This is a genomic window from Paraburkholderia sp. RL17-347-BIC-D (genome assembly GCF_046027915.1).
In the GTDB taxonomy this organism is placed as follows: domain Bacteria; phylum Pseudomonadota; class Gammaproteobacteria; order Burkholderiales; family Burkholderiaceae; genus Paraburkholderia.
This window is the reverse complement of the sequence record NZ_JARESS010000013.1, coordinates 1-112,144: the sequence shown is the minus strand read 5'-3', so window position 1 is coordinate 112,144 and position 112,144 is coordinate 1. Positions and strand designations below refer to the sequence as shown.

The 112,144-nt window shown below is 63.4% G+C and carries 111 protein-coding genes and 3 pseudogenes (1 of these 114 cut by a window edge); 64 read left to right on the top strand and 50 right to left on the bottom strand.

From position 1 onward, the window contains the following. Both P0D96_RS19615 and P0D96_RS19610 read left to right on the top strand, forming a co-directional pair. Window positions 1-118, top strand: partial view of a transporter substrate-binding domain-containing protein gene (locus P0D96_RS19615; RefSeq protein ID WP_132377513.1) — the end only. 1,058 nt of this gene lie to the left of the window's left edge; 118 of the gene's 1,176 nt are visible here — the last part of the coding sequence; its start codon lies beyond the left edge, outside the window; it ends in the stop codon at window positions 116-118. Next, window positions 115-735 carry an ANTAR domain-containing response regulator gene (locus tag P0D96_RS19610; protein ID WP_132377512.1) on the top strand — a complete coding sequence of 207 codons (621 nt, stop codon included), beginning with the start codon at window positions 115-117 and terminating at the stop codon, window positions 733-735. Before P0D96_RS19615 ends, P0D96_RS19610 begins: the two co-directional genes overlap by 4 nt. A 118-nt stretch (window positions 736-853) precedes the next feature. Here P0D96_RS19610 and P0D96_RS19605 read toward each other — a convergent pair whose 3' ends face one another. After that, entirely contained in the window at window positions 854-1,780 is a 927-nt protein-coding gene (locus P0D96_RS19605) for a hypothetical protein (protein WP_408314901.1), read from the bottom strand. A gap of 583 nt (window positions 1,781-2,363) precedes the next feature. Between P0D96_RS19605 and P0D96_RS19600 the strand changes: the two genes are divergently transcribed. The 3 genes from P0D96_RS19600 to P0D96_RS19590 all read left to right on the top strand — a co-directional run bounded on the left by P0D96_RS19600 (window position 2,364) and on the right by P0D96_RS19590 (window position 6,224). Continuing rightward, complete coding sequence (locus P0D96_RS19600) at window positions 2,364-2,735, top strand: YciI family protein (RefSeq protein ID WP_132377510.1); 372 nt, start codon at window positions 2,364-2,366, stop codon at window positions 2,733-2,735. Further along, on the top strand, window positions 2,732-4,000 hold the full coding sequence (locus tag P0D96_RS19595; protein ID WP_408178150.1) for an RNA polymerase sigma factor: 1,269 nt from the start codon (window positions 2,732-2,734) through the stop codon (window positions 3,998-4,000). Before P0D96_RS19600 ends, P0D96_RS19595 begins: the two co-directional genes overlap by 4 nt. A 292-nt stretch (window positions 4,001-4,292) precedes the next feature. Continuing rightward, window positions 4,293-6,224 (top strand): SMP-30/gluconolactonase/LRE family protein, encoded by a 1,932-nt coding sequence (locus P0D96_RS19590; protein ID WP_408285230.1) that lies wholly within the window; start codon window positions 4,293-4,295, stop codon window positions 6,222-6,224. Between the two features lie 202 nt (window positions 6,225-6,426). Here P0D96_RS19590 and P0D96_RS19585 read toward each other — a convergent pair whose 3' ends face one another. From P0D96_RS19585 to P0D96_RS19560, 6 genes are all read right to left on the bottom strand, one after another. Next, on the bottom strand, window positions 6,427-7,410 hold the full coding sequence (locus tag P0D96_RS19585) for a fatty acid desaturase (RefSeq protein WP_408285228.1): 984 nt from the start codon (window positions 7,408-7,410) through the stop codon (window positions 6,427-6,429). Between the two features lie 151 nt (window positions 7,411-7,561). Continuing rightward, window positions 7,562-8,350: a CDP-diacylglycerol diphosphatase gene (locus P0D96_RS19580; RefSeq protein WP_408314899.1), complete on the bottom strand. Its 789-nt coding sequence runs from the start codon at window positions 8,348-8,350 to the stop codon at window positions 7,562-7,564. 50 nt (window positions 8,351-8,400) lie between these two features. Next, the gene (gene iaaH, locus P0D96_RS19575; RefSeq protein ID WP_408178146.1) at window positions 8,401-9,855 is read right to left on the bottom strand and encodes an indoleacetamide hydrolase; all 1,455 of its coding nucleotides are present in this window, start codon (window positions 9,853-9,855) and stop codon (window positions 8,401-8,403) included. Further along, window positions 9,836-10,777 carry a ferritin-like domain-containing protein gene (locus tag P0D96_RS19570; protein ID WP_408314897.1) on the bottom strand — a complete coding sequence of 314 codons (942 nt, stop codon included), beginning with the start codon at window positions 10,775-10,777 and terminating at the stop codon, window positions 9,836-9,838. Before P0D96_RS19570 ends, iaaH begins: the two co-directional genes overlap by 20 nt. 132 nt (window positions 10,778-10,909) lie before the next feature. Next, entirely contained in the window at window positions 10,910-11,125 is a 216-nt protein-coding gene (locus P0D96_RS19565) for a DUF6566 family protein (RefSeq protein ID WP_106277508.1), read from the bottom strand. A gap of 351 nt (window positions 11,126-11,476) precedes the next feature. Next, window positions 11,477-12,139 (bottom strand): NADPH-dependent FMN reductase, encoded by a 663-nt coding sequence (locus P0D96_RS19560; protein WP_408285219.1) that lies wholly within the window; start codon window positions 12,137-12,139, stop codon window positions 11,477-11,479. Between the two features lie 460 nt (window positions 12,140-12,599). On the opposite strand from P0D96_RS19560, the gene P0D96_RS19555 reads away from it, so the two are divergent. Next, window positions 12,600-13,277, top strand: coding sequence for a J domain-containing protein (locus P0D96_RS19555; protein WP_408178143.1), 678 nt, complete (start codon window positions 12,600-12,602; stop codon window positions 13,275-13,277). A gap of 4 nt (window positions 13,278-13,281) precedes the next feature. Here P0D96_RS19555 and P0D96_RS19550 read toward each other — a convergent pair whose 3' ends face one another. Beyond that, entirely contained in the window at window positions 13,282-13,947 is a 666-nt protein-coding gene (locus P0D96_RS19550) for a gamma-glutamylcyclotransferase (RefSeq protein ID WP_408314895.1), read from the bottom strand. A gap of 364 nt (window positions 13,948-14,311) precedes the next feature. On the opposite strand from P0D96_RS19550, the gene P0D96_RS19545 reads away from it, so the two are divergent. From P0D96_RS19545 to P0D96_RS19535, 3 genes are all read left to right on the top strand, one after another. Next, window positions 14,312-15,880, top strand: a complete 1,569-nt coding sequence (locus tag P0D96_RS19545) for an MFS transporter (protein WP_408314893.1) — start codon at window positions 14,312-14,314, stop codon at window positions 15,878-15,880. A gap of 209 nt (window positions 15,881-16,089) precedes the next feature. Next, window positions 16,090-16,290: a hypothetical protein gene (locus P0D96_RS19540; RefSeq protein WP_132377499.1), complete on the top strand. Its 201-nt coding sequence runs from the start codon at window positions 16,090-16,092 to the stop codon at window positions 16,288-16,290. A gap of 225 nt (window positions 16,291-16,515) precedes the next feature. Then, entirely contained in the window at window positions 16,516-17,040 is a 525-nt protein-coding gene (locus tag P0D96_RS19535) for an arsenate-mycothiol transferase ArsC (RefSeq protein WP_408314891.1), read from the top strand. Between the two features lie 60 nt (window positions 17,041-17,100). Here P0D96_RS19535 and P0D96_RS19530 read toward each other — a convergent pair whose 3' ends face one another. The 3 genes from P0D96_RS19530 to P0D96_RS19520 all read right to left on the bottom strand — a co-directional run bounded on the left by P0D96_RS19530 (window position 17,101) and on the right by P0D96_RS19520 (window position 18,352). Then, window positions 17,101-17,382 (bottom strand): hypothetical protein, encoded by a 282-nt coding sequence (locus P0D96_RS19530; protein WP_408314889.1) that lies wholly within the window; start codon window positions 17,380-17,382, stop codon window positions 17,101-17,103. 308 nt (window positions 17,383-17,690) lie between these two features. After that, a complete protein-coding gene (locus P0D96_RS19525; RefSeq protein ID WP_132377496.1) occupies window positions 17,691-18,017 on the bottom strand; it encodes an H-NS histone family protein in 327 nt (108 codons plus the stop codon). 137 nt (window positions 18,018-18,154) lie between these two features. Then, window positions 18,155-18,352 carry a hypothetical protein gene (locus P0D96_RS19520; protein ID WP_408314888.1) on the bottom strand — a complete coding sequence of 66 codons (198 nt, stop codon included), beginning with the start codon at window positions 18,350-18,352 and terminating at the stop codon, window positions 18,155-18,157. A gap of 438 nt (window positions 18,353-18,790) precedes the next feature. Between P0D96_RS19520 and P0D96_RS19515 the strand changes: the two genes are divergently transcribed. After that, a complete protein-coding gene (locus P0D96_RS19515) occupies window positions 18,791-19,108 on the top strand; it encodes a hypothetical protein (protein ID WP_408314886.1) in 318 nt (105 codons plus the stop codon). Window positions 19,109-19,166: 58 nt separating this feature from the next. On the opposite strand, the gene P0D96_RS19510 is transcribed toward P0D96_RS19515, so the two are convergent. Further along, entirely contained in the window at window positions 19,167-19,439 is a 273-nt protein-coding gene (locus P0D96_RS19510) for a hypothetical protein (protein WP_408178137.1), read from the bottom strand. Window positions 19,440-19,827: 388 nt separating this feature from the next. On the opposite strand from P0D96_RS19510, the gene P0D96_RS19505 reads away from it, so the two are divergent. From P0D96_RS19505 to lhpH, 5 genes are all read left to right on the top strand, one after another. After that, entirely contained in the window at window positions 19,828-21,075 is a 1,248-nt protein-coding gene (locus P0D96_RS19505; protein WP_408314884.1) for an MFS transporter, read from the top strand. A gap of 90 nt (window positions 21,076-21,165) precedes the next feature. After that, complete coding sequence (locus P0D96_RS19500) at window positions 21,166-21,513, top strand: lysozyme inhibitor LprI family protein (RefSeq protein WP_408178135.1); 348 nt, start codon at window positions 21,166-21,168, stop codon at window positions 21,511-21,513. A gap of 189 nt (window positions 21,514-21,702) precedes the next feature. Continuing rightward, window positions 21,703-22,413 carry a lysophospholipid acyltransferase family protein gene (locus tag P0D96_RS19495; protein WP_132377491.1) on the top strand — a complete coding sequence of 237 codons (711 nt, stop codon included), beginning with the start codon at window positions 21,703-21,705 and terminating at the stop codon, window positions 22,411-22,413. A gap of 124 nt (window positions 22,414-22,537) precedes the next feature. Beyond that, window positions 22,538-23,659: a branched-chain amino acid ABC transporter substrate-binding protein gene (locus P0D96_RS19490; protein WP_408178134.1), complete on the top strand. Its 1,122-nt coding sequence runs from the start codon at window positions 22,538-22,540 to the stop codon at window positions 23,657-23,659. Window positions 23,660-23,692: 33 nt separating this feature from the next. Then, a complete protein-coding gene (gene lhpH, locus P0D96_RS19485; RefSeq protein ID WP_408314882.1) occupies window positions 23,693-24,700 on the top strand; it encodes a trans-3-hydroxy-L-proline dehydratase in 1,008 nt (335 codons plus the stop codon). Window positions 24,701-24,719: 19 nt separating this feature from the next. Here the strand turns inward: lhpH and P0D96_RS19480 are convergent, their stop codons facing one another. The 3 genes from P0D96_RS19480 to P0D96_RS19470 form a co-directional block, all read right to left on the bottom strand. Further along, the gene (locus tag P0D96_RS19480; RefSeq protein ID WP_408314880.1) at window positions 24,720-25,418 is read right to left on the bottom strand and encodes an SDR family NAD(P)-dependent oxidoreductase; all 699 of its coding nucleotides are present in this window, start codon (window positions 25,416-25,418) and stop codon (window positions 24,720-24,722) included. A gap of 116 nt (window positions 25,419-25,534) precedes the next feature. Further along, a complete protein-coding gene (locus tag P0D96_RS19475) occupies window positions 25,535-25,744 on the bottom strand; it encodes a hypothetical protein (protein ID WP_408285191.1) in 210 nt (69 codons plus the stop codon). Window positions 25,745-26,025: 281 nt separating this feature from the next. Further along, window positions 26,026-26,256 (bottom strand): hypothetical protein, encoded by a 231-nt coding sequence (locus P0D96_RS19470; protein ID WP_408178131.1) that lies wholly within the window; start codon window positions 26,254-26,256, stop codon window positions 26,026-26,028. Window positions 26,257-26,540: 284 nt separating this feature from the next. Here P0D96_RS19470 and P0D96_RS19465 point away from each other — a divergent pair, with 284 nt between their 5' ends. From P0D96_RS19465 to lra1, 4 genes are all read left to right on the top strand, one after another. After that, window positions 26,541-27,293 (top strand): SDR family NAD(P)-dependent oxidoreductase, encoded by a 753-nt coding sequence (locus tag P0D96_RS19465; protein WP_132377485.1) that lies wholly within the window; start codon window positions 26,541-26,543, stop codon window positions 27,291-27,293. Window positions 27,294-27,387: 94 nt separating this feature from the next. Beyond that, window positions 27,388-28,716, top strand: coding sequence for an MFS transporter (locus P0D96_RS19460; protein ID WP_408285188.1), 1,329 nt, complete (start codon window positions 27,388-27,390; stop codon window positions 28,714-28,716). 36 nt (window positions 28,717-28,752) lie between these two features. After that, a complete protein-coding gene (gene rhmD / locus P0D96_RS19455) occupies window positions 28,753-29,931 on the top strand; it encodes an L-rhamnonate dehydratase (RefSeq protein ID WP_012427543.1) in 1,179 nt (392 codons plus the stop codon). A gap of 84 nt (window positions 29,932-30,015) precedes the next feature. Then, on the top strand, window positions 30,016-30,798 hold the full coding sequence (lra1, locus tag P0D96_RS19450) for an L-rhamnose 1-dehydrogenase Lra1 (protein WP_132377483.1): 783 nt from the start codon (window positions 30,016-30,018) through the stop codon (window positions 30,796-30,798). Window positions 30,799-30,814: 16 nt separating this feature from the next. Here the strand turns inward: lra1 and P0D96_RS19445 are convergent, their stop codons facing one another. Then, complete coding sequence (locus P0D96_RS19445; protein ID WP_408314877.1) at window positions 30,815-31,816, bottom strand: LysR family transcriptional regulator; 1,002 nt, start codon at window positions 31,814-31,816, stop codon at window positions 30,815-30,817. A gap of 139 nt (window positions 31,817-31,955) precedes the next feature. Here P0D96_RS19445 and rhaM point away from each other — a divergent pair, with 139 nt between their 5' ends. The 6 genes from rhaM (at window position 31,956) to rhaS (ending at window position 37,971) form a co-directional block, all read left to right on the top strand. Beyond that, on the top strand, window positions 31,956-32,279 hold the full coding sequence (gene rhaM, locus P0D96_RS19440) for an L-rhamnose mutarotase (protein ID WP_132377481.1): 324 nt from the start codon (window positions 31,956-31,958) through the stop codon (window positions 32,277-32,279). A gap of 56 nt (window positions 32,280-32,335) precedes the next feature. Then, window positions 32,336-33,229, top strand: a complete 894-nt coding sequence (locus P0D96_RS19435) for an amidohydrolase family protein (RefSeq protein WP_408314875.1) — start codon at window positions 32,336-32,338, stop codon at window positions 33,227-33,229. A 39-nt stretch (window positions 33,230-33,268) separates the two neighbouring features. Beyond that, window positions 33,269-34,807, top strand: a complete 1,539-nt coding sequence (locus P0D96_RS19430) for a sugar ABC transporter ATP-binding protein (protein WP_408314874.1) — start codon at window positions 33,269-33,271, stop codon at window positions 34,805-34,807. Continuing rightward, on the top strand, window positions 34,804-35,862 hold the full coding sequence (locus tag P0D96_RS19425) for an ABC transporter permease (RefSeq protein WP_408314872.1): 1,059 nt from the start codon (window positions 34,804-34,806) through the stop codon (window positions 35,860-35,862). Before P0D96_RS19430 ends, P0D96_RS19425 begins: the two co-directional genes overlap by 4 nt. Then, window positions 35,855-36,871: an ABC transporter permease gene (locus tag P0D96_RS19420; protein ID WP_408314870.1), complete on the top strand. Its 1,017-nt coding sequence runs from the start codon at window positions 35,855-35,857 to the stop codon at window positions 36,869-36,871. The genes P0D96_RS19425 and P0D96_RS19420 overlap by 8 nt, the downstream gene beginning before the upstream one ends. A gap of 92 nt (window positions 36,872-36,963) precedes the next feature. Next, window positions 36,964-37,971, top strand: coding sequence for a rhamnose ABC transporter substrate-binding protein (gene rhaS / locus P0D96_RS19415; RefSeq protein ID WP_132377476.1), 1,008 nt, complete (start codon window positions 36,964-36,966; stop codon window positions 37,969-37,971). 334 nt (window positions 37,972-38,305) lie between these two features. Here rhaS and P0D96_RS19410 read toward each other — a convergent pair whose 3' ends face one another. From P0D96_RS19410 to P0D96_RS19385, 6 genes are all read right to left on the bottom strand, one after another. Further along, entirely contained in the window at window positions 38,306-38,632 is a 327-nt protein-coding gene (locus tag P0D96_RS19410; protein WP_408178124.1) for an STY0301 family protein, read from the bottom strand. Then, the gene (locus P0D96_RS19405) at window positions 38,619-38,999 is read right to left on the bottom strand and encodes a BPSL0067 family protein (protein WP_408178123.1); all 381 of its coding nucleotides are present in this window, start codon (window positions 38,997-38,999) and stop codon (window positions 38,619-38,621) included. Before P0D96_RS19405 ends, P0D96_RS19410 begins: the two co-directional genes overlap by 14 nt. Before the next feature lie 197 nt (window positions 39,000-39,196). Continuing rightward, entirely contained in the window at window positions 39,197-40,273 is a 1,077-nt protein-coding gene (locus P0D96_RS19400; RefSeq protein WP_132377473.1) for a porin, read from the bottom strand. 52 nt (window positions 40,274-40,325) lie between these two features. Beyond that, window positions 40,326-41,393: an ABC transporter ATP-binding protein gene (locus P0D96_RS19395; protein WP_408314868.1), complete on the bottom strand. Its 1,068-nt coding sequence runs from the start codon at window positions 41,391-41,393 to the stop codon at window positions 40,326-40,328. Next, window positions 41,386-43,155, bottom strand: a complete 1,770-nt coding sequence (locus P0D96_RS19390; protein ID WP_408314866.1) for an ABC transporter permease — start codon at window positions 43,153-43,155, stop codon at window positions 41,386-41,388. The genes P0D96_RS19395 and P0D96_RS19390 overlap by 8 nt, the downstream gene beginning before the upstream one ends. 101 nt (window positions 43,156-43,256) lie before the next feature. After that, window positions 43,257-44,345: an ABC transporter substrate-binding protein gene (locus tag P0D96_RS19385; protein WP_408178120.1), complete on the bottom strand. Its 1,089-nt coding sequence runs from the start codon at window positions 44,343-44,345 to the stop codon at window positions 43,257-43,259. 140 nt (window positions 44,346-44,485) lie between these two features. Between P0D96_RS19385 and P0D96_RS19380 the strand changes: the two genes are divergently transcribed. Further along, window positions 44,486-45,157, top strand: a complete 672-nt coding sequence (locus P0D96_RS19380) for a response regulator (protein WP_408314982.1) — start codon at window positions 44,486-44,488, stop codon at window positions 45,155-45,157. Then, window positions 45,154-46,572 (top strand): sensor histidine kinase, encoded by a 1,419-nt coding sequence (locus tag P0D96_RS19375; RefSeq protein WP_408314865.1) that lies wholly within the window; start codon window positions 45,154-45,156, stop codon window positions 46,570-46,572. Before P0D96_RS19380 ends, P0D96_RS19375 begins: the two co-directional genes overlap by 4 nt. Before the next feature lie 30 nt (window positions 46,573-46,602). Here P0D96_RS19375 and P0D96_RS19370 read toward each other — a convergent pair whose 3' ends face one another. The 4 genes from P0D96_RS19370 to P0D96_RS19355 form a co-directional block, all read right to left on the bottom strand. Next, window positions 46,603-47,754 carry a CmpA/NrtA family ABC transporter substrate-binding protein gene (locus P0D96_RS19370; protein ID WP_408178118.1) on the bottom strand — a complete coding sequence of 384 codons (1,152 nt, stop codon included), beginning with the start codon at window positions 47,752-47,754 and terminating at the stop codon, window positions 46,603-46,605. Window positions 47,755-47,764: 10 nt separating this feature from the next. Further along, window positions 47,765-48,340, bottom strand: coding sequence for an ANTAR domain-containing response regulator (locus P0D96_RS19365; protein WP_132377466.1), 576 nt, complete (start codon window positions 48,338-48,340; stop codon window positions 47,765-47,767). Between the two features lie 178 nt (window positions 48,341-48,518). Next, window positions 48,519-49,763, bottom strand: coding sequence for a cyanate transporter (locus P0D96_RS19360; RefSeq protein WP_408314863.1), 1,245 nt, complete (start codon window positions 49,761-49,763; stop codon window positions 48,519-48,521). A 387-nt stretch (window positions 49,764-50,150) separates the two neighbouring features. Continuing rightward, window positions 50,151-50,774: a TetR/AcrR family transcriptional regulator gene (locus P0D96_RS19355; RefSeq protein WP_408314861.1), complete on the bottom strand. Its 624-nt coding sequence runs from the start codon at window positions 50,772-50,774 to the stop codon at window positions 50,151-50,153. Window positions 50,775-50,861: 87 nt separating this feature from the next. Between P0D96_RS19355 and P0D96_RS19350 the strand changes: the two genes are divergently transcribed. The 3 genes from P0D96_RS19350 to P0D96_RS19340 all read left to right on the top strand — a co-directional run bounded on the left by P0D96_RS19350 (window position 50,862) and on the right by P0D96_RS19340 (window position 54,613). After that, window positions 50,862-51,407 (top strand): DinB family protein, encoded by a 546-nt coding sequence (locus P0D96_RS19350; protein WP_408314859.1) that lies wholly within the window; start codon window positions 50,862-50,864, stop codon window positions 51,405-51,407. A 343-nt stretch (window positions 51,408-51,750) separates the two neighbouring features. Continuing rightward, complete coding sequence (locus P0D96_RS19345; RefSeq protein WP_408314858.1) at window positions 51,751-53,886, top strand: TonB-dependent siderophore receptor; 2,136 nt, start codon at window positions 51,751-51,753, stop codon at window positions 53,884-53,886. Between the two features lie 28 nt (window positions 53,887-53,914). Further along, complete coding sequence (locus tag P0D96_RS19340) at window positions 53,915-54,613, top strand: PepSY-associated TM helix domain-containing protein (RefSeq protein ID WP_408178113.1); 699 nt, start codon at window positions 53,915-53,917, stop codon at window positions 54,611-54,613. A 99-nt stretch (window positions 54,614-54,712) separates the two neighbouring features. Here the strand turns inward: P0D96_RS19340 and P0D96_RS19335 are convergent, their stop codons facing one another. Beyond that, window positions 54,713-54,913: a hypothetical protein gene (locus P0D96_RS19335; protein WP_408285155.1), complete on the bottom strand. Its 201-nt coding sequence runs from the start codon at window positions 54,911-54,913 to the stop codon at window positions 54,713-54,715. Window positions 54,914-55,424: 511 nt separating this feature from the next. Between P0D96_RS19335 and P0D96_RS19330 the strand changes: the two genes are divergently transcribed. The 4 genes from P0D96_RS19330 to P0D96_RS19315 all read left to right on the top strand — a co-directional run bounded on the left by P0D96_RS19330 (window position 55,425) and on the right by P0D96_RS19315 (window position 59,959). Continuing rightward, window positions 55,425-56,942 (top strand): CoA-acylating methylmalonate-semialdehyde dehydrogenase, encoded by a 1,518-nt coding sequence (locus tag P0D96_RS19330; RefSeq protein WP_408178111.1) that lies wholly within the window; start codon window positions 55,425-55,427, stop codon window positions 56,940-56,942. Window positions 56,943-57,174: 232 nt separating this feature from the next. Continuing rightward, window positions 57,175-57,537: a translation initiation factor Sui1 gene (locus P0D96_RS19325; RefSeq protein ID WP_132377463.1), complete on the top strand. Its 363-nt coding sequence runs from the start codon at window positions 57,175-57,177 to the stop codon at window positions 57,535-57,537. A gap of 329 nt (window positions 57,538-57,866) precedes the next feature. Next, complete coding sequence (locus tag P0D96_RS19320) at window positions 57,867-58,886, top strand: alcohol dehydrogenase (RefSeq protein WP_132377462.1); 1,020 nt, start codon at window positions 57,867-57,869, stop codon at window positions 58,884-58,886. A gap of 329 nt (window positions 58,887-59,215) precedes the next feature. Continuing rightward, complete coding sequence (locus tag P0D96_RS19315) at window positions 59,216-59,959, top strand: GntR family transcriptional regulator (protein WP_408314856.1); 744 nt, start codon at window positions 59,216-59,218, stop codon at window positions 59,957-59,959. A 235-nt stretch (window positions 59,960-60,194) separates the two neighbouring features. Here the strand turns inward: P0D96_RS19315 and infA are convergent, their stop codons facing one another. The 3 genes from infA to P0D96_RS19300 all read right to left on the bottom strand — a co-directional run bounded on the left by infA (window position 60,195) and on the right by P0D96_RS19300 (window position 61,685). Beyond that, complete coding sequence (gene infA, locus P0D96_RS19310; RefSeq protein ID WP_012427521.1) at window positions 60,195-60,467, bottom strand: translation initiation factor IF-1; 273 nt, start codon at window positions 60,465-60,467, stop codon at window positions 60,195-60,197. A gap of 131 nt (window positions 60,468-60,598) precedes the next feature. Further along, window positions 60,599-60,880 carry a hypothetical protein gene (locus P0D96_RS19305; protein WP_035557986.1) on the bottom strand — a complete coding sequence of 94 codons (282 nt, stop codon included), beginning with the start codon at window positions 60,878-60,880 and terminating at the stop codon, window positions 60,599-60,601. A gap of 586 nt (window positions 60,881-61,466) precedes the next feature. Next, window positions 61,467-61,685: a hypothetical protein gene (locus P0D96_RS19300; protein ID WP_132377461.1), complete on the bottom strand. Its 219-nt coding sequence runs from the start codon at window positions 61,683-61,685 to the stop codon at window positions 61,467-61,469. 191 nt (window positions 61,686-61,876) lie between these two features. Between P0D96_RS19300 and P0D96_RS19295 the strand changes: the two genes are divergently transcribed. The 3 genes from P0D96_RS19295 to P0D96_RS19285 are packed head-to-tail and all read left to right on the top strand — an operon-like array spanning window position 61,877 to window position 62,988. Beyond that, window positions 61,877-62,521: a helix-turn-helix transcriptional regulator gene (locus tag P0D96_RS19295; RefSeq protein ID WP_095421107.1), complete on the top strand. Its 645-nt coding sequence runs from the start codon at window positions 61,877-61,879 to the stop codon at window positions 62,519-62,521. A 52-nt stretch (window positions 62,522-62,573) separates the two neighbouring features. Then, window positions 62,574-62,768: a DUF1653 domain-containing protein gene (locus tag P0D96_RS19290; protein WP_132377460.1), complete on the top strand. Its 195-nt coding sequence runs from the start codon at window positions 62,574-62,576 to the stop codon at window positions 62,766-62,768. Window positions 62,769-62,793: 25 nt separating this feature from the next. Next, window positions 62,794-62,988 (top strand): YqaE/Pmp3 family membrane protein, encoded by a 195-nt coding sequence (locus P0D96_RS19285; RefSeq protein WP_028194701.1) that lies wholly within the window; start codon window positions 62,794-62,796, stop codon window positions 62,986-62,988. A gap of 22 nt (window positions 62,989-63,010) precedes the next feature. Here the strand turns inward: P0D96_RS19285 and P0D96_RS19280 are convergent, their stop codons facing one another. Together P0D96_RS19280 and P0D96_RS19275 are read right to left on the bottom strand one after the other, a co-directional pair. Then, window positions 63,011-63,322 (bottom strand): 2Fe-2S iron-sulfur cluster-binding protein, encoded by a 312-nt coding sequence (locus P0D96_RS19280; RefSeq protein ID WP_132377459.1) that lies wholly within the window; start codon window positions 63,320-63,322, stop codon window positions 63,011-63,013. 46 nt (window positions 63,323-63,368) lie between these two features. Continuing rightward, window positions 63,369-65,360, bottom strand: a complete 1,992-nt coding sequence (locus tag P0D96_RS19275; RefSeq protein ID WP_408314854.1) for a sigma-54-dependent Fis family transcriptional regulator — start codon at window positions 65,358-65,360, stop codon at window positions 63,369-63,371. A gap of 403 nt (window positions 65,361-65,763) precedes the next feature. Here P0D96_RS19275 and P0D96_RS19270 point away from each other — a divergent pair, with 403 nt between their 5' ends. After that, on the top strand, window positions 65,764-66,054 hold the full coding sequence (locus tag P0D96_RS19270) for a DUF1488 family protein (RefSeq protein WP_132377457.1): 291 nt from the start codon (window positions 65,764-65,766) through the stop codon (window positions 66,052-66,054). Between the two features lie 152 nt (window positions 66,055-66,206). On the opposite strand, the gene P0D96_RS19265 is transcribed toward P0D96_RS19270, so the two are convergent. From P0D96_RS19265 to P0D96_RS19235, 7 genes are all read right to left on the bottom strand, one after another. Then, window positions 66,207-66,737, bottom strand: coding sequence for a cytochrome b (locus P0D96_RS19265; RefSeq protein ID WP_408178108.1), 531 nt, complete (start codon window positions 66,735-66,737; stop codon window positions 66,207-66,209). Between the two features lie 136 nt (window positions 66,738-66,873). Further along, window positions 66,874-68,175, bottom strand: coding sequence for an NCS2 family permease (locus tag P0D96_RS19260; protein WP_408178107.1), 1,302 nt, complete (start codon window positions 68,173-68,175; stop codon window positions 66,874-66,876). A 152-nt stretch (window positions 68,176-68,327) separates the two neighbouring features. Then, entirely contained in the window at window positions 68,328-68,825 is a 498-nt protein-coding gene (locus P0D96_RS19255; RefSeq protein ID WP_408314852.1) for a YaiI/YqxD family protein, read from the bottom strand. 369 nt (window positions 68,826-69,194) lie between these two features. Further along, complete coding sequence (locus P0D96_RS19250) at window positions 69,195-69,455, bottom strand: DUF4148 domain-containing protein (protein WP_132377453.1); 261 nt, start codon at window positions 69,453-69,455, stop codon at window positions 69,195-69,197. Between the two features lie 129 nt (window positions 69,456-69,584). Further along, window positions 69,585-70,358: a slipin family protein gene (locus tag P0D96_RS19245; RefSeq protein ID WP_132377452.1), complete on the bottom strand. Its 774-nt coding sequence runs from the start codon at window positions 70,356-70,358 to the stop codon at window positions 69,585-69,587. After that, window positions 70,355-71,923, bottom strand: coding sequence for an NfeD family protein (locus tag P0D96_RS19240; RefSeq protein WP_408314850.1), 1,569 nt, complete (start codon window positions 71,921-71,923; stop codon window positions 70,355-70,357). The genes P0D96_RS19245 and P0D96_RS19240 overlap by 4 nt, the downstream gene beginning before the upstream one ends. A gap of 84 nt (window positions 71,924-72,007) precedes the next feature. Further along, complete coding sequence (locus P0D96_RS19235; protein WP_408314848.1) at window positions 72,008-73,045, bottom strand: AraC family transcriptional regulator; 1,038 nt, start codon at window positions 73,043-73,045, stop codon at window positions 72,008-72,010. Between the two features lie 270 nt (window positions 73,046-73,315). Between P0D96_RS19235 and P0D96_RS19230 the strand changes: the two genes are divergently transcribed. From P0D96_RS19230 to P0D96_RS19205, 6 genes are all read left to right on the top strand, one after another. After that, window positions 73,316-74,449, top strand: coding sequence for an acyl-CoA dehydrogenase (locus tag P0D96_RS19230; protein WP_132379340.1), 1,134 nt, complete (start codon window positions 73,316-73,318; stop codon window positions 74,447-74,449). Between the two features lie 109 nt (window positions 74,450-74,558). Further along, a complete protein-coding gene (locus P0D96_RS19225) occupies window positions 74,559-76,250 on the top strand; it encodes an AMP-binding protein (RefSeq protein WP_408178104.1) in 1,692 nt (563 codons plus the stop codon). Between the two features lie 59 nt (window positions 76,251-76,309). Further along, window positions 76,310-77,821, top strand: coding sequence for a CoA-acylating methylmalonate-semialdehyde dehydrogenase (locus P0D96_RS19220; RefSeq protein WP_408178103.1), 1,512 nt, complete (start codon window positions 76,310-76,312; stop codon window positions 77,819-77,821). Window positions 77,822-77,855: 34 nt separating this feature from the next. Beyond that, window positions 77,856-78,761, top strand: coding sequence for a 3-hydroxyisobutyrate dehydrogenase (mmsB, locus tag P0D96_RS19215; RefSeq protein ID WP_408314845.1), 906 nt, complete (start codon window positions 77,856-77,858; stop codon window positions 78,759-78,761). After that, on the top strand, window positions 78,758-79,573 hold the full coding sequence (locus tag P0D96_RS19210) for an enoyl-CoA hydratase (protein ID WP_408178101.1): 816 nt from the start codon (window positions 78,758-78,760) through the stop codon (window positions 79,571-79,573). Before mmsB ends, P0D96_RS19210 begins: the two co-directional genes overlap by 4 nt. Then, on the top strand, window positions 79,573-80,721 hold the full coding sequence (locus tag P0D96_RS19205; protein ID WP_408178100.1) for an enoyl-CoA hydratase/isomerase family protein: 1,149 nt from the start codon (window positions 79,573-79,575) through the stop codon (window positions 80,719-80,721). Before P0D96_RS19210 ends, P0D96_RS19205 begins: the two co-directional genes overlap by 1 nt. A gap of 168 nt (window positions 80,722-80,889) precedes the next feature. On the opposite strand, the gene P0D96_RS19200 is transcribed toward P0D96_RS19205, so the two are convergent. From P0D96_RS19200 to P0D96_RS19190, 3 genes are all read right to left on the bottom strand, one after another. Beyond that, window positions 80,890-82,146, bottom strand: coding sequence for an MFS transporter (locus P0D96_RS19200; RefSeq protein WP_408314842.1), 1,257 nt, complete (start codon window positions 82,144-82,146; stop codon window positions 80,890-80,892). A gap of 108 nt (window positions 82,147-82,254) precedes the next feature. Then, window positions 82,255-83,094 carry a siderophore-interacting protein gene (locus P0D96_RS19195; protein WP_408314840.1) on the bottom strand — a complete coding sequence of 280 codons (840 nt, stop codon included), beginning with the start codon at window positions 83,092-83,094 and terminating at the stop codon, window positions 82,255-82,257. 151 nt (window positions 83,095-83,245) lie between these two features. After that, complete coding sequence (locus tag P0D96_RS19190) at window positions 83,246-84,157, bottom strand: PadR family transcriptional regulator (RefSeq protein WP_408314838.1); 912 nt, start codon at window positions 84,155-84,157, stop codon at window positions 83,246-83,248. A gap of 116 nt (window positions 84,158-84,273) precedes the next feature. On the opposite strand from P0D96_RS19190, the gene P0D96_RS19185 reads away from it, so the two are divergent. Together P0D96_RS19185 and P0D96_RS19180 are read left to right on the top strand one after the other, a co-directional pair. Continuing rightward, window positions 84,274-84,507: an HU family DNA-binding protein gene (locus P0D96_RS19185; RefSeq protein WP_408285110.1), complete on the top strand. Its 234-nt coding sequence runs from the start codon at window positions 84,274-84,276 to the stop codon at window positions 84,505-84,507. Between the two features lie 249 nt (window positions 84,508-84,756). Next, window positions 84,757-84,938, top strand: a pseudogene (locus P0D96_RS19180) (dienelactone hydrolase family protein); the annotation flags it as partial. Between the two features lie 39 nt (window positions 84,939-84,977). Here P0D96_RS19180 and P0D96_RS19175 read toward each other — a convergent pair. The 3 genes from P0D96_RS19175 to P0D96_RS19165 form a co-directional block, all read right to left on the bottom strand. Beyond that, window positions 84,978-85,751 (bottom strand): maleate cis-trans isomerase family protein, encoded by a 774-nt coding sequence (locus P0D96_RS19175; RefSeq protein ID WP_408314836.1) that lies wholly within the window; start codon window positions 85,749-85,751, stop codon window positions 84,978-84,980. Window positions 85,752-85,819: 68 nt separating this feature from the next. Continuing rightward, window positions 85,820-87,169, bottom strand: coding sequence for an MFS transporter (locus P0D96_RS19170; RefSeq protein WP_408285106.1), 1,350 nt, complete (start codon window positions 87,167-87,169; stop codon window positions 85,820-85,822). Between the two features lie 235 nt (window positions 87,170-87,404). Next, window positions 87,405-87,995: a TetR/AcrR family transcriptional regulator gene (locus P0D96_RS19165; RefSeq protein WP_408178093.1), complete on the bottom strand. Its 591-nt coding sequence runs from the start codon at window positions 87,993-87,995 to the stop codon at window positions 87,405-87,407. Window positions 87,996-88,183: 188 nt separating this feature from the next. On the opposite strand from P0D96_RS19165, the gene P0D96_RS19160 reads away from it, so the two are divergent. The 18 genes and pseudogenes from P0D96_RS19160 (at window position 88,184) to P0D96_RS19075 (ending at window position 101,712) form a co-directional block, all read left to right on the top strand. Further along, window positions 88,184-89,473 (top strand): aromatic ring-hydroxylating oxygenase subunit alpha, encoded by a 1,290-nt coding sequence (locus P0D96_RS19160; protein WP_408314835.1) that lies wholly within the window; start codon window positions 88,184-88,186, stop codon window positions 89,471-89,473. A gap of 5 nt (window positions 89,474-89,478) precedes the next feature. After that, window positions 89,479-89,883, top strand: a complete 405-nt coding sequence (locus tag P0D96_RS19155; RefSeq protein ID WP_408314833.1) for a hypothetical protein — start codon at window positions 89,479-89,481, stop codon at window positions 89,881-89,883. Window positions 89,884-89,916: 33 nt separating this feature from the next. Continuing rightward, window positions 89,917-90,333, top strand: coding sequence for a cupin domain-containing protein (locus P0D96_RS19150; RefSeq protein WP_408314832.1), 417 nt, complete (start codon window positions 89,917-89,919; stop codon window positions 90,331-90,333). After that, on the top strand, window positions 90,330-90,704 hold the full coding sequence (locus P0D96_RS19145) for a cupin domain-containing protein (protein ID WP_408314830.1): 375 nt from the start codon (window positions 90,330-90,332) through the stop codon (window positions 90,702-90,704). The genes P0D96_RS19150 and P0D96_RS19145 overlap by 4 nt, the downstream gene beginning before the upstream one ends. Further along, window positions 90,701-91,960 (top strand): NAD(P)/FAD-dependent oxidoreductase, encoded by a 1,260-nt coding sequence (locus P0D96_RS19140; RefSeq protein WP_408314828.1) that lies wholly within the window; start codon window positions 90,701-90,703, stop codon window positions 91,958-91,960. Before P0D96_RS19145 ends, P0D96_RS19140 begins: the two co-directional genes overlap by 4 nt. Beyond that, window positions 91,960-92,544, top strand: coding sequence for a nuclear transport factor 2 family protein (locus tag P0D96_RS19135; RefSeq protein ID WP_408314826.1), 585 nt, complete (start codon window positions 91,960-91,962; stop codon window positions 92,542-92,544). The genes P0D96_RS19140 and P0D96_RS19135 overlap by 1 nt, the downstream gene beginning before the upstream one ends. A gap of 14 nt (window positions 92,545-92,558) precedes the next feature. Beyond that, a complete protein-coding gene (locus tag P0D96_RS19130) occupies window positions 92,559-93,500 on the top strand; it encodes a dihydroorotate dehydrogenase electron transfer subunit (RefSeq protein WP_408314825.1) in 942 nt (313 codons plus the stop codon). Then, on the top strand, window positions 93,494-94,432 hold the full coding sequence (locus tag P0D96_RS19125; RefSeq protein ID WP_408314823.1) for a dihydroorotate dehydrogenase: 939 nt from the start codon (window positions 93,494-93,496) through the stop codon (window positions 94,430-94,432). Before P0D96_RS19130 ends, P0D96_RS19125 begins: the two co-directional genes overlap by 7 nt. Beyond that, window positions 94,429-94,800: a non-heme iron oxygenase ferredoxin subunit gene (locus P0D96_RS19120; protein WP_408314821.1), complete on the top strand. Its 372-nt coding sequence runs from the start codon at window positions 94,429-94,431 to the stop codon at window positions 94,798-94,800. Before P0D96_RS19125 ends, P0D96_RS19120 begins: the two co-directional genes overlap by 4 nt. Beyond that, window positions 94,797-95,927 carry an asparaginase gene (locus tag P0D96_RS19115; RefSeq protein WP_408314819.1) on the top strand — a complete coding sequence of 377 codons (1,131 nt, stop codon included), beginning with the start codon at window positions 94,797-94,799 and terminating at the stop codon, window positions 95,925-95,927. The genes P0D96_RS19120 and P0D96_RS19115 overlap by 4 nt, the downstream gene beginning before the upstream one ends. Window positions 95,928-95,982: 55 nt before the next feature. Then, complete coding sequence (locus P0D96_RS19110) at window positions 95,983-96,690, top strand: hypothetical protein (RefSeq protein WP_408314817.1); 708 nt, start codon at window positions 95,983-95,985, stop codon at window positions 96,688-96,690. Window positions 96,691-96,755: 65 nt separating this feature from the next. Further along, a complete protein-coding gene (locus P0D96_RS19105; protein WP_408314815.1) occupies window positions 96,756-97,841 on the top strand; it encodes a porin in 1,086 nt (361 codons plus the stop codon). Window positions 97,842-98,204: 363 nt separating this feature from the next. Further along, entirely contained in the window at window positions 98,205-98,396 is a 192-nt protein-coding gene (locus P0D96_RS19100) for a helix-turn-helix domain-containing protein (RefSeq protein ID WP_408178080.1), read from the top strand. An 18-nt stretch (window positions 98,397-98,414) separates the two neighbouring features. Further along, window positions 98,415-98,783, top strand: a complete 369-nt coding sequence (locus P0D96_RS19095; protein WP_408178079.1) for a LysR substrate-binding domain-containing protein — start codon at window positions 98,415-98,417, stop codon at window positions 98,781-98,783. Next, window positions 98,780-99,163 (top strand): LysR substrate-binding domain-containing protein, encoded by a 384-nt coding sequence (locus P0D96_RS19090; RefSeq protein WP_408178078.1) that lies wholly within the window; start codon window positions 98,780-98,782, stop codon window positions 99,161-99,163. Before P0D96_RS19095 ends, P0D96_RS19090 begins: the two co-directional genes overlap by 4 nt. 647 nt (window positions 99,164-99,810) lie before the next feature. Then, window positions 99,811-100,318: pseudogene (locus P0D96_RS19085) on the top strand (integrase); the annotation flags it as partial. Then, window positions 100,319-101,020, top strand: a pseudogene (locus tag P0D96_RS19080) (ATP-binding protein); the annotation flags it as partial. Window positions 101,021-101,091: 71 nt separating this feature from the next. Next, a complete protein-coding gene (locus tag P0D96_RS19075) occupies window positions 101,092-101,712 on the top strand; it encodes a hypothetical protein (RefSeq protein ID WP_408314813.1) in 621 nt (206 codons plus the stop codon). 260 nt (window positions 101,713-101,972) lie between these two features. Here P0D96_RS19075 and P0D96_RS19070 read toward each other — a convergent pair whose 3' ends face one another. The 5 genes from P0D96_RS19070 to P0D96_RS19050 are packed head-to-tail and all read right to left on the bottom strand — an operon-like array spanning window position 101,973 to window position 112,107. Then, a complete protein-coding gene (locus tag P0D96_RS19070) occupies window positions 101,973-104,201 on the bottom strand; it encodes an HlyD family efflux transporter periplasmic adaptor subunit (protein WP_408314811.1) in 2,229 nt (742 codons plus the stop codon). Beyond that, window positions 104,198-105,553: an efflux RND transporter periplasmic adaptor subunit gene (locus tag P0D96_RS19065; RefSeq protein ID WP_408314809.1), complete on the bottom strand. Its 1,356-nt coding sequence runs from the start codon at window positions 105,551-105,553 to the stop codon at window positions 104,198-104,200. Before P0D96_RS19065 ends, P0D96_RS19070 begins: the two co-directional genes overlap by 4 nt. Next, window positions 105,550-106,449 carry an efflux RND transporter periplasmic adaptor subunit gene (locus P0D96_RS19060; RefSeq protein ID WP_408178075.1) on the bottom strand — a complete coding sequence of 300 codons (900 nt, stop codon included), beginning with the start codon at window positions 106,447-106,449 and terminating at the stop codon, window positions 105,550-105,552. Before P0D96_RS19060 ends, P0D96_RS19065 begins: the two co-directional genes overlap by 4 nt. A 14-nt stretch (window positions 106,450-106,463) precedes the next feature. Beyond that, window positions 106,464-108,209 (bottom strand): TolC family protein, encoded by a 1,746-nt coding sequence (locus tag P0D96_RS19055; RefSeq protein ID WP_408314807.1) that lies wholly within the window; start codon window positions 108,207-108,209, stop codon window positions 106,464-106,466. 28 nt (window positions 108,210-108,237) lie between these two features. Continuing rightward, complete coding sequence (locus P0D96_RS19050; protein WP_408314805.1) at window positions 108,238-112,107, bottom strand: putative Ig domain-containing protein; 3,870 nt, start codon at window positions 112,105-112,107, stop codon at window positions 108,238-108,240. Between the last annotated feature and the right edge of the window lie 37 nt (window positions 112,108-112,144).

The window sequence follows — 112,144 nt, the reverse complement described above, 5'->3', positions numbered from 1 at the left end:
GTGCCGGCCGGACGGCTCGTTCGACATAGTCTGGGAGGGGCGAGGTCCGATCAAACCTGATCCGTATCTGACGTCGTACGGATTCGCGGAATTCTGGCTCGATGGAGAATCGGTATGAGCACGGGGGCCCGTCGCCTTTTCGACGATCTACGCACGCTGCGCGTCCTCGTGATTCATCCGCCGGGCGACGACCGCATTGTTCTGGAAGAGCAGTTGCGCCGCATCGGCTGTCCGGTGCGCGTGCTCTGGCCGTTTCCGTCGCAGCTGCCGGCCGATGTCGACGCGATTTTCTTTCTCGTCGGCCCCGAAACCCGCAGCGCGGGCAACTGGTGCGCAGCCGATACCGAAGCAACGTTGATCGCGCTATCCGACTACGAGAATCCAACGGCGCTAAAAATGCTGGTGGATACGCAGGCGCATGGCGTCATCACGAAGCCCTACCGTTCCACCGGCATCCTGAGCACCCTGGTGCTCGCGCGCGCGTCCTCAGGCTATCAGCAGCGGTTGCACAGCAAGGTCGCGAAGCTCGAGGAAGCGATCAAGGCGCGACGCCACGTCGAGAAGGCCATCCGCATCCTCATGGAGGCGCACCAGCTCAGCGAAAATGAAGCCTACGAGCACATTCGCTCGAGAGCGACAAGTCTCCGGGTCACGGTGAGCGAGATCGCTACGCTGGTGATCGATGCACATGAGGCAATGGAAAAACTCGGTCTTGCCAAGGGATCAAAACTTTGAGTCGTGACGGCGCCAGTGGAACGCCGGCGAGGATTGATATCGGACGACGCGCTTCCGAATTCATTGCGCGGCCTCGCAGAACCTGCCGGTCCCAACGACGCCTGCGCTGCTGCGCAATCTACTGGGCGGTCTGCTGACGTTGATACTCGTTGTGCTTCATTTGCATGTAGTCGGCGCGGCTGACCTCGTGCAATTGCCGCGGATACTGCTCGGTCGCATCGAACCAGTCGGTGAGGCGTTTTTCGAGGCGGGCGTTGGGCGGGCTGGAAAGCGCACCCAGGTACGCATCGACGGCTAGGTAATAGCGCATGGTATTGCGTTCCACCAGGCCGCGCACGCCGCCGATGTACTGCGTCTCGCCCGTCGACTGATCGGGCGTGGAGGAAAAGCCAACCTTGTCGCTGCCGATGGTCGCCAGATAGGTTTTCATCGCAAGCCGTCCTGTCGTGCCATAGCCGTAGGCGTAGGTCAGATGGATAAAGGTGCGGTTATCGCCCACGGGTATCGCCTCCATCACGATACGGTAGTCTTTCGTACTCAGCGGACCCGTGGCGGCCGAGAGTTCCACGCGAAGATAATCCGGGTTGGTCGCGGCCGGCCGATAGTTGAATTGCACACGGTAGGACGAGGAAAGCGATTCCTCAGTTTTCTTGCCGATGTTCACTGCGAGGAACGTACCGCTGGCGCTCGTCGATGCATGGCAGTACTTGGTGTTCAGGTGCAGGATCAGCACGTCGCACCAGTTGGCCGGGCCCTGAGTCGGGTCGTTGAGCGTGCCGTTGACCGTCGCGAACGGATAGTTGAGCACACCGTAAATATCGCCCTTGAGCGCCGAGGGCAACTCCTGCGATTCGAGGTAGAGCGGTCGCTGGAACTGGTTGTGTGCGAGCTGCTGCGTCAGACTCTGGAATTTGTCGCGCAGGCTCGCTGCGTTGCCGGCCGCTTGCGCGAAGGCGCTCTGGCACAGGCAGCAGAGCACCGCCAGCATCGCGGCCATCAGCCACTGACTGCGGTTGCTTGCTGCAGATCTGGCAAGCCTGCTCATGGACGCGCTCCTACTTTTGGCTCAGATTGCGGGGCGCCGTGCGTGGATCGGATCGTGGAGCCCTCGTTGTCCCGCATTCTTGCAGGAGGTGGAGGGGTTTGTACATCCGTAATCGCCGCTGTCGTGCAATCGGCCATTGCCGACAGTCAGGCATCGTCGCGGGTGAAACGGACCGCGGGCCGGGTGTCACCTGATCGACAGCTTCAAGGTGTAGTTATTGACTCTTCGAGTTACTCGGCAGGTTATCGATAGAGCGATTGCGGGAGAAGTCGAGCGACCTTGGTGGGTCTCAAGCGTGGGACAGTTGAAAGTCAGATATCCTCACCGAGATTGTTGCGATCCCTGCGGGAACCGGGCTTTAATGCAGTCTGCAATGGTGCGGTGAATTGATAGCCGCGCGGAGCGGATGGCGGCGTCGCCCGAAGTGACCGCGCGCAGGGTCCTGGACGGAGGCGACCGATTGACACGGGTGCGCCATTCGCGATTTTTTTAACGCCGCCTGTCCGTCAGCATGCGGTCCGAGCGTCATTGTAATGGCGGCCCGATGCCATTCAGCCGCCTTAACCCCATGACGGAGGCTCATATGCAATACCTATTGATGATCTATTCGGAAGAAAACGGCTGGAACCAGATGACCGACAGCGAGCGGCAGCAAGGGGTTGCCGCCTATCAGGCGTACACCGAATCGTTGAAAAAAGCGGACGCGCTGGTGGGCGCCAACCGGCTCCAGCAGACGAGCACGGCCACCACGGTGCGGCTCGTCGACGGTAAGCCGCAGGTGCTGGACGGACCTTATTCCGATTCGAAGGAACAACTCGCCGGCTACTACCTGATCGACGTGCCCAACCTGGACGCGGCGATCGCGTGGGCGTCGCGTTGTCCCGGCGCGGCGCACGGCCTCATGGAAGTGCGCCCGGTCTGGACTGCGCCTTATGATGCGCCATCCGCTGCATGAGTCCGGGCGGCGCCGACCGTGACGCTGACGGCGCCGCGCATGCGATTGCCGAGGCGGTCGCGCGCCGCAGTTACGGCAAGCTCGTCGCGCTGCTGGCGATGCGCACGCGCGACGTCGCCGCGGCCGAGGACGCGCTGGCCGACGCGTTTGCGGCCGCGCTCGCGGACTGGCCGCAGCGCGGCTGCCCCGCGAATCCCGAAGCGTGGCTGATGACGGTTGCGCGCCGCCGGGCGGTCGATGGCGCGCGTCATCGCCGTGTCGGCGACGAAGTGGTGAACCAGCTGGCGATCCTCGCCGACGAGATCGACGAGCGTGAAGCAGGCATGTTGCCCGACCGGCGGCTTGCGCTGCTGTTCGCGTGCACGCACCCTGCGCTCGAGGCCGCGATTCGCACGCCGCTGATGCTGCAGGTGGTGCTGGGGCTCGAAGCGAAGACGATTGCGTCCGCGTTCCTGATGTCGCCGGCCGCGATGAGCAAGCGCCTCGTGCGGGCAAAGAACAAGATTCGCGAAGCGGGCATTCCGTTCAGCGTACCCGAGCGCGAGGAGTTGCCCGGCCGGCTCGCCGCGGTGCTGGAAGCAGTCTATGCGGCGTATGCGGAAGGGTGGACCGATCCGGTCGGCGGCGATACCGCGCGACGCGATCTTGCCGGCGAGGCGCTGTTTCTTGCACAACTGCTCGTCGAATTGCTGCCCGAGGAACCAGAGACGCTTGGTCTGCTCGCGCTGATGCTGTATGCGCAGGCGCGGCGCGATGCGCGACGCGATGCGGCCGGCGACTACGTGCCGCTGTCGGCTCAGGATCCGGCGACATGGAACGCGCCGATGATCGACGCAGCCAATGCACTGCTGCGGCGCGCGAACACGCTCAACGCAATCGGACGCTTTCAGCTCGAGGCCGCGTTGCAGTCTGCGCACGTCCACCGTTGCCGGACGCATCGGCCGAACTGGGACGAGGTCGTGCAACTCTACGATGCGCTACTTACGATTGCAGCATCACCGGTGGTCGCGGTGAACCGCGCGCTCGCGCTGGCCGAACGTGACGGCCCGCAGGCGGCGCTCGACGCGCTCGAACCGTATGCGCACGATCCGCGGCTGGCCGACTATCAGCCGTACTGGGCCGCGCGCGCCGATCTGCTCGCGCGTGCCGGCGCGACGGCCGAAGCGCTCGGCGCTTACGATCTCGCGATCGGACTCGAACGCGATCCGGCCGTGCGCCGGTTCTTGCAGCGCAAGCGCATCGAACTGTCATCGACGAGGAGTTAAATTGGCGCTTGCGTTTGTCACGCGAGGTTGCAAGCCGCGCGCGCTAACGCCACTCAGACCCGCGCTATGCGAGTCGCGTATGCCGCTTGCATGAGCCTGTTAGCTGCCAACAGGAGATGGTCGACCTTCGCTCAAGAGGTCACTGACCGACAAGAACACATGAACCCTACGAAGCTCTGGAGTCCATCCTCAATATGATCTAAAAATGAGGAGGCGCGAATTGCACGCTATGCGTCTCGAGTTAATGAGGTCATTCACGTGAATGATCGCTACATCCAGGAGAGCAGCAGTCATGGTGCAAATAAAACGAATTCATGCTGCGCTCTTCGCCGCAGCGATCGCCACGATTGCGCCGGCCTGTCAGGCGCAAAATACCACCGACTGGCTGGCGAACACCTATGGGACTCTCGCCGCCCACGTGGGTAACACCGCGCGTTCCATGTGGGTCGCGCCCGAGGGCGTCATCTATACGGCATCCATGTGGGACGAGTTCGAGGGTGGCGTCGCGATCTACCAGAACGGCAAGAGCCTCGGCTCGATCGGCGCGCACGGCGAGTTTCAGGGCGGCGCGATCACGGGCAACGCGACGTCGATCTTCGCGGCACTGCAGCCCGGCGGGTCGTACGGAAGCGGCGCGGTGGGACGATACAACCGCACCACCAAGGCTCGCGATCTTTTGATTCAGGTCAGTGCGTCGACCAACCAGCCTCGGGTCGACGTCATCACCGGACTCGCCACGGCGGGCTCGCTCCTCTATGCGAGCGACTTCTATGGCAATCGCGTCCGCATCTACACCACCGACGGTGTCTGGAAGCGGGACATCAACGTGTCGGGGCCGGGCGCGCTCGCCCTGGATGCCGCGGGCAACGTCTGGGTCGCACAGAAGAGCGAGGGCTCGACTGTCGAGTTCAGTCCGACTGGCGCGCTGCTGAACACCATCCGTATGCCCAGTGGATCGCAGCCGTCGTCGCTCTATTTCGATGCATCGTCGGGGCAGCTCATGATAGGGGACGAGGGCCCCGACATGAACATCAAGCGCTACAAACTCTCGGGCACGCCGACGCTGGCCGGTACATTCGGCATTCAGGGCGGCTATCTCGACACCACGACGGGAATCAAAGGCCAGGTCGGCGCGAAGCGCTTCACCCGCGTCACTGGCATCGGCAAGGACACCGCCGGCAACCTCTATGTGCTCAACAACCCGTGGGGCGGAAGCTGGGACCTCGGCCGCAATGGCGGCACCGACATTCATGCGTATAACAGTGCCGGCAACCTGCGGTGGACGCTTCAGTCCCTCAACCTCGAGGGCATCGCCGCCCCGGACCCGGCCACGGATGGCGCCTTGTTCTATGGCGGCACCAACATCTACAGCGGCAGCGCTGGAGGCACCTTCGTCGCGAACACCGTCGATCCGTTCACCTACCCTTCGGACCCGCGCATCAACATGAACGATCACTCACGGGACGAGCACTTCGGTCAACTTGCCACCGTCGGTGCCAACCGGATCCTCGTGGCGTCCGGCCAGAATCCCGATATCTTCTACTTCTTCCACTTCAATGCTGCGAATGGCTACATCGCCATACCGGACGCCACGCTTCCTGGTCCGGCGTTCAAAACGACCGCGGCGGTCAGGGACGGATTCAGCATCGACAGCAAGGGGGGCGTGTGGGCGGGTCTGGATAAGACGGGCTTCATCTACCACTACCCGCTGACCGGCTTCGACGCCAGCGGCAAGCCAACATGGGGACCCGGCATCCCTATCCGCATTCCCGCGAGCATCCAGCCGCTGACGCGCATCGTCTACCTCGCGGACAGCGACACCATGATTCTCGGGCAGGGTGTCGTCGGGAGTACGGACTGGACCTCGATAGGCACGCGGATCGAGGTGTATCACGGCTGGAGCGCGGGCAACACCACGTCACCCAATCCGGTGATCAACCTCACCCATGCCGGCGCCAAGTCGATTGACGCGGCCGGCCGCTACCTTTTCGTCGGCTACTGGTTCGGCAGCGGTCAAGCTTTGCCGAACATCGACGCCTTCAATCTCGCTACAGGCAACCTCGACACCACGCTGGTCAACACCAATAGCCGTGCCGTGGACGCCAGCAGCGCGATCGATGCGATGTACGGCATCAGGGCATACCTTCGATCTACCGGCGAGTACGTGGTCACGAAGAACAACGTCAAGGGCTCCAGTATTACTGTTTATCGCTGGACGCCCTGATCGTGCGTTTCCGTAGACTCTTCACCTCAGGTGCTGGAACCGGCGCGAACAATCAATGTATCGGCGCGTCACCTGCGAATGTCCTCTCAGCAGATTGCGTGCGGACATTCGCCGTCTCCTATCGACTGGCAGCTTCGCATGCATGCGGCTGGTAGTAGACCACCGGGTTCGCGATTGCTCGGCGATTCGGACCGCCTGTGCGCTACGCCCTGCCGAAAGCAGGCGGATTCCTCTCGATGAAATCGGGCAGATTGCCATGCACCGGATGCGCAACCGGTGCGTATGCGTAGAGCCTCAACCACTCGCTATAACCCTGTACGAGAAAGCCTCCTGAACGTTCTATGTACAGCTGGCGGGAGGTCTCGTAGACGACTCGAAGCGCAAACCACGGCACATGCGGCAAGTCGTGATGAACCAGATGGTAGTTGTTGTTCAGAAACAGCAGACGCCAGAACCACGCCGCTTCGTTGATGACCGTGCGATGCTCGTGTGCCTGCGCCGCACGATGTTCCTGAAACGAGCGGATCGAGCCCAACGACAGCGCGCCATAACCCGCGCCGACGACAAAGACCCACGCCGGAATCCCACACGCACGTTGCAGCCAGGCCGTGAGCCCGGCGAGTGCGGCGAAGTGCGCGAGCCACACCGGGACATCGCGCCAATCGCCGCTTCTGATTCGACGCAGCGCTTGCACGCCCGTTGCGGCAATGGCGAACGCCGGCCCGATCAGCAGGCGCCCGATAAACGTATTGCGGAAGGTCAGCAGTGCGCGAATCGCCCAACCCGCGCGTCGCCACACGAGCGCGCTGACGAAGTAGCTCTCGGGGTCGCGCTCGGGATGCGTCAGATGCGGATCGTCGTGATGCTGAAGATGTGAGTCGCGATAGATGCCGTAGGGAAACCACACGGCGAGCGGCGCGAACCCTAGCAGAGCGTTGACGAACGGCGAACGCGTCGGATGGCCGTGCAGCAGTTCATGTTGCAAGGACATGTACCACGTGCCGAGCACGGCCAGCAAGAGAGCGGTGAGCGGCAAGCCGAGCTCGCGCGCATGCGTCGCCACGCCGAACCATCCTCCATAGATCGTCACGATCAGCGCCCAGGTCGGCCATTGCGTGCGCCAGGTCCAGCTTGTCGCCAGGCGGGCGAGTGCGTTGCGTTGCGTGTCGTCGAGATAAATCGCCATGGGCGGGATCGGTCGGAATGCAGGTTCAGACCGATCCTACGGACCCGCGCGCGTTGCCAGAACCAATTTGTTCAGCAATGCATCTGCTCAAACGTGCATAGGCGCGCGGGCCTAAGCACCGGCGCGCTCTGCGAGCTTGCGGGGCAGGCGCTTACGGCGCGTCCGCCACGCGGCAGGCGTGATCCTGGAGGCCTTCCGCCGAGCCGCTGCCGTTGTCCACGTCGAGCCCGCTATTCACGACCAGCCAGCCGTCCTTCTGAGCGGACGGCCCCGCGCCCGTCACGAGAATGGTTTGCCCGGCCATCGCCGCAGCGCCCTGGTTGTCCCGCGCGACGATGCGAAACGGGTTGTCGGCCCCCTCGAGCGAAGTCACGCGCATGATGCGGTAGCGATTGCCGTCGAGCGTCTCCCAGCGCCATTCATCGGGCGAGTCTTTGGCGTGGCGCGCGAGCGCTTCGCTGATATCGCCGCGTATGCAATCGATATGGATATGCAACTGGTTCTGCGTGCGGCGATATTGCGAGTTGATTTCGAGGCTGAGCTGATTGTCAGGCAGCGAGCGCTTGACCGACTTCTCGACATAGGTGCGCGCGTCCCAAGCGTCGACCCAGTAATCCTGCGCATGCGGCGCGAGCACGAGCGGGCTTTCGATCCCAGTGATGCGGTCGGTCGGAATCAGCAGATGCTGCGAGCGTCCGACGATATCCTTCAGGATCGCGTAACGTTTGTTCAGGTCGACAAACGTGCATTGACCCGGCGTGCCGGTGGCCTGCTGAGACGGCACGCAACGCAAATCGACGATCTTCCACAGCGCATTCGAATCGACCGCGGCGAGGCGCGCGCATGCGCTAGCGGCCAAGGCGATGGCTAACGCCGCGGCGATTCGCGCGCCGTGGCGCAAAAGGGCCCGCTGCGGGAGAGCGGGCGTTGGTATTTTCATCGGTGTTTTAGTCTAGTTTTTTTAGAGGCGTTGTGAGGGTCGTTGCGGTATCAAAGCACCGGCGCCGGCAGCGCGCCGAGAAGCTGTTCGAACGCCACGCCAATCGCAAGAAGACGCCGGTCTTCACCGAGCGGGCCGTCCAGTTCGAGTCCGACCGGCAAGCCGCTCGCGGTCATGCCCGCCGGCAGCGAAAGCCCCGGTATGCCCGAGGTGCTGGCCGGATCGGTGTTGCGTAGGAACGCGTCCATGGTGTCGATCGCTGCCGAACCGTCGATCGAGACTACCGACGAGCCGTTGATGTCGTCGATCGGCACGGCGGCGAGACGCGTGGTCGGAAACAGCAGCGCGTCGAGCCGCTCGTCGGCGAACGTCGCGGCCATGTACTGCTGCAAGCGCGGACGCCAATGATTCAGCGCGGCCTCGTAGCGGTCGCCCAGCACATCGTCGAGCACGCCGTCGTAGATCGCGCGCACGTCCGGGCTGGCAATGCGGGCCGCCATTTCGACGACGGTTTTGACGGGCGCGTCGTTGGCGACGAGCCAGCCCAGCACGTCCTCGAGCGGCTCATGGATCGCGATCGGACCGCCCACCATGCCGTTTAGCTCGTCCAGTTCGCTCATCGCCACCGGCACGAGCACCACGCCCGCCGCTTCGAGTTGCTTCAACGCGGCCCGCGCGACGTCTTCCACCTGGCGTTCGAGCCCTTCCCAGAGCGGCGCGGGCAGACCGATGCGCAACCCGTTCAACGCGACGGCCGGCAATGCGCCGGCGCCGGTGATCACGCCGTCGAGCAGCGCGATATCGGCGACGGTGCGCGCCATTGGCCCGACCGTGTCGCGCGTATGGCTGATCGGCACCACGGCGTTCGGATCGTGATAGCGCCGTTCGGGGCCGCCGTTGCCGACCGACGGACGAAACCCCGCCGTGCCCGTCAACGCGGCCGGGATGCGGGTCGAGCCGCCGGTGTCGGTGCCCAGGCCCGCGGGCACGATGCGCGCGGCAATCGCCGCGGCAGTGCCGCCCGACGAGCCGCCCGGAATCAGCGTGGGATCGTAGGGATTGCGCACCGGCCCGGCATGCGTGGCGAGGTTCGTACTCGTGATGCCGAATGCCAGTTCGTGCATATTCGCCTTGCCGAGCACGATCGCGCCGGCGTCGATAAGGCGCTGCACCGAAGGCGCGTTGGTCTTCGGCATAAAGCCCTCGAGCGCCGGTGTGCCCGCCGAGGTCTGCATGCCCGCCGTGTTGATGTTGTCCTTCACGACGATAGGCAAACCGGCGAGCGGCAAGCGAGCCTTGTCGGCCGCGGGCAAGGCGTCGATGCGCCGCGCGGCGGCGAGCGCGCCGTCGAGCTCGAGCGTGGTGAGCGCATTGAGGCTCGAGAGCGCCGCTGCGCGCGCGAGCAAGGTGGCCACGTAGTCGGCGGCGTTCAGGCGGCCGGACTGTATCGCGGCGACGGCTTCTGTAGCGGTCAACGCGAGTTGTTCATCGACGGTCCATGTCATGGCCGGCGTCTCCTTGTCCTGATGGGATTTCCCGGCGCGAGGGTTTCATGAAGCGCAGTGCGAAGCGCGCCAGCTTGGGCCGCAGCAGTCTCGCATCGTAACCGCTCATGCGCCGGACGTTTTCCGCGAGGCAGAGCGCGAACAGGTCGCGCGCGTTCATGGCTTCACCGATTACGCTGCTGCTCGCGGGCAGAAAATTCGAATCGTGCGCCATGCCTTTAGCGTCGATGCCTCTCGCGATGGCGAGACGCTGCCACACCAGCACCACCCAGATCGCGGCCACGCGCAGCGAATGCCACGGTCTGCGCCAGAGTGGCATGGTGCGCCGATACCACGCGACCCAGTTGATAAAAAACAGAATGTGGCGCGCTTCTTCGTGAATCACGGGCTCGAGAGTCTCGACCAGCGCCTCGGGAAAAAAGCCCGACTGCCGCGCCGAGCGGAATAGCCCGAACGCAAAGAAACTGTCGACGCACTCGCTATAGCCCGTGCGCATCCATTCCCATTCGGCGTCGCGCGGCGGCGGATAGTCCGGCTCGGGCGCGATCTCGATGCGGTACGCGGCGACCAGCTTGGAGAGCACGTGCTTGTGACGCGCTTCTTCGTCGCCGTCCATGGTGATGGCTTCGCGCAGCAGGGGATCGCGCAGTTGCGCGGCATAGGTATGAACGGCGATCGACGCGCGGCCTTCGGTCTGCACCGCGATGTCCCAGATCGGCAACGAGCACAACCGCTCGAGCGCATCGGGCGGCAGCGCCGGCCATTCGATCACGGCGGGTTTATAAGGGTTGTGGGTTTCAAGCAGCATCCGGCAAAACATCTGCTTGTGCGCCTCGGAACCGATCTTCACGCGGGCGGGGCCGCGGAATGTCCAGTGGCGTAGGGTGCGGTCTTCGGCAACATCTGTCAGTGTATCGGACATGGCAGGCGTACAGAGGGCGAACTCGATGTGTCGCCTATTCTGGCACAACCGTTCAAATTCCGATGCCGAGCGGCGCAAGCTGGCCCGCGCCGCTCCCAGCGCAAAATGATGCAACTGACGCGATCGGCGATCCTACTGGTGGTTATCGATCCACATGCGTCCCCAGCGGAATGCGTAGGCCAGCGCGTGCTCTTCGTCGAAGAAGTAATCGAGCGCGTCGAATGAATAATGCTGCTCGTGATTCGCGGAAGTTTTTTCGATGGTCAGGTTGGCGGCGAACAGGCCGTTGGGGAGTTGTTGTGCGGCCGGTGCAACTTCGTAACCCTTGTAGCGAATATGTGCGTTCATGATTTTTGGCAATCGTTGTGCCCCGCTTGCGTTGCGAAAAGGCCGGCACGTCGGACGCAACCCGTAGCGCCACGCGGCCGGTAAATCAGCGGGCAGGATCAAGCCTAGGCCGCGCTGCGCAGCGGGTGAACCAATCTTTCGTCGTAAGCAAATCAGGAGGGAGGTGTACAGGAGCCCCGATCGGATCATATTCGCTGTGTTCAGACACACTATCCGGTGTTGCGGATCACGGGTCTGTTATGTGCCGCACGGTTCGCGCGAACGACCGCGCCGTGGGCCGCGCAAGCGGGTCCACGGCGTCGTGAGTCTTGTGGCAAAAGGGATGTAAACCGGGGGACTTAAACCGGGGATTTAAACCGCGTGCAGGAGGCGAGCGGGTTGTGCTTCCTTGAGCGCGGTGCCGGCAAGCGGCGCGGCGTCCGGCGTGCGGTGTGTGTTGAATGCCAGCGCGAATTGCGCGGCCTGCTGGCCGACGGTGGCGAGTTGATCGATCACCTTCGCGTCGGAACAGGTATCGACGGTGTCGAAGCGCGTTTCCAGCGTGTTGATGCCAGCGCCGAACGGCGTTGGCCAGCCGCGCAACGCGTGGACGATCGAGCGCAACGACGTCAGCACCGATCCCGCGGCCTGCCAGCCATACGCGGTGACGATACAGCCAACCGCCCGGCCATCCAGATAGGGGCGCTCGTCGGCGCGCAATTCCTCGAGCGTGTCGAGCGCGTTCTTGACGAGACCGGACACGCCGCCGTGATAGCCGGGCGTGGCGATGATCAACGCGTCCGCGTGGCGCACCGCCTCGATCAGTTCAAGCTGTTCGTCCGTGCGGTGAGCCTGTTCCGGGGCGTAGTGGGGCAGGCTATGCAGGAAGGTGCCGCCGAACAGGCGGGTGTTCGCGCCGGCTGCTTGCGCGCCGCGCAACGCGAAGCCGAGCGCGCGTTCGGTCGACGAGGCGGCGCGTGTCGTGCCGCCAATGCCGATGACGAGCGGCCGGCGATGATGATCGAAACTGGTCAACGAAATGCTCCTTCGGTAGCGGCTCACGGCGCGCCGGCGCGGGGCTGCGCGCAGCGGGCCGGGGCGAACCGGACTTTGAAGTGTCATCTTAATCAGCGCCGGGCGCCGCACGAAGCGACTTTTTGTTCTAACGATATAACCGCGCGGCGTGTTGCCGGCGCGGCGGCGCGCCCGCAGCCGGCGTCGTGGAGCCCATGCCGCGTCCGCTGCAATGCACTTGAAGCCGCGCCGGATAAGCATATGGCGAAGCATTGTTTGGGGGCGCGATGACCTGCGGCTATCATCGAATCGTCTCCTCCATGACACCTCCTTGACATGGGACTCGGCCTCGCCACGCCAGTGGCGGGGCCTTTTTTTATCCGCCGGCTGAAGGGCGCACACGCGGGCCACTTCACGATAAAGCCGTTTTTTGCATGTTACGATCGACCGCGAAGCCAATCACGGCGAGGTCGAGCAAGCAATGGCAACTCTTTATGACACCCTCGGCGTGCCCACGCACGCCACTGACGAAGAAATCAAGCGGGCGTACCGCAAGGCCGCGATGAAGTGGCATCCCGACCGCAATAGCGGCGCCGAAGAAGTGGCACGCGCCACCTTTCAGGAAATCAAGGACGCGTACGCGATCCTCTCCGACGCCGCGCAGCGCAAGGTGTACGACGCGGTGTACGCCGAGCAGATGCGCAGTTGGGAAGCGCAGCACGCACGCCAGCAGAAGGCGCAAGCCGAGCGCGAAGCGGCGGCGCGCGCTGCCGACGAAGCCGCGTATGCGGAGATGGTCTCGCTCGCCATGCGTTTCGCCGACGACGGCCACAACCGCGATGTGCTGTTCGGCGTGCTGCTCGGGCGCCAATGCGAGGCACGGCGAGCCGCGCAGATCGCGGACAGCGTGTCGGCGTTGCAGGCCTCGCGCCGCGAAGCGGCGAAGGCGGAGGCCGAGGCCGAGGCCGCAGAGGCGTCTGAGGTCTCCGATGTTTCAGCCCAGTCCGAGGCAACTTCAGTGAAACAGGACGCCGCCAGGCATGGCGCGCCGGCCGGCCGCGCCAATTCGGGCAAGCGCGAAGAACCCGCTGCCGAGACCCATCCGGCCGGCGTACTCGAAGGTTTGTGGTTTCAGTTCCTCAACGGCTTGCGGTTTTGACGCATCACGCCGGCTGCCGGGCGATTCGCGTCAGTTCTGAGGCGAGTTCGCCGATATAAGGATCGTTCAGGCCGCAGTCTGCGAGCGCGCTCTGCAGCTTGAACACGTACTCCGCGTTGGTGCCGAACAGACCGGTCGCCACCGCCATCAACGGTGCGATCAGCGGTGCTCGCGCGTCGCCTTCGTATTGCGAATTCCCGTGATCCGCCACAAAGGCGATCGCCGATAGTTCGGTGCCGTCCTCGAGCGTGAGCGGCGCCCACGTCGGACGATAGGCGCCGGTCACCATCTCGCGAATCCAGAGAATGCGCAGCTCTTCTTCGAGCGTCTCGCCGCACAGGCGCAACGCGACGCCTTGCGTGCTGCCGCCCTGTTCGAGCGAAAGCATGCGGCCCGGCTGCTGCGGCGTGCCGCGTCCGGCGATCATGCGGATGCAGAAGCTGCGATGCCAGCCGTGCAGGGTCGCGATGCGGCGGCTGTCGAAGTCCGAGATCGGATTCCACATCAGCGAGCCGTAGGCGAAGACCCAGACATCGCCGGTGTCCGGACGCTGCTGCATGGTGTGCGCGAGCGACGCGTCGATTTGCGCCTGCGTCCACAGCATTTCCTTGGGCAGCGATTCAAAACTTTCGAGGTAGGCGCCCGAGCTAATGGCGTTTCTGTTCAGCATCCCGTGATTTCCGTCGTGGTGTGGCGTGGCGCTCGGCCGGTCGGCATGACGTCCGCGCAAAAACTCTCAAGCTCAGTATGAAGGCGGGACTGGCCGCGATAAATCCGTCTGGGGTAAATAGTGCGTCGCGCTCAGCAGCACAATCGGCGGGCACGCAACGCCGAATGCCCTGGCGGCGGGCCGGGCCAGGCGGCGGCGATTGCCGCATTTCAGGCGGCTCAGTGACGACAAGCACGCTCTTTATCCGTCGCCAATCCGCCAACAAAATAGCGACCTTGAGCGCTTGACGAAGCGCGCTCGGCCCGCGCCTGGCCGGTGCCCGATCGTCCGCGCCACTTCCGGATTCTTATCGAAGGGCCAGTTGATGAACACTGCAACCTCATACAAAACGGACAGCGGCAAACCGCTGATTCTCGCCGCCGTCTGTCTCGCCGCGCTGGTGCTGCCGCTAGCTTTTTCCGGCGGCGCGGTCGCGACGCCCGCAATCGGGCGCGACCTGGGCGGCAGCGCGAGCGCGTTGACCTGGGTCACGAATGCCTTCATGCTCAGTTTCGGCAGCCTGCTGATGGCCGCCGGTGCGCTCGCCGACCAGTTCGGCCGCAAGCGGCTTTTCGTGAGCGGCCTGGGCGGCTTCATCGTGACCTCGCTGGCGATGAGTTTCGCGCCGTCCGTCGTCTGGCTCGACGTCTTGCGCGCGATGCAGGGCGTCTGCGCGGCGGCGTCGCTGGCGAGTGGATCGGCGGCGCTCGCGCAGGAATTCGACGGCCACGCCCGCACCCGGGCGTTCAGCATGCTGGGCACGAGCTTCGGCATCGGACTCGCGTTCGGTCCGCTGATGGCCGGCGCGTTGATCACGCACTTCGGCTGGCGCGCGATCTTCCTGGCGATTGCCGCGATCGGCGCGCTGGCCTTCATCTTCGGCGTGCCGCGTATGCGCGAGACGCGCGATCCGGTCGCAAGCGGCCTCGACTGGCCGGGTACGATCACCTTCACCGCCACGCTGGCGCTCTTCACTTTCGCCGTGATCCAGGCGCCGCAAAGCAGCTGGTCGAGCCCGCTGGTGGCCGGCACGCTGGCGGCGTCGGCGCTGTTGCTGGCGGCGTTCGTGCTAGTGGAAATGCGCGTCGCGCGGCCGATGCTCGAACTGAGCCTGTTCCGCTATCCGCGCTTCGTGGGGGTGCAGATTCTGCCGGTCGGCACCTGCTATTGCTACATCGTGCTCATCGTGATGCTGCCGCTGCGCTTTATCGGCGCCGAAGGTCTCAGCGAGATGGACGCCGGTCTTCTGATGATCGCGCTATCGGCGCCGATGCTCGTCGTGCCGATGCTCGCCGCTTCACTCACGCGCTGGATCTCGGCGGGCGTGTTGTCGGGTATCGGTTTTCTGGTCGCCGCAGCGGGGCTTTGCTGGTTGAGCCGCGTCGACATGAGCGCCTCGCGGGCGTCGATCATCCTGCCGATGCTTGTAACCGGCATCGGCGCGGGCATGCCGTGGGGTTTGATGGACGGCCTCTCGGTAAGCGTCGTGCCGAAGGAACGGGCGGGCATGGCGTCGGGCATTTTCAGCACGACGCGCGTGGCGGGCGAGGGCATCGCGCTGGCCATCGTCACGGCTTTGCTCGCCGGACTGGCGCAGGCGAGCCTCGCGCGACTCGTGCCGCACGCCGACCCCGCGATGGCCGCCCATCTCGCCGAAGCCGCGCAGCGGTTGACGACGGGCGGCCTGGCGCAAGCGGCCGCGAGCCTGCCCCAAATCGGCAGGCGCGAACTGGCGCTGACCTACACTCACGCGTTCACTCGCCTGTTGCACGTGTTGATCGCGATCACGCTGCTGTCCGCATTTGCGTCGTTCGCGTTTTTGAGTCGCACAGGATCGCGCGACGATCGAAGCGGCGAGCCGCAATGCGAGACCACCGAATCCGCAGCCGTGTGAGGAATGACGCTCTGGCCGGTAGGCGATAGAGGTAGACCGAATTGATATAGACAGCGGCCTTTAGCGTTCGAATTTGCACTTCTAGAATCAATGACACGTCCGCGACAGTGGTCGCTCGAACGCCGCCGTGAAGAGCGACGCCTGCTCATTGCCACGCGGTCCTGCTTCGTTTGACTTTCACGCAGTCAATCCTGAGAGGCACGACGGCTATGTTCACTTTCATCGTTGTAGTTGCGGTGGCGGCATTTGTTCCCTACGTCGCGGCACCGAGCATCGCCAATGGCGTCAAGGCAATCAGCAACCCGCCCGCGGCCATGATGTTCGACACGTCGCCCGCCGCGGCGTCCGACGGAAACGACGCGGCCAACCGGATCGTCTCCGACCGACGCGAGAGCGACGCTGCTGTCTGAAGCGCTCGATCCCGGCTGGCGCCCCACTGAAGGCTTAATGAAAGCTCGACGCTTGCGCTGGTACACTCCCGCGCAAGCGCGACGCGCGGTGCCCGTGAGCGACCAACCCTGGTACAAATTCTCGTGGCGCAACAAATTTGAACATCGTAGTGTCACGAGGGCGCAAGACTGAGCCGGCAGAATTGCACACAGAATCAAACAAAAAAACACGGGTACGGGGTAAGCGTGACCAGAAAATATAAGGTGCTGTTTCTCTGTCGAGAGAATTCAGCACGCAGCATCATTGCCGAAGCTTTGTTGCGGGAACTGGCGGGACACCGGTTCGACGCGTTCAGCGCGGGGCCGGAACCGGCCGCGCGGGTTCATCCATTCGCGGTCGCGCAATTGCGGCCCGGCATCTCGGACCTCGGCATTCTCAGCCCGAAAAGCTGGCTGGAATTCACCGGCGAGTGGGCACCGCGCATGGATCTAGTCGTCGCGCTCGACGAATCCGTCGACGCACATCACACGCCCGCGTTTCCTGGCGAGCCTGCGGCGTGCACCTGGACCTTCGCCGATCCGCTTGCCGACGACATCGCCGAGTCCGAGCGCGCGCGTCTATTCGAGAAGGTGTTCTGGCAAATCGTGCGGCAGATGAGCGCGTTTATCGAACTGCCGCAATATGCGACGCCGGCCAGCGTTGCGGCCACTGCGGCCGCGATCCCCGCTTTGAGCGCCTCGACGCAGCGCGTCACGACGTGTGACGCCTGAACACTTTGCGCAGGCGCCGCCTCGGTCTTAGTCAGGCCTGAGGCGAAACGCCAGCAAGAGTCACTGCGCGGGTTTCCCTGCATTCATTGAATCGCCGGGCGACACCGGCTGCGGTTTGCCATTGGCCGAATCCATGTTTTTCATGATGGTTCCCGGCATCGGGTCCAGTGGATTCGAGACGGGATCGCCCCAATTGGTCATGCCCGCGGTCGCCGCGCTGTGCGCGTTGCCTCCGCCGCTGCCGCCCTGGCCGTTGCCGCCGCCTTGTGCGAGCGCCGCACCGTTTGCCACGGAAAGCGCGGCGACGCACCCCAGCATGATTTTCAGCATTGAGTTGCGCATGACCTTTCTCCTTGCGAGCTCATCGGCATCAGGACCGCTGTGAGCCGAACGTATACGGCTCGTGATTGCCGTGAGCGGTCCTCGAGATGCAACGCGCCATTGCGCTGCTCTGTCGGGATATACGGCGGGCACAGGCGTCTGGATGCAAATGAGCAATGCGGGGCAACGCAGGTCAAGCGCACGCGACAACGCATCACATGCGTGCGTGGCACGGGTACAGGCGTGCTTGCGAATCTGCCGAAACAGCGATTTCCACGGAGGAAGTGCGGGGTGATTTCTCTACGCTAGCGGCTGGAAAATGCGGTGGTCTATCGGTTGTTCGAACGCGCAAGCGGGCTTCCGGCGAACGGGTCGTTCTGCCAGTCCACGCGCTTTTTCGGCTGCGGGGCAGGCGCCGGCGCGGCCGACAATTCAAAGTGGTCGATGGATTGACCTGCGCTGATTGCCTGTTTCAGCCACTGGGGCATTTCGCCCTGGCCGTCCCAGCTATCTCCAGTTGCGCTACGGTAGCGTTCAGCCTTTTGCGCGGCCGGCTCGGATGCCAGCACTGCAGCAAGGTCTTCTGGTTTGATGCCAAACTCTTCCATGCGATGGCGGAGATACGCAATCATGCTATCTCGCTTCCTTTCGTCCATAAGATATTCGTCCTTCTAAAACGTCCGGCGTTCTGTCAATTACAGATTGCAAGGGAAATCCGCGAAAGCATCGGCCCATATAAATGGGGACGGCCCGCGGTGTGGTTATCGATTGAAGGAAATTCCAAAGGCAGCATTTAAAAACGTCGCACCATATATCGCGGCGCAGCAATTAGCCGACCCGGCCGCCTATCAAATTCAGGGATGTCGATCAGTGAATATTCAAGCGCTTTGCCGCGCGGCAAGGAAGGCTGCGTACGACTCACGCTGAGCCTCATGCCCACAAGGGAAAAAACGGTATTGACGATGCACTGATTGCGGCAGGCCGGTTTCATCTCCACGCTCCGTCTCTCGCCGGTACTTCGCGTGGGGCCGATTATTGACGTTATGTCAGCATCATAACGCACTGTGCGGCCAACGCACGTACCGGTCTGGATGATTTTGTGCAAATCCCTTCTATCGAACTACTCCGGCTGCGGCAGACCGGACCGGGTGTTCCGCGATTGAATTCCTGATTGGCCGAGCTATAAAGAAAACAGCGGAGCCAAAATCCGTGCTTCCAGCCTGCGGCGACTGATTCCGGCCAGCCGCGAGAACGCGTCCGACATCGGTTGCAGGTCTGGCAACTCATTACTCGTTTAGTTCGATGACTCGCCGCAGCAGTTGGCATCGGCATCGACTCGTCCGTCAGCCCATTGGGCAGCCTGGCTTTTTTTCGCGGATCAATTCTTTGGAGGACGAGAACTGCTGCGCCGGATTCAAGGAGTCTGGACATGAAACTACGATTATGGATGGCGCTGGCCAGCGCCGTGCTTCTGCTGGTGCCGAAAACTGCGGCCGCGCTGGGCATCGAAGGCCAGCAGAGCACCGGCATGTCGGGCCGCGCGCTGATGCAGCAGAACGCGAACGAATCGGCGCAAGCGACGACCGACATGTCGTTCAGCGAATCGGGACAGGGCATGCCCGGCGCCCAGCCGGTGCGCAACGTGTCCTACGGAGGCGTGGCCACGGGGCAATCGGAAGCGGGAGGCCGGCAAGGCCAGCCCTGCACGTCTTCTGGGCCGCAATGCAGAATCTATTTTGGTCAATGACGGTCTATCTTTGGGAATGCGGTGCGCGATGGCGGGCACCGCTTCCCGTCAGCTGCCGTTATGCGAATGCCATTGTGTGTAGCGGATGATCGGCGCGCTCGCCGAAACGACCCATCATCGTGTTGAAGCCCTGTCCTTCCACGGCGGCGCGCTCGCTGAATCCGCGCAATTCGTCGAGCAGTGCGCGCCACGACGCATGCCAGCGCGTTTCCTTGATGCACGTCCCCAACGAATCCGCGATGCGCAGCACGCCGTTGTCCGGATAGAAGGTGACGGTGAGCGGCATGCCGTCGATCACGCAAGTGGCGGTGCAAGGGCGGGTAGTAACCATGGGCGATGTCCTCTTTTCTTGTGAGCGGATGAGCGGTTGTTAAAAATGCTGACGTGCGCTTCAGCAAGCGCTGTGCCCAGGTGACGCTCGCGCTTCGCCATGCCCTGCCGCGTCATTCGCAAGCTGGCAGCCAAGCGTGAGATCCGCACCAATAACCCCACGCTCGACTGCAATTTTCCGGAGTCGTCAGCGAGCGAATTAATACGATGTTATGGTGTAGTCCATTCGGGTTTTCACCCGCTGATTGTCCAGACTGCAATCGCGTCACTTTCCGGCAAGCAGGCCAATATGGCCTGCTTTTTTAATCGTGCCGGGCGATCTGCGACTGGATTAGCGCGGTGCGGCCGCTCCAATCCCACCCGTTGTTAAGAGACTCGCAAACAATACTATGTTGATCGAAGACAATCTGCCCGCGAGCACCGCCTCGCTGGACGATGGCGCCTCGTCGTCCCTGCGTTCCTGGTTGGCTGTCATGGCTGTCGCCATTGGCGCGTTCGCTTTCGTGACGACGGAGTTCTTGCCGGTCGGACTGTTGCCGCGCGTCGCCGCCGATCTGGGCGTGTTGCCCGGCACGGCCGGCCTGATGGTCACCGTCCCCGGCGTCATCGCGGCTATTTCAGCGCCGGGTCTGATGCTGGTGGCGGGGCGCATGGATCGCCGGCGGGTCTTTCTTTTACTGACGGCTTTGCTGCTGGCGTCGAATCTGATTTCCGCGTTTGCGCCGAATTTCCTCTGCATGCTGCTCGGGCGCGCGCTGCTCGGCGCCGCGCTGGGCGGTTTCTGGACACTGGCCACGGCGGCCTCCGGGCGTCTCGTGAAGCCGAAGGATTCGGCACGCGCCATGGCGACGATCCTCACCGGCGTGACGTGCGCAACGGTGATCGGCGTGCCGCTCGGCACGTTCATCGCGAGCTTCGCATCATGGCGCGTGTCGTTCATGGCGACCGGCGTGCTGGTCGCGGTCGCGCTGATCGCGCAATTCTTCTTCGTGCCGTCCTTGCCGTCGACTGCCGCGCTGCGTCTGCGTGATCTGGTGGCGCTGCTGCGCCAGCCGCATCCGCGCCGAAGCATGCTGATGGTGGCACTCGCTTTCGGCGCGCATTTTTCCTCGTACACGTACATCACGCCTTTCCTGCTGCGCAACGCGAATCTGGACATGTCGACCATCACGTGGCTGCTGCTTGGCTTTGGCATTATCGGGTTCTTCTCGAACTTCGCCGTATCGTCGACGGTCACGCGCAATCTGAAAGTGTCGGTTGGTGCGATGGTTTCACTGCTGATGTTCGCCCTGGTGTTGCTGCCGCTGCTGCAGCATTCGACGATCGGCGTCGTGGCGCTGGTGCTTGCGTGGGGCATTTCCTTCGGCGCGTTGCCGCTGTGTTTCAGCATCTGGATTCAGCGTGCCACGCCGGATTCGCCCGAAGCCGGCTCGGCATTGTTCGTGAGCATCATTCAGGTGGCGATTGCGCTGGGGTCGCTGGTGGGCGGCGTGGTGGTCGATCATGTGGGGATTTCCGCCGACTTTCTGTTCGGTAGCGGCCTCGCGCTGCTGGGGCTCGCCGCGCTGGCGAGCTTTGGCCGCAGCGAGCAGAAGGTCGCCACTGAAGCGGTGGCTTGCCCGGCGTGTACGGAATAATTGTCGGGTATCGGTCTAGCCGTTCGGACCATGCTCACGGTAGTTCAACTCGACCGCGAAAGAGTGATGAATCGACAACGCGATCAAGGCATGAAACGACACTTGCGATGGACGCTGTTGGCAATGGTCACGCTCAGTTCCGCGTCTGCATTCGCTGCCAGCTTCGACTGCGGCCGGGCGCGCTTGCCGGACGAAAAGGCCGTATGCGCATCACGGCAGCTGAGTGAGATGGACGTCGAAATGTCCGTGCGCTACCAGATGCTCACGGGCCTGGTTGCAATGGGCACGCGGGGCAATATGCAGGACGAGCAGCAGGTGTGGCTGAAGTCCAGAAAAGCATGCGGCGGTAATCAATCGTGTCTGCTCAATGCCTACCGGCGACGCATTGGCACGCTCAAGGACGACTATGCCCGGCTCGCGAGTCGGGGGCCGTTCTGAGTGCGCCGGGTGTCGTCCAGAAACGGATGCGTGATAAGAACGAGGAACGCAAGCCGAATTCGATCCGTCGGTGAGCGGCGGGAGCGCCCGGCGCGCGTCTCCCGCGCGCGACCGAACGTATCACTCACGTCGGAGTCTCAACGCGTTACCATGAAATCCTCCGCCGCTTACCATCCGATTCAGGTCCCGATGCGCTCAACTTTTACCAAATGGCTTTTTATCGTCTACCTGCTCGGTAGCGGCACGCTGTATTCAATCCTTATCCTGCTTCTCTTTCCCTTCGTCGGACGCGCTGGACGATACTGGCTCGCCAAGCAGTGGTGTCGTGCGCTGGTTTTCGTCATGCGTTGGCTACCCGGCGTTTCATGTTCGGTAGACGGGCTCGACAATCTTCCCGACGGCCCGGTGATCATCCTGAGCCGTCATGAGTCGACGTGGGAAACGCTCGCATTCCTCGCGCTTTTCCCGCGCCGCATCAGTTTTGTGTTCAAGGAGGATCTCCTGCGCATCCCGTTCTTCGGCTGGGTGTTGCGCGGCCTCGATATGGTCAGCCTGAATCGCGGTTCCGCGCGACAGGCTCACCAGGCTGTGACGAAGGAAAGCGCGGAGAGGCTGGCCAAGGGCGACGTCGTCGTCATTTTCCCGGAGGGCACCCGGGTGGCGCACGATGCACCGTTGCGAATGACGTCCGGCGGCGTTCGGCTGGCGTGCGCGACCGGCGTGCCGGCTGTGCCCGTGGTGTTGAACGCGGGCAAGGTCTGGCCGACGAAAGGCTGGCCCGACGGCCGCGGGCATATTCGCGTGGTGGTCGGCCCGCCGTTGTCTCCGCAGGACATGACCCAGCAGGAATTGAGTCACGCCGTCCACGAGTGGATGAAAAACGAACTGCTGCGGCTTTGATGATTTTCGAGCCGAGCGGTGACGCACGGATCATCTGGCGATGCGGAGCCTGGCGTACCGCTCGATTGAACTGGAACCCAATTGAGCATAAGGTGATTGCTCCCTAGTCCAATCGGAGTCCGGTATGCGATGTCTTGCAATGACTGCGGCCGCATTGATGGCCGCTGGTTTCACCCTGTCCGCGAGTGCCCAGGTTGTCGTCACCATCGGTCATTCGGCGCCGCTCACCGGTCCGCAGGCACCGAACGGCAAGGACAACGAGAACGGGGCGCGGCTCGCCATCGACGAGTTGAACAAGGCGGGCGTCACTGTCTCGGGTCAGAAGGTCACCTTTAAACTGGACTCGGAAGACGACCAGGCGGACCCGAAAATCGGCGTGCAGGTTGCGCAGAAACTGGTGGACAGCGGCGTAGTCGCGGTGGTCGGACCGTACAACTCGGGCGTGGCGATTCCCGCCTCGCGCGTCTACAACACCGGCAATGTGCCGATGCTGCCGGTCGCATCGAACCCGGCGCTGACCAAGCAGGGCTTCAAGAACATCTTCCGGATCGGCGCGAGCGACGAGCAACTGGGTGGCACGATGGGGCAGTTCGCCGCGAAGACCTTGAAGGCCAAGACGGCTGCTGTCATCGACGATCGCACGGCGTATGGTCAAGGCGTCGCCGAACAGTTCACGAAGGTCGCCAAGGCGAACGGCATTCAGATCGTGGCTCAGGAATTCACCAACTCGTCGGCGACCGACTTCCTCGGCATTCTGACGACCATCAAGGCCAAAAATCCCGATGTGATTTTCTTCGGCGGGTACGCGTCGCAGGGGGCGCCGATGGCCAAACAGATGCGCCAACGCGGACTGAGGGCGAAGCTGCTCGGCGGCGACGGCATCTGCTCGGCTGACATGGGCAAGGTTGCCGGCGAAGCGGCATCGATCGTGTATTGCGCGCAGGGCGGCATTGCGCTGGAGAAGACAGCGGCCGGCCGCGAATTTCTGCAAAAGTACAAGGCGGCCTATAACATCGATACGCAGGTCTATGCCGTGAGTTACTACGACGGCGTCAAGTTGCTGGCCGACGCGATGGTGAAGGCGGGAACCACAACGGACAAGGCCAAGCTGACCGCCCAACTCGCGAAGGAAAACTATAAGGGCGTCGCGGGCACCTATTCGTTCGACGAGTCCGGTGACCTGAAGGGCGCGCCGACCACCGTGTACGTCATCAAGAACGGCTTGCCGGTCCCTTACGGACAGTAACGGCAAGCGACCCATTGACTTCATGAAGCAAACATGAAAATTTCACGCACTATCCAGACTGTTGAAGTTCACACCGGCGGCGAGGCATTCCGCATTGTCACCAGCGGTTTGCCGCGTCTGCCCGGCGACACGATCGTCAAGCGGCGCGCATGGCTGAAGGAAAACGCCGACGATATCCGCCGGGCGTTGATGTTCGAACCGCGTGGGCATGCCGATATGTACGGCGGGTATCTGACAGAACCAGTCAGCCCGAATGCCGACTTCGGCATCATCTTCCTTCACAACGAAGGGTACAGCGACCATTGCGGCCACGGTGTCATCGCGCTGTCGACGGCGGCGGTCGAACTGGGTTGGGTTCAGCGTGAGATACCCGAAACGCGCGTGGGCATCGACGCGCCGTGCGGGTTCATCGAAGCATTCGTGAAGTGGGATGGCGAGCACGCCGGCAATGTCCGCTTCGTCAACGTGCCGTCGTTTATCTGGAAGCAGGACGTGACCGTCGAGACACCGTCGTTCGGTTCGGTGACGGGCGATATCGCGTTCGGCGGCGCGTTCTACTTTTACACCGACGGCGAGCCGCATGGTCTCGCGGTGCGGGAGTCGTCGGTGGAAGAGCTCATCCGCTTCGGCGATGAAGTCAAGCAGGCGGCCAACAAGGCGTTTCCTGTCGAGCATCCCTTCATCCCCGAGATCAACCACATCTACGGCACCATCATTGCAAATGCGCCGCGGCATGCGGATTCGACGCAAGCGAACTGTTGTGTGTTTGCCGATCGTGAGGTGGACCGCTCACCGACCGGCTCCGGAACGGGAGGCCGGGTCGCGCAGCTTTATTTGCGTGGAAAGCTGGGCAAGGACGACACCCTGGTGAACGAGTCCATTATCGGCACCGTGTTCAAAGGGCGCGTCCTGAGCGAAACCACGGTGGGCGATCTCAAGGCTGTCATTCCAGAAGTCGAAGGCAATGCCTTTGTGTGCGGCTTCGCGACCTGGATTATCGACGAGCGTGACCCGCTGACCCACGGATTTCTGGTGCGTTAGGTCAGACGAGCAACGAGGCCTAGAACCGCTCGACCCACGGGCGCAGTTCGACCTCCCACGTCCACGCGCTGCGATGCTGACGATGAATGTGAAGGTATTCCCTTGCAATGGCATCGGGGTCCAGCCATTTGTCGTCCGCGCCGCCTTCTTCCGGACCTCTCGCGCTGCTGGCGATGCCGCCGTCGATCACGAAATGGGCAACGTGAATGTTCTTTGGCGCCAACTCGCGCGCCATGCATTGGGCCATGCCCCGTAGCGCGAATTTGCCCATGGCGAATGGAGTGGAGCCGGGCAGTCCTTTCACGCTGGCAGTCGCGCCGGTCAGCAGCACAGTGCCGTGGCCGCGCGCCAACATGCGCACCGCCGCGGCCTGGGCCACGAGAAAGCCGCCGAGGGCGGTCACTTTGAAGGCGTCTTCGAGCTTCTGTGGCTCAATGGCGTCAACTGGTGCGCGATAGCGGCCGCTCGCGTTGTAGACGACGAGATCGGGGACGCCGAACGCTTTTTCCACACGCTCGAAGAGTGCCGTGACCTGGTCTGCTTGACTGGCGTCGCAACTCACGGGCAGGGCGCCCGTCTCATCGACCAGGTCCGTCAGCTTGCCGGTATCGCGGGCGGCGAGCGCGACCTGCATGCCCTCCGCCGAAAACAGGCGTGCGAGGGAGGCGCTCAAGCCCTTGCCCGCGCCGACAATCAATGCAGTCTCAGTTCGACTCATGGTTCCTCCGGAATCAACAGGGAAGCGCTGCGGCGTGTGTGTGCCGCATCATGCCTTGCTGATTGTAGGCGTTCACCGTGAATGGCACTGAGCTGACGGATGGTGGCGTCGCTTGCCTAAGGAGAGGCTTCGATCACGCTCCAGACCCGTTCGTCGGAGTCGCCCGTGAATTGTCTGGCGATAACGGCCCGGCACTTATCGCAGCGATAGTGCTCGAGGACGAGCGTGCCGTTGCACTCCGCGACACCGATGAGCGTGAGGTTTTCCTGCCGTTGCACATCGACTGGCAGGCCGTCGATGTAGGAGCATCCATCGCAGACTTCCATGGCGCCTCCTGACGTTCGCATCCATCGTTCGAAATGAGCCCGCGCGGAGCGGGCGAAGACTGATGCACCCGGTGACAGCGCGGGCCAAATCAGTATCCGGCTCGATGGAGCGGTTGTGCAAGTGCAAAAAAATAAAGTAAAAGGGGTTGGATGGGGCCGTCCCTCCGGGGTTTGAGCGCGATTGCGCTGCACTAGTATGGACCAGCGAGGCGTGCGCTGCCACAGGGATAAGGCGTCGTCCTGGCAACGGTGACGCAGGCACGGACGTCCAATGAAGCGCTCTACATCTTCGAGTCGACCCAGATACGCCCCCAAGCGGTTGCGTAGCCGATTGCCTGTTCGTGGTCGTAGAAAAAGTCTAGCGAGTTGAACGCGCGCGGAGGGCGTCCGGGTTCTTCGATGACGAGATCCGCCGAGTGCAAGCCATCGCCCGTGGGCGTCGTACTTGCACGCAGACCGAATCCCCGATGAAAACTGACTCTGCTGGCCGGTGTATTCAGCTGGATTTGCATTCGATTTTTATGGGCAACAACAGCCCGCTCTCTCTCTCTCTCAGTGGCGCGATTGTCCCGTCAATATATGAAGTTTCAATGACGGGGAGGGCGGATTAATACCAGGGTTTGCCTCGCTTTCCGCGATCCACTTTTGTTATCACCCCCTCCAATACTCGAATTGTTAGCGCATCGCAGCGCTCGTATATTGGCTGAACCGTCAGCACAAGCAGCACTGACAGCACAACCAGCCGGCATACAACAACACAAAGGCACGCCGCATAGGCCTGCCAAGGAGCACAGCGATGAATCGAATCGATCTGGAGGGGCGCGTAGTCGCCATTACCGGCGGCGCGCGTGGCATTGGCTACGCGGTGGCGCAACGGGCGCTGAACTCGGGCGCCTCGGTCGCGCTATGGGACGTGGACGCGGACCGCCTCGCGCGCAGCCAGCGTGAGCTTAGCGAACTGGGCAAAGTCACCGCGGTCACCGTCGAACTCACGCAGGAAGCCGCCGTCGCGCAGGCGGTGGCGCAAACCGTCGCGGATCATGGCGCGATCGACGTGCTGATCAATTGCGCCGGCATTACCGGCGGCAACGGCGCCACGTGGGAACTGGAGCCCGACGTCTGGCGCCGCGTGATCGACGTGAACCTGATCGGCCCGTATCTCACCTGTCGCGCGGTCGTGCCGCAAATGCTCAAGCAGGGCTATGGCCGGATCGTCAATATCGCCTCGGTGGCCGGCAAGGAGGGCAACCCGAACGCCTCGCACTACAGCGCCTCCAAGGCAGGTCTCATCGGCCTGACCAAATCGCTCGGCAAGGAACTCGCGACTAAGAACATTCTCGTCAATGCCGTCACACCGGCCGCGGCCAAAACCGAGATCTTCGATTCGATGTCGCAGCAGCACATCGACTACATGCTCTCGAAGATTCCGATGAACCGTTTCCTGTTGCCGGAAGAAGCGGCGTCGCTGATTCTGTGGCTCTCGTCCGAGGACTGCGCGTTCAGCACCGGATCGGTGTTCGACCTGTCCGGCGGTCGCGCAACGTACTGAGGCGACGCGGCATCACGCGAGCCTGATCTCAGTAGCGGTACGCAAGACAAGAAAACGCAGAGCCGCCGCCCGCGCGCTCTGCGAAGGAGACGACATGGAAGCGCCTGCGCCCGTTTCACTCGAGGCGATCAACAGCAAGGTTATGCGCCGGCTGCTGCCGTTTCTGCTGCTGATGTACGTGCTGGCGTTTCTCGATCGCGCCAATATCGGTTTCGCGCAGAAGGCCTTGCAGCACGATACCGGTCTGTCGAATGCGGCGTTTGCGTTCGGTGCGGGGGTGTTTTTCGTCGGCTATGCGTTGTTCGAGGTGCCGAGCAATCTTCTGTTGCATCGGGTCGGCGCGCGTGCCTGGATGTGCCGGATCATGGTGACGTGGGGGCTCGTATCGGCGGCCATGTGCCTTGCTCATACGCCAACCGCGTTCTACACGCTGCGGTTTCTGCTCGGCGTCGCCGAGGCGGGTTTCTTTCCCGGCGTGATCTATTATCTGACGCACTGGTTTCCGCAGTCGTCCCGGGCACGCGCGGTGGGCGTCTTCTATTTCGGCGCGCCGCTGGCGTTTATTTTCGGTAGCCCCTTGTCGGGCTCGCTGCTCGAATTGCACGGTGCACTTGGACTTACCGGCTGGCAATGGCTCTTTCTGGTGGAAGGCGCGCTGGCGTCAGTGGTCGGCGTGTGGGCCTTCTGGTATCTCGACAATCGTCCCGAAGATGCGCGTTGGCTCGAACCGCAAGAGCGCGCCAGCTTGCGCGCGGCTCTCGACGACGACGCACTGCTTGCGTCCGCGCACGGCCCGCATCGCATTCTCGCGGCGCTGGTGGACCGCCGTGTGTTGCTGCTGTCGGCGATCTATCTGCTGATCCAGATGAGCGTGTACGGCGTGATCTTTTATTTGCCGCAACAGGTGGCGGCATTCCTTGGCACGACGGTCGGTTTGCGCGTGGGACTCGTCGCCGCGTTGCCGTGGCTGTGCGCGCTGGCCGTGACCTGGTATGTGCCGCGGCGCGCGGATCGCACGGGTGAGCATCGGCGTTGGGCGGTGGCCTTGCTGATCGTCGCCGGGCTCGGCATCGGCGTGTCGGGACTCGTGCATAGCCCGCTGCTCGGCTTGCTCGCCCTTTGTTGTGCGGCGAGCGGTTTTATCGCGGCGCAGCCGCTCTTCTGGACCTTCCCCACGCGTTACCTCACGGGCGCTGCCGCGGCGGGCGGCATCGCCTTGATTAATTCGCTCGGCGGACTCGGCGGCTTCATCGCACCGAGCTTGCGCACCGCGGCGGAACACGCGTTTTCGTCGACGTCGGCGGGACTGGTCGTGCTGGGCGTGTCGAGTCTGCTCGCCGCGCTGCTGATCGGCACGCTCTTGCGCCGCGATCCCGCGCAGCCGCACACCACTTTCGAAACCTTACTGCATCGCGCCCGCTAGGCGCTCGCTCGACGCACTCATAACGGAGCCCCATTCATGGCCATGCCTACCATCCGGCACGTGCGTGCCTTCATCGTCCGCGGCGGCGGTGCGGATTATCACGACCAACCCGGCGGACACTGGATCGACGATCACATTTCCACGCCGATGGCGCGTTATCCGGAGTATCGGCAGAGCCGCCAGTCGTTCGGTATCAACGTGCTCGGCACGCTGGTGGTGGAGATCGAAGCGAGCGACGGCACCGTCGGTTTCGCGGTGACGACGGGCGGCGAGATCGGCGCATTCATCGTCGAGAAACATCTCGCGCGTTTTCTCGAAGGCCAACTCGTTACCGACATCGAGAAGATGTGGGATCAGATGTACTTCTCCACGTTGTACTACGGCCGCAAAGGCGTGGTGCTGAATACGATCTCGGGCGTCGATCTCGCGTTGTGGGATCTGCTCGCGAAAGTGCGCAAGGAGCCGGTGTACCAGCTATTGGGCGGTCCGGTGCGCGACGAACTCGTGTTCTACGCAACCGGCGCGCGGCCCGATCTCGCGAAGGAGATGGGTTTTATCGGCGGCAAGCTGCCGTTGCAGCACGGTCCGGCTGAAGGCGAAGCGGGCCTCAAGCAGAATCTGGAAAAGCTCGCGGACATGCGCAGCCGCGTCGGCGACGACTTCTGGCTGATGTACGACTGCTGGATGAGCCTCGACGTGCCGTATGCGACGCGGCTCGCGCAAGCGGCGCACGAATACGGCCTCAAGTGGATTGAAGAATGCCTGCCGCCCGACGACTACTGGGGTTACGCCGAACTGCGCCGCAACGTGCCGCGCGGCATGATGGTGTCGACCGGCGAACACGAAGCGACGCGCTGGGGCTTTCGCATGCTGCTCGAGATGCAATGTTGCGATCTGATTCAACCGGATGTCGGCTGGTGCGGCGGCATTACCGAATTGATCAAGATCTCCGCGTTAGCGGATGCCCATAATGTGATGGTCGTGCCGCACGGTTCATCGGTGTATAGCTATCACTTCGTGGTCACGCGGCACAACTCGCCGTTCGCCGAGTTTCTGATGATGGCGCCCAAGGCTGACGAGGTCGTGCCGATGTTCACGCCGCTGCTGCTCGACGAGCCGGTGCCGGTGAACGGACGCATGAAGGTGCCGGACACGCCGGGATTCGGTGTGAGGCTGAATCCGGAATGTGCATTGGTGCGGCCTTATCCGCGTTGATTACGCGCGTTGATTGCGTTAGTTGAGTTGCGGCGCTCGCTGCGCGTAACCCGCCGCAACGTAGAAACATAAAAGGAGAATGACGTGCTGCTCAAGGACAAGGTCGTGATCGTCACCGGCGGCTCGCGCGGCATCGGCCGTGCGATCGCGGTTGCGTGCGCAACCGAAGGTGCGGACGTGGCGATCAACTACTGGGGCGATAACGATGCATCGTATGGACGCCGCTCCGCGGTCGCGGAAGTGGTCGCCGAAATCGAGGCGCTGGGGCGGCGCGTGATTGCGATCGAGGGCAACGTCGCCGCGCGCGAAACAGGTCAGCAACTGGTGCGCCATACGGTCGAAGCTTTCGGCAAAGTCGACGTGCTAGCCAGCAACGCGGGCATCTGTCCGTTCCACGCGTTTCTCGACATGCCGCCGGAAGTATTGGAATCGACGGTAGCGGTCAATCTGAACGGCGCCTTCTATGTCACGCAAGCCGCCGCGCAACAGATGAAGCTGCAAGGCACGGGCGGCGCGATCGTGGCGACGAGTTCGATCAGCGCGCTAGTGGGCGGCGGCATGCAAACGCATTACACGCCGACCAAGGCTGGCGTGCATTCGCTGATGCAATCCTGCGCAGTCGCATTGGGACCGTACGGCATTCGCTGCAACTCGGTGATGCCGGGCACCATCGCAACCGACCTGAATGCGGAAGACCTCGCCGACGAAGCCAAAAAAGCCTACTTCGAAAAGCGCATTCCGCTCGGCAGACTGGGCCGCCCGGAAGATGTCGCCGATTGCGTGACGTTCCTCGCTTCCGACCGCGCGCGCTATGTGACCGGCGCGGCGTTGCTGGTGGACGGCGGTCTCTTCGTCAACCTGCAGTAACGCGCCGATGCCGATTTCAGTTCACGGGCGCCGAAGACGCGATCACCGAGTCGGGAGCGGCCGCGGCGGTGTCATCGCGCTTGAGCTTGCGCGAGAAACCGCGCAACAGGTCGATGAAGCGCAACGCCGGTTCGGCGAGCGGTTCTTCCTTGCGCGTGAGAATGCCGAAGCCGGCGAGGCTCTTGCCGATTTCGAGCGGCAGCGCGATCAGCAGTTTGCCGCGCAAATGATCCCGCACCACCGACTCCGGCAGCATCGCCACCGCATCGTAATTTTCGAGCAATTGCAGCGTGGCAAAAATCGACGCGCATTCGGTCAGGTTCACCGGCGTGGCCAGTCCCGCGCGCGCGAGTTCCTCTTCGAACAGTACACGCGCCGGACTGGTGACAGGTTGCGCCACCCACGGCCAGTCGATCAGTTCACGCAGCGTGAGGCGCGCGCGCTGCGCGAGCGGATGCACCGAACGCACCACCAGCAACAACGTCTCGCGCGCGAGCGGCTCGAAACTGAAATCGTTGTGTTGCAGCGGACTGGTCAGGCGCCCAAGCGCCAAGTCGACTTCGCGGCGATGCAGCAATTGCACGACCTGGTCGCTGGTTTCGCCGAGAATGCGCACGTTCAGCAGCGGGCTCTCGGTTTTCAGCGCGGCGACCGCCATGGCGAGCAGATCGGGCGCGGCGCCCATGATCGCGCCGACCGTCAGTTGGCCATGACCGCCGCGGCGTTTCACGTCGAGGTCTTCGGCGAAACGGGTCAGTTCGGCCAGCGCGCGCCGCGCGTAAGCCAGCGTGACGACGCCGAGCGGCGTGGGCGTCATGCCGCGCGCGTTGCGCTCGAACAGCAGGAAGCCGAACGCTTCTTCGATATCGCCGAGCATGCGGCTCGCGCTCGGCTGGGCCACGTTGACGGCCTCGGCGGCCTGATGGAGATTGCGCGCGTCGTCGAGCGCGACGAGCAGCGCGAGGTGCTTGAACTTGAGCCGATTGACGAGTGCGACAGTTGCTGAGGGTTGGCTCATGGGGCGGATGCGATTCGGTTTGTGGATCGCCCAATCCCAACTTCGGATTGAGATGCTATCGACGCAGGAATTATAGTCGTATCAGACGCTTCCACGCTTCGCTGGAAAAGCGCCCGGATACGACGGGAGACAGGCCGCAATGGAGACAATCGCTTTCCGGATGGTGCTCAACCCCGGCATGCGCGAGGAATACGAACGACGTCATGCGCAAATCTGGCCCGAGCTGGTTGATGCATTGCACAACGCCGGTGTGCGCGACTATCGGATTTTCTTCGATCCGGGCTCGGATCATCTTTTCGCCGTGCTGACGCGAAACAGCCACCACACCATGGACGAACTGCCGCAACTCGAGGTGATGCGCAAATGGTGGGATTACATGGCCGACATCATGCAGACGGCCCCGGATCACACGCCCGTGCAGCAGCCGCTCGAACCGGTCTTTCATTTGAATTCGCTAAGCTGAACTGATCCGGCAGGATCTCAAACCTCGAAACGACTTTACCGGACGGAGGATGTCGCATGCAGGTGGTCGATTCGCATATCCATTTGTGGGATCTGAAAACGCATCGCTATCCGTGGCTGGAAAACCCGGGCGTGTCGTTCGTGGGCGACGCGCGCGATCTGAAGCACGACTACCTGCTCGACGATCTGTTGGGCGAAGCGGGCGATATCGACGTGCTGAAACTCGTGCACGTCGAAGCGAATCACGATCCCGCCGATCCAGTCGAAGAAACGCGCTGGCTGCAGTCCATTGCGGATCGCAAGGAATCGCGCGGCATGCCGAACGCGATCGTCGCCGCGGTGGATCTGTCCGCGCCGAATGCGCCGGCCGTGCTCGAAGCGCATGCATCGTTCGCCAACACGCGTGGCATCCGGCAGATTCTGAACGTGCACGAGAACAAGCTGTTCGATTACGTCGGCCGTCATTTCATGCGCGAGCCGCAATGGCGCGAGCACTTTGCGTTGCTGCGCCGTTACGACATGTCGTTCGATCTGCAACTGTATCCGTCACAGATGGAAGAGGCGGCGGCGTTGGCGCGCGCGCATGGCGACACGCAGTTCGTGATCAACCACGCGGGCATGTTCGTCGACCGCAGCAGCGTGGCCGGTTATCGCGCATGGCGCGACGGCATGCGCTTGCTCGCGGGTTGCCGCAATGTCGCCGTGAAGATCAGCGGACTCGCGATGTTCGATCATAAGTGGACTGTTGAAAGCCTGCGGCCTTACGTACTCGAAACGATAGATACATTCGGCGTCGAGCGGGCGATGTTCGCCTCGAACTTTCCGGTCGACCGGCTGTTCGGCTCTTACGCGGATTTGTGGCATGCGTATGCGTCGATTGTGGAGGGCGCGAGCGTCGTCGAAAAAGAAGCGCTGTTTTGCCGTAACGCGGAACGTTGCTACCGCATCTGAAAGACGTTGCCTGGAACACGAAAAAGAAGGAGACACGTAGTGCAGCAACCCACATCCGCTGTGCCGAGGCTCGAATTGCGGCATGCGAGTAAATCTTTCGGGCGGGTTCGCGCGCTCTCCGACGGCGACCTCGCGCTCTGGCCGGGCGAAGTGCATGCCTTGCTCGGCGAAAACGGCGCAGGCAAATCCACGGTCGTGAAGATTCTCGCGGGCGTGCATCAGCCGGACACCGGCGAGTTGTTGGTGGACGGCGCGGCGCGCCGCTTCGCGACACCCGCCGAGGCGCGCGACGCCGGGCTCGCGGTCATCTATCAGGAACCGACGCTGTTCTTCGATCTGTCGATCGCGGAGAACATCTTCATGGGACGGCAACCGGTCGACCGCATCGGCCGGATTCAGTACGACGCGATGCGCCGCGAGGTGGACGGCTTGCTGGCGTCGCTCGGTGTGGATCTGCGCGCCGATCAACTGGTGCGTGGTTTGTCGATTGCCGATCAGCAGGTGATCGAAATTGCCAAGGCGTTGTCGCTGAACGCCAACGTGCTGATCATGGACGAACCGACCGCGGCGTTGTCGCTGCCCGAAGTGGCGCGGCTCTTTGCCATCGTGCGCAAGCTGCGCGAGCGTGACGTGGCGATTCTGTTCATCACGCACCGGCTCGACGAAGTATTCGCGCTGACACAACGCGTCACGATCATGCGCGATGGCGCGAAAGTCTTCGACGGTTTGACCGCCGATCTCAACACCGAGTCGATCGTCGCCAAAATGGTCGGGCGCGATCTGGAAACCTTCTATCCGAAGGCCGAGCGGCCGCCCGGCGAAGTGCGCCTGTCGGTGCGTGGCCTCACGCGCATCGGCGTGTTCAAGGACATCTCCTTCGACGTGCGCGCGGGCGAGATCGTCGCGCTCGCCGGACTGGTCGGCGCGGGGCGCAGCGAAGTCGCGCGGGCGATCTTCGGCATTGATCCGCTCGACTCGGGCGAAATCTGGATTGCCGGCGAGCGTCTCACCGCTGGACGCCCTGCGGCCGCAGTGCGCGCTGGACTCGCACTCGTGCCGGAGGATCGCCGCCAGCAAGGACTCGCCCTGGAATTGAGCATCGCGCGCAATGCATCGATGACGGTGCTCGGGCGTCTCGTCAAACACGGCCTCATCTCCACGCGCAGCGAGACGCAACTCGCTAGTCAATGGGGCACGCGCCTGCGCCTGAAGGCAGGCGATCCCAACGCGCCGGTCGGCACGTTGTCGGGTGGCAATCAGCAGAAGGTCGTGCTCGGCAAATGGCTGGCCACCGGGCCGAAAGTGCTGATCATCGACGAACCCACGCGCGGCATCGACGTCGGCGCGAAGGCCGAGGTGTATAGCGCGCTCGCCGAACTGGTGCGCGACGGCATGGCGGTGCTGATGATCTCGAGCGAATTGCCGGAAGTCCTCGGCATGGCCGACCGCGTGCTGGTGATGCACGAGGGGCGTATCAGCGCAGATATAGCGCGTGCCGATGCCGACGAGGAACGCATCATGGGCGCGGCACTTGGCCAACCCGGCCAACCGATTTCACCGCTGGGACACGCCGCATGATGCGCCATTCTTCCACTCATCCCGCACCGGTGCAGGCACCGGTCCCGAAGCGCGCGGCCAGTTCGCCGGGCGGTTTCGCCGCGAGCATCGCGAAGAGCCGCGAGACGACGCTCTTCGTCGTGCTGGTTCTGTTGATCGTGGGCACCGGGCTCGCGAAGCCTCAGTTTCTGAATCTGCAGAATCTGCGTGACGTGCTGCTGAATGTGTCGATTATCAGCTTACTGACAGCCGGCATGACCGTGGTGATCCTGATGCGGCATATCGATCTCTCGGTCGGATCGACGGTCGGCGTCAGCGCGTATGCGGTCGGCAGTCTGTATGTCGCGTTTCCGCATATGCCGGTGATCGTCGCGTTGGGAGCGGGGCTTGCCATCGGTCTCGTGGCGGGCACCATCAACGCGCTGCTGGTCGCGGTAGGGCGCGTGCCGTCGCTCGTCGCGACGCTGTCCACGCTGTACATTTTTCGCGGTGCGGACTACGCGTGGGTGCACGGCGGACAGATCAACGCCACCAGCTTGCCCGATGCGTTTTCGCGTCTTGCCACCGGCACGTTCCTCGGCATCCCGACACTCGCACTGATCGCGATCGTCGTGCTGATTGGTCTTGCCATCTATCTGAAGCAGTTTCGCGGCGGCCGCGAACACTACGCGATCGGCTCGAATCCGGAGGCGGCGCGTCTGGCCGGCGTGAATGTCGAACGTCGCGTGATGGCGGGTTTCCTGCTGTCCGGCGCGATTGCCGGTTTTGCGGGCGCATTGTGGCTGGCGCGCTTCGGCACTGTGGATGCGAGCACCGCGAAGGGCATCGAATTGCAGGTGGTGGCCGCCGCGGTGGTGGGCAGCGTCGCGATCACGGGCGGCGTCGGCACGATTCTCGGCGCGACGCTCGGCGCGCTCGTGCTCGGCGTGATCAGCATCGCGCTGGTGGTGCTGCACGTGTCGCCGTTCTGGGAGCAGGCCATTGAAGGCGCATTGATCGTCGCCGCGATCACCGTCGATACCTTGCTGGCCCGCTCCGTCGCCAAACGCATGATGAGGAAACGCGATCATGGCTAAACCCGATTCCGCGCTGCTCACGCGCAAACGCGAAACGCCGCTGCAATGGGAAGTGCTGCTGGTAATCGTGCTGATTCTCTCGCTCGCGCTCGGACGCTTGCTGTCGCCGGTGTTTCTGACCGGCGCGAATCTGAGCAACATGCTAGCCGATCTGACCGAGATCGCTTTGATGGCGCTGCCGATGACGCTCATCATCGTCGCCGCCGAAATCGATCTGTCGGTGGCGTCGGTGCTCGGCGCATCCAGCGCGTTGATGGGCGTGCTGTGGCACATGGGCTTGCCGATGCCGCTCGTGATCGTGCTGGTGCTGGCCGCCGGCGCGTTGGCCGGGTTACTGAACGGCCTCGTGATCGTCAAACTCAATCTGCCTTCGCTCGCGGTCACGATCGGCACGCTGGCGCTGTTTCGCGGCCTTGCCTATGTGTTGCTCGGCGACCAGGCCGTGGCGGATTTCCCGCCCGCTTATACGGCGTTCGGCATGGATACGCTGGGCGGGAGTTTCATACCGTTGCCGTTTGTCATCGTGATCGTCGGCGCGATCGTCTGCACCGTGCTGCTGCAGTCCACGGCGTTCGGCCGCAGTCTCTACGCGATCGGCGCGAATCCGACCGCCGCGGCGTTCTCCGGCATCGAAGTGGCGAAGATCCGCTTGCGTCTGTTCGTGCTGTCCGGTGCCATGAGCGCGCTGGCGGGCATCGTCTATACGCTGCGCTTTACCAGCGCGCGCGGCGACAATGGCGAAGGTTTCGAGTTGTCGGTGATCGCGGCGGTGCTGTTCGGCGGCGTGAGTATTTTCGGCGGACGCGGGTCGATGATCGGCGTGCTGCTGTCGCTGCTGATCATCGGCGTGCTGAAGAACGCGCTGACGCTCGACGACGTGTCCAGCGAAACGCTCACCATCGTTACCGGTGTGCTGCTGCTGGCGTCGGTGCTGATACCGAATCTGGTTGCCCGCTGGCGCGCGGCGCGCGACCGGCGTTTCATCGCGAAGTCCGCTTCTTCCATCTAACGTTTTTAGCAAGGCCTGCGTCTACGAAGAGAAAGTCCAACAACCGATAACCCGGACAACACCACGTCCAACAACAAGGCAGGAGACACTCTATGTTCAAACCTCTACGTCACACCGGCACCGCGGCGCTGTGCGTCGCGTTGATCGCGATCAGTTGCGCCGCGTCCGCCGCGGGCCTGAAAAGCGGCCTGAAAATCGCATTCTTGCCGAAGCAGATCAACAACCCCTACGAAGTGATCGCCGACGACGGCGGCATGGCCGCGATCAAGGAATTCGGCGGCGTGGGTAAAGCGGTGGGTCCGTCGGACGCGGGTGCCTCGTCGCAAGTGCAGTACATCAATACGCTGATCACACAGCGCCAGGACGCGATCGTGATTGCCGCCAACGACGCCAATGCGGTGGTGCCGTATCTGAAGAAGGCGATGTCGCAAGGCATCAAGGTCGTGACCTTCGACTCGGACACGGCGCCCGAAGGCCGGCAACTGTTCGTCAACCAGGCGAACGCGGAAGGCATCGGCCGCGGCCAGATTCAACTGGTGTCCAAACTGATGGGCGGCGAGGGCGAGTTCGCGGTGCTGTCGGCCACGCCTAACGCGACCAATCAGAACACGTGGATCAAGTGGATGCAGGAGGAGTTGAAGAAGCCGGAGTATGCGAAGATCAAGCTCGTGAAAATCGCCTACGGTAACGATGACGATCAGAAGTCGTTCGTCGAAACGCAGGGCTTGTTGCAGGCGTATCCGAACCTGAAGGCGATCGTCGCGCCGACCACGGTCGGCATTGCCGCCGCCGCGCGCTATATCTCGACCTCGTCGAGCAAGGGCAAGGTGGCGGTGACTGGTCTGGGCACACCGAATCAGATGCGCGCGTTCGTGAAGAACGGCACTGTGAAGGCGTTCCAGTTGTGGGATCCGGGTCAACTCGGCTACCTGGCCGCATATGCCGCGGCGGCGCTGTCGTCGGGTACAATCAGCGGTAAGGAAGGCGAGTCGTTCGACGCCGGCAAGCTCGGCAAACGCACCATCGGGCCGCAAGGCGAAATCATTCTTGGACCGCCGACCACGTTTGATTCGAGCAATATCGATAACTTCAATTTCTGAGCGGCAACACTTCACCGCGTGACGTTGCGCGGCTGAAGTGTTTGGCAACGCACGAAACACGCGGCGCGAGGGCGATTCAGCGGTCCACGCGCCGCGTGTTTTTTAAAGCTTGACTGACGCAATTCGCCGACGCTAAAGATCGGGCGCGATCTTCGTCGTGAGGTTGGGTCCGTTGAGCGTGATGTGATATTCGGGTCGGCACCGCGTTCATGTACAGCGTGTTCCACAACGCGATCGTGCTCACGATTGAGTGTTGCCTCGTCGGCCGGATCGCGCTGTTTTGGCTGTTGCGAGTTCGGAAGCTGTCCCAAGCTCGTAAGGTGGCATCCGTCTGTTACTTGCAATGTGCCCTGAATGGCTTCATGCCTGCTGAACACATACTCACGTTCTTCGCGTGAAGCGTAACAGTCCTGGCTGTGCCCTTGTATTTGCAGACGAGATAGGGGTCAATCTTATCGGTATCCCAGTGATCTACAGGACCAGCGGGTACGGGTGCAAGGCTCACCATCTGGTCCGGCGGCCCATCGTACAAAGCCGCGTTGTTCAAGACATGCCGGACTCCGGAATCGAGCACATTGGCCGGACAAGCAACCGGTGCTGCCACCGCGGCGCCGCTTGCTACCGCCCAGAACACCACACAAAGGCTTTCACTCGACCACATAGAATTGATCTCCGTCGTTGGCTTTCACTCCGTGTCCGTTTCTGAAGCGGATTGTTCGTTCGTGGACGGGCTGCACCGCATGTCCGTTCCACTGATCCAGAACCTGAATACCGGCGGCGTTGCGGCCAAGATAAATGGCTGCATGGCTGCGTCCGTCAATGTGGTTTCCGTACCTGCCGTTAGGGTCGAATGTTGCGACAACCGATCCTGGTCTGATCAGATTCGCGGTTCTTACTTTTTCTCCCTGGTGCCACGACGAGGAAGGTGGAATGGAAACAACAGCATGGACGAACGTCACGCATTGTCCGTTGCCGACAAGTTGTCCTTTAAGAGAATTGGCTTCAGCCATATTTGCTACGTAAGACATTCTTTAACCTTGCTCACGTGGTTTCGGTATCTGTCCACACGCGTGCGTGTGGACTCATGTTCACGGTGGGCGCGGTGGGTGGATCAGTTGTGGTTTCACATTACCTCCATTTGATCCGAGAAAAACCTGCTTTACAGGTGGCAAAATTCATCGAGCGTGCCCACTTCGTCGCCGTCCGACTCGGCGAGCGAAAAACTTCAAAAGCGATGCTGGATACCCGCCGTGACACCCGCTTGCGTATCCGCCGCGCCAATCAAATCGCGCGACAGACTCACTGCATTGCCGTGCTTGGCCATCGCATAACCTCCCGCCATATACAGCACCGTGCGTTTCGACAGCGCGTACTGCGCGCGCAGCGAGAACAGCGTCGGATCGGCATCGCTCGCGTCCTTGATGTCCTGATGGTAGAGCGCGGCGAACAGCGAGATGAACGGCGTCACTTCGTATTGACCGCCGATCCAGTACATGTCGCTGCGCAGCGTAGGCGCGCTGGTGTGGAACGTGCGCCGGTAGTTCCGGTAGCCCGCCATCGCCTTCACGGCGCCGAAGTCATAGCTCAAGCCCGCGTGAATGCCCTGAATGTAGTTGGTCGTATCGGCGGGCGTGACGCTGTCGTTCGCGCCGTTCTGCCGGTCGAAGGTCGCGACCGCCGCGAATGGACCGCTCTCGTAGCCGAGACCGAAGTCGTACTTCGAGCTCGACTTCATGCTGCCCGGCACATTGCCGAAACCATACATCGCGCCGAACTTGAAGCCGGAAAATGTGCCGTCGTAACGCACCGCATTGGCCGAGCGCGAGAACAGACCGTCTTTACGGCCGCCCGTCGCCGTGGATGACGTCGCCCACGAGTAGTTTGGCGCGTAACCCATCGGATCGAACGGCAGCATGTAATCGTAGGTGGTCGTGAAATTGCGGCCGAGCGTGATTTGCCCGAAGCGGTTTTTCAGGCCGATGGTCGCGCGGCGGTCGAAGATCGCGCCGGGGCCGTCGTCGAACTGGCCGTTGGCGATGTTGATGCCGCTTTCCAGCTGGAACACCGCCTTCAGCCCGCCGCCGAGATCCTCGACGCCGCGCAAACCCCAGCGCGACGTGTTCTTGCCGCCCGAGACGAGGCGCGTGGCGCCGCCGTCCTTGCTTGCATGGTTCACGTATTCGACACCCGCGTCGACGATGCCGTACAAGGTCACGCTCGACTGCGCGTGCGTGCCCGCTGCAAACCCGGCGAGCCCGGCGCAAGTCACGCCGACAGTCGCTTTCTTCATGCTCCACTTCATCAATAGTCTCCGGTGGTTGGTTTTTTTTGCTTCGGTTCGTGGCGTGCCGCTTTCAACTCGCCTGAGCGAACGCCCAGCAGTCGTTGGCGGGGAATTCGATCCAGTGACGGCCGGCCGCGCGCGGCACGTGCCCGAAGGCGCGCAGCCGCAGGTCGCCGCAATGGAACAGGTATTCCCAGCGGTCGCCGAGATACATCGACGTGACGAGCTCGGCTTCGAGCCGGTTGGTGCCGGGACCGTCGGCGACCTGCACGCGCTCGAGGCGGATCACGGCTTGCGCGTGTTGACCGGCCGTGAGCGCTTCGCGTGCTTGCGCCTGCAGTTGCCAGCCGTCGCCGGCAAGCGTCACGCGTTCGCCGTCGACCGCGGTCACGCGCGCCTCGATGCGGTTGTTGCTGCCCATGAATTCGGCCGTGTAGAGCGAGCGGGGCGCGCCGTACAGTTCGGCCGGCGTGCCTTCCTGTTCGATGCGTCCGTTGCGCAGCAAGAGGATGCGGTCGGACATCGCCATCGCCTCGGTCTGGTCGTGCGTCACGCACAACGCCGAGAGGCCCAATGACACGATCAGCTCGCGCAGCCAGGCGCGCGCTTCTTCGCGCAGCTTGGCGTCGAGATTGGAGAGCGGTTCGTCGAGCAGAATCACCGGCGGGTTGTAGACGAGCGCCCGCGCAATCGCCACGCGTTGTTGCTGGCCGCCGGAAAGCTGATACGGATAACGCGCGGCAAGGTGGCCGAGGCCGAGTTGGTCGAGCGCGGCCTGCACGCGTTTTTTCTGCTCGGTAGCGGTGACGCGCCGCAGTTTCAATCCATACCCGACGTTCTCGGCCACCGTGCGATGCGGCCACAGCGCATACGACTGGAACACGAGCCCGAGCGAGCGCTGCTCGACCGGCAGATCGACATGCGCCGCGCCGTCGAAAAACGCCTTGCCGTCCAGTTCGATGCGGCCCGACGACGGCTGTTCGAGACCGGCCACCGCGCGCAGCAGCGTGGTCTTGCCGCTGCCCGACGCGCCCAGCAGGCAGACCACTTCGCCGGGAGTCAGTTCGAACGACACACCTTTGAGAATCGGGTTGTCGCCATAGCTGAGAAAGAGGTTGTCGACCGAGAGCTTATCCATGCAATTTCACTCCGAAGCGCAGCGCGACGCCGAGTCCGGCGCCGACCATCGCGATGTTGATGACAGAAAGCGCGGCGACCTGATCGACCGACCCGGTGGCCCACAGCGAGACGAGCAGCGCGCCGATCACTTCCGTGCCGGGCGAGAGCAGATAGACGGCGGTCGAATACTCGCGCTCGAAGATCATGAAAATCAGCAGCCACGCAGCGAGCAGGCCGAAGCGCACCAGTGGCAGCGTCACATCGAGGCTGACGCGTGCGCGCGTTGCGCCGACGCTGCGACCTGCTTCTTCGAGCTCAGGCCCGACTTGCAGCAGCGCGCTCTGAATCAGACGCATGCCGTAGGCGAGCGACACAACGGTGTACGCGATCCAGATGCTCCACATGGAGTTCTTCAGTTCCTTGAGGCCGGGCACGAACAGGAACACCCACAGGAACGCGAGACCGGCGAGCAGGCCCGGCACCGCGCGCGGCAGCAGCACGAGGTAATCGAGCAGGCGCGTGGCCCAGTCGTTGCGGCGGTGTCCGGCGAACGCCACCAGCGAATAGAAGCCCACTGCCAGCGCGCCGCCGAATACGCCGATGCCGAGCGTGTTGAGAATCGCGCGGACCAGGTTGTTCTGCTCGAACAGTTCGGTGAAGTTGGCGAGCGTGAGCGTATCCGCGAGATGCACGCCATGTCCCCAGTGTGTAACGAACGCACGCAGCGTGATGCCGGAGAGCGGCACGAACACCGTCAGCAGCAGCCACAGCGCCACGATCGCCAGCGCGACCCAGCGCCACGCGCCGAGCGGCAGCACGGTTTGACGCCCCGCCTTGCCCTTGACCGTGACGAAACGGTTCGCGCTCTTCAGCAGCCGGCGTTGCAGCAGCACGAGCGGGAACGTGATCGCGACGATGCACATCGCGACCGCGGCCATCAGGTGATACGAGGGCACGCCCAGCTTGTTGGTGAGCTTGTAGAGATACGTGGCGAGCACGAGGTGCCCTTCAGGATCGCCGAGCACGAGCGGCAGGCCGAATACTTCGAAGCCGAGAAAGAACACCAGCACGCCGGCGAACAGCAGCGCGGGCAATGTCATCGGCAGGCTGACGTCGAGCGCGACGCGAAACGGCCGCGCGCCGGCGACACGCGCGGCTTCCTCGACGTCCGAGCCGAGGTTGCGCAGCGCCGCCGACGAATACAGATACACGTGCGGCACATGCGTGAGGCCGACGATCACCGTGATGGCGAACACCGAGTAGACGGTCCACGGCGCTTCGGCGGTGCCGAACAACTCCATCCACCACACCGAGTAAAAACCGACCGGGCCGGCCGCGACCACATAGCCGAAGGCGAGCACCATCGGCGAGACGAACACGGGCGTGAGCAGCAGCGGCTCGAGCCAGAGGCGGCCCGGCAGGTCGGTGCGCACCATCAGGAACGCGAGAATGCCGCCGAGCGGAATCGAGATGAACAGCATCCCGGCCGCGATGACAAAAGAGTTTTTCAGCGCGGACCAGAAGTCCGGGTCGCTGAAAATGAATTCGAAGCCAGCGAGGCCGAGCGTGCGTTTCGCGTCGAAGAACGGCGCGTTGAGCACGCTCTGCAACAGGATGAAGCCGAGCGGCAGCGCCACGGCCACGGTCAGCACCGCGACGACGAGCCAGCGCAGCAGCCCCATGAACGGTTGCAGTCCGCCGCGCGGCAGCGCGCCGATGGAGCCGCCGTCTGCCGCGTGCGGCGGCGCGGCGCGGCGTCCGGTTGCGCTAGTGGAAAGCATGAGGGTCCTCCTGCGGCACGCAGGCCGCATATCGACAGGTATGGAAGGAAGGGCCGGCGGCCGCGTCGCAGTGCGGCCGCTTGCGTATCAAACGCGCATGGCTAGCGCTTGATCGACTGTTGCCATTGCTTGAGGAATTCGAGGCGCTTCGACTGGTCGAGATAGACCAGCAGTCCCGCACCGATCGGGATCGGTTTGAGGGAGTCACCGAGTTGCTTCGTGAGGCCGGCCATCGACGTTTCGCCTTCCACGTCGGCGCGAATCGAGAACAGGCTCGCCTGATTAGCCAGCAGCGTCTGACCGCGTTGCGAGAGCAGATAGTCCACCCACAGCTTCGCGGCATTCGGGCTTTGCGCTTTCTTCGAAATCGTCACGAGGCGGCTGACGACCAGCGTGTAGTCCTTCGGATAGACATAACCGATCGACGGATCTTTCTTCGCCTTGGTCAGCGCGTACGAGCCAAGAATGTTGTAGCCGATCAGGTTCTCACCGGAAGAAATACGCTCCATCATCGCGCCCGTGCTCGATTGCAGCTTGGGGCCGGTGGCGCCCATGGCCTTGACCAGATCCCACGTGACCTGCGGGTTGACGCGTGCGTCCTGGGTCAGGTAGTTGAAACCGACGCCGGACTTTTCGATGTCGTAAGTGGTGACCCGGCCTTTGAACTGATCGGGCTTGGTTTGCAGCAATTTGATCAGATCGGCTCGCGTTTGCGGCACGTCGCCGGCCGGCACGAGGCGTTTGTTGTAGACGATCGCGAGCGGCTCGTAGGTGGTGCCGTAGGCCTGCTTCTGGTACTGCGCCCATTGCGGCAACTGCTTCGCTTCGGGCGATTCGTAAGTGGCCATCAGGCCGTCGTTGACGAGCTTGACCTGCAGGTCCATGGCCGAGCTCCACAGCACGTCGGCACTGGTGCTGCTGGCCGCGTTTTCGCTGATGTAGCGGTTGTACAGCTCGGTGCTGTTCATGTCGTTGTACTCGACCTTGACGCCGTACAGGCTTTCAAAATCCTTGATGAGCGGGCGCACGAGTGCGGTGTCCGTGACCGAGTAGACGATCAGCTTGCCTTCCTTTTTTGCACCGTCGACCGTGGCCTGGTAATCACTCGGATAACCGGCTGGAATGGCCGCCCACGCTGAATTTGCGGCGAATGCGAGAGCGGCTGCGAGAACCTTCAAAGCGTTTTGCACGTCTTCCTCCAGAAAACTTCGTGTTGGTTTTGTGTAGGCGAATGGTAAGAGACTGGGGCTTTCTGAACGCTTTCAGTTTTCGAAGGAAATGCGTCACAATGGTCGAATTCACCTCATGGATTTCCCTGGGATTCCGTTCTATGCGTGTGCTCCTCGTCGAAGACAATCCGATCCTTTCCCGCTCGCTGACCGACGCGCTGACCAGCGCGAAACTCACCGTCGACTGCATGCATGATGGCGAGTCCGCCGACCACGTTTTGCGCACCCAGGACTACGCGCTGGTGATTCTCGATATAGGCTTGCCGAAGCTCGACGGCCTCGAAGTGCTGCGCCGTTTGCGGGCGCGCCGTAATGCAGTGCCGGTGCTGATGCTGACCGCGCACGGTTCGGTGGAAGAGCGCGTGCGCGGTCTCGATCTCGGCGCCGACGACTACCTCGCCAAGCCATTCGCGCTCACCGAACTCGAAGCGCGCGCGCGTGCGCTCTTGCGCCGCAGTCATGGGCAGGAGCCGTTGCATGCGCAATGCGGCACGCTGCTTTACGACAGCGTGGATCGCGGCTTCACGCTCGACGGCGAAGCACTCGCGCTGACGCCGCGCGAGCGTTCGGTGCTCGAAGTGCTGATCCTGCGCAATGGCCGCGCGATCAACAAGGACACGTTGTCGGAGAAGATCTTCGGGCTCGACGAATCGGTGAACGCGGACGCCATCGAAATCTATGTGTACCGCTTGCGCAAGAAACTCGAACACAGTTCGGTGGGCATCGTGACGCTGCGCGGGCTCGGCTATCTGCTGGAAGCAAAAAGCGCATGACGCGGCCGAATCTGCGCGTACGGATCGCGCTGTGGTTGTTGCTGCCGCTGCTTCTGCTGCTCGCCCTGGACGCATGGCTCACCTATCAGCGCGCGATGAACGCGGCGCACGCGGCCTTCGACCGAGCGCTCGAATTTTCACTGCGCTCGATCCGCGACGGCATCCGTTTGCGCGACGGCGAGATCGAAGTCGATCTGCCGTACCTCGCGCTGGAGATGTTCGAATCGAACGGCGGCGGCAACATCTACTATCAGATTCGCGAGGAAGGTGGCCGCGTGGTGACGGGCTATCCCGACTTGCCGGATCCCGGAAAAGTGCCGGGCGAGCCCTACAGCGTGCGGTTCTACAACGACGTGTTTCGCGGCCGTCCGCTGCGCATCGCCATGCTCAGGCTGCCCGTGCACGACGTGCCGAGCGCGCAGACGCGTGTGGTGCTGGTGAGAGTCGGCGAAACGATCGAGCAGCGTCAAGCGTTGGCGCGCGAGATTCTGACCGGGTCGCTGCAACAGGAAGGATTGTTGGTGGTGCTCGCGCTCGGCATCGTCTGGTTGGGCGTGGCGCGCGGCTTGCGGCCGTTGAACCGCCTGTCGGCGAAAGTGGCCGCGCGCGCCGAGGACGATCCGACGCCGCTCGACACCGTCGGTCTGCCGAGCGAAGTGGCGCCGCTGGTCGATTCGATCAATCAGTACATCGGCCGCACGCAGTTGATGCAGTCGTCGCGCCGGCGGCTTTTCAACGACGCCGCGCATCAGTTGAAAACGCCGCTTGCGGTGATTCAGGCGGAGTCCGAACTGGCGTTGCGCGATATCGACGTCGTGGAGGAAAGTACGGGGGGCAATCGCCGGCAAGGGGTGCATTTGCGGCGCCTGAATCGCGCCGTGCAGCAGGCGGTGCGCATCGTGCAGCAGTTGCTGTCGCTCTCGCGGCTCGACGCGGACAGCGGCTACACGGTCCAGCATGCGTCGGTGCCGCTGCATAAGGTGGCGCGCAGCGTCACGCTCGACTGGTCGCCGGTGGCGCGCTCGCGCGGCATCGATCTCGGTTTCGAACAGGACGTGCGTGTCGACGTGACGGGCCAGATCGATCTGCTTGCGGAACTGGTCGGCAATCTGATCGACAACGCCATCCGTTATTCCGGCGATGGCGCGGTGATTACCGTGCGGGTTGCGCGCGAAGGAGAACAAGCCTTGCTGCAGGTGATCGACAACGGGCCGGGCATTGCCGCCGGCGAACGCGACGCGGTGTTCGAACGTTTCTATCGCAGCGAAGCGACGCAGGCGGTCGAGGGTAGCGGCCTGGGTTTATCGATCGTGCGGGAGATCGCGCGCGTGCACGGCGCGCAGGTCGCGCTCACCGACGCGCAAGGTGGCGGGTTGGTCGTCAGCGTGTTGTTTCCGCCGTTGAAAGCGGTGTGACGTTGGCGAGCAACCCAGCAACCCAGCAACTCAGCGGCGGATCGGAAAGCGCTGTGCGTAAGCGGTGGGTGACGTGCTGTCGCTCCACGTTTCGCCATCGATCAACACCTTTGAAGCGCCTTCTTCCGGCACCGCCACGTTCACTGCGATGGCCGCCTCGCGATACAACTGCGTCTGGTTGATCCGCGCGGCAATGTCCGCGTAATCCGCGCGCGCGTCGATCATGCCCCAGCGTTCGAACTGCGTGAGAAACCACGCGCCTTCGAACGCTTGCGGATAATTGACCGCGCCGTTGTCGAAGAAGCGCATGGGTAGACCGCCAGGTGCGGAAGCGGCAATTTCGTCGTCCAGGCGCGCGGCGATCAACGTTTCATCGATGCCGACATACTCGGGCCGCGCAAGCCAATGCGCGATTTCCTCGCGATGTCCCGCGCCGTCGAGCCAGCGGCACGCTTCGAGCATGGTCTGCACGAGTGCGCGTGCTGCATTCGGATTCGCGCTGACAAAATCGCGCCGGCACGCCAGCACTTTGTCGGGATGATCCGGCCACACGTCGCTCGTATAAGCGATCGTTCTGCCGACACCTTGCGCTTCGGCCTGCGCGTTCCAGGGCTCGCCGACACACAGGCCGTCGAGTTTGTCTTCGGCGAGCGCCGCGACCATTTGCGGCGGGGGAATCGCCACGCTCTCGATCTCGCGCAGCGGATCCACGCCTTGCGACGCGAGCCAGTAGTACAGCCACATCGCATGCGTGCCGGTCGGGAAAGTTTGCGCGAAGACCGGCTTGCGGCCGAGCGTTGCGAGCGCCTTGGGTAGTGTGCCGTGTTCGGCGAGCGCATCGGCGAGACGGTTCGACAGCGTGATGGCCTGGCCATTGCGGTTGAGCACCATCAGCACGGCCATATCCGTTTGCGGTCCGCCCAGGCCCAGTTGCACGCCGTAGACGAGTCCGTAGAGCGCGTGGGCCGCATCCAGATCGCCCGACAGCAGTTTGTCGCGCACGGCGGCCCATGACGGCTGACGCGACAGCTCCAGCGTCAGGCCGTGCGCATGGCCGAATTCGAGCAGCTTGGCGGCGACGAGCGGTGCGGCGTCCGAAAGCGCCACGAAGCCGAGCCGCAAATGGGTCTTCTCGAGTTGCCCCGATGTGGACGTTCTGGCGAGTGAAGTAGGAGAGTTCATGGACGGCGCTTCATTTGAGCGAGTCAGCCGCCGCGATGATGGCGCGCGCGACCTCGGCGAGTTTGACGCCCTGGTTCATCGCGCGTTTGCGCAGGTTGGCGTAGGCGGCGTGTTCGGTGATTTTCTGCTGATCCATCAGGATGCGCTTGGCGCGATCGATCAGCTTGCGCTCGGCGAGTTCGTTCTCGACTTGCGCGAGACGTTCGCGCAACTGCGATTCCTGCGCGAAACGCGCCAGCGCGACTTCGAGGATCGGCGCGAGGCGCTCGGTCGCGAGACCTTCGACGAGATAGGCCGTGACGCCCGCGCCGACGGCGTCGCGAATCAACTGCTGGTTGGCGTCGTGGCTGAACATCAGCACCGGACGCGGCGCGGTGGCGTTCATCACGGCGAGTTGTTCGAGCGTATCGCGCGACGGCGATTCCGTATCGATGATGATGACATCCGGCCGCTCGCACTGCACCACGCGATGCAGCGCTTGCGGCGTGGCGGTGCCTGCCAGCATCTCGTAGCCGAGGCGGGCGAGGGCGTCGCGAAGGTCGCCGATGGGCTTATCGGTGTCGGTTACGAGGAGAACGCGCAGCATGGAGTGGGGCTTTATCGACGGCTAGCCTTGTATTAAGCAACGGCTATGCCAGGCGATACGCCCGAAGGTGAAGCGAAAGCAATCACGGACTTGGCGGCTGCATGGGCCGCCGCGGCTGCACCTGCGCGGGGCACGCAAGGCCAATGCACCGAAGCGGCGCACGGCGCCGCCGCTTACTTCATCGACGCCATTCGCTATAACTGCGGGGCGAGAACAGAAAACTCACCGCGATCATTGCGACGACGCAGCCGGCCAGCATGATCCACGCGACACCGAAGCTTCCGCTCCAGCCGCGCACGAGGCCGGCCACGATCGGTGCAATAGCCGCCACGATGAAGCCGACGCCCTGGGTGAACGCGACGAGCTTGCCGGCTACGCGATGGTCGGCCGAATGATCCATGGCGGTCACGAGCGTCAACGAAAAAGTGCCGCCGAGTCCCGCGCCTGCCACGCCGACCCATAGCAAGGGCGCCGCGTCGGGCCAGACGATCAAGCCAAGCAATCCGAACAGTTGCGCCGCGAGGCCGAGCGTGAGCCACGGCCGCCGATCCCTGAACGACGCCGCGGCGAGCGGCAGCAACAGGGCGGCGGTGGCCTGGAACACCGTCATGCCCGCCAGCAGCGAACCGCTTGCCGCGACGCTCACGCCGCGCTGCTGATAAAACGCCGGCAACCATGCAACGAGACTCGTATAGCCGCCGTTGACGATGCCGAAGTAGAGCCCGAGCGTCCACGCGCGCCGCGTGCGCCAAAGCGAAAGGGTAACGCCGTTGACGGGAGCAGCCTTTGCCATGGCGCCGCTGGCAGAAGCCTGCCGGTTCAATGCCCACCAGCAGACCAGCGCGACGCAAGCCGGAATCGCCCACACCGCGAGCCCCGCATGCCACGACTGCGTCGCGCGGCTCACCCACGGACTCAAACTCGCGCCCAACCCGCCGCCGCCCATGATGGACGCTGAGAACACGCCCATCGCAAGCGGCACGCGCGCATGAAAGCGCTGCTTCATCACGGCGGGCAGCAGCGCCTGGATCGCCGCGACGCCCACGCCCGCGAGCAACGCGGTGGCGAGTAGTGCCGTGCCGTTCGACGCCGTCCACCGTGCCGCGCAGGCCAACGCGATCGCTAGCAAGCCGAGCACGACACCGCGTGTTTCGCCGATCGTGCGGGTCAGCGCGCCCGCGCCGAATGCGCCGATGCCCATCGCGACGACCGGCAGGCTGGTCAGCAACGACGCGCCGTAGAAACTGAGGCCAGTTGCGTCGCGGATCGTCGTCATCAAAGGGCTGATCGACGTGAGCAACGGGCGCAGATTGATGCCGATCGCGACGATCGCAGCCAGCCACACGACGTCCCGCCACTTCAGCGCCGTGGCGGTGTGGTGAGCGGGAATACGGGGCGGGCTGGCGCTGGAGGGCGAATTCACAATGGTCCTGTGGCGAGGGATGGGCGATGTGAAAAACCGTACGAAGGCCCGGTTTTGGTCAACCATAATAACAAATAATGGTTAACCATTTTCATAATGTCCGGTATAGCTCGCTGCATAGGGGCAGTTCTCGGCTTTGCGTGCCGAGCGCAATAGGTGTTCGCGGAACTGCTAGCGCAGCTTCAGCTTGCGCCGCTCACGATGTGGGGCGCGACGAGATCCGGGCAACTTGCGAGGGTCGTGCGTTCAACGGACAGAGAGTCGCTCTGGCTTTTGTTCGAGGTGGATGAGCGAGCGAAGGAGAGGCGATGTGTTAGCCGGAAGTGAGACGCTCACTCACGGGAAACTCTCCGTGAGTGCTCGTTGCTCTTCCGTCAACCACGGCGACTACTGCAGATACCGGACTATCAGCCGCGTGGCCTCGTCGACGAGCGCTGCAAACGCTTCCTCCGAGAGACTCTCGGAATGGTGCACGACCGCTGTATGGGTCAGCGCCTCGATGGTTGTCACGCACACAAACGCCGCAAGCTCGAGGTCGAGTGCGCGAAATTCATTGCGGTGCGCTTCGAGGAAGGTCCTGAACAGCGCATAGGTTTCCCCGTTCAGTAGTGCGGTGTTTTCAAGCCTCCCGGTGCGCGAAGTCTGTTCCGAGAGCACGCGATGCAGTTGCGGATCGATCCGATGCGCCTCGATCGACGCGGCGACGAGCGTGCGCACCGCTTGCTCCATCGGCAGTGCCGCCGCCTCTGCCAACGCGCCACGGACGACCTGCATGACTTCCTGGCTATGGCGCTCCATGACGGCGCTCACTAGCGCCTCTTTGCCGGGGAAATATTGGTAGAGCGAACCAACACTCACGCCCGCTCTTTCGGCGATACGGTTGGTGCTGGCTTTGTCGAACCCGTCCCTGACCAGAATGCGAGCGGTTGCTTCGATCAAGGCATCGACAGTGACACGCGATCTGCCTTGAGACGCGTGTTTCCTGGGTTTCGTGAGCGGTTTTCGCGCCATTTCTCGCGCTCCAAATGCGAGTAGGTAAGGACGGGTTTTCACTCGTATTATGCATCTCGCGAATCGAATGGCAACGCTGGAGCCACGTTGGATCGAACGCGAATCGCAACCCTCGACGCTGAAAGGAGACGTCTTATGATAGATCAGCCCTATGCAAAACTTGTTGCCGTCAAACGGTGGGCCGATCGCGGCCTCTACGATGCTGTCAGCCAGAATTTCGACCGGCTGAGCAGTGAGGAATCGTCGATCATGCTTCGCATCCTCGACCATATCCATGTGGTCGACAGAATCTTTCAGCATCATTTGCAGGGACTCTCGCACCCGTTTCAGGCGCCGCGATCGGAGAGCATGCCGGGGCTCCAGGCGTTGGCGAACAGTGCGCGAAAAGTCGACGACTGGTATGCGGAGTATGTGGACAGTTTGACGGAGAGCGACTTCGAGCAGCCTGTCGATTTTGTCTTCACTAGCGGAAAGCCGGCGCGCATGCGGCGAGGCGAAATCATTCTGCATGTGTGCCTGCATGGCACTTATCACCGGGGCAATGCGGGTGCCGTTCTTCAGTTGAAGGGCCTCCGCCCGAGCCGTGATGCGATCACGGACTTTCTCGAAGACTGCGTCCCGGACAACTCGTGACGTCCGCGCACGTCGACGGCGAAGAGCCGTCGACGGATGTATCGATAGTGCCGCGTGCGTCGCAGTGAACCGCGCGGCGCGTCTCGCAGAGATGACAGTCGGTCCTCGGGCAGGCACGTCAGCCCTGATTTTCGAAAGTAAATTGTAATTTTCAGATGGGCAATCCGAATGTGTCAGATTGACGAAAATTTGAATAAATGCAAACAGTAACGATTCGTATTAACATGCGCCCTTTTGAAAGCAACGTGCCGACACCCAGCGCCTCGCCTTGATTGGTGAAAGGGATGGTGTCCGCTTGATCGGGGGGTATATGTTTCGCCGCAGGAACGCGAGCAAGGTCTCATTGCTCGACACAACAAGTTTGCTGGTTAACGCACTGCTGGCCGCGGGGATAATCGGCGGCTCGCCAGCCTTTGCCGAGGCCGCTGAAACGGGCGATGCAACCAGCGAGGCGTCTGCGGCGTCCGATCCGCAGCAACTCGCCCCGGTCCGTGTCACAAGCACGAAGGCGCAGGGCTTCGCTCCCACGACCGTTGAAACAGGCCCGTATCGCGGACTCGATGCACTCGACGTGCCGGCCACGGTGAACGTCGTCACGCGAGGCGTGATGGATGCTCAGGGCGATACCGGCCTTTACGACGCGCTGCGTAACGTTGCCGGCGTGACGCGCCAGCAACTGAGCGGCCTTGCGTACGACAACATCTCGATTCGCGGCATTCCGCTCGATAACCGCTCGAGCTTCTACTTCAACGGCGTACTCCCGATCGACAACAACATCTGGATGCCGATGGAGGACAAGGAGCGCGTCGAAGTATTGAAGGGCGCGTCCGCGCTGTACTACGGCTTCACGGTCCCCGCCGGCATCGTCAACATGGTGACCAAACGGGCGGGCTCCGAACCCGTGACCAGCATTTCGCTGCTCGGCGATTCGCATGGATCGTATGGTGCCCACGCCGATATTGCGCGACGCTTCGGGCCGGATGATCAGTTCGGCATTCGCGTGAACGCAATGGATGAACACGTCGAGACGCCCATCGACGGTGACCACGGCTACCGCAAGTTCATCAGCGCGGCGTTCGACTGGCGCGTGAACAGCAAGCTCAAGCTCCAGTACGACTTCGAGCATATCGAAACGAGCATCGTCGAGCAGGCGGGTATCGTGCCGCTGGCACCGAAGAACGGTGTCATCTCGCTTCCGTCCCTGCCTGATCCGTCGAAGCTCCTCGTCAGCGGCAGTCAGCCCACGCTCGCGAGCGCCAACACGCAATTGCTGCGCGCCGACTACGCGTTCTCCGACCACTGGAGCGCGACGTTTTCTCTCGGCCAGTCGATAACGCGTCGCGACCGTTGGGCATGGGTCTTCCAGAAGTACAACGTCGTCACGGGGGCCGGCACTCTGCAGGCGAGCCAGCAGAACGGCCAGATGTACGAGAACAAAAACGTTCGGCTGGACGTCAACGGCGATTTCAAAACAGGATCGATCGGCCACACACTGACAGTCGGCGTCACGCAGAACTGGCTATTCCAGCCGGACTTCACGACGAACTTCTTCACGGCGAACCAGAACCTCTACAATCCCGTTCCAATCACGAAGCTCACGCCGAGCGGGACACCCAAGCAGTTTTTTGCGCAGCATATCCGCAATAGCGGGGTCTACGCGTTCGATCAGATCGACCTCACGTCGCGACTGCAAGTGGTGGCGGGCGTGCGTCGCTCGGAATACATCACGTCGCAGGCCGGTACGCCGAACTCGGACATTAGCCGGACTTCGCCCTCGGGCAGCGTGAGCTTTCGCCTGACGCCGAATACGAGCGTCTACGCGAGCTACGTCGAGGCGCTGGAATCGGCCGGCAGTGCTCCGGCGACGGCGAATAACGCCAATCAGATACTGCCTGCGGTCGTTAGCCGCCAGGAAGAAGTTGGCGTGCGTACGCGTATTCCAGGCAATACGCTCGTGTCTCTGGCGCTGTTCAATCTGCGCCAGCCGTCGGCGGAGGTCAACAGCGACAACGTCTATGTGCTGGACGGTAACGCCCGCTATCGCGGCGTCGAGTTTTCCATACAGGGCGATGTGGCACGGGATGTTTCGCTGACTGCGTCCGCGGTCTATCTCGACGCAAAGCAGGTCGATTCGTCCGACCCCACGCTGCTCGGCAAGACGCCCGAGAACACCCCACACGTGACCGCCAGTCTTTTTGCCGAATACCGGGTTCCCGTCCTCGCCGGGCTGTCGGTCAACGCAGGTGTGTACTACATCGGCTCGCGACCGGTCAACAGCGCGGATCAGGCGAGCATTGGCGGCTACACGCTCTTTACGGCAGGCGCGCGTTACTCGACGCGGGTCTACGGCAAGCATGTGTCATTCCAGGCCAACCTCGAGAACGCCACGAACAAGCGGTACTGGAGCGCGGCCGGCTCCAACCAGCTCGGCGTGGGTCTCGGACGCACACTTGAATTGACCTCGACGCTCGATTTCTAGACTCCACGCAAACAATGAGAACCAGACCATGAATACTCAGGTAACCGAAATGAATGAGCCACGCGCTGAAGCTGCCGAGCCGCTGTCGCAAAAGGGCAGGTCATCAAGCCGTCGCGGCGTCTTTCTCAAATGGTTGCGGCGGATCCATGGCTGGATTGGACTGTGGGGCGCCGTTCTTGGCCTGCTCTTCGGCGTGACGGGTTTTCTGCAGAATCATCGGGCGACCATGAAGATCCGCGTTGGCGACGCGCCGGTCGTGTCGAAGATACATTTGCAGGTGCCCGATCCGGCTCCCCAGTCTCCGCGCGACATGGCGAACTGGCTGCGCTCGGAACTCAAGCTGGACCGTCCTGCGGAACGGGCGAACCGTGAACCTGCTCACGCTGTTACATGGGGGGACCGGTCCGTGATGCAACCCGAGCGTTGGCAGATCCGTTTCATCGCACCGAGCTACCTTCTCAGCGCGGAGTACTGGAAGGGCGGCAACACAATCGATATCGAACGCCGCGATCAGGGTCTCGTCAACACGCTGGAAGGCCTGCATCGGGCCGAAGGTGCGCGAGCAGGCTGGATTTTGCTGGCGGACTCGATGGCGGGAAGCCTCGTGCTGCTCTCACTCACTGGCGTGGTGCTCTGGACCGGGCTTAATCGTCGACGGACGACAGGCGCGGTAATCTTCCTTGTCGCTTTGGGTGCGGGCATCGTGCTCGCCTTGCAGTCGCTTTGAACGATTTGGGGCGCGCGTCAAGCGAAGGTCAGGGTTAAAACTTGAGAAAATAGTGTGCGCCTCGGACAGACGAACTGCGACGCGCAGGGGCGAGCGTAATCAGTCGGGTGCGTGTTCCACGGTGGTTCCACCGTGATCCCCAATGGTGGTTGAGCCGTCACGAATCCCGTTCAACAAACGGATCGTGTCGGCAATGGCCTCAGAAACGGTCTTGCGTCCAGCGCCACCGGACACTATGGACATTGCCTCGCTGTCCATCGCTGCACAATCGCTGATGTCTTTGACGGTAAGGTTGATCATGACGTTTCTCCATGCTGTTGCACATCGTTGATGAGGAATCTCCTGTTAGCGACTTGTGAACAGCTAGGGCCTCTTCAGCTGTTGGACCCGAGCCCACCATCCGGCGAGTCTCGTGTAGCGGTATTTAATAATTGCCTCGTAGGCATATCCGGCGCTTCTCGACTCTAGTAAATAGAGTTACACAGTGGACGCATCAACGCGCCCTGTTCAAAAAGTGAAGCCGACGTCGAGAGAAGATACGCACATCAATCCGACTTCGCGCCTTTAGCGGCGGCACTGCACAGAACATCACCGTTCACTCCAGCTTGCCAAGCCTTCCCGCTAATTTCGATTTGTTCCTGCTGCGCAAGACTGTTTGTCGGACGCGGGTGTTCGAAATCCGAATCAATGCGCCTACATTGGCCTCTATCGGAGCCGTCGGCCCGATCGACAGTGAAGCCGAACGACCCATGTTCGAAGACATGAGGAGGCGTGGCGCGCGCAGCGCCCGCATCCCGCCATAGGAGTACACATGAGCGAAGCAAATCAAGGCGCTGTGCGCGAGCTGAGTCATTTCATCGACGGCCGACGCGCCGCTGGCGCGAGCGGGCGGTTCAACGACGTATTCGATCCGGCGCAAGGCCGGGTGGCGGCCCGCGTGCCGGTCGCAAACGCAGCTGAAGTCGCCGCCGCCGTCGCCGCCGCGAAAGCCGCATTCCCGGCCTGGAGCGAAACGGCGCCGCTCAAGCGCGCCCGTTTGATGTTCAAGTTCAAGGAACTGCTCGAGGCGCATTCGGACGAACTCGCCGAACTCATTACGCGCGACCACGGCAAGCTGTTTTCGGACGCGAAGGGCGAGGTGGTGCGCGGTATCGAAATCGTCGAATTCGCGTGTGGCATTCCGAACCTGCTCAAGACCGATTTCACCGATCAGATCAGCGGCGGCATCGACAACTGGAATCTACGTCAGCCGCTCGGCGTGGCCGCGGGCGTCACGCCGTTCAATTTCCCGATGGTAGTGCCGTGCTGGATGTTCGTGATGGCAGCCGCGTGCGGCAACACGTTCGTGCTCAAGCCCTCGGAGCGCACGCCGTCGGCATCGATCCGGCTCGCCGAGCTGTTCATCGAGGCGGGCTTTCCCAAAGGCGTGTTCAATGTCGTGCATGGCGACAAGTCGGTCGTCGATGCGCTGATCGAGCACCCCGATGTGGCCGCGATATCGGTCGTCGGCTCGACTCCGGTCGCTGAATACATCTACAGCGAAAGTGCAAAGCGCGGCAAGCGCGTGCAGGCGTTGGGCAGTGCGAAAAACCATCTGGTCGTCATGCCCGACGCCGATCTCGATCAGGCGGTCGATGCGCTGATCGCGTCGTCGTATGGCTCGGCCGGCGAGCGCTGCATGGCGACCTCGGTCGCGGTGGCGGTGGGGCGTATCGGCGACGAGCTGATCGAGCGTCTCGCGCCGCGCGTGCGCTCGCTCAGGATCGGCGGCGGCATGGAGCCCGATCTGGACATGGGGCCGCTCATCAGCGCCGCGCATCGCGCCAAGGTGCTGGGCTATATCAATGCGGGCGTCGCGGCAGGTGCCAGGCTCGTCGTCGATGGCCGCGGCCATCGCGTGCCCGGCCACGAAGAGGGTTTCTTTCTCGGCGGTTCGCTCTTTGACGACGTGAAGCCTGAGATGAGCATCTATCGGGAAGAGATTTTCGGGCCGGTCCTGTCGGTTGTCCGCGTGCCGGATCTCGCGAGTGCGATAGCACTCGTCAATGCGCACGAACTGGGAAACTGCGTATCGCTCTTTACTTCCGATGGCGGCGCGGCGCGCGCATTCTCCCGGCAGATTCACATCGGCATGGTGGGCATCAACGTGCCGAGTCCGGTGCCGCCGGCGTGGCATTCGTTCGGGGGCTGGAAGCGATCGTTGTTCGGCGATCATCACGCGTACGGCGAGGAAGCCGTGCGCTTTTACACGCACTACAAGAGCGTCATGCAGCGCTGGCCCGACAGCATCGCCAAAGGTGCGGAATTCGCGATGCCCGTGGCCCAGTAAACCGAACCGGGCGCGCTTGTCATTGAAGCGGGTGGCAAGGACGGCTATCAGTGAATTCGCGGCTATCTCTACTGCATCGGTGTAATCACCGTAGAGATTCCGGGAGAAGGCAGGACACGAGAAATCGTCGCCGCGTGGCGAGCTGCGGCGCGTTAAACATTGAGAGGCGGTACAGGAGCCCCTGCTAAACTCGTCGTGATTTCCGACTTAAGTGTCTTTGAGTAAGCCAATCATGAAGAGTAGTTCAAAAGGCGGCCTTGTTTATTCCACCGATGGCGGACGGATGTGTCCCGAATGCAGCCAGGTGCTCGCGCAATGTGTCTGCAAGACGCTCGCCAAGGCACGAGCGGTAGGTGATGGTGTGGTGCGAGTGAGTCGCGAGACCAAGGGCCGGGGCGGGAAAAGCGTGACGCTCGTTAAAGGGCTGGCGCTCGATCCTCTTGCCTTGGCGTTGCTAGGCAAGCAGTTGCGCACGGCCTGCGGTTCTGGTGGAACGGTCAAGGATGGCGTGATCGAAGTGCAGGGTGACCATTGCGAGCGAGTTATCGAGGCGCTAAAAAAGTATGGCCACAGCGCGAAGAGGGCCGGGGGCTGAGGTCATCGCTTCCATGACGCGCTCGGTGATCCGGTCGAATGCTCGTCCCCACGGCCACAGCCTGGAACTCGACGCGGTTCGCGGACCTGGAAAGCGGCTTTCTCCAACGGTGACCATACGCCATGCCTCATGCTCCATCGGCCACCATGATCCCGCTTGCAAGACCCGTGCGAAACAGAGTCAACGCTCATCGCCAGATTGGCAAGGCCGTGGCGCGCCGCCGAAAATATGGCGTAAGCTGAGCGCTCGACCGGAGGGTGACGTCGGCGGCAAATCTGCGAACCGAGTTCGGTCGACTCGCGTTCGTCTCTTTCACAAGGAGGAAAGCGATGCGGACGATGAAGGCAGTGCAGGTGGCAAAGGCCGGCGGACCCCTGGAGGTCGTTGAACGGGACGTGCCGGAACCCGGTGCCGGACAGGTGCTCATCAAGATCCAGGCGTGCGGTATCTGCCACAGTGACGCGTTGACGAAAGAAGGGCAGTGGCCGGGCCTGGAATATCCGCGGGTGCCCGGGCACGAGATCGCAGGCGTCATCGACAAGGTCGGCGCCGGCGTTGAAGGATGGCAGGCGGGGCAGCGAGTCGGCGTCGGCTGGCACGGCGGACATTGCGGACGGTGCGAGCATTGCCGTCGAGGCGATTTTGTTCTGTGTCAGCGCGCACTCGTACCTGGCATCAGCTACGACGGCGGCTATGCCGAGTTCATGGTGGCCCCGGTCGAAGCACTGGCGCGCATTCCGGATGATCTTTCCGATGTCGATGCCGCCCCTCTTCTGTGCGCGGGCATCACGACATTCAACGCGCTGCGCAACAGCGGCGCGCGTGCCGGGGACGTGGTCGCCGTTCTGGGCATTGGCGGACTTGGCCATCTCGGCGTGCAGTTCGCGCGAAAGATGGGATTTGTCACGGTAGCCATCGCGCGTGGGCAGGACAAGGCAAGTCTGGCGAAAGAGCTTGGCGCCCATCACTACATCGACAGCACGGCGGTGAACGTCGCAGAGGCGTTGCAGGCTTTGGGCGGCGCTCGCGTGATTCTTGCCACCGTCACCAGCGGTAAAGCGATGAGCGCCGTAGTGGGCGGCCTCGGATTGAACGGCAAGCTGATCATGGTCGGACTCTCCGAAGAGCCCGTCGAGGTGCCGATCGCGCAGTTCATCATGGGGCGAAATTCGGTGCAAGGCTGGCCGTCGGGCACGTCGGCGGATTCGCAGGACACGCTCGCCTTCAGCGCGCTATCGGGCATCAAACCGATGATCGAAGAATTCCCGCTAACGAAAGCTGCCGAGGCCTACGACCGGATGATGAGCGGCGCCGCACGGTTCAGGGTTGTGCTCAACACGGGACAATAAGAGCGCGCGACTTTCGGCCGTGTTTGAGGCGTCGTCACATCGGCACGGTCGACGCCCCTACGATCCCACGTCGTGTAGAACGTCTGCCGCGAAGCCGGAAGCCTGCATCTCTTCAACTTAAACCACGAAGTGCCGCCGCAGCAGCATCGCCGCGGCTCTTCGGCGTTCCCGTTGGAAACTCGCGATGTCCATCGACCGTCTACGCGCGGCGAAGATTCAACGCGAGCACCACACGGGCATCTGCTTGCCCGAACCGTGGATGATGGCGCAGGCTGCCCGCCGCGGCTAGAATGCCTGCCGATATCGCTCCATTCCCGATTACATAATTCATGGCTCCACGTCCCCGGCGTCCGTCGTCTGCCGACACGGAAACGCCCATTCAAGGTGCACGCGACGACGATTCGATCAGCGTCGAAGAGCGTATTTACGCGTCCATTACCGCCGCGTTGTTGCAGGGGCGCCTGCGGCCGGGCGCGCAACTCGTCGAACGCGATCTCGCTGCCGCGTTCGGCTGCACGCGCGGCGCGCTGCGCAAGGTGCTGGCGCGGCTGGGCTTCGAGGGCAAGCTCGTGCTGGAGGCGAATCGCGGTGCGTTCGTGCCGTCGCCGTCGGAAGAGGACATTCGCCAGGTGTATCGCGCGCGGCAGATCGTCGAGGCGGGCATCGTCGCGGCTTTGTGCGGGGCGTTGAGCGCGCAGCACAAGCGGCGCTTGCGCGCGCATGTGCGCAGCGAAGAGAAGGCGTTGAGCGCGGGCGCCGTCGAAGAGTCCGTGCGTCTTGCCGGCCAGTTCCACGTGCTGCTGACGGAGTTGGCGGGCGGCACGGAGTTGCTCGGGCTGTTCGGGCAACTGGTCGCCAAAACCGAGTTATATAAAGCGCTGTTCGACCCGTCGAAGGGTTCGACCTGTTCCGCGGACGAACACACGCAAATCATCGACGCCCTCGACGCGGGCGATCTCGACGTTGCACTGTCGGCTATGCGCGAGCATCTGGCGGAATTGGAGGAGCGGGTAGTCGAGCAGGTGCGCAAAAGCGCCGTCCGCGAGGATCTCGGGACGGTGTTCGGGCTTTAAACGCGTGTATGCAGGAAGCGAGGAAGGCGTGTGAAACGCACGCTGGCAACAGAAAGGGCCACGCGCTAAAGCGAATCGGGCAAAACCAGGCTGCAACGAAGCGATGCCGCAGCGCGCCGCTCAGGCTCGAGTCAACGAGTCAAGCCGGAGAAGGCGCGCGAATGGCTTCGCGTACGACTTAATCGCAATGGATCACGCCAAGACCGTGCGCGGCGCGGTCAGCGTGCCGCCAGCCTTAACGGCGACGGAATTGCGTGTTGCGAGCACCGCCGCCACCGGTGGCGCGCTCGTCTTTGTGACGGAAATTGATCCGGCCTTTGGTCAGATCGTAGACCGACAGTTCCAGCGTCACGCGGTCGCCCGCGAGAATACGGATGTGGTTCTTGCGCATGCGTCCGGACGCGTAAGCGCCAACCACGACGCCGTTGTCGAGCGTCACGCGGTAACGGCTGTCCGGAAGTACTTCGTCGACGATACCGTCAAGTTCAAGCAGTTCTTCTTTCGCCATGCATAACTCCTGGTCGATGGGATAAGGGGTGTTGGTCGCCCACGCCGGGCAGCACAACATCAGATGGGGGCAAAAGCGGGCTTTTCGAGCCCGCCGTCCTGCGGCATCAGCCTATGCGCTGATAGTACCGCTCAAAGATCGGCGACGGACTGGCCGTCTACACGGCCGTCGATCAATTGCTCGGCGTGGGCCATGCACGCAATGCGCGCCTTGCCCGTGCCGTCGAACGGAAACAGGTACTGCAGACGGAACACACGCCCGTCGGCGGCCGGATTGGCGCCCACGCGGCAGATGCGCACCGACGCGTCGTAGCCGGCGTCCGGATTGCGGCTCGTCTGACCGTCCGCCGGGCGGCGCGGATAGACGAGCGGGTGAATTTCATAACCCTTGTACGTCTTGACAACTGAATTCATGAAGCACGTGTCCTGTAATACGTGGCCGGCGTGTCACGCGTGTTACGCGCGGCACGACAGGCCGGGCAGCGCAGCACCTTGGGGCGCGCCGCCATGGAAAAAGGTTGGCACAGGCCCGATCGCAAGGGCTTGAGCGCGCCGCGCAAAATCGCGGATTCGATGGAGAAGAAACACGCTGATGTCGCGCGGACATCGGGCGCGTAAAGCTGAACACTCAGCTGCACAACTCGCGACGGCGAATGCATGCGACGCATTGCCGGGGTGACGGGATCGCCGACAGGCGGCGGTCGAACAGTCGGGGGTGGTGCGCAGACGCCGGTTTTAGACTGCCCGGTGTTGCCTGATCAAGCCGGTTGTTGCCTGGTAATGCGAATGCGGCGAATGCGGGATACAGCTATTCCAATATGATGCACTAAATAGGGCTAATTGGATAGCAAAAAGTTCCACGCAGGGACAAACCGCCCGGCCGGCGGGGCTTTGCGAGCGACGCAATCGTCGCGAACGGCGTGCCGGGGCATGAGCGGCACGCCGGGTGAGGGGTTGCGCCGTGACGGCGCGGGCGCTGGACGATCAACAGACTCGCGTTTCAGCGGGAAGTTTCGCTCACGCGCTTTTGCAACTCGCGCGACGCCGCCAGCGGAATGCGGGCGTCATCCCAGCCGGCCAGCCATTCGACTTCCTTCGACGTGAAGATCTGTCCGTGATTGCGCAGCGTGTATTGCAGCGAATCGATGATGTGATTGCGGATGATTTCCGGCGTGCCTTCGTCATCGAGCACGGCGCGAAACGCTTCAAGCGTGGCCATCTGTTGCTCCGTCAAATAGATGGGTCTTTTATCGCACGAAAAAAAATCGCTCGCCAAGCGGACAAAAATCGCCGCGTGACGAAGGGGGGCAGCGTTTGCTTTTTTGACGACGTGGCCGGCGCCACGGTCGCCGTGGCCGGGCCGGGTGGCTACAATGGCGAGTTGCCGCATCCTTCGAACACTGCGACCCCATGCGCAACCCAAACGTGTCTCCTGTGAAAGACCTGCTGCTCGAGCGCTACGCTCCCATCGCCGACGGCATCGCGGCGCTTTTCTATCCGTGCGCCGAAGTGGTGATTCACGACCTGCGCGATCAGACCATCGCGTACCTCGTGAACAACCTGTCGAAGCTCGAAGTCGGCGGGCCGTCGGTGCTGGACGAAGTCCATTACGCGGCGCGCGGCCAGACCATCGGACCGTACGAGAAGCTCAACTGGGACGGCCGGCGCATGCGTTGCGTGAGCAACATCCTGTTCGACGACGACGGCAAGCCGGCCGGCATGCTGTGCATCAACTTCAATATCGCGGTGTTCGAAGATGTGCGCTCCACGCTCGATCTGTTCATCAAGGGCGGTAATCTGACGGACGCGCCCGCGGAGGAACTGTTCCGCGACGACTGGCAGGACCGCATCAACACATACCTGCATACGTGGCTGCGCGAACGCCAGATCGGCATCAATGCGCTCACGCGCGAACACAAGCGGGAAATCGTCGAGGCACTGCACGCACAAGGCGCGTTTCGCGGCCGCAGTTCCGCGAACTACGTGGCCGCCGTGCTGACGATGGGACGCGCCACCGTCTACAAGATTCTGAAGCAGATGAAAGAGGGCGGCTGACGGTTCGACCGTCGCTGAATCGCCGAGATTGGTCAATTCAGGGAGGATAAGCATGGTGCGTTACCGGCACTACAAAGGCGGGATTTACGAACTGGTTTGCGAGGCCACGCTCGAGCCGGATCCGACGGTCACGATGATCGTCTACAAAGCCAGCGATGGTACGATCTGGACGCGTCCAGCCTCGGTATTTTTCGAACTGGTCGAAGTCGACGGCGCCAAGGTGCCGCGCTTCGCACCGATCAACTAGCCATTATCAACAAAGGGAAATCTGCATGCGGCTACTGCTTGCCATCATTCTGCCGTGGTTCCAGTTCTTCACGATCGGCCGCCCGTTCGCGGGCATCATCTGCCTGATCCTGCAGATCACGCTGATCGGCTGGATTCCGGCAGCGATCTGGTCGGTGTACGCGCTGAGCCAGTACAACACCGACAAGAAAATCGCCCGGGCGATGGGTAACGGGCGTTAAGGCCGGCGATGCGCGCCGCGCTTCACTTGAGCGGCGGCAATTCGACCGCATCCGGCGCTTCGATCACCACATCGGATTCCGCGATCGCTACGCACGGCAGAATATAGCCTTCCTGTTTTTCTTCCCGGCTGAGCCCGGGCCATTCGATCGTGTAGCGCACTCGTCCTGCAGTCATTTTGCACAGACACGTGCGGCACGTCCCATTACGGCACGAGCGCGGCAAGCGCAGATTCGCAAAGCCGGCGGCTTCGAGAATCGTGAGCGAATCGGGCGCTTCGAAGGTGTGGCCGAGCGGCTCGACGCGAACGAGAGGCGGGCGGGTAGAGTCGGACATCGTGTGAATCTGTGACGGATTGCGCCACACTTTACACGTTGCATCTTCAATGAGTCGTGCCGTTGCGTCGCAAATAGCGGTACACCGTATTGCGCGCCAATCCCAGCTCGCGTGCCGCCGCCGACACATTGCCGTCGAGCCGTTCGAGCGTTTGCGCGATCAGCGTGGCCTGCCATGCCTCCATCTTGCTGGACGCCGGCTGCCCCTGCGCTTGCGCCGCGGCGCGGACCTCATCGCAGGATTCTGAGCCCGCAAGCGCTGCCAGTGATTTCACTCGTGGCTCAGCCGCGATGTCGACGCAATCCTGCAAGAAGTCCTCGGGCAAATCGTCGAGTTCGATCTGTTCCGCGCCTTCGGCCATGATGCTCGCGGTGCGCAACACGTTGGCCAGTTGCCGCAGATTGCCCGGCCAGCGGCATTGCGCGAATTGTTCGAGCACTTCGGCGGAGACGCGCCGCGGCAGGCGTTCGCCGTCGGCTTGCAATTCCAGTATGCGCGTGACGAGCACACGAAGATCCGTGCGCTCGCGCAGCGTCGGCAAGGTCAGGACGAGTCCATTGATCCGGTAGTACAGGTCTTCGCGGAACGTGCCGGCTTCGATCATCGCGCGCAGGTTGCGGTGGGTCGCGCAGACGATGCGCAAATCCACCGGAATCGCCCGGGTTCCGCCGAGCGGCACGACGTTGCGCTCCTGCAGCACGCGCATCAGACGCACTTGCTGGGCGAGCGGCATGTCGCCGATTTCATCGAGGAACAGTGTGCCGCCGTCGGCCTGCACGATCTTGCCGATGCTGCCGCGTTTCTTCGCGCCGGTGAACGCGCCGTCTTCGTAGCCGAACAACTCCGCCTCGATCAGCGTATCCGGCAACGACGCGCAATTCAGGGCGATAAACGGCGCGGCCCGGCGCGGCGAATCGTGATGGATGGCGCGCGCCAGCCACTCCTTGCCGGTGCCGGTCTTGCCGAGCACGAGGATCGGAATATCGCGGCCCCGCAGTTTGGCGACACGCCGCAGAATCGCGGCGATTTGCGCGTCGCCGGTGTCGAGCGTTTCAAGCGTGGCTAGCGGCGCGGGATCGATGCAGCGCGGCGCATGACGCGCCTCGCCGGACAATGGCGCGCGCGAAGTGCCGGCGAAGCTCTCCGTCGGTCCGACGTAGCGTGGCAGCGTATATTCGCCGCGCGCCACCACGCGCACGCCGCTCGGCAGCGTCAACAGAATGCTCTCGCCGGGTGCGCGCGCGATCTGCTGCAACAGCCTCGCGAAGGCCACGCCGAACAGCGCATCGAACGGTTGCCGTTGCAGCTCGGCGAGCGGCTGCCCGAATTGAAACAGCGCGCTGCGATTAGCCGACAGAAACGTGCCGTCCGGCGCGAACGCCGCGAGCCCTTCGAACAGGGTGCCGATGAATTCCGCGCGCGCGTGAAAGTGCACGCGAATCGCGTCGACGAATTGATTGGAGAACAGATGATTTTCGATCATCTGCGCCGACATCCTCACCAGCGCGAGCGTGTGCTTATGAAAGCCGCGTGTATCGCCGCTCACGTCGAGCGCGCCGATAGTGCGCCCGAACGGATCGGCAATCGGCGCGCACGAGCACGTGAGAATCCGGTTGGCGTGCAGGAAGTGTTCGCCGGCGTGCACGACGGTCGGCTGGCCATCGACGAGCGCGGTGCCGATCGCATTGGTGCCGCGATCCGCTTCGGCCCACGACACACCCGTACACAGCGCGACGCGATTGGCCTTCTCGACGAAGTCGCTGTCGCCGAGACTGTGCAGGATCACGCCGTGATTGTCGGTGAGCAGCACCATGCTTTGCGTATCGACGATCTGCGCATGCAGCGTCTCCATGACGGGAAGCGCATGCGTGAACAGCGATTGATTGCGATCGACGAGCTCACGCAGCGCAGGCCGGGGCAGCGGATGAAAGTCCGGCGTCTCCGACGCGCGCAGGCCGATTTCGAGCGAGCGGGCGTGAGCTTGCGCGATGACATCGGGCCGACCCACAGTGGGCGGCGTGGCGGAACGTTGGGTCAAGACATGTCTCCGGTGAAACGGACACGGCGGGTACGTTGCCCTCCGCTCGATGCCGCAGCGCAACATGCGCGCCCACGGCCGAACACCGATATTACAGGACGAATCGCGCGGCGCACGGCAGGGAAAAAACGGAGGCCGTGCGGCGCCGCATGCCTCAAAAAAACGCGCGGGGCACCAAAATCAGGCAAACAAAAAGGAAAACTTGCGCCGTGGCCGAACTCGTCTAAAGTGAATCAAATCACCTCCGCGGGCCGCGAACTATTCCGCCGCCGCAATCAGGTGACGAGCCCGCGTCGTCAGCATTGGACAAGGAGGTTGTGGGCGAGCGACGCGATCAGACGCAACCGGCTTGCGCACTACCAGGCTACACCATGCGCAGCACCTACCTTCCAGGTGAACACCCATGCAGATCCTATTCCCGAATGAAACTCCTGAATATTCAGGTCGCGAACTCACCTTGGCGTTCCCGGCGATGGTCGATGGGCAGAGGGTGGAATGCATGATCACGGCGGAGGCACTGGAAGACCACTACGGCGCCGCATCGCCGCGTCTGGAGGACATGGTCGGCGCATTCGACGCGCACCGCGCCAGGATCGAAGCGGCCACGCGACGCCTGATATCGGAAACGAGAGCGCAATGTCTCGTGCTGAGAAGCGGCTATGTGCGCTTCTACGAAGCCAATTGGCGTAATTGACTGAAGGCGTTTCCGACGTCCTGTCGGTCAACGCCGCAAGCAGGAAAGCCGCGCAAGAAGCAGAAGGCGAGGAAACCCACGCGCGGCATCGATCATTCAAACCGTCCGCGGCCAGCCGTGCCGCCGGCGTCCCAACTTGCGCGCGAGTGCGCTCAAATCATCCGCCGCAGCGTCCGATCTTTCAACACCACGTGATGCGCGATCGCGGCCAGCGCGTGCAAGCCGATCACCCAGTAGAACGCATTGCCGAGCCACTCATGCACGGTCTTGAGCAATGGCCGCGCGACGGGATCGGCGCCGACCAGCGTGTAATCGATGTTGACCCACGCCAGCGTGACCGGATGCCCACCGGTGTTGATCATCAGGATGCCGAGCAGCGGCTGGACGAAGATGAAAATGTACAAGGCGAGATGCGCGGCCCGCGCCAGAAAGGCGAGCAGCCGGTTGCTGTCGACTTCGGCGGGCGCGCCGGCCCACAGTCGCCAGAGCAGACGCAAACAGGCCAGCCCCAGCACCAGCGTGCCGCACCAGAAATGCACGCTGCTCCAGAACGCGCGGCTGTCGCTGCCCTTGGGCCCGCGAATCTCGATCGCCAGATAAGCCAGCGCGATCAGCAGAAACATGGCCCAGTGAAAGAAAATGGCGGGCGCCGTATAGCGGTCCGAGGTGCGGCTGTAAGACATGTAGGGGACTCCCGTGTCCAGGTCGATCGTTTTATTAATCGTCAGATGATAAACGGTGCCCGACCGGAATGGGCACCGCGAATAAAACCGTCGTTGATCCAGACCCGGGTTTGGCCGACGAGCGTCCGCGCCGTGCCTACTCGCTGCCGAGATAGAAATAGCGGAACAGGAAAATCGCCGCGATGATCCATACCACCAGCTTCACCTTGCGCGCCTGGCCGGTCAACAGCTTCAGGCCCGCATATGAGATGAAGCCGAACGCGACGCCATTGGCGATCGAATAGGTGAAGGGCATCAGCAGCGCGGTGAGCGCGGCCGGCACGACTTCGGTGGCGTCGTCCCACGGCAGGTCGAGCATTTCGCGCAGCATCAGGCACGACACGTACAGCAGCGCCGGCGCCGTCGCATAGCCGGGCACCACACCCGCCAGCGGCGCGAAAAAGAGCGCCGCGAGGAACAGCACGGCCACGGTGATGGCCGTCACGCCCGTACGTCCGCCGGCTTGCACGCCCGACGCGCTTTCAATGTACGCGGTGGTCGACGAAGTGCCCAGCATCGAGCCGGCCAGAATGGCCGTGCTGTCCGCAAGCAGTGCGCGGTTCAGGCGGTGCATCTTGCCTTCCACCAGCAGCCCGGCGCGATTGGCCACGCCCATCAGCGTGCCGGTCGCATCGAACAGCTCGACGAGGAAGAACACGAGGATCACGTTCAGCACGCCGCCCGACAGCGCGCCGCGAATGTCGAGCTGGAACAGCGTCGGCGAGATGGACGGCGGCGCGGAGACGATGCCGTGGAACTGATTGCCGCCGAAGAAAAAGCTCAACACCGTCACGCCGACAATCCCGATCAGGATCGAGCCGCGCACCCGCAGATGATCCAGCGTCACGATCGCGAAGAAACCGATCACCGCGAGAATCACGTGCGGGTTGTGCAGATCGCCAAGCGTCACGAGCGTGGCCGGACTGCCGACCACCACGCCGGCCGACTTCAGCGAAATGATCGCGAGAAAGAGGCCGATACCGCCGGTGATGGCAATGCGTATCGAATGCGGAATGCCGTTGACGATCACCTCACGCACGCGAAACAGCGTGACGATCAGGAACAGGCAGCCGGAAATGAACACCGCGCCGAGCGCGGCCTGCCAGGTGAAGCCCATGCCTTTCACGACGGTGTACGCGAAGTACGCGTTCAGCCCCATGCCCGGCGCGAGCGCGATCGGATAGTTCGCGTAGAGACCCATGATCAATGACGCGAGCGCGGCCACGATGCAGGTCGCGACGAACACCGCGTCCTTCGGCATGCCGGCGTCGCCGAGAATCGCCGGGTTGACGAAGATGATGTAGGCCATCGTCAGGAAGGTGGTCAGTCCGGCGAGCACTTCGGTGCGCAGGTTGGTGCCGGCGGCTTCGAAGCCGAAGTAGCGTTTTATGGAGTCCATGAGGCGGGTCTCTCGTCGTTCAGAAAGCGTTTCTTGTGGTTGGGCGGTGAGGCGCCGCGTCGCCGGGGCTGCGGGCGCTCGGTCACGGGCGGATTGTAGTCAGGATTGGCGGCGGTGTGCCGCATTGTGCGGCTGAGCGGCCGTGTAAACGCTCATTCGGCGGGCGGTTCGTCGGGAGATTGTGGCGCCGATGCATCAGGCTGCGGCCGTTGGCGCGCCAGCCAGCGATCCAGTTCGCCCGCGAAGCTCTTACTGTCGCGTTGGCTGAAGGCAGAAGGGCCGCCGGTATCGACGCCGCTGCTGCGCAACTGGTCGAGCATCGACCGCATGCGCAGCCGTTCTTCGATGGTGCCGGGCGTGTACCAGTTGCCGCGCGGATCGAGCGCCTGGGCGTTTTTGGCCAGCACGGCGGCGGCGAGTGGGATGTCGGCGGTGATCACGAGATCGCCGGCGGCGACACGTTCGGCGATGAGGTCGTCGGCGGCGTCGAAGCCGGCCGGCACCTGGATCGCGCGGATCAACGGCGACGGCGGCACGCGCAGAAACGAATTGGCGACCAGCGTCAGCCTCATGCCGGTGCGGCGCGCGGCACGGTACAGCATGTCCTTGATCACGGCCGGACAGGCGTCGGCGTCAACCCAGATTGACATGGTTCGGATTCCGGCGGCGGGTTGTCGAAGGGGCGAGATGATACCTTGCCAGCGCGCGGGGCGGCGCGGCAAGCGAATTTACGATGTTGCGGGAAGCGGGAAGCGGGAAGCGGGAAGCGGGAAGCGGGAAGCGGGAAAGCAGGAAAGCAGGAAAGCAGGAAAGCGGAAAGCGGAAAGCGGAAAGCGGAAAGCGGAAAGCGGAAAGCGGAAAGCGGAAAGCGGAAAGCGGAAAGTGGAAAGTGGAAAGTGGAAAGTGGAAAGTGGAAAGCGGAAAGTGGAAAGTGGAAAGCAGGAAAGGCATGTGGGGCTAAAAGCGCCCGCGACCGTTGCAGTCGCAGGCAGCCCCGCATGCCACGCGGCTACTGGCGCTTACTGCGCCATCGTTCCACCCGATCCCTGCGCCCGCCGTTGCGCGACGATACGGCCGGCGCGTTGCGCATTCTCCGGGTAGTCGATCCAGTCGAGCGGATCGTAGCCGGCGGCACGCCAGTCGGCCAGATCGGCCTTCACCTGGGCACGCGTTTTCGGCGCCGACGGATCGTAGGGCCGCGCCGAAGTCTGCGCAAACGCGGTGCTCATGCTCACGGCGGCCAACAGCGCGCCGAGTCCAACTCGAGAAACGATTTTCATGACGAGCTCCTATGGAGCGGTTAAAAACGACAGCGGTATTCTAGTTTTCATATGCATTTCGAGTAAGGCGATTGAAGGCAATGCACCATTTCGCCCAGCGAATCAAACCGGGCTGAATGATCCTGCGACTCAGGGCGGCGACGGTTTGCTGAAACGGTCCAACACGGCGCTCAGCAGGTCGATCGGCAGCGGAAAAACAATTGTCGAATTCTTGTCGGCGGCAATCGTCGTGAGCGTTTGCAGGTAGCGCAACTGCATCGCCTGGGGCTGGCGCGAGAGCGTCTGCGCCGCTTCCAACAGATGCTGCGACGCCTGCAATTCGCCTTCCGCGTGAATCACCTTGGCGCGCCGCTCGCGCTCGGCTTCGGCCTGACGGGCAATCGCGCGGATCATCGTTTCGTTGATATCCACGTGCTTGATTTCCACGATCGATACCTTGATGCCCCATGCGTCGGTCTGCGCGTCGAGCACTTTCTGGATATCGGCGTTCAATTGCTCGCGATCCGCCAGCAGTTCGTCGAGTTCGTGCTTGCCGAGCACCGCGCGCAGCGTCGTTTGCGATAACTGGCTGGTCGCTTCGAAGTAACGCGCCACCTGGATCACCGCTTTCTCCGGATCGACCACGCGGAAATACACCACCGCGTTGACCTTCACCGAGACGTTGTCGCGCGTGATCACGTCTTGCGGCGGCACGTCGAACACGACGGTGCGCAGGTCCATGCGCACGGCCTGCTGCACGATCGGAATGATCAGCACGAGGCCCGGCCCCTTGACCTTCCAGAAGCGCCCAAGCATGAACACGACGCCGCGTTCGTACTCCCGAAAAATCCGTATCGATGAGGCAATCAGCGCGGCCACCAGCAGAATCAGAATGCTGCTGAAGCCGAATGTGAAACCGATCATGAGCTTTCTCCTTGTTGTCGTGCTTCCGCGGGCACCACGGTCAACGTCAGGCCGCGCCGCGCCGTAACGCGCACCGCATGACCCGCCGCAACCGGGGCCGTGCTGGACACCCGCCAGCGTTCCCCGTGCACTTGTGCCCAACCGCCCAGCGCGCCGTCCGCGGTGAGGTCCGCCGGCGAAAGGCCGCCGTCGAGCACCACGCCGACGCTGCCGATCAGCGCTTCCGAACCCGTCACCACCGGACGCCGTCGCGCGTGCAGCGCGAGTCGCGATACGCCCAGCACGAACACCACGCTGAACACGGCCACGGCGGCGATCATCGGCAGAGGGATGCCGTAGCCGGGCACGTCGGTATCGATCAGCATCAGCGCGCCGATCACGAACGCGACCACGCCGCCGAAGCCGAGCGAGCCGAAGGTCGGCAGAAACGCCTCGCCGATCAGGAACGCAATGCCGAGAAAGATCAGACCGAGGCCGACGTAGTTGATCGGCATCATCTGCATGGCGAAGAGGCCGAGCAGCAGGCTGATCGCGCCGACCACGCCGGGCAGCACGAAGCCCGGATTGGCGAATTCGAAGAACAGGCCGTACATGCCGATCATCAGCAGGATCAGCGCGACGTTGGGATCGGTGATCACGGCGAGGAAATGGCTGCGCCAGTCGGCTTCGAGCGTGACGATCGGGGCGTTGGCCGTATTGAGCTTGACGTTGCCCGCGCTCGTGACGATCGCCCGGCCGTCCAGTTGGCGCAGCAGGTCGGGCACATCGCGCGCATTCAGATCGACGACGTGCTGTGCGAGCGCGTCCGCCGCCGACAGGCTCACGGCTTCGCGGACCGCACGCTCGGCCCAGTCGGTGTTGCGCCCGCGCATCTGGGCGAGGCCGCGAATATAGGCGGCGGCATCGTGGACCTGCTTGCGCAGTTCAGTCGACTGGGTGTCGAGCGGCAGGGCGCTGGCGGAGCCGGTGGGCGCGGATGCCGCGGGTTTTGCCGACCCGCCGCTGCCACCGCCGCCAATGCCGGGCAAGCCCGGCGTTCCGCCGCCCCCCGGCGGCTCGGCGCCGCCAATGCCCATCTGGATCGGCGTCGCCGCGCCGAGGTTGGTGCCCGGCGCCATCGCCGCGATGTGGCTCGCATAGACGATATACGTGCCGGCGCTCGCCGCGCGCGCGCCACTCGGGGCAATGAACGTGGCGACCGGCACGGGCGAGGCGAGAATCGCCTTGATGATCTGCCGCATCGACGTATCGAGCCCGCCCGGCGTATCGAGTTGCAGCACGGCGAGCTGCGCGCGATCGTCAGCGGCATGCTGCAGACTGCGCACGATGAAGTCGGCGCTGGCCGGACTGATCGCCCCGTTCACGGGAATGACGACGACGCTGTTGGGGGCGACGGCGGCGCGAAGTGGGACATTAGCGACATTCAATTCGCATGACGCGAATCCAAACGTCAAAAGCACGCCGAGCACGGTCATGCCGCGCATCAACCGGCCCACGACATCGCCACGGATAAGCGACATGCGCGAGCCAGACTGCCGGAACGGGAGACGTGGATACGTGCTCATCGCTGACGGCTGCCGCGCGCGGTCAGGGCGTATCGACCGGCGCGGGCCGATACCCCAAAAGAAGGCTGGCCTGCTCCTTACAGCTTAGTCCGATTCCGTCCGGCGCGTGAAATCCGCGCGCGCCGGCCGGTAATCGGTCGGCCGCATGCCGGTCCACTTGCGAAACGCGCGATGAAACGCGCTCGGTTCGGCAAAGCCCACCGAGGTCGCGATGTCGGCGATGGTGCGGTCGGTGTCCTGCAGTTCGCCGATCGCGATGTCGCGCCGCAGGTCGTCCTTGATCGACTGGTACGTATAGCCTTCCTGTTTCAAACGCCGCCGCATGGTGGCCTCGGCGACGTGCAGGCGATCGGCCATCTGATCGGCGGCGGGCCAGCCGGCCATCGGCATGGCGCGCAGCATCTTGCGCACGCGCGCCGCGAGCGAGCCGGGATTGCGGTACTTGACGATGAAGCTGCCGGGCGCATCGCGCAGGAAGGGCTTGACCGATTTGGTCGTCTGAATCACGGGCAGGTCGAGAAACGCCGGCGCGAGGTCCACGTATGACTCGGCCTGATCGAAGCTCATCTGATCGCAGAACATCAGCCGGTACTCGTGCGCGGCGGGCGGCTCGGCGCAGCGAAAGCGCGCCTCGAGCAACGGAATGCGCCGCCCGACCAGCCAGCACAACAGCCCGTACACGAGGATGAAGTACGTCGCGTAGGCGAACATGGCCGGCGGCGGCGCGCCGGCGTTTTCCACGAAGCGCAGGCGCACGCGCTGCGCGTCCGTTTCGGTCCGCACGCCGAGATCGTCCAGCACCAGGCGCATGAAACCGACCGCGCGTGCCAGCGCCTGGGCGCCATTGCGCGCGGTGAGCGCCGTCTGCGTCATGGCGATGAAGCTGCCGCTTTTCATGCGATGCGAATCCTGGCCGAAGAACTCGTCGTCCATCGCGCGCGCAATCGCCGCCCACAGCGCGCCGTATTGCGCCGACGACACCCGGCTTTTCGGCGACGCCAGCATCGGCGCCGCGATGCCGGCGGCTTCGGCAAGCGGCAGCGCGTCGAGGCCGCGCGAGCGCGCCAGCGCGAGCGCTTCCTCGACCATGCTGACGGAAATCGTCCCTTTATCGTTCTTCATGCGTGTCCGGCTTTACGGGAATTCTGGCAAAAGCGCTCAGCGTTTTCCTTGTTGAAATTCGCCAAGTGCCTGAAATCGTGGATATATGCGGCCTCATATCGTACCAGTATGGCAAATGCGCTCAATCAGAATGATCGGGCTGAGCATCGAACCTGTCCGGCGGCTTGCCTACACTGGGCCTCAACCGATCGCGCACAGCCTGCCTTGGGCGACGCCGCCACGAGGCGCGACATGAGCCGCGATCACACGCACAGCACAGGACCGAGCGCCATGGACAGCTTCTACACCGACGAACAACGGATGATCCGCGACGCCGCTCGCGACTTCGCCACCGAGCGGCTCGCCCCGCATGCGGGTCAATGGGACCGCGACGCGCAACTGCCCGCCGAGGTCGTCAAGCAGATGGGCGACCTTGGTTTTCTCGGCATGATCGTGCCGGCGGAGTGGGGCGGCTCCTACACCGACTACGTGGCCTATGCGCTCGCGCTCGAAGAGATCGCCGCGGGCTGCGCCGCCTGCGCCACGCTGATGAGCGTGCACAACTCGGTCGGCTGCGGGCCGCTTCTCAACTTCGGCACGGAAGCACAAAAAGACCGCTACTTGCAGGACCTCGCGACCGGCCGCCGCATCGGCGCGTTCTGCCTGACCGAGCCGCAGGCCGGTTCGGAGGCGAACAATCTGCGCACCCGCGCCGTGCTGCGCGACGGCAAGTGGATTCTCAATGGCAGCAAGCAGTTCGTGACCAACGGCTCGCGCGCCGACCTCGCGATCGTCTTCGCCGTCACCGATCCCGAGCGCGGCAAGCGCGGTCTGTCGGCCTTCATCGTGCCGACCGATACGCCGGGTTTCAACGTCGGCAAGCCGGAACACAAGCTCGGCATTCGCGCCTCCGATACCTGTCCGATTTCGCTCGACGATTGCGCCGTGCCGGAAGCCAATCTGCTCGGCGAGCCGGGCGAAGGCTTGCGCATCGCGCTGTCGAATCTCGAAGGCGGCCGCATCGGCATTGCCGCGCAGGCGGTCGGCATCGCGCGGGCCGCGTTCGATGCCGCGCGTCTCTACGCAAACGAACGCATCCAGTTCGGCAAGGCGTTGAAGGAGCATCAGACTATCGCCAACATGCTCGCCGACATGGCCACGCGCCTGAACGCCGCGCGCCTGCTCGTGCATCACGCGGCGCGGCTGCGCACGGCGGGCAAGCCGTGTTTGTCGGAGGCATCGCAGGCCAAGCTGTTCGCGTCGGAATTGGCCGAGGAAATCTGCTCGAACGCGATCCAGATTCACGGCGGCTATGGGTATCTCGAAGACTACGCGGTGGAGCGCCATTATCGCGACGCGCGCATCACGCAGATTTACGAAGGGACCAGCGAAGTGCAGCGCATGCTGATCGCGCGGCATGTGTAAATAGAAGTGAGGCTGGTTTTGAGTGCAAAATAGCTTGCCCGCCGAGTAGAAAGCAGTGCAACGCGGGACAAAAAAAGCGGAGCGCATACCGCGCCACCAGGAGACGACGATGACTGCAGCGAAGGCCTTTTTCGACGCGCGCGACCTGTTATTGCGCCATCGAACCGACTACGACCGCGCGTACCGCGAATTCGCGTGGCCGGCACTAGGCGAGTTCAACTGGGCGCTCGACTATTTCGACGTAGTCGCGCGCAATAACGACAATCCCGCTCTGTGGATCGTCGACGATCCCGCCAGCGACGGCCTGCGCCTGTCCTACGCGCAGATGTCGGAGCGCTCGGCGCGCATGGCGAATTTCCTGCGCGGCATGGGCGTGGGCCGCGGCGACCGTCTGCTGCTGATGTTGCCGAACCGCGTCGAACTGTGGGACGTGATGCTCGCGGCCATGAAGCTCGGCGCGATCGTGCTGCCCGCCACCACCCAGCTTTCCGCCGACGACGTGCGCGACCGCGTGCAGATCGGCGGTGCGAATTTCGCGGTGGTCGATAGCGCGGAGCTGGCCAAATTCGATGCGCTCGAAGCGCCGCTCACGCGCCTGTCGGTGGGCACGCCGCGCGAGGGCTGGATCGATCTCTCCGCGGCCTATGACGCATCGCCGCAATTCACGCCCGAGGGCGTCACGCGGGCCACCGATCCGATGCTGTTGTATTTCACCTCGGGCACGACCTCGAAGCCCAAGCTGGTCGAACATACGCACCAAAGCTACCCGGTCGGCCATCTGTCGACGATGTACTGGATCGGTCTGCAACCGAACGATATCCATTGGAATATCAGCTCGCCGGGCTGGGCCAAGCACGCGTGGAGCTGCTTCTTCGCGCCGTGGAATGCGCAGGCCTGCGTGTTCGTTTTCAACTTCCCGCGCTTCGTGCCGAAAGACACGCTGAACGCGCTGGTGCGTTTCAACATCACCACGCTGTGCGCGCCGCCGACCGTCTGGCGCATGCTGGTGCAGGAGCATCTCACCGACTACCCGGTCAAGCTGCGCGAGATTGTCGGCGCCGGCGAGCCGCTGAATCCCGAGGTCATCGAGCGCGTGAAGCACGCGTGGGGCATCACGATACGCGACGGTTTCGGCCAGACCGAGACCACCTGCCAGATCGGCAACTCGCCGGGCCAACCGGTCGTGCCCGGTTCGATGGGGCGCCCGCTGCCGGGCTACACCATCGAGCTCATCGATGCCGACGACCAGCCCGTCACGGAAGGCGAAATCGCGTTGCCGCTGGCCGAACGGCCGCTCGGTTTGATGACCGGTTACGCGAACAACGCCAAGGCCACGGCACAGGCCATGCGCAACGGTTTCTATCGCACGTCCGACGTCGCGCTGCGCCGTGACGACGGCTACTACGTCTATGTCGGCCGCGCCGACGACGTCTTCAAATCGTCCGATTACCGCCTGAGTCCGTTCGAACTCGAAAGCGTGCTGATCGAACACGAGGCGATCGGTGAGGCCGCCGTGGTGCCGAGCGCCGACGCTCTGCGTCTGTCGGTGCCCAAGGCGTTCGTCACCGTGCGCCAGGGTTACGAAGCCGGCCCCGAACTCGCGCGCGCGGTGTTCGCGTTCTCGCGCGAAAAGCTCGCGCCGTACAAGCGGATTCGCCGCCTGCAATTCAGCGAGTTGCCCAAGACCATTTCCGGCAAGATTCGCCGCGTCGAATTGCGGCGCCGCGAAATGGAGCGCGAGGCCGAGCCCGCGCGCCTGCCTGATGAGTATTGGGAAGAAGATTTCCCGGATCTGCGTTGATTTTATTTGTCCCCAGTCACTGTCCGGCCGCCTCGCGGCCACTGCAGAGGAGTTTCAGCATGAGCGCAATTGCTGCCGTTGCCACCGTCAAGTTGCTGATCAACGGCGAGTTCGTCGAATCGAAGACCAGCGAATGGCGCGACATCGTCAATCCCGCCACGCAAGAGGTGCTGGCGCGCGTCCCGTTCGCCACCGCCGATGAAGTGAACGAAGCCATCCGTTCCGCCCACACCGCGTTCAAGACCTGGAAGGACACGCCGATCGGTGCGCGCATGCGCATCATGCTGAAGTACCAGGCGCTGATTCGCGAGCATATGCCGCGTATCGCGAAGACCTTGAGCGCGGAACAGGGCAAGACGATTCCCGATGCCGAAGGCGATATCTTCCGCGGCCTCGAAGTGGTCGAGCATGCGTGTTCGATCGGCACCTTGCAGCAGGGCGAATTCGCGGAGAACGTGGCGGGCGGCGTGGACACGTACACGCTGCGGCAACCGATCGGCGTGTGCGCTGGCATCACACCGTTCAACTTCCCGGCGATGATCCCGCTGTGGATGTTCCCGATGGCAATCGTGTGCGGCAATACGTTCGTGTTGAAGCCTTCCGAGCAGGACCCGCTCTCGACCATGCAACTGGTCGAACTCGCGCTCGAAGCCGGTGTGCCGAAGGGCGTGCTGAACGTGGTGCACGGCGGCAAGGAGGTGGTCGACGCGCTCTGCACGCACGAACTGGTTAAGGCGATCTCGTTCGTCGGCTCGACGGCGGTCGGCACGCACGTGTACCGCCTCGGCAGCGAGCACGGCAAGCGCGTGCAATCGATGATGGGCGCGAAAAACCACGCCGTGGTGCTGCCCGATGCGAACCGCGAGCAGACGCTGAACGCGCTGGCCGGCGCAGGATTCGGTGCAGCGGGACAGCGCTGCATGGCGACCTCGGTGGTCGTGCTGGTGGGCGCGGCGCAGCAATGGTTGCCTGACCTGGTCGCCAAGGCCAAGGCGCTGAAAGTCAACGCGGGCAACGAACCGAACACGGACATCGGCCCGGTGGTTTCGCGCGCGGCAAAGCAGCGCATTCTCGGCCTGATCGAAACCGGCGTGAAAGAAGGCGCCACGCTCGCGCTCGACGGTCGCGGCGTAAAAGTGCCGGGCTACGAGCAAGGCAACTTCATCGGTCCGACGGTCTTTAGCGACGTCACCACTGAAATGGAAATCTACCGTCAGGAAATTTTCGGGCCGGTGCTGGTGGTGCTGAACGCGGCAACGCTCGATGACGCGATCGCGCTGGTCAACCGCAATCCGTTCGGCAACGGCGTGGGCCTCTTCACGCAGAGCGGCGCGGCGGCACGCAAATTTCAGAGCGAGATCGATATCGGTCAAGTCGGCATCAACATTCCGATTCCGGTGCCGGTGCCGTTCTTCAGCTTCACCGGTTCGCGCGGCTCGAAACTCGGCGATCTCGGCCCGTATGGCAAACAGGTCGTGCAGTTCTACACGCAGACCAAGACCGTCACCGCCCGCTGGTTCGACGACGACACCGTCAACGACGGCGTCAATACGACCATCAGCCTGCGCTGAGTCCACGCGGCTTCTGAAGACTGGAGACGAGATCATGAAAATAGGCTTTATCGGACTCGGCAACATGGGTGCGCCGATGGCGCACAACCTGCTCAAGGCGGGCCACGCGGTCAACGTGTTCGACCTCAACGCGCAAGCCGTGCAGGCGCTCGTCGATGCGGGCGCGAAAGCGGCCGGTTCGCCGAAAGCGGCGGTGACCGACGCGGAATGCGTGATCACCATGCTGCCCGCCGCCGCCCATGTGCGCAGCGTGCTGACCGCGGACGACGGCATCTTCGCCGGCATCGCGAAGGGCGTGACCATTATCGATTCGAGCACGATCGATCCCGCGAGCGTGAAATCATTCGCCGAACTCGCGCAGCAACACGGCAACACTTTTGTCGACGCGCCTGTGTCCGGCGGCACTGGCGGCGCGGCGGCCGGCACGCTGACCTTCATGGTCGGCGGCAGCGCGAGCGCGTATGAGCAGGTCAAGCCGGTACTCTCGGCGATGGGTAAGAACATCGTGCATTGCGGCGATACCGGCACGGGCCAGGTCGCGAAGATTTGCAACAACCTCGTGCTCGGCATCACGATGGCGGGCGTGGCCGAAGCCATGTCGCTCGGCGAGGCGCTCGGCATCGACGCGAAAGTGCTGGGCGGAATCATCAATACGTCGACGGGGCGCTGCTGGAGTTCGGACACGTATAACCCGATGCCCGGTGTGATCGAGACAGCGCCCTCCACGCGTGGTTATACCGGCGGCTTCGGCACGGATCTGATGCTCAAGGATCTGGGGCTCGCCACCGACGCCGCGAAATTCGCGCGTCAACCGGTCTATCTTGGGGCGTTAGCTCAACAGCTCTATCAAACGATGAGCACGAAAGGCGCGGGACGTCTCGACTTTTCCGCGGTCATCAAGCTTTATCGTCAGGACGGCAAGGACGGAGGCGCGGCATGATCGAACTCGACTACGCGCACGACGGCGCCGTCGCGCAACTCACCCTCAAGCGGCCGCCCGCCAACGCGTTCACGCCCGAGGGCTTGTTGCAATTGCAGCAGACCGTCGAGCGCCTGAACGGCGAGGCGCGCGTGCGGGCAATCGTGATTACCGGCGACGGCCCCAAGTTCTTCAGCGCGGGCGCAGACCTGAACACGTTCGCCGACGGCAACCGCGGAGTCGCGCGCACCGCGGCGGCGCGCTTTGGCGCGGCGTTCGAGACCTTGCAGAACGCGCGGCCGGTGGTGATCGCGGCGATCAACGGGTATGCGATGGGCGGCGGGCTCGAATGCGCGCTGGCTTGCGATATTCGCATCGCCGAACAACATGCGTTGCTGGCGTTGCCCGAGACGGCAGTCGGCTTGCTGCCCTGTGGTTGCGGCACGCAGACGCTGCCGTGGCTGGTCGGCGAAGGCTGGGCCAAGCGGATGATTCTGACCGGCGAGCGCGTCGATGCGGCGACGGCGTTGCGCATCGGTCTGGTCGAAGAAGTGGTGGAGAAGGGCGCGGCGCGCGAGGCCGCGCTGGCCATGGCGGCGCGTGTCGCTACGTTGAGTCCGCAGGCGGTCGGCTTCAGCAAGACGCTGATTCATCAGGGGCGCAACGGCGTGCCACGCGCGGCGGCGCTGGCGCTGGAGCGCGAGCGCTTTGTCGATCTGTTCGACGGCGCCGATCAGCGCGAAGGCGTCAATGCGTTCCTCGAAAAGCGCACGCCGCGCTGGCAGGTGACGCAGGCCGCGCAGGCGGATTCCTCGCAGCAGGAGACGCGTTGATGAGCGCAGTGCAAAGCGTCATAGCCGAAACGAGCCTCGAAGCGGAACGCGAGATCCTGTTTCGCGTGGTGAATCGCGTGGCGATCATCACGCTGAACCGTCCCGCCGCGCTCAATGCGCTTTCGCACGCGATGGTGCGCGAGCTTGCCGTGCTGGTCGAGCATTGCCGCACCGACGACGGCATCGTCGCGCTCGTGCTGAAAGGCGCAGGCGCCAAAGGTTTCTGCGCGGGCGGCGACGTGCGCGAAGTGCAGCGGCTCGCGAAGAACGGCGACAGCCGGTGGCTCGCGTTCTTCGTCGACGAATACCGGCTCGACTATGCGCTGCACACCTTTCCGAAGCCGGTGGTCGCGTTGCTCGACGGCATCGCGATGGGCGGCGGCATGGGGCTCGGCCAGGGGGCGCGGCTGCGCATCGTGACCGAGCGCAGCAAGATCGCCATGCCGGAGACGCGCATCGGCTTTCTGCCGGACGTCGGCGCGACGCGCTTTCTGAGCGTGATGCCGGCGGAGCTCGAGCTATATGTCGGGCTGACCGGCGCGACCTTGTCCGGCGCCGATGCGTTGCGCCTGCAACTAGCCGATCTGTGCGTGCCGGCCGAATGGCTCGCCAGTTTCGAAGAGCGTCTTCAGCGCATGCCGCTCGAAGGCGATCTGATGGCCGCCTTGCGCGGCGTGTTCGAGCCGCCGTGCAACATCATTCCGCACGCGCCGCTGGCCGCGTTCACGCAACTGATCTTGCGGCATTTCGACCGCCGTTCGAGCGTCGAGCGGATGGTCGCGACGGTGCGGCACGACCTGGAGCGCGAGCCGCCGCGCGAGGTGAAGCAGTGGTTGCAATCCATCTACGATGCGCTGACCAGCCATTCGCCCACCATGCTTTACGTCACGCGTGAGGCGCTTTTGCGTGGGCGGCAGATGAGCCTGGCCGAGTGCTTCCGCATGGAGTTGGGTATCGTCAAACGCGTGATCGAGGAGGGTGACTTCTGCGAAGGCGTGCGAGCCCAGTTGATCGATAAGGATCGCAAGGCGCGCTGGGCGCCTGCCACGCTCGCCGAGGTGCGGCCCGAGCGCGTCAAACATTTTCTCGCCTCGCCGTGGAAGAGCGAGGCGCATCCACTGGCCGCGTTGGGCGCGCAGCAGGGGTGAAGTGGAGCGGGCGCTCTGTGCAAGCGCCGCTGAAGGACGACTCGCTGCGGCTGGCCGAAGGCGGCATCAAGTTCGTGGTGGTGGCCGTCCAGCTGAACGATGCCGGCCTGACAGACTGAAGCGTCTCCGCGCGGCGCCTTGCACAACAGCGCCGCGCGAGACACGCAATCAACTTTCGCCGACCGCTTCAGCATGCAACATCCCCGGCGCCGGCGCATCGCCTTGCGCGCCGCGTACGCGGGAAACCCACAACACGCCGGCCAGCGCGACCGCAACCGAAGCCCAGCCGACCGTCCCGTAACCGATGATCTGGCCGCTCGGCGAACTGCTGAGCATCAAGCCGCCGATCCATGCGCCGCATCCCGTGCCCAGTGCCTGGAGCGCACTGTTCGCACTGAGAAAAGCGCCGCGCCGGGCAGGCTCGGGCACGGTGGTCAGCAGTGCCTGCATGGGCACCATGCGCCCGGACATCAGCACCATGAAAACTGGGAAAAACATCACCAGCGCGTAAAACGGCAGATTCGGCAGATGTGTGACGAACAGCACCGGCACAAACGCGAGTACCGCCGCGATCCGGAACACGCGCCGCGTGCCGTAACGATCCGCGAATTCGCCCACCCGGCGCGAAGTGAAGAACGTCGCTGCGCCACCGGCCATATAGAGCCATGACAATTGCTCGGGCGCCACGCCGTGATTGGCGACCAGCACCGGCGAAATGAACGGAATCACCAGCATGTGCGCGACCATCATCATGAAGGTCAGCGCAAACGCATTCAGATGCCGCGGGTTGCTCAGGAGCCGCCACAAATCCGGCAGCACTTCCGCGAGCGGCGGCTGACGGCGGTTCAAATGCTCCGCCAGCGATGGCACCAGTTGCCGTCCCGCCGTCCACACGAGCAGCGACAGCGCCACCAGCAGGAAGAACGGCGCGGCCCAGCCGAAGTGCGCGCCGAGCATCACGCCGGCCGGCACGCCCGCAATCGCCGCGAGGGAAAAGGCGGTCATGATCGTGCCGGTGGCGGCGCCGCGGCGTTGAACCGGGATCACGTCGCCGACGATCGCCATGATCACCGAGCCCAGCACGCCGCCCGTGATGCCCGCGAACGCGCGTGCGGCCAGCAGCAGCGGAAAGCTGCTCGCCAGCGCGCACGCCAGGTTCGACAGCGCGAACAGCGCATACATGGTCAGCAGCAGACGGCGCCGGTCGAAGCGGTCGATATAGGTCGCCGCGAACAGTCCCGACAGTCCCGAGCACCACGAATACGCCGACACGGCCGTCGCGAATGCAGCCGGCGTGATCGCGAACGCGTGCATGATCTGCGGGCCGAGCGGCATCATCACCATGAAGTCCATGATGATGGTGAACTGCGTCAGCGCGAGCAGCCACAGCAGGCGGCGTTCGTGCTTTGCGCTTATTGAGTACATCGATCGATTCCTTGTTGTTGTTTTTGGAAGCACAGTGCTCGCGCGACTCGCGCCGCCGCCGGATCGCACGCGCCTCAAAACGCATGTGATCCCGCGGACGGCCGACACTCAATCGTCGAGCGTTTCGTGCACCGCTTCGGCGCCCTGTTTCCAGTAGCTGGCCGCGCGAATGCGTGATTTGTCGACGCCGCGTTCCGTGCACAGGTGATAGCGCACTGCGCGCATCGTCGCGGCTTCGCCGGCTGCCCAGACATAGCCTTCGCCGTTTTCGGGCAGATAGGTGTCGCGCACGGCCTGCAGCAAGGCCTCGCCGCGCACACCCGCTTCGCTGCGATAGCGCCACACGAGATGCAACTCGGCCTGCGTCGTGAATTCGATCTGCGCCGACGGATCGGCCACTTCGATCACGGCCGCGACGCGCTTGCCGGCCGGCAGCTCTTCGAGACGCCGGGCGATGGCGGGCAACGCGGTATCGTCGCCGATCAGCAGATGCCAGTCGAAATCCTTAGGTATCACGAGCGAACCGCGCGGGCCGCCGATACCGAGATACTGGCCCACTTTGGCTTGCGCCGCCCACGTCGCCGCGGGGCCCGCTTCGTGCATTGCAAACTCGATGTCGAGTTCGCCCGCCTCGCGATCGAAGCGGCGCGGCGTGAAATCGCGCGCGATCGGATGTGGCTGGCCGGTGGGAAACACCGGACCGTCGGGGCCCGCTTCAGGCAGCACCGGCTTGTCCGCGCCGGGTTCCGGGAAGAACACCTTGAGGTGGTCGTCGAACGAAGCGGAGACGAAGTCATGCAGATCTTCGCCCGTGAATGTGACGCGGATCAGATGCGGGGTCAGCGCGCGCACCTGCTTGACTTGCAGCAGACGGAACTTCAGCGGATGGCGTACGCGGTGGACTGCGAGGCCGGTTTGATTGTCGGTTTGGTGGTCTTTAGTCGGCATAAGAGTGGTGCTCCTGTCGACCAGAGGTTGGCGCTTGAGCGCCTTGCTCCGGTCCCATGCAAGATGGTTGCGGTTGGTTCGATGGGCGCGCGCTCACGCGCGGGCGGCGCTCCCGGCGTGCAAGCGCACGCGGGGAACGGGCGGCACGATTTCAACGGGCCGCTTCGCCGCCGTTGCCGTTTTCGCTGTTGTCCGGTTTGACTTCGCTTTCGATTTCTTTCGCCGCGCGCATCAGAATTTCAGCGATGCGGCGCTGCTGCGCCGCCGGCGCGTTGTCACGGCGCAGCAACGCATGCTTCAGGGCTCGGCGCGCTTCGTTCAGTTCGGGCAGCCAGCCGCCTTCGCTGATGTCGGCCGGCTCTTCGCCGGCAAACGCGCGGCGCACCGAATCCATCTTGCGGGCGATATGGCTCAGCTTGGCCAGCATCAATTCGACGCGGTCGCGGTTGGCGGCCAGATATTCGCGGCCCGTTTCCGACAGTTCGTAGCGCTTGCGGTTGCCTTCGAGTTGCACGGTCACGTAGCCGAGTTCTTCCAGATACGTGAGCGCTGGATAGACCATGCCCGGGCTCGGACTGTAAAAGCCGTTCGAGCGCGTTTCGAGCGCCTTGATCAGTTCGTAGCCGTGGCTCGGCTGCGTGCCGATCATCGACAGGAGCAGCAGTTGCAGGTCGTCGGAACTGAATTTGCGGCCGCGCGGAAAACCGTCGCCGTCGCCGCCGAAGCCGCCCGGGCCGCCGCCGAAGCGCCCGCCACGCCCGCCGCCGCGATGCTCGTGATGACGGCCGATGGCGTGCCACAGCGCATGCAGCGAGAAGCGGTCGTAGCCGTGACGGCCAGGGCCGCCGCGCAGGTCGCCACGGAATTCGTCGCGGTCACTGCGGCCGCGTTCGCCGCGACGGCGTTCGAAGCCGTCACCGCGTGCTTCGCCGCCGCGCTCGCCCCGATAGTCGTGGTGATGGGCAAAGGCGTGCCAGAACGCATGAAGTGCGCCGCGTTGGTGGCCGGTGGAGAAAGTGTCGTCCGCTGTGTGCGGACGCGAAAAACGGTGTCGATGACGCATCTTGGTACTCCCGCTTGTGTCTTAAGATGTGTCTTAAGATATATATCTTAAGATAGTTTGTCAACTTCCTCTTTTTTTTGTATCGGCGCACAACAAAGTGTGCGGGAACGCGAAAATTGCGTTTCGGGAACACCGGTGAGGCGATTGACGCGGTGATCGCGGCCATCACCGGTGAACTGACTAAGGGAAAGACGGTGCAGCTGATCGGCTTTGGTTCGTTTTCGACCGGCGCGCGTGCCGCACGGGTCGGCCGCAACCGGGCGACCGGCGCCGAGATCCAGATCCCGGCCGCAAAGACAGTCAAGTTCACCGCGGGCAAGGCGTTCAAGGATGCAGTGAACGGGGCCTGAGGCCACGGGCAAGCCGTCAGACGTCATTGCCAACGGTCTCTTGGTCGAATCACTGCGACCGGACGAGGCGGCAGTCGCGCAGGAACATAGTGTTCAGACTGTCGGCCTGGACTCAGCGCGGCTGGCCTGGTAGCATTTTTCTGCGGGAGGCCGTGTCGTACGTCAGCCTCGAACTTGGTTACGCTAGCAGCGTTACTGAACTTGCTAGCGCTCCTGTGAATACGGCTAGCATCAATTGTGAACGCCAACAACAAGCTTTACACCGAGCAGGTCTATTGGATCAAGCGTCGGAGCTGGTGAAGGTCGGCGTGCTCGATCCAACCGGTTTGCCGAATACCGGAATCCTGACCGCAAAGAAGTTGATCGAAGAAAGCTTGCCGAGCAATACGCTGATGCGCAACTGGGCCAGCAGCGAAGGCAAGCCGGTCTGATGCGCGTCGAGTCGCCGGCTTCGGCCGGTTAAGCGCGCGTTACCGCAGCGGCGATACTTCTTGCAAGGTCTTGGCACGCGCATCGGGAGGAACCTGTTCGTGCGCGAGGGTCCTCGCGAGAAGTGAGCCGTAGCGGGTGGGCCGCTCGACAATTCTGAACCTGCACAGGCAATGCCAAAGCAGAGCGGCATTGCTCGTGACGACGGGGACCCCGACCTCGATTTCAAGCGTCTCGATCACCGGGCTGACGTGAATGCCCGCACAACTTATCAATAAGGCGTCGAAGCTACCTGCAATGCCTGCCGCTAGATCGAGCCACGATTGCGGCGTGATAGCCGCCTGTTCCCAAGGCGTCTGGCATGGCAGGCTTGCATGGCCGACGACATCGATCCCCTGTCCGCGCAGAAAGCCTATCTCCTTCAACACGACCTCTTGCCGATAGGGTGTCAGCAGCGCAATTCTCGAGGCCGACAGCGCGTCCAAAGCAGCGAGAACCGCATCGATGGTTGTGACAGCGGCAATGCCCGTCGCGTCCGTAATGCGCCGCCTGATTGTCTCGGAGCCATTCACCACACCAGCCGCCGTGCAATTCAACGCGATCAGATCGACTTTCGCGTCGGCGAGCAGGCCCGCATGGTATTCAAGGTTGTCGATGATGTTCGTGTCGGATTCGAGCGACGTATCGCGGAACGGCAAGCGCGTTGTCACGAACTGCACGCCCTCGGGCGCCATCAACTGAACCTCGAAGTCGCAGAGTCCGCCAGACGGATAGAGATGACCGATCCGGGCCAGGGTGCCCAAGCCGAGGCTCATTGTTTTGTCTCCATGGTGTGTTTTGTGAAAAGCGTGCCGTGCGATCCGCGCGTGCGCGGCAAATCTTTTCAACCTTCCAGCGAAACACTCGACGAGTCGAGCCGTGCCATGCGTGAGTGCGGGTCGCCGGTCAAAGCGATGGCCAGTGCGGCAACTAGTGCGGAGGCGGCAAACGCATAGAAATTCCATTGGACTTCGACGTTGTGCGCGGCGAGATAGGCGCCCACCATCGGACCGCTCATCGCGCCGAAACGTCCGATGCCAACGGCCCAGCCGGTCGCGCTCGCGCGCGCATGGGCGCGGTAGAAGTTGGCGATGAAGCCCAACTGAACCATTGCGACGCCAATGCTGCCGAAGCCGGCGAGTGCGACGAGCGCATAGTTGAAGACAAGGCTTCCCTTGAGCGTGAGGCCGCACACCGCGAGCGCGCCAATGATATAGCCCGCAACGATGGTCTTGCGCGCGCCCAGCCGGTCGCTGATCTGACCGATGAGGATGCCGCCCAACGCGGACGACAGCATGAATACCGCGAGAAACGACAGACTCGAACCGAGGTCGTAACCGAGCTTGCGCATGAGTTGCGGCAGCCACGTACCCAGGCCGTAGATCACCAGCACGGCGGCGACCTGAGCTACCCACAGGCAAATCGTTGCCCAGAAATTCTGCGGCGAGAACACTTCGCGGAACACGGCGCCAAGCGAGGGTTCCGGTGCCGCGCCGCGGCTTGCGCGCTGAAACACGGATGAATCGATGCCCAGGCGTTGGGCCAAAGTCTTCGCCTGAGTTTCTCGGCCCTTCGCAAGCAGAAAGTCGAGTGATTCAGGCAGAAGCCACACGAGAAGAGGAACCGCTAACAGCGGACTTGCCCCGAGCGCAACGACGAAGCGCCATCCGTGGGATTGCACAAAGAAAATACCGATGACCGCGGATAGCAGCGCGCCGAGCGAGTAGCCCGAGTACATCAGCGCGAAATTCAGATTGCGCTTGTCGGACGGCGAATATTCGACGGTCAGTGCCGCCGCCGCCGAAATGACTCCGCCAAGGCCGAGCCCGCCGATGAAGCGGCTGACGGAGAACACGAACGGCGTCGGTGCCCACGCTGCGCCGAGCATCGACAATGAGAAGAGGGCGACACAACTGATCAGCAGCAGTTTTCTGCCCACCAGGTCGCTGATCACGCTGATGAAATACGACCCGAACAAGGTACCGAACAGGGCGGCACTACCCATGGCGCCGATTTCCATCGGGGTGAGCTTCCAGACCGGGTCGCTCAGCAGGGACGGGACGATCGTTCCCATCACGCCGATGTCGTAGCCCTCGGCGACGATCGTCAGGAAACACAGAACCAGGACCAGATACGTGGTTCTGGACGGCGGGTTGAATGAACGTAATTGCGCGCTTTCGGAGATTGCGGCCATGCCAGCACCTCAGGCAAATAGTAAACGCCATTGATTGCCCGGCCATCCGATTGTCCGGCAGGTTCGGCCCGCGCTCCAGCGCTGATTCAGTGTGCGCCGCAGCGAGGTCTCACGCCTTGAACAACCCGAGGATCAGGGAGTCCGGCCGCTGAAATCAGCAGCCTAAATACAGAATGACATTCTTTTTTGCGTGCTGTCAAAGTTTTCAAAATTCCGCTTCGTTGCGGATGAACCGCTAGTGCGCTTCCGGTTCCTGCTCGCCTAGCAGCAGGTCGGCCATCATGGCCGAGATCTGGTCGATGTCGCGATCGTCGCCGATCCGGTGATTGATGACGAAGCCATCGAACGCCATCCAGATGAGGTGGGACAGCAAATCGCCGTGGACCACGCTCGCCCGTTCCCGCGGAAGCGAGTCGAGCAAAAGCTGTGTGACGAACGCCTCGACAGGTTGCAGCAGATTGACCGGCTTGCGCAGGTCTGCGGGCGCGGTCGCCAGCGCGTCGATGAGCGAGTTGGCAAAAGCATGATCGGCTGCCGGAATATCCGCCCAGATTCCACTGATGATACGGCGAATCTTGCTGCGCGGATTCGACAGCAGCATCACCTCGGTGCGCAGCGCGTGCAGTTGCCGCGTCAGCCACGGCTGATAGATCTCATACAGGATGATCAGTTTCGAATCGAAGTACACATACAGGTTCGCCACGGTAGTACCCGCCTCGCGCGCGATCTCGGTCATGGTGGTCGCCGAATAGCCCTTGCGGCTGAATGCCGCGAAGGCCGACGCCAGAATTGCCTCGCGAATTCCTGCTTTTTTTACCTGCGGCACCGCGCCTCCCTCGGTAGGTGATTCAACTGATTGACCCGCCATTCTAACAATCGCCTGCGCGCCGGATGTCTCGTCAGCGACGCCGCTTCAAAAAGTTTTCACAAAGAGCTTGACAGCATTTTTCGTTGAAAACAGAATGTCATTCATTATTCAGCGATTCAGCACTCACCTCACGAAGGACGCCGTTCATGAATGCGATTCCCGCCCCGGAGGGCACGTTGACCGCGCGCTACGCGGAACTAGGCGCTGGACTGATTCCCGTCGAGCCCTATATTTCTCCCGGGTACTACGAGCGCGAAAAGGCGCACATCTTCAAGAAGACCTGGTTGCAGGTCGGCCGCGTGGAGGAAATCCCCGAGGCGGGCGATTACTTCGTCAAGAAGCTCGACGCGTGCGACACGGAGATCATCGTCGTGCGCAACAAGCGCGGTGAGATTCGCGCAATGCACAACGTCTGCTCGCACCGGCTGAATCAGATTGCGTACGACAAGACCGGACATACGCGCAAATTCTTCTGCAAGTTCCACGGCTGGGCGTACGACCTGGACGGCAATTTGACGGGCGTGCCGGACGAGCAATGTTTTTTCGGGCTCGACTTCAAAGATTACGCACTGACGCGCGTCGCGTGCGACGTATGGCAAGGATTCATCTTCGTCAACATGGACCCGAAGCCCAGGCTCTCGCTCGCCGACTTTCTCAGGCCGATGTACGGCGAGGTCGAAGGCTATCCGTTCGACAAGCTGAAGGTGGGCTTCGCGTGGGAATCGGTGGTCGACTGCAACTGGAAGCTCGCGCTCGACGCGTTCCAGGAGGCGTATCACGTCGCGTATGTGCACGGCAATTCGATCGCCGACGCCATCGACAGTAGCGCGGGCGGCAGCATGCCGCCGCTCGACGCGCTGTGCGGCGAGTTCCATCGACGTCTGTCGCTGGCGGGCAACCAGAAGTCGGTCTATGGAAACCCGAAAGCGGTGACATCGGGCGGCGCGGCCGCGGCCGAAGCATTGTCCGACGCCGGTTCGAAACGCCCAATCGCCGCGGCGGCATTGCGCGCGGGCATTGGCAGCGCGCGTCATGAGTTTCCGCTCGACGCGTTGCCCAAGGGTGTCAACTGGACGAAGAGCGAGAACTGGCTGTTCGACATCAACGTGATGTTTCCGGACTTCTATCTGTCGCTGCGTCCCAACTACTGCCAGGCCTACAACTTCCGTCCGATCGCGCATAACAAGACGCTTTTCGAAGCGCGCGTGTATTACCCGGAAATGACGACGCCAGGTGGCCGATTCTTCCTCGAGTACATGAAGGTGGCGTTGCGCGACGTGCTGCTCGAAGACCTCAGCACGCTCGAACGTACGCAACGGGCGGCGGAAACCGGCGTGAAGAAATTCATGGTGCTGCAGGACAACGAGCTGCTGGTGCGGCACAGCTATCACGTCATCGAACGCCTGTTGGCGCAAGCCGAAGCCACTGCGGAGTAAACGTCATGGAACAGAAAGTCATCGTCGTCACGAAGCGCGCGGATTTCACGCAGGACGCGTCGTCACGCGCGCCGCTGCCTGCCGCCTTCGAGGAGTTGAACCGCTTTGTCGACGTGTGGGCGTTGCCGAGCGAAACCGAACGGACGACGCGGCGCCATACGGCGGGCATGCCGGCCATCGTCGAATTCAAGGACGCGATGCTCGCCAGGGTCGACGACATCGTGGCATGGCTTAACAAGTTCGAACTGGACAAGCTGCCCGAAGACGCGAAGACACTGATGTGTCTGCTGCTGTCGCTGGCCGAAGTCGCGCCCGCTATCGAGTTCTACCAGCAGCCTTTCGTGATCGACGGATACGATCCCTTCCGCTTCGTGGCGGACGAAACGTTTTCGATGCGCCCCGCCATCTGACGCTCACACGCTCGGCCAGTAAAGGATCAGATCATGCCCAAGTGCCGCATTTTTGGTGTTGACCACGCACTCAAGGAGGTTGTCGCCGACGGCCTCTATATGAAGACGATGATCGGCGAGACGATGAGCGTCGCGGTCATCAAGTTCGTTGAAACGGCGGGCCACGGCCTGCCCGCGAATGCGCATAGCCACGGAGAAGAGGCGTCGCTGCAGATCAAAGGCGGCTGTTCGATTTTCGAGGTGCACGACAACGGCGCGGAGATCGAGCGGCGCCTGAACACGGGCGAGGGGATGATCATTCCCGCCGGCTTGAGCCACTACGGCGTCAACACCTACGAAGGCGCGGGCATGAGCATGCGTCTGAACGTGGTGACGCCGCCGCGTGCCGAATATCGCGGCGGCGACGAGGCTCCCTATTACCCGCTGGCCGGTCGGGAGAACGGATCGTGAGCGAAGCGATTCAGTCGAACGCCGGCGCCGTGCATTGCACGCTGCTTCCGGCCGTTCCCCATGAAGGCGCGGCGGCTCAGTTGCCGATCGTGCGAAATGTTGCCGACGGCGCGGCGCTTTCAGCGTCGACCCAACGCATGCAACGCGACGAGCTCGTCGAATTTGATGCGGGCCTTCTTGGCGAAGAACTCGCCGCAGTGCTGGAAGGGCGCGTCGACATCGTCGCGGCGGATGAGCACTACGTCCTCTCGGCGGGCGAGGCCATCCTGATCCCGCCGCGCGAAGCGCGCCGCTATCGTTGCATCACACCAGGCTGCGTGCTGTATCGCGTGACGTGCAACGCCGAAGCAAACAAGGAGCCGCAACAATGAGCTCGCCACATGTCGCGATTGTCGGCGCGGGTCATGCCGGCGGACGTGTCGCCCAGCATCTGAAAGCCCTGGGCCATGCCGGGCGAGTCACGCTGATCGGCGATGAACCGCATGCACCGTATGAGCGTCCCGCGTTGTCGAAGGAACTGCTGCTGGGTACGAAGACGCAAGAGAGCCTCGTGCTGACCTCGCCTGACTACTGGACCAGCGAGTCGCTAACGGGAGCCGGCATTGAGCGTGTGTGCGCGAGTGCGCGGAGACTAGACGTCGATTCACGGCGCCTGCATCTGGACAACGGCGCCACCGTGGACTTCGATCTGCTGGTCGTCGCGACGGGCGGCATGGCGAGGCGTCCGCGTTTCCCCACGCAGCCCGTCGAAGGTGTGCATACGCTGCGCACGCTGGACGATTGCCTCGCGTTGCGCACATCGCTGGAAGGCTGCCGCAAGCTTGCAATCATCGGCGCGGGCGTCATCGGGATGGAAGTGGCTTCGAGCGCGACCAGTCTTGGCGTGCCGGTGACGGTGCTGGAGGCCGGCGACGGCATCATGGGGCGCTGTCTGCCGCCGCAGGTGGCTGGATGGCTTGCACAGGAACATGCCGCGAAGGGCGTCGATGTGCGAACGCGGGTCAATGTCACGGACATCGTGCGCGCGGGCGGGGCGGACCGCGATGCGTTCGCGTTGCGCATCGACGCGTTGCAAGACGGCGCGCCGGTGACCATCGATGCCGACTGCGTGCTGATCGCGATCGGCGTCGACTGCAATCCCGCATTCTTGCGCGGCACGGGACTCTCAGACGAACGCGGTGTCCTGGTCGATGAGTTCTGCCGCAGCCCCTCGGCGCCCTGGCTTTACGCCGCCGGAGACGCGGCCTGCGGATTGGACAGCGTATCCAGTCGCCACGTCAGGCAGGAAACGTGGCGCAACGCCGAGAATCAGGCGCGCGCCGTAGCCGGGATCATCACCGGGCGAATGGAACCGTATGCAGAGATTCAATGGATGTGGACGGATCAACTCGGCCACGCAATCCAGGTGACGGGCGTGCACGAACCCGGCGATGAAATCGTCGTGCGCGGCTCGCTTTCATCGGCGGACGCGACGGTGATTTCGCTGCGCGACGGTTGCGTGGCCGCGGGCGTGACGGTCAACCAGAGCCGTGAGCGGCGGCATCTGGAACGTCTCGTCAGCGCGCGCAGGCGCATCGAAACGGGCCGATTGGCCGACACGTCGGTTCCCTTGAAGGAGCTGGCGTGATGACGGAACGCAACTCGCCGATACAGTCGCTGGAGGCGCGCGTCGCCCGGCTCGAAGCAATCGACGCGATCCGCTCGCTGAAGGCACGCTACGCCGCGCTCGCCGATCAGAAATACACGAGCGACTATCAACGGCAGCCGCAACCCGTGATGCACGAAATCGCGTTGCAGCAGGCCATGTGCTTCACGGAGCGCGCGGTGTGGACCGGCGGCGCGGGATTCGGCAACGACCTCGTCGGACGCGCCGCTCTGTGCGAATGGTTTCAGCGTTCGCCGTGGCGCTTCGCGATGCATTACTACGTGAGTGAAGCACTCGAAGTGACCGAGGCCATGCACGCGACTGGCACCTGGCGGCTCTGGCAACTCGCGCTGCGTGATGACGATGCGCGCGCGGTACTGCTTGGGGCGGTCACCGAAGAGAAGTATGAGCGTACGCCCTCCGGCACGTGGCTGATCAGTGAAATGCGCTTCACGCAGCTTCATATGATGGAGCCCGACGACCGGATGTCGCCGCTGGCAAGCGATTTCGCTTCGTTGACCGCATTGCGCAAGTCCGGACCCAGCGAAACGACCCGAACCGTTTGATGGATGGAATTCTTATGAACACATTTTCTGCAGAGCCGAATGCGGCGCGAAGCGACACGGCCACCGATCCCGCCACCGCGCGCGTGATTACATTGTGTCCGGATCGCGCGCACGCGGATGTCGCCCACACCTGCCAGAGTACGCCGACGATCGCGGAGAACCAGTGCCACGTGCGCTCGAACGCATGGCTCAACGCGGAGTACAAGCATCTCGTACTCACGGCGCCTGAGCTCGCGCTGACGGCACGCGCCGGGCAGTTCTTTCATCTCGCGTGTCCGGCTTCGCACGACGACACGCCTTATCTTCGCCGGCCGATGAGCATCTACTGCGTGGCCGCGGAAGACAGCCGCATCGAATTTCTCTACAAGGTACAGGGTGCGGGAACACGTGGCCTGGCTCAACTTCGGCCGGGCGATACGCTCGACGCGCTGGGCCCGCTCGGAAACGGCTTTGCGCTGCCCACATCGACGGAACCGGCACACGTCCTGCTGCTTGGCCGCGGCGTCGGCCTCGCGACGATGGCGCCGCTCGCGCAGCAGGCGATCGCGGCGGGTGCGCATGTCACCGCAGTCCTCAGCGCGCGCAGCGAGGCGTTGATGATGTCGGCCGATTATCTGAAAGCCGTGGGCGCCGATGTGATCACTGTCACCGATGACGAGCAGACCAGCGACGTGGTCCAGGTCGAGAGCCTGATCCGGGAAGTGCACGAGCAACGGCGCATCACATTCGTCAGCACGTGCGGGTCGAACCGCCTGCTCGTCATGTTGCAACGCGTGGTCGCGCAGTTAGGCATCCGTGGCCAGGTCGCGCTCGAACAGCGCATGGGCTGCGGTTACGGAGCGTGCTACGCATGCGTGCGGCCTTTTCGGAAAGTGGCGGGTTCACAAGAGCTCAGTTACCGCCGTGTGTGCTGGGAAGGCCCGGTCTTCGATCTTCAGGAAACGACATCATGGTAGATCTCAGCGTCAATATTGGTTCGCTCAAGCTCGCGAATCCGGTGATGCCGGCCTCGGGTACTTTCGCCGAAGGCACGTCGCAGATATTCGACCTCAACTGTCTCGGCGCAATCGTCACCAAGACGATTACTCATGACGTGCGCGAAGGCGTGCCGCCTCCGCGTGTCGCCGAGTTTCGCGACGCCACGCTCTTTTCGATCGGCATCCCGAGCAAGGGCAGCGACTACTATGTCGAACAGACCGTGCCCTACTACCGGCGCTACTTTCCGCCGCTCGTCGCGAGCATTTCGGCCAACACGATCGAGGAGTTCGGCAGGCTCGCGGAAAAAATCAGCGTGCCAGGCGTCGCGGCGATCGAAGCGAATGTCTCCTGTCCCAACCTGAAGAAGAACGGTCAGGCGTTCGGCATGGATCCGGAAGCCACCTGGCAAGTGGTCAAGGCGATGAAGTCCGCGACCTCGCTGCCTGTCTGGCCCAAGATGACGCCCAATGCGGGCAACGTCGTCGAGGTCGCGCTGGCTGCTGAAGAAGCGGGTGCGGATGCGCTCGTGGTGAGCAACGCGATTCTTGCAATGGCGATCGATGTCGAGACATTCCGCCCGCGTGTGGCGAACGGCATGGGCGGCCTCACGGGCGCTGCCACTAAACCGATCATGCTGCGGATCGCCTATCAATGCGTGCAGGCCGTCAAGATTCCCGTCATCGGATGCGGCGGCATTGCCACGGCCGCGGACGCGCTCGAGTTTCTTCTCGCGGGTTGCAGCGCGGTGCAGGTCGGCACCGCGAACTTCGTTTCGCCCACGGCGATGCCGCGCTTGATCGACGATCTGACAGAGTGGTGCAAGCGGCACGGCGTGGCAAAACTCACCGACCTGATCGGCGCGGTGAAGATGCACGAACCTGTCAGTCTCCAGCAACGGGTGGCGCTATGAACGCGGTGATCCAGATAAACTCCGCCGACGCACGCGAGTACGTGCGCGGCGACGACGGCTGGTTTGCAATCGGATCGCTTGACGAGGTGTTCGGCGCGCGCGCGTGCCGTGGCATCGAGATCGAGGGCGTCAAGATCGGACTATTCCGTGTCGACGATGAGATTCACGCGCTTGACGACATCTGCACGCACGGCGCGGCTTTGCTCAGCGATGGCGATTTCGAGGGGCATGAAGTGGAATGCCCGCTGCATGCCGGTCTGGTCGATGTGCGAACGGGCTGTGCGCTTGCCGCGCCTGTGTCGCGCGACACCCGGCATCATGAGACCAGGGTCGAGGCCGACGTGCTTTTCGTGAGAGTGCAGGCATGAACGGCGCTGACGTGAAAGAGCCGATTGCTCCCGCGGTGTCCACACTCGTCGGCGAGCAAGCTGTGTCTGCAAAGCGTCCCCGCATCGCCGTGATCGGCACCGGCGGGACGTTTGCAATGCATGGGCGTCATCGCTTCGACTGGATCGAATACGCCGACAGCGGCGTGATCCATCCGATCGACGATCTGCTGCAACGCCTGGGCGAGCTGGTCCCGCATGTCGAGATCGTGCCCGTGCCGTTTCGCAGCTTGGGGAGCGTGTCCATCGGTCCGCGCGATTGGCTGGAGCTTGCCACGCTGATCCGCGACACCGCTGCAAGCGATCCCGCGTTGACGGGTTTCGTGATCACGCACGGTACGGCGACGCTCGAGGAGACCGCGTGGTTTCTCGGCCTTGTGCTGGAACTCGAACAACCCGTGGTGCTGACGGGCGCACAGCGCCCCGCAAACACGGATGGCAGCGACGCCGCGGCGAATCTGCGCGGCGCGGTTGCCGTGGCCGCCGCGCCGGAGTCGCGCGGTGCGGGCGTGCTCGTTGCCATGGGCGGCCTTTTCTTCGCCGCGCGTGACGTGACCAAGGCGGCGAGCTTCGAACTCGCGGCATTCGAGGCCGCGCCGTATGGACCACTCGGCAGGATCGATGCGGACGCCGGCGTGGTTTGGCGGCGTCGCGTGTTTCGTGATGCGGGGCCGTCGCGGCAGAGCCCGCGTTTCGCATCGATACTGGATGCAGCCGCGTCGACCGCGTTGCCGCGGGTCGACATTGCCATGTCGTATGCGGGTGCCGACGGCGCGGCGATCGAAGCGTTTGTCGCGGCGGGTGCGCGCGGCATCGTCTCCGCGGGGCTTGCGCCTGGGCGTCCCGCGTCTGGAGAGCGGGACGCGTTGTGCAACGCCGTCGCGGCCGGTGTGGTGGTGGTGCAGGCCACGCGCGCGCCGCGCGGCACGGTGCCGAAGCAGCGTTTCCTCGCCGCCGACGGAATAGTCGCTGGTGGCGATCTCTCCGCGCAGAAGTTGCGCATCGCACTCATGCTGATACTCGCGAGCTTCGGCGTGAGCGATGCGGCCCCGCGTGATCGCGCCCAAGTGGATCGCGACACCGTGCAAAGGATTTTGCTCGAACTGTGAAGTGAATTGCCCGCCCGCGCCGCCACCTCATTCGATCGAACCACTCGGACCGAACATGCAATTCTCCTATCTCGTCACCTTCCAGCATCCCGACCCGAGTGCGCGTATCAGCGACGAGGATCGGCGCCATATCCGCGCGTGCGTGGAAAATACGCCTGCATTGAGCCGCGCGCGCCTGTACACGCCATCCGAGGCGAATGACTATTACACGGACGACGGTCCATCGCCGGTCTTCGCCGTGCAGCTCGACTTCGAACGCCTTGCGGATCTGGAATCGGCGATTGCCGCCGACGGTCATCTGCAGCAACTGGCGAGGGAGGATTACCCGAGCCTCGCGACATGTGCGGTCGAGCAGCAGGTCATGGCGCGGCGGCCTTTTCCGGTGCTGGATTCGCAAGCGCAGGTGCCGCAAGGGGCGTTGCCTTGCCAGTTTCTCGTTCACTATCCGGGCCGCGCCGAGAATTTCGACGAATGGCTTGCGTACTATCTGTCGCATCATCCGCAGATCATGAAATTCTTTGACGGCGTGCGCGAAATCGAGATCTTCACGCGGGTCGATTGGGTCGATGCGATGCCGTGGAAGCGGGTGCACTACATGCAGCGCAACAAGTTAATGTTCGACAGCGCCGAAGCGATCACGCGCGCGATGAATTCGCCAGTCAGACACGAGATGCGCGCGGATTTCGAAAAATTCCCACCGTTTGAAGGCAGCAACATTCATCACCCGATGTGGGCAGAAACGCTCCCTGTATTGAAGCCCTAATCGCCCTTTCACGGCCGTCGTGACACGGGGTCAAGAAGCGACGGCCTCTTCCACACCACACAACAATGAGCCTACATAAAGCAGGCACGCTCGTGATTGCGAGCGTGCTGGCGTCCGCATGCGCGGATGCAAATGCACAATCGAGCTATACGCTTTACGGCAGCATCGACGAAAGCATGGGGTATGTGAACAACACGAAGGGCGGCCATGCAGTGGTGATGGGGCCGATAGCGGTCCCGGACCAGTTCGGTTTCAAGGGAAGCGAAGACCTGGGAGGCGGTACCAGCGCGATTTTCCGGCTCGAAAACGGCTATTTTTCGAATACCGGCAGTTTCGCAACGGCAGGCGTGCTGTTCAGTCGAATGGCGTGGATTGGCTTGTCGAATGAGCGCTTCGGGTCCGTTACCATGGGGCGGCAGTGGGACCTGACCAACGAGGTGTTTACGCCGAACGCGAATGGAGCGGTTCAGTACAACTATCTCGCCTATCATCCCGGAAATATCGACAATGCCGCGGTCACCCCCCTCAGCAATACGATCAGGTACGCGAGCCCCGTCTGGTACGGCATGTCCGCGCACATGATGTACGGCTTCGCGGATTCGTCGACGGGGCAGGGACGCTACTTCGGCACCGATGTTTTCTACGCATCAGGACCGTTGAAATTGTCCGCCGTGTACAGCGACACACGCAACAAGGCCTATGCGTTCAACACGGCACTCGGTTATGCGTCGTTTCTGGGTCAGAATCTCGCGGGCGGCAGCGCGTTTCGTGCGAGCAGTACGCGAATCGCGGGCATGGCTGGCTCGTGGACCCCGAATCGCACGTGGGCCGTGCACGGCATATTGAACACGGTGCGAATCGCGGATGCGGCCGACGCGGCGCATGCCACGACTGCGGAGTTGGGCGTCAACTGGAGCATGACGCCATTCAACGCGGTCGTCGCGGGTGGTTCGACGACCTGGTTCAACGGCCACGCCTACACCACGGTCGCGCTGTCGGACCTGTACCATCTTTCGGTGCGCACCATGCTCTACGCCGAAGCGACGTATCAGCACGCGAGCGGTGGCGCCAAGGCGGCCCTGCCGTCGCTCGCTCCTTCGTCGACGAGTTCGCAGGCCTCGCTGCGCTTCGGCGTGCAACACTACTTTTGATACGGCGCGAGCACGTCGGCCCGGCAGGACCGGGTCGCGCTGCTCGCGGCGCCTTCTCGCCGGCATTCATCAGCGCCTCGTGCGTTGCCCCGCCTGTCTGTGCTCCTGTCATTCAATCCACGTGTCGTGCGGCCTGTCGATCCGGCAAGGCCGCTCTTTTCGCTTTATTCACGCGGCAGACTGCATTACCTTTGCACCATGTTCCGTCACGTGCTCCGATACTCGAGGACGATACCGCCCACCGGCACGCGAGGGACCTGCACCCGTTCGCATGCGCACCAGGCGAGAAGGGCTGCGGCGGGCATCAATGGAAGTAAGCCCGTTCACTTTTGGTTGCGAACTGGATGTGGAGACGCCCCCCTCATGAAGATTCATCAACTGCGCACGCTCGTTGCGATTTCCGATACCGGAAGCATTCGCAACGCAGCGAAGGCGCTCGACCTTTCGCCTGCGGCTGTCACCAAGGCGATGCGCGAACTCGAGGCCCAGGTTGGGGTGGCATTGATCGTCCGCGAGGCCTCCGGGATCATTCTGACCGATGCCGGGCAAGCCTAGCTGGCGCACGCGCGTCTGATGATCCAGCAGTTGCGACGTGCGCAGGACGAGATGGACCGCTTCTCCGGAGCGGGCCGGGAGCGGCTGACGGTTGCGCTGCCGACGTGGATCGCCATCGCGCTGCTTGGCGGCATCATGAAGCGCTTCGAGCAGGAAATGCCCGATACGCGGATCGTGTTCTACGAAAGCCTGCTGAGCGTCGCCGTGCCGAAACTGCGTGACGGCACACTCGACCTTTCGGTCAATCGCGCCTGCCCGCCTTCATGCCGCGACGAATTCCAGCAGGTGCCGCTCTTCCTCTCGAGTTACGCGGTAGTGGGACGCGCGGGGCATCCGCTCGCGAAATGCCGCACGTTGTCGCAACTGAAGGGCGCGAGCTGGTGTTGAACCGCGACTTCACGGAAAACGACGCCGAAGGCGACGGCCCGTTCGGAGAGTACTTTCGCCGCTACAAGCCGCGCGTGCACGTCGCACATTCCTCGTCGATGATGATTGGCCTGATCTGTAACACCGACGTCCTCTCGATCATGCCCTGGCCGCTCGCGGAACTGCTCGTCGCGAAAGAAGGGTTCTGCGTGCTGCCCGTGACGGAGACCATCCCGGAAGTGGAAGTGAACCTGATGTATCGGCGCGGAACTCCGTTAAGCGCGGCGGCGAAGGTCTTCATTCAAAGCCTGAAGGACACCATTATCGACGATGCCAATACGTCCGACCCACTGAGCAGACGTGTCTTTCATGCGGTCGACTGTGTGCTGAGGGAACGCTAGACATGCTCCGACCGCGGCACAAAGCAAGACCCGGACCACAGCAATTTGACGCGCATTTCATGCGCGTCTTTTTTTTCGCGGTTTGACCCGTCAACGAATAAACATAACCATTTCTCACGCCGATGACAGTGCCCGGCGTTTGTGATGAAGGGAGGGCGCGCCGCGATCTGGTGTTGTCTGCCGAAGCACTGAGTGCATGGGGTTGGCGCATTCCGTTCATGCTCGGGCTGCTGATCGTGCCGCTCGGCATCTACATCCCCAGCCAGCTGCGTGAGACGCTCAGCGCCGAACACGCGGTGAAGAGCAATCGCGAGCTGCTGCGCGGCATCGTCGATGCGCACCTGTCCGAACTGGTGCTCGCCTGTTGCGTGCTGATCGGCCTGACCATCACCGTGTATGTGGTGGGCCACTACATGACCACGTATGGCATCCGGGTGCTGCATCTGCCGACCTCGACGTCGATGCTCGTGGGCTTTGTCACGGGCGGCGTCGGTATCTTCGCGTCCCTGAGCGCGGGGATGTATTCCGACCGCTTTCCGCGCAGCCGTTTGCTGGTCGTGCCGCAGTTCCTGTCGATTCTAGCGGTGCTGCCCATGTTCGCATGGGTGCTGCACGCGGGCACTGGCAGCGTCTTTCTCGGGATGGTCACAATCGCTAGCAGGCTGTCCTTACGCCTCCCAGGTTACACGGGCTCCCATCCTCGTGACCTGCGCCGCGCGCTGGCCGACCCGAAAGGTAATCTCCGCCTGTATGTGTCGCTCGATGGGCTGGACGAGTTGATCACTTATTCGATTGCAAGCTATCACGGCACGCTTCACGGAGGGCTGAATGGCGCGACGCCGCTCGAAGCGATGGAGTTCTTTGTTCGTGGAAGAGGGCAACTGCTGGCCTGGTTGCCCGAAGTGCGCCGACGTAAGTTATGCCTGATGCAATCCGCGCGGCACTGCCGTGTGCGCGGCTATCTTGCGCTCGGCGTACGTCCTCACATTAACCTGTTCGGCGTGCGCTATACCAACATGGTCCTAGCCAGCAGCGCCCAGCTGATTGGCCAGTCGCTTCGCGTCTACATCAACGCTGACGATCTGCGCTGCGTACGTGCTTTCCATCGCTGATGGCAGCGAGATCGGTTTCCTTGATGCACAAGGTGCGTGGCGCTTTTCAAACCTGCTGGAAGCTGTCGGCGATCATGATCCGAACGCGGGCACCAACCCCACAAAACGCATGCGGCTTTCGCTGCGGATCCGGGAAGCGGCTGCGCGCGCTGGCAGCGGGACGGTTCTGCTCTTTTGCGATGAGGCGCAACGTTACAACGAAAGCGAATACGAGTGGCGGAGGGATGTACACGATGCACTCGACCGCCAGCAGATCAAGCTGTTCACGTTCCTCGTTGGTCAGCAGGAGTTGCTCGCCCAGAAGAGCGCACTGCAGATCGCCGGCAAGACGCAGATCGTCGCGCGCCTGATGGTCGAAGAACTTGCTTTCCCCGGCATCCGCAATGCCGAAGATGTCGCCACGTGTCTGAACGGTTACGACCAGACCGCCTATCCCGAGGGCAGGCAGTGGAGCTTCACGAGGTTCTACCTGCCACAGGCGTTCGATGCAGGTTATCGACTTGTCAACGATGCGGCCGTACTCTGGAATGCCTTCGAGGCCGCGCATCACAAGGCGACCCTGCCTGGCCGTCTGGAGGCGCCGATGGAATCGTTCGCACGGGCCGTCGAGGTTGTGCTCAAGGATAGCCAACTCATGGATGCTCCAGGGTATTGCCCGGACCCATCCTCGTGAGCACACGCGGTGCGCCGCTCCGCCTATGTCCAGTCGCGCCATGCAACCGGGCGTGTGCTCGTCCACGCGTAAGGAGGCGCCCGGCGCTCATTGCGCCGCGCTTTCCGATCGTCAGCCTCGATGAGCGACGACTGACCCCGGCATTGGGCTTCATATTCGATGCAGAGTGGCTGTTGTCTGGTGAATCGATCGTATCGATCCTGTGGAAGTTCGCGCGTGCAAATGGACTACCCGGGCACGCACTGGTCCGGCTGATGGATCGGGACATTGACCCGTACGAAGGCGTTGAGCCGATACGTGATGTCATTGATCTGAAGCATCTGAGGCGCATGCTGCTACTGCCCGGCAACGTGCTGCGCGCTTCACTCCTTGACCCTGGCCAGCGGGGACGGTATCACCCGGTTTTCCCGTACTGCAGGCAATGCACATCGCTTGGTCATCACAGCGTGACGTACCAGATGTTCAGTGAAAACCGGTGTCCCGCTCACCGACAGAAGCTTGAGACGAAATGCCAGCATTGCGGGCAGGAGGCACCCTACATCCTCAACGCGAGTCTTGTGGGCTCACCGTATCGTTGTGCGCGCTGCGGCGCGCTTTACGCAACCCGATCGCCTCCAGCTTTTGCAACGAAGCCAGCGATGCGCAACGAGCATCGTATTGCTATCGCGCGACATTTCCATAATCGCATGGCAGGCGGCTTTCGCCTTGGCATTGACGATCGCGACCTGCAGCTCGCGGGCTCAGGTGGCAGGGGCGGTGCTTGAGAAGCTTCCAACGATCGACGCCCCAAAACTGTCGTGTGCGATACGCAAAACCGGGTGTTGACGACCTTACTTCATTTTTGGTGACGACTTTACTTCGTTTTACGCCGGTCGACTAATCGATCTTGGCCCATCTTGAATTGCGTGTGCTGTCCGGTGATGGCGCTTAAGCTGAGAGCATTGCCCGTACAGGGCAACGCATCAATCTCTCAGTGATAAATCAGCACCAGACAACAGCGAAAGTGCGAACGAAAAAAACCAGACTACAACTGACTCTCACGAATAACGACAGCGACGGCACGTTGATAGACCCGTCCGAGGAGGCTGCTACGATCGGCCTCGATCCGAACGGAGCCACGCAGCCGCTTGGGGACAAGAGGCTCTCCGCCAGCCGCGGCAAAACCAGATCCAGCCGGGGAGGGCGCAAGCACCGCCCGATAAACCGCGGTCTCAGGCACAAGCCGATTCTCGCTATCCTTGCGAACCGCAACCCCACCGCCATAGACAGAAGCAAGCTCAGGCACATCCAGCGCCCGCACGGAAACACTCCCGACGCTGACAACAGCGAGCTCCACCCCCGCATCTCCGTTCTCGGGAAAAAACCGCGCGCGGGCGCCGGGATGAACGCGTCCAAGATCAGCCTCGCCGATATAAGCCTCGACGATCTGCGAAGAAGGATCGATCAACATCCCCAGCACTTCCCGCCGGGGCAACCATTCCCCCGCCCGCAAGCCGGCAGGCACATCGGTGAGCACACCGGAAAAAGGAGCCCGCACGGTCAGCAAGGCCTCCTGCGAAGCGACCTGATCAACCGTCGCCAGCGCGCCTTCGAGTTCCTGCTGCCCAACACCAATCATTGCGGCCTGTTCGGGATCGAACGACTGTCCCTTCATCCGCGTGTCGACGCCCTCCAGCGTCGCCACCGCAACGGCCTTGTGGTACGCAACCGTCGGCGACGCCAGCACGAACACCGGGTTGCCGGCAGCAACACGTGTCCCGTCGACGGATAACTTCAGCAACTGTCCAGGCTCCGCGACATATAACGTCGTCTGCTTGCCGGCCCGCAAAAGCGCGGGTGCGGACAGGTCGCGATGCCAGGGTACGACAAACAGCACCAACGCCACGCCCAGCAGGCTCAAACTGGTGACTGCCCGCCGGTCGGGACGCGCGCCGCCAAGACGCCGCCGCCATATCGCGATCTCGCCGACAATCGGCCGCACCAGAAACCAGCCGATTTCCACGCACATCAGAAACAGCCCAAGCGCCTTGAACGCCATGTGATACACGACGAGCGCGATGCCGAGAAACAGCGAAAAGCGATACACCATCGCGGCCAGCGAATAGATGATCAGCACGCGTCGTTTAGCAGGCGCGAAGCGTTCGGGCGGCGGGTCGCCGAGACCGAACAATATCTCGCGCAACCACCAGCGTCCCATCGCGAAGCCGCGCTCCTGGAGGTTCGGCACGTCGAGCCAGTCGGACAGCAAAAAATAACCGTCGAAGCGCATCAGCGGATTCACATTGACGGCAATGGTCAGCAGCCACGTCGAACTCGACAGCAAAAACGCGCCGGTGCGCAACGGCCCGTCGGGCAACAGGGACCACGCCAGCGACGCCACGATCGCCAGCGTCATCTCGGCGAGCATGCCGGCGGCGTCGATGGCGAGGCGCTTGCGGCGGTCGGTCAGACGCCATGCGTCGGTGGTGTCGGTCCACAGCACGGGCCACAGCACCAGCAACGCGACGCCCATCGCCGGTACCCGGCAGCCCATGCGCTTGCTGATCACGCCGTGGCCGATTTCGTGAACGACCTTCGCGGACGTCAGCGCGATCCCCACCATCAGCGCGCCCTGCAACGAAAACAGATGCAGCAGGCTATGCGTATAAGCGGACCACTGGCGGCTGATCAGATAAAAACCAAGCAGCGCAAGCAGTCCGAGCAGCGTCACGAAGCCGCGTGTGAACACCCAGCCGATGCGCGGCACCACCGCGCTTAGCAGTGGGTCGGGATTGACGAGGCGGATCTTGATCGACAGATAGTTTTTCAGCAGCCAGCGCGCGGCGGACAGCCGCTTGCCGCTGTTTTCGACGGCGAGGCGGTCCATCGCGGCTGGGCCGAAGGGCGCGATCAGGCCGGCGCGATGCAGAAAGGACAGCACGTCGAGCACGTCTTGCGACGTCGCGCGAAGGGTCGTTTCGCTCGACACGGAGCGGGCGACGGCGTCGGTATTGCCGAGTGTCCAGCGCGCGAGAATCTCGAATTCGAGCCAGCCGATCCGGATGAACCGGTGCCGCGCGGGATCCTGCAATGTCCAGGTGGGACTGCCGTCGGCGGACGCGCCGCCGGCAAGCAGCTTCAGGTCTTCGCGCAACCGCGGCAAGGCAACCGGCGGCGCTCCTCCAGTCGCTGCCGAAGCGCCATCCGCTTCGGCGACCGGTGCGCCGATAGCCGCGCCGGCGGCGGTCGCGGGGCCGGCGGTAGCGGTGCTCATACCGACACCCACTCGCGCAGCACCGCCAGCGGGCGCCGCAACAACCACAACGCGAGCACGCGGCGCGGTCCGTAAATCTTCGCGGTGCCTTTCAGCCCGAGGCGCGGCGTCACGCCGGGAGCGAGCGCGGCGCGGAACGCATACGACATCACGCCGTCGGCGGTCAGCGTGCTCGAATAGCTCGCGAAAACCAGCTTGCCGTACACGGGTTCGTCGGGCGACAGGTTGCTGAAGAACACCACTTCGGAACCCGGCTTGAACGAGACCACCGACGCCGCCGGCACTTCGATCTGCAACTGCGTATGCGTCGGCGACGCGACCATCATGATCCGTTCGCCGAGCGCGACGGGCTTGCCGACCCACTCGCTGCTGTCGTCGAAAACGGCAATGCCGTCGGACGGTGCTGTGATGTCGGCGCGCGTCAGCATGTCCTGGTCGTAGGCGAGCTCAGCCTGCTCCTGGGCGACCTTGCTGACGAGCATCGCGAGACGGCCTTTCGCCTTGTCGTCGCTCATCGCCTGCTGCGACGTGTCGCTGTATTCTTCGCGCGCCATGTCGAGCGCTTTCTGCGTCACGGCAAGGCGCGTTTGCAGTTGCGTGCGATCGAGCGACACCAGTGGCTCGCCGACGTGCACGGTCTGGTTGGGCGCGACGCGCAAGCCGCCGACCACCCCATCAAACGGCGCGCGTACGGGCGCGGGATCGATCGGCACTATTTCAGCGGGCGCGAGCACGGATTCGCGCACCGGCAGCAACGCGGCCAGCAGCAGCACCGCGGCGGCGATCGCCAGCGGCCGGCGCTTCGCAGGCAGGCGCCGCCAGAAGCCCGTTTCGCGGAGGCGCTGATGCAGCAGCAGGCTTTGCGCATAGGTGCCGGCGAGCGCGTCGAGCAACTGCCGCTCGCCGTCGTTCCACGGGTCGGTGCGGCCGAGCAGCAACCCGCCGACCAGCACACCGTCGCGCCACGTCAGCGGACACCACATCGCGTTAGCGGGGAACCACTCGGGCCATTCGCGCGCGAGCGCCTCGGGCAGGTCGGCCGCGTTCACGCCGTGCGACTGGTGCGCGTCGGCGCCGCGCCCGATCGCCGCGCAGACGCGGTCGAGCCACAGGTAGTAAGGGCCGCCTTCGTCGGGCGTGGCGACACCGGACAATATCAACGGCGCGCCGCCGGCCGCCGGGTTCTGCCACAGCGCGGCCTGCTGGTACGTGACGATTCCCGCCGTCTCGTTGACGATCAGGAATTCGAGTTCGTGACGGCTCGCCGCGCGCGCCCGCTGTTCGAGTTGCAGCAGCGCGCCGAGGCGCAGCAACTGATAGTTGAGCGCCTGGCCAGGATTGGGCGCGTTCATTGCCGCGCTGACACGGCTGTACCGGCGGGCGGCGTGAAGACGGCGCGACCGCTCATGCCCGGCAACAGTGTATCGGGCGGGTTGTCGATGTGACCGTAGACCTTGATCGAACGGCTTACTGCGTCGACCTTGCCGGACAGGCGCGTCAGCGTGGCGGGGTAGGTCTTGCCGGTTTCGTCGATGGCGACGTTGAAGGTGTTGCCCGGCTTCAACCACGCAAGCCACATCGACGGGACGATCATTTCGAGGTCGAGATTCCTGTCGCTCAACACATCGAGCAGCGGCGCGCCGGTCTGCAGGAACTGGAAGTTGTGCGCAAACACGGCGGACACGCGGCCCGTGAACGGCGCGGCCACCACGCAGGTGTCGACCAGCGTCTGCGCGGTTTTCACGTCGGCGGCAGCCTGTTCTTCGTCGGCTTCCGCGACCTTGTACTCCACGTCGCTTGTCGAGCCGAGCGCGTGCAGCCGCTGCTTGCTGGCGTTCACGATCTGGCGGCCGTCGAACACGGCTCGCGCATGTGCGAGCGCGCCTTCCTTCTCCGCGCACACGAAGCGCGCGATGACCTGGCCCTGCCTGAAGCGATCGCCGTCGCGCAGCGCAAACTGGCTGAGCCGGCCGGACATCGGCGCGCCGATGGTCGCGCTGGTTTCGGCCACGACCTGTACGCGGATTTCAGACGCTGCGGGTTGGGCGGCCGCCACAGGCTGTGCGGCCGGCGTAATGGGCCTGACCGGTGTGACGGCGTTGGCCGTGGCGGTGGCCAGACCGGCAGCGGGCGTCGGCGCGGCCAACGCGAGCGAACCCGTCGATACACCTAACCCCAATGCAACCATTGCCAGGCCACCGCGCGTGAACTTCGTTACCTGCAACCTCATCGATTTCAACTTCTTCACCTTCGACTTCGTGGTCATTTCGCTGACGGCGAAATCTGCGCCGCGGCGATGCTTGTGATTTGCGCGCCGGCCGGAACCGTGGTCGCAGCCAGCGGAGCCGTTGCCGTTGCCGTGGCCGGAGCCGCGTCAGGCGCTCCCGCCGATCCAACCTGCGCCGCGGCAGCAGCCGGCATGGCCATGCTCAGCTCAGGCAACTGACCCGCTTCCCAGCCGGCAATCGCGCCTTTCACACTGCGGCTCAAGGTCGACAGATCGTCGGTGTCCGCGTTCGGCGGCACGAGGTCCACACCGACCGACGTGTACAGATTCGTCAACGCGGTATGCACCTGGGCCACCGTGCGGTCGTAGGTGAACTCGGACACCATCGACGCCAGCTCGCGCCGCACGCGGTCGGCTTCCGATTCCTCCTCGGCGCGCGACGCATTCGCCGACGCCACGCGGATTTTCTGCTCGACGTCGTCGATCTGCTTCGCGATGTCGAGATCCTGCGCCGCCGCGAGGTATTCCTGATAGCTCAGGTTCACCTGTGTCAGCACCGCGACGCTCAACGCGAGCCGGCGCTGGCGAGACACTTCGACGGACGTTTTAGCCGCCGCGATGGCCTTCGGCCCTTCGATCAGGTTGACGAGGTTGAAAGTGGCGTTCACGCCGAGCTGCGCCCAGTTCGGGTTGAACAGGTAGCGGTTGGTGTCGTAGTTGAGGCTGCCCAGCAGGCCCACGCCCGGCAGCATCTTGACGATTTCCTTGTAGACGTCCTGCTGGTCGATCTTTCCCTGATACGCCTCTTCACGCAGTTCGGGGCGCATCGCGAGACCGATCATCTCGAGCTTGCGCGGATCGACGCTGGTGGTGGCCGTGCTCATGTCCAGCTCCATCGGCGCGAATTCGATCGGCGCGTCGCCGGGCACGTTGATCAACGACGCGAGCGTCACCTTGGCGGTGTTCAGATCGGTCTGCATGTGCCGCAACTGGCCGACCACCGACAGCATGTTCTGCTGGAAATCGAGCCCTTGCAGCGGCGACACGAGCTTTTCGCGGCTCGCCTCGCGCGAGTTGTCGAGCATCTTCTGCGCGTCGACGAGCAGCGGCTGGAGACGCGGCAGCAGGCGGTCGGCGGCGACTGCTTTCCAGTACGCTTCCTGGGTGCTCTTGACGAGCCCGTCGATCACTTTCCGGCGACGCTCCACCGCCACGTACGTGCGATAGCCCTGCTGCTTCGCCTGGAAATAGCTAACGCCGACGTCGAGCAGGTTCCACGACAGTTCAAGCGAAGCGGTGGCGTGCGAAGGCGACTCGGAGAACGAGGGTTCCAGCGACTGCTGGCGCGTCACCACGGACACGCTTTCCGCCGCGTTTTCGTTGTTGCGCCAGTCGTACCCCGCGTTGGCCGCGAGCCGCGGCAGCATTTGCGCGATCGCGAGATCGAGCTGGCGGTCCTGCAGCGTTTCCTCGGTTTTCGCGAGCTGCGCGTCGTAGTTGTACTTGAGCGAGCGGGCGATCGCGTCGGGCAGCGTTAGCGGCCCGCGTAGTGGCACGTAGGTCGAGTACAGCGTCGTGTAGTCATCCTTTGCGCGTTGCAGATGCTCGGCCTGCGAGATCGGTTGCGGCTTCACCGCGCACGCCGAGAGCAACGCCGCCGACAGCAGCGTTGCGCCCGTCAGCCCGAGGCGTACCGCTGACAACTGCGGTTCGCGTTGCGGCGTGGTCGGCGCCGCTTTCGACCGCGCCGCATTGAAGCGGTCGCCGGTTGGAGTTTTCATTTTTTCAGTTCGCTTTATGGAAAGTGAATCAGGCGGACTCCACCGGAGCGACTTCAGCGATCGTCTGCACGATCTGCCGTGCCTGGAGAATCCTTCCGATGGGCCCCGCGTCGCGCAACTGCGCAGAAAACGCACTGCGTCCCAGTTGGGCGTGTTGCTGCGGGTGCTGCTGAGGTTGCGGGTGCGCAGGCTGATGCTGTACGTCATGCCGTCCGTGCACCGGCTGGCCATGCTCCGGCGCATGCGTGCGCGCAACTGGCGCGGGCGCATCCTTGACGACCAGGCGCTTGAGCATCTGATCGAGATCGTGCGGCTCGCGTCCGACCATGATCTGGAACGTCGCCGTTGCCTCGTTGCCGAACTGGTCGCGCGCGACGATCTCCACTTCGACCGTGCCGTGCGTGCCCCGCGGCGGCGTGCCGGTGAACGTCAGGTTGCGCGCGTCGAACAGCAGCCATTGCGGCAGCGGTCCGCCGCCGGGGCTGCGGGCGTCGTAGGAAAGCTCCGCGCCCTGGTACGTATCGTCGAACAGGTTCGACGGCACCTGGATGATCGCGTGCTGCTCTTCGATCACGAAGCGGTTGCCGACCGAGCCGCTCAGCCAGACCTGCGGAATGATCGGCTCGCCGGACAGGCTCGTCCGGTAGCCGCGGCCTTCGGACGGCGTGACCAGGTTGTCGTCGGGGAACTGTGAGTTATCGAGCCCGTTCGAATCGGTCAGCTTGTTGTAGTCGTTCGGCGCGTTGAAGTCGGGGATCAGGTCTTGTGGTTCGGAGAAGAACGGTCGGTTCGAATTCGAGACCTGGGTCGACAGCAGCACAGTCGACGCGCTGTACTGCGTCGTGCCGCCCACCGCGCCGAGGTTGACTCCGGTGGCGTCGGCGACCGGGCTGCCCGAGGTGTCCGTGGTTTCGATCAGCCGCACTGTCAGGCCGCCCGGCGTCCCGCTGAACGAGCCGGACGGCTTGAAACGCAGCCCGTCCGTTGCCGACAGCACGAGCGCATCGTTGTCGCCGAGGCCCGTAGCGGGCACGTCGGTCCACGTTTTGCCGCCGTCGCTCGAGTACTGCCACGTGCCCTGCGACGGCTCCGCGCCGTTGCCGGTGATCGCGATGCCGGCCAGCGTGTTCGCCGTCGAACCGGTCGGATTGGCGCCGCTCTGCTGCTGGTCCGCGCCGTCGTTGAAACTGTGGCCGAACAGTCCGCCGACGGTGTCGCCCGGCGGGTTCGGATCGTCCGGGCTCACCGTGCCGAGCGTGGCATTGCCGCTCGCGAGCGGCGCATCGTTGACCGCGCTGACGACGGTGCCGAGATCGACCGTCGCCGCGCTGACCGCGGTCGTGCCGCCGTTATGCGCGCCCGATACGTCGACGCCGGTAAGCGCCGTGTCGCCTGCGGCGAGGTCCGCGCCGGTCACCGAACCGGCAATCGCCACGCTGGACGAATCGATCAGGCGCGTCGTGAGTTGTCCCGGCGTGCCGTTGAAATTCGCCGCGGGCACAAAGCGCAATTCCGCCGACGACGACAACACCAGCGCGTTCGAATCGCTGAGGCCAGTCGCCGCGATCGTGTTCCAGGTCGCGCCGTTGTCGGTCGAGTATTGCCAGGCGCCCTGCGACGGATCCACGCCGTTGCCGGTGATCGCGATGCCGGCCAGCGTGTTGGCCGTCGAACCGGTCGGATTGGCGCCGCTCTGCTGCTGGTCGGCGGTGTCGGAGAAATTGCCGCCGAACAGCGTGCCGACCGTCGCCCCCGCCGGCGCGGCGGTGTCTTCGGGCGTGGCAGGCAGCGTGGCGGAGCCGCTCGCGAGCGGCGCGTCATTGACCGCGTTCACGCTGAAGCCAATCGTCTCGGCCGTCGCCGTATACGCCGAACCGCTCGTGTCGACGCCACTGCCGAGTCCGCTCGGCAACGCCGACAGCGAGCCGTTGGCGGCGCCGTCGAACTGGTCCCAGCCGCGGAACGTCAGCGCATTCGGCACCGTGCCGTTCCAGTTCGGATTCGGGTCGAAAAAGATCCGCGTGTTGGCGTCGGCGGCCAGATGCAGCGCGTTCGTCGCGGAGATTACCGGCAAGCCGCTGCCCGCGAATTCGGTCCAGTTCGCGCCGCCGTCGGTCGAATACCACCACGAGCCTTCGCTCGTGTCCGCCTGCGTGATGGCGACGCCGAGGCCGCCTGGCGTGCTGCCGCCATGCGCGTTCGCGCCGTCGCTGTCGGTCACGTTGCCGCCGCCCGTCAGCGCCGACACCAGCGTGCCGACCGCGCCTTCCGGCGTGCCGGAATCCTCGGGCGTGCCGATCGACAGGGGGTTGCCGGCCAGCACCGGTGAATCGTTGTGCGCGACGATCTGGATCGCCGCGGCGGCGGCGTTCGTCGTCGTGCCGGTCGTGCTGTCCACCACCGAAATGGTGACTTGGCGCGTGGTCGTGTCGGGGGTGTCGTTGGAATCGTAGTACTCGACTGCCCGCAGCGCCGCCTGGACGGTGGCCGCGCTCAGGTTCGAGCCGCTCAGCGTCATCGTGCCGGTGGCCGTGTCGAACGAGGCGGTGACGCCGCTCGGCATCGTGCCTGCGACGAGGACGTCCTCGCCCGGCCGGTAGTTGGCGATCTGCACCGTCGCGCCCGAGAACGTGTCGGCGCTCGTCACCGCCAGCCCCGGGTCCACCACTACGGCCGCGGCAGCCGGGTCCGAGTTGTTCGGATCGTCGAAGGTGGCTGTCACGATGCCGGTCTGCGGCACTTCGTTGACGGTGACGAATACGGGCGTGCTGGTCATTACGCCGCCCGTGCCCTGCGCGCCGGTCGTGTTGTGGTCGTCGAGCGTCACGCCGATCTTGATACCGGTGCTCACCGTGCTGGTATCAGTGCTCGAATACGCGAGGTTGTCGAGCACTTCGGTGACGGCCGCGTTCGTGGCGCCGGCGCCGAGCGTGATCGACAGCTTGCCGTTCGCCTCCGTGTAAGTGCCGAGCACGCTGCCCCCGAACGTCACGTTGCCGCCGGACAGCATCAGCTGGCCCGTGCCCGTGAACAGGTCGGTGCCGACGGGCGCGGCGGTCGCGCCGTTGTAGCGCTGGACCGTCAGCGTCGCGCCATCGAAGTCACCGCCGAGCGCGGCGATCTCGTTGTCGAGCGCACTGGCTGAGCCGGCCAGTGTCACGGGTGCGCCGCCTTCGGTGTAGTTGACGCTGCCGTTCCAGTTCGTGATGACCGGCGCGGTGTCCGGCGCCTGGAACGAGAAGTCCACATTGCTCTGTGCGTTGCCGCCGGATATGAACGTCGCCGTCGGCGGGCTGTTGCTGATCGACCCGTCCGGGTCGAAGACCAGCGTGTCGGCGGCCGGTATGTTGCCCGCGAGCGAAATCACGACCGTGCCGTCGGGCAGCACGCCGAAGTTGTACGTGCCGTCCGCGCCCGTAGTGGTGGTTTCATGGACGACCGTGCCGTCGGGCTGCGTGATCGTCGCCGTGACGGTGACGCCGGCCAGCGGCGTGTCGTTCGAGCCACCGGTTTGCGAGAAGGTCGTCGTGTCGTTGCCGAGGTCTTGCCAGACCCGGCCCTGCGCGGTGCCGATGTCGGTCGATGCGCTCGCGCGGTACGTGTTGACCGCCGGGTTCAGACCCGGGTCGAAGTCGCGCGGACCGGTGTCCGTGCCGGCCGCGCCGGTGGTCGAGCCGTTGAAGGTCTGCGGCCCGGCGAGGCTTTGCCACGTCGCGACGGCCGTATCGTTCTGCACCGTCATGCCCGAGGCGACGTTCACCGTGTACGTGATGACCTCGGTGCCGCCCGCGGCGAGCGACCCCAGCGTGTAATGCAGGTCACTGCCGGTCGTCGAATCGACGCCGCCCACGGCGCTGCCGGTCGCGCCGATGAATGCGATGCCGCTTTCGTTCGCCACGGCCTGGTCGTGGGGGGGGGCGGGGGTTTGCGGCGCG

What these genes read in the sequence shown, in the direction of transcription:
- P0D96_RS19395 (WP_408314868.1), bottom strand. Translation starts at nt 41,393, where the DNA reads ATGGATAAGCTCTCGGTCGACAACCTCTTTCTCAGCTATGGCGACAAC.
- P0D96_RS19510 (WP_408178137.1), bottom strand. Translation starts at nt 19,439, where the DNA reads ATGGTTACTACCCGCCCTTGCACCGCCACTTGCGTGATCGACGGCATG.
- P0D96_RS19175 (WP_408314836.1), bottom strand. Translation starts at nt 85,751, where the DNA reads ATGAGCCTCGGCTTGGGCACCCTGGCCCGGATCGGTCATCTCTATCCG.
- P0D96_RS19255 (WP_408314852.1), bottom strand. Translation starts at nt 68,825, where the DNA reads ATGTCAATCTGGGTTGACGCCGACGCCTGTCCGGCCGTGATCAAGGAC.
- P0D96_RS19285 (WP_028194701.1), top strand. Translation starts at nt 62,794, where the DNA reads ATGCGGCTACTGCTTGCCATCATTCTGCCGTGGTTCCAGTTCTTCACG.
- P0D96_RS19475 (WP_408285191.1), bottom strand. Translation starts at nt 25,744, where the DNA reads ATGGAAGTCTGCGATGGATGCTCCTACATCGACGGCCTGCCAGTCGAT.
- P0D96_RS19245 (WP_132377452.1), bottom strand. Translation starts at nt 70,358, where the DNA reads ATGATCGGTTTCACATTCGGCTTCAGCAGCATTCTGATTCTGCTGGTG.
- P0D96_RS19205 (WP_408178100.1), top strand. Translation starts at nt 79,573, where the DNA reads ATGAGCGCAGTGCAAAGCGTCATAGCCGAAACGAGCCTCGAAGCGGAA.
- P0D96_RS19435 (WP_408314875.1), top strand. Translation starts at nt 32,336, where the DNA reads ATGCAGGTGGTCGATTCGCATATCCATTTGTGGGATCTGAAAACGCAT.
- P0D96_RS19190 (WP_408314838.1), bottom strand. Translation starts at nt 84,157, where the DNA reads ATGCGTCATCGACACCGTTTTTCGCGTCCGCACACAGCGGACGACACT.
- P0D96_RS19480 (WP_408314880.1), bottom strand. Translation starts at nt 25,418, where the DNA reads ATGAGTCGAACTGAGACTGCATTGATTGTCGGCGCGGGCAAGGGCTTG.
- P0D96_RS19315 (WP_408314856.1), top strand. Translation starts at nt 59,216, where the DNA reads ATGGCTCCACGTCCCCGGCGTCCGTCGTCTGCCGACACGGAAACGCCC.
- P0D96_RS19070 (WP_408314811.1), bottom strand. Translation starts at nt 104,201, where the DNA reads ATGAGCACCGCTACCGCCGGCCCCGCGACCGCCGCCGGCGCGGCTATC.
- P0D96_RS19125 (WP_408314823.1), top strand. Translation starts at nt 93,494, where the DNA reads ATGGTAGATCTCAGCGTCAATATTGGTTCGCTCAAGCTCGCGAATCCG.
- P0D96_RS19230 (WP_132379340.1), top strand. Translation starts at nt 73,316, where the DNA reads ATGGACAGCTTCTACACCGACGAACAACGGATGATCCGCGACGCCGCT.
- P0D96_RS19105 (WP_408314815.1), top strand. Translation starts at nt 96,756, where the DNA reads ATGAGCCTACATAAAGCAGGCACGCTCGTGATTGCGAGCGTGCTGGCG.
- P0D96_RS19330 (WP_408178111.1), top strand. Translation starts at nt 55,425, where the DNA reads ATGAGCGAAGCAAATCAAGGCGCTGTGCGCGAGCTGAGTCATTTCATC.
- P0D96_RS19210 (WP_408178101.1), top strand. Translation starts at nt 78,758, where the DNA reads ATGATCGAACTCGACTACGCGCACGACGGCGCCGTCGCGCAACTCACC.
- P0D96_RS19300 (WP_132377461.1), bottom strand. Translation starts at nt 61,685, where the DNA reads ATGGCCACGCTTGAAGCGTTTCGCGCCGTGCTCGATGACGAAGGCACG.
- P0D96_RS19400 (WP_132377473.1), bottom strand. Translation starts at nt 40,273, where the DNA reads ATGAAGTGGAGCATGAAGAAAGCGACTGTCGGCGTGACTTGCGCCGGG.
- P0D96_RS19305 (WP_035557986.1), bottom strand. Translation starts at nt 60,880, where the DNA reads ATGAATTCAGTTGTCAAGACGTACAAGGGTTATGAAATTCACCCGCTC.
- P0D96_RS19340 (WP_408178113.1), top strand. Translation starts at nt 53,915, where the DNA reads ATGAATACTCAGGTAACCGAAATGAATGAGCCACGCGCTGAAGCTGCC.
- P0D96_RS19240 (WP_408314850.1), bottom strand. Translation starts at nt 71,923, where the DNA reads ATGAGCACGTATCCACGTCTCCCGTTCCGGCAGTCTGGCTCGCGCATG.
- P0D96_RS19550 (WP_408314895.1), bottom strand. Translation starts at nt 13,947, where the DNA reads ATGCTGAACAGAAACGCCATTAGCTCGGGCGCCTACCTCGAAAGTTTT.
- P0D96_RS19220 (WP_408178103.1), top strand. Translation starts at nt 76,310, where the DNA reads ATGAGCGCAATTGCTGCCGTTGCCACCGTCAAGTTGCTGATCAACGGC.
- mmsB (WP_408314845.1), top strand. Translation starts at nt 77,856, where the DNA reads ATGAAAATAGGCTTTATCGGACTCGGCAACATGGGTGCGCCGATGGCG.
- P0D96_RS19610 (WP_132377512.1), top strand. Translation starts at nt 115, where the DNA reads ATGAGCACGGGGGCCCGTCGCCTTTTCGACGATCTACGCACGCTGCGC.
- P0D96_RS19590 (WP_408285230.1), top strand. Translation starts at nt 4,293, where the DNA reads ATGGTGCAAATAAAACGAATTCATGCTGCGCTCTTCGCCGCAGCGATC.
- P0D96_RS19555 (WP_408178143.1), top strand. Translation starts at nt 12,600, where the DNA reads ATGGCAACTCTTTATGACACCCTCGGCGTGCCCACGCACGCCACTGAC.
- P0D96_RS19585 (WP_408285228.1), bottom strand. Translation starts at nt 7,410, where the DNA reads ATGGCGATTTATCTCGACGACACGCAACGCAACGCACTCGCCCGCCTG.
- P0D96_RS19375 (WP_408314865.1), top strand. Translation starts at nt 45,154, where the DNA reads ATGACGCGGCCGAATCTGCGCGTACGGATCGCGCTGTGGTTGTTGCTG.
- P0D96_RS19425 (WP_408314872.1), top strand. Translation starts at nt 34,804, where the DNA reads ATGATGCGCCATTCTTCCACTCATCCCGCACCGGTGCAGGCACCGGTC.
- rhmD (WP_012427543.1), top strand. Translation starts at nt 28,753, where the DNA reads ATGGCCATGCCTACCATCCGGCACGTGCGTGCCTTCATCGTCCGCGGC.
- P0D96_RS19515 (WP_408314886.1), top strand. Translation starts at nt 18,791, where the DNA reads ATGAAACTACGATTATGGATGGCGCTGGCCAGCGCCGTGCTTCTGCTG.
- P0D96_RS19095 (WP_408178079.1), top strand. Translation starts at nt 98,415, where the DNA reads ATGATCCAGCAGTTGCGACGTGCGCAGGACGAGATGGACCGCTTCTCC.
- P0D96_RS19565 (WP_106277508.1), bottom strand. Translation starts at nt 11,125, where the DNA reads ATGAACGCACATATTCGCTACAAGGGTTACGAAGTTGCACCGGCCGCA.
- P0D96_RS19280 (WP_132377459.1), bottom strand. Translation starts at nt 63,322, where the DNA reads ATGTCCGACTCTACCCGCCCGCCTCTCGTTCGCGTCGAGCCGCTCGGC.
- P0D96_RS19295 (WP_095421107.1), top strand. Translation starts at nt 61,877, where the DNA reads ATGCGCAACCCAAACGTGTCTCCTGTGAAAGACCTGCTGCTCGAGCGC.
- P0D96_RS19380 (WP_408314982.1), top strand. Translation starts at nt 44,486, where the DNA reads ATGCGTGTGCTCCTCGTCGAAGACAATCCGATCCTTTCCCGCTCGCTG.
- P0D96_RS19540 (WP_132377499.1), top strand. Translation starts at nt 16,090, where the DNA reads ATGTTCACTTTCATCGTTGTAGTTGCGGTGGCGGCATTTGTTCCCTAC.
- P0D96_RS19155 (WP_408314833.1), top strand. Translation starts at nt 89,479, where the DNA reads ATGGAACAGAAAGTCATCGTCGTCACGAAGCGCGCGGATTTCACGCAG.
- P0D96_RS19140 (WP_408314828.1), top strand. Translation starts at nt 90,701, where the DNA reads ATGAGCTCGCCACATGTCGCGATTGTCGGCGCGGGTCATGCCGGCGGA.
- P0D96_RS19580 (WP_408314899.1), bottom strand. Translation starts at nt 8,350, where the DNA reads ATGAAAATACCAACGCCCGCTCTCCCGCAGCGGGCCCTTTTGCGCCAC.
- P0D96_RS19370 (WP_408178118.1), bottom strand. Translation starts at nt 47,754, where the DNA reads ATGAACTCTCCTACTTCACTCGCCAGAACGTCCACATCGGGGCAACTC.
- P0D96_RS19290 (WP_132377460.1), top strand. Translation starts at nt 62,574, where the DNA reads ATGGTGCGTTACCGGCACTACAAAGGCGGGATTTACGAACTGGTTTGC.
- P0D96_RS19605 (WP_408314901.1), bottom strand. Translation starts at nt 1,780, where the DNA reads ATGAGCAGGCTTGCCAGATCTGCAGCAAGCAACCGCAGTCAGTGGCTG.
- iaaH (WP_408178146.1), bottom strand. Translation starts at nt 9,855, where the DNA reads ATGACATGGACCGTCGATGAACAACTCGCGTTGACCGCTACAGAAGCC.
- P0D96_RS19120 (WP_408314821.1), top strand. Translation starts at nt 94,429, where the DNA reads ATGAACGCGGTGATCCAGATAAACTCCGCCGACGCACGCGAGTACGTG.
- P0D96_RS19320 (WP_132377462.1), top strand. Translation starts at nt 57,867, where the DNA reads ATGCGGACGATGAAGGCAGTGCAGGTGGCAAAGGCCGGCGGACCCCTG.
- P0D96_RS19235 (WP_408314848.1), bottom strand. Translation starts at nt 73,045, where the DNA reads ATGAAGAACGATAAAGGGACGATTTCCGTCAGCATGGTCGAGGAAGCG.
- P0D96_RS19195 (WP_408314840.1), bottom strand. Translation starts at nt 83,094, where the DNA reads ATGCCGACTAAAGACCACCAAACCGACAATCAAACCGGCCTCGCAGTC.
- P0D96_RS19600 (WP_132377510.1), top strand. Translation starts at nt 2,364, where the DNA reads ATGCAATACCTATTGATGATCTATTCGGAAGAAAACGGCTGGAACCAG.
- P0D96_RS19525 (WP_132377496.1), bottom strand. Translation starts at nt 18,017, where the DNA reads ATGGACGAAAGGAAGCGAGATAGCATGATTGCGTATCTCCGCCATCGC.
- P0D96_RS19150 (WP_408314832.1), top strand. Translation starts at nt 89,917, where the DNA reads ATGCCCAAGTGCCGCATTTTTGGTGTTGACCACGCACTCAAGGAGGTT.
- P0D96_RS19460 (WP_408285188.1), top strand. Translation starts at nt 27,388, where the DNA reads ATGGAAGCGCCTGCGCCCGTTTCACTCGAGGCGATCAACAGCAAGGTT.
- P0D96_RS19355 (WP_408314861.1), bottom strand. Translation starts at nt 50,774, where the DNA reads ATGGCGCGAAAACCGCTCACGAAACCCAGGAAACACGCGTCTCAAGGC.
- P0D96_RS19200 (WP_408314842.1), bottom strand. Translation starts at nt 82,146, where the DNA reads ATGTACTCAATAAGCGCAAAGCACGAACGCCGCCTGCTGTGGCTGCTC.
- lhpH (WP_408314882.1), top strand. Translation starts at nt 23,693, where the DNA reads ATGAAAATTTCACGCACTATCCAGACTGTTGAAGTTCACACCGGCGGC.
- P0D96_RS19520 (WP_408314888.1), bottom strand. Translation starts at nt 18,352, where the DNA reads ATGAAACCGGCCTGCCGCAATCAGTGCATCGTCAATACCGTTTTTTCC.
- P0D96_RS19530 (WP_408314889.1), bottom strand. Translation starts at nt 17,382, where the DNA reads ATGCGCAACTCAATGCTGAAAATCATGCTGGGGTGCGTCGCCGCGCTT.
- P0D96_RS19490 (WP_408178134.1), top strand. Translation starts at nt 22,538, where the DNA reads ATGCGATGTCTTGCAATGACTGCGGCCGCATTGATGGCCGCTGGTTTC.
- infA (WP_012427521.1), bottom strand. Translation starts at nt 60,467, where the DNA reads ATGGCGAAAGAAGAACTGCTTGAACTTGACGGTATCGTCGACGAAGTA.
- P0D96_RS19100 (WP_408178080.1), top strand. Translation starts at nt 98,205, where the DNA reads ATGAAGATTCATCAACTGCGCACGCTCGTTGCGATTTCCGATACCGGA.
- P0D96_RS19260 (WP_408178107.1), bottom strand. Translation starts at nt 68,175, where the DNA reads ATGGACTCCATAAAACGCTACTTCGGCTTCGAAGCCGCCGGCACCAAC.
- P0D96_RS19570 (WP_408314897.1), bottom strand. Translation starts at nt 10,777, where the DNA reads ATGTCCGATACACTGACAGATGTTGCCGAAGACCGCACCCTACGCCAC.
- P0D96_RS19365 (WP_132377466.1), bottom strand. Translation starts at nt 48,340, where the DNA reads ATGCTGCGCGTTCTCCTCGTAACCGACACCGATAAGCCCATCGGCGAC.
- P0D96_RS19055 (WP_408314807.1), bottom strand. Translation starts at nt 108,209, where the DNA reads ATGAAAACTCCAACCGGCGACCGCTTCAATGCGGCGCGGTCGAAAGCG.
- P0D96_RS19390 (WP_408314866.1), bottom strand. Translation starts at nt 43,155, where the DNA reads ATGCTTTCCACTAGCGCAACCGGACGCCGCGCCGCGCCGCCGCACGCG.
- P0D96_RS19505 (WP_408314884.1), top strand. Translation starts at nt 19,828, where the DNA reads ATGTTGATCGAAGACAATCTGCCCGCGAGCACCGCCTCGCTGGACGAT.
- P0D96_RS19115 (WP_408314819.1), top strand. Translation starts at nt 94,797, where the DNA reads ATGAACGGCGCTGACGTGAAAGAGCCGATTGCTCCCGCGGTGTCCACA.
- P0D96_RS19445 (WP_408314877.1), bottom strand. Translation starts at nt 31,816, where the DNA reads ATGAGCCAACCCTCAGCAACTGTCGCACTCGTCAATCGGCTCAAGTTC.
- P0D96_RS19325 (WP_132377463.1), top strand. Translation starts at nt 57,175, where the DNA reads ATGAAGAGTAGTTCAAAAGGCGGCCTTGTTTATTCCACCGATGGCGGA.
- P0D96_RS19405 (WP_408178123.1), bottom strand. Translation starts at nt 38,999, where the DNA reads ATGTCTTACGTAGCAAATATGGCTGAAGCCAATTCTCTTAAAGGACAA.
- P0D96_RS19410 (WP_408178124.1), bottom strand. Translation starts at nt 38,632, where the DNA reads ATGTGGTCGAGTGAAAGCCTTTGTGTGGTGTTCTGGGCGGTAGCAAGC.
- P0D96_RS19225 (WP_408178104.1), top strand. Translation starts at nt 74,559, where the DNA reads ATGACTGCAGCGAAGGCCTTTTTCGACGCGCGCGACCTGTTATTGCGC.
- rhaM (WP_132377481.1), top strand. Translation starts at nt 31,956, where the DNA reads ATGGAGACAATCGCTTTCCGGATGGTGCTCAACCCCGGCATGCGCGAG.
- P0D96_RS19335 (WP_408285155.1), bottom strand. Translation starts at nt 54,913, where the DNA reads ATGATCAACCTTACCGTCAAAGACATCAGCGATTGTGCAGCGATGGAC.
- rhaS (WP_132377476.1), top strand. Translation starts at nt 36,964, where the DNA reads ATGTTCAAACCTCTACGTCACACCGGCACCGCGGCGCTGTGCGTCGCG.
- P0D96_RS19130 (WP_408314825.1), top strand. Translation starts at nt 92,559, where the DNA reads ATGAACACATTTTCTGCAGAGCCGAATGCGGCGCGAAGCGACACGGCC.
- P0D96_RS19465 (WP_132377485.1), top strand. Translation starts at nt 26,541, where the DNA reads ATGAATCGAATCGATCTGGAGGGGCGCGTAGTCGCCATTACCGGCGGC.
- P0D96_RS19470 (WP_408178131.1), bottom strand. Translation starts at nt 26,256, where the DNA reads ATGCAAATCCAGCTGAATACACCGGCCAGCAGAGTCAGTTTTCATCGG.
- P0D96_RS19500 (WP_408178135.1), top strand. Translation starts at nt 21,166, where the DNA reads ATGAAACGACACTTGCGATGGACGCTGTTGGCAATGGTCACGCTCAGT.
- P0D96_RS19160 (WP_408314835.1), top strand. Translation starts at nt 88,184, where the DNA reads ATGAATGCGATTCCCGCCCCGGAGGGCACGTTGACCGCGCGCTACGCG.
- P0D96_RS19170 (WP_408285106.1), bottom strand. Translation starts at nt 87,169, where the DNA reads ATGGCCGCAATCTCCGAAAGCGCGCAATTACGTTCATTCAACCCGCCG.
- P0D96_RS19270 (WP_132377457.1), top strand. Translation starts at nt 65,764, where the DNA reads ATGCAGATCCTATTCCCGAATGAAACTCCTGAATATTCAGGTCGCGAA.
- P0D96_RS19250 (WP_132377453.1), bottom strand. Translation starts at nt 69,455, where the DNA reads ATGAAAATCGTTTCTCGAGTTGGACTCGGCGCGCTGTTGGCCGCCGTG.
- P0D96_RS19135 (WP_408314826.1), top strand. Translation starts at nt 91,960, where the DNA reads ATGACGGAACGCAACTCGCCGATACAGTCGCTGGAGGCGCGCGTCGCC.
- P0D96_RS19595 (WP_408178150.1), top strand. Translation starts at nt 2,732, where the DNA reads ATGAGTCCGGGCGGCGCCGACCGTGACGCTGACGGCGCCGCGCATGCG.
- P0D96_RS19495 (WP_132377491.1), top strand. Translation starts at nt 21,703, where the DNA reads ATGCGCTCAACTTTTACCAAATGGCTTTTTATCGTCTACCTGCTCGGT.
- P0D96_RS19420 (WP_408314870.1), top strand. Translation starts at nt 35,855, where the DNA reads ATGGCTAAACCCGATTCCGCGCTGCTCACGCGCAAACGCGAAACGCCG.
- P0D96_RS19545 (WP_408314893.1), top strand. Translation starts at nt 14,312, where the DNA reads ATGAACACTGCAACCTCATACAAAACGGACAGCGGCAAACCGCTGATT.
- P0D96_RS19110 (WP_408314817.1), top strand. Translation starts at nt 95,983, where the DNA reads ATGCAATTCTCCTATCTCGTCACCTTCCAGCATCCCGACCCGAGTGCG.
- P0D96_RS19065 (WP_408314809.1), bottom strand. Translation starts at nt 105,553, where the DNA reads ATGAACGCGCCCAATCCTGGCCAGGCGCTCAACTATCAGTTGCTGCGC.
- P0D96_RS19265 (WP_408178108.1), bottom strand. Translation starts at nt 66,737, where the DNA reads ATGTCTTACAGCCGCACCTCGGACCGCTATACGGCGCCCGCCATTTTC.